Genomic DNA, 115,343 nt, shown 5'->3' on the forward strand with positions numbered 1-115,343 from the left:
CGGAAATGAAAGTATTTATGTTGATGTGATGATTGGCAAAAAGAAGGTCAGGGTCTATAACGTACATTTTCAATCCATATCTTTTGATAAGCAGGATTATACCTATCTGGACAAGGTGAAGGAAAAGATAGACACAGAACTTACCCCTGCGAAAAGAATCCTCAGGATGCTGAAAACAGCATTTAAGAAACGCAGTGCACAGGTGGACCAGATGAAGGAACACCTGGCGACCTGTGAAATTCCCTATCTGATTGCAGGCGATTTTAACGATACCCCTGCATCTTATGCGGTTACGCAAATGACAAAACCGCTCAATAACACTTTTGTTGCAGAAGGAACCGGGCTGGGACGTACCTATAACGGAAAATTTCCTAACTTTCAGATTGACTATATCTCTGTCACTAAGGATATACAGGTGGTCAATCACCGGATTATTGAGACAAAGTTATCAGACCATTTCCCGGTAAGAAGTGACTTAAGGATTAATTAATATACCTTCAAATTTTTACCTTTGTGACCAGGCCATTTTTTGCGCCGGGTTTTAATATAAATATACCAATGAAAGAAGGCTTACAGCTATACAATACGCTTACGCGTAAGAAAGAAGTTTTTGAACCCCTGAACGGATCCCATGTTGGGATGTATGTGTGCGGACCTACTGTTTACAGTGATGTACACCTGGGGAACTGCCGTACCTTTATTTCATTTGATTTAATTTTCAGGTATTTAAAATACCTGGGGTATAAGGTAAGGTATGTGCGCAATATTACCGACGCAGGCCATCTGGAAGGGGACCGTGATGAAGGAGACGATAAGTTTGCCAAACGTGCGAAACTGGAGCAACTGGAACCGATGGAAATTGTGCAGAAGTATACGCTGGGTTTCCATGATGTGTTGCGTATGTTCAATACCCTGCCGCCAAGTATAGAGCCTACCGCTACGGGACATATTATTGAGCAGATTGATATGATCCAGGAGATCATTGCCAATGGTTATGCCTATGAGGTGAACGGTACGGTTTATTTTGATGTAGAGAAATACAGTAAGACCTATAATTATACGGTATTGACCAACCGTAACCTTGAGGATATGATGGCCAATACCAGGGAACTGGGCGGACAGGATGAGAAGCGTGGCCGTCTTGATTTTGCGTTATGGATTAAAGCCAAACCAGAAACACTGATGCGCTGGAATTCACCATGGGGTGTAGGTTTCCCCGGATGGCACATTGAGTGTTCCGCAATGAGTGCCAAATACCTGGGAGAGGAGTTCGATATCCATGGCGGAGGGATGGACCTGGCTGCAACACACCATACCAATGAGATTGCACAGTCGGAAGCCTGTTACCATAAACACCCTGCTAAATACTGGATGCATACCAATATGCTTACCGTGAATGGCTCCAGGATGTCTAAAACTGCCGGCAATGGGTTTATGCCATTGCAATTGTTCAGCGGGGACCACCCTTTGCTGACAAAGGGCTATAGTCCGATGACGGTGAAGTTTTTTATGCTCCAGGCGCATTACCGCAGTACATTGGATTTCTCTAATGAAGCACTGGATGCCTCAGAGAAAGGTTTCAGGAGATTGATGAATTCTTTAAGCCTGCTGGATAAACTGGTTCCTTCAGCGAACGGGGAATTTGATATTGATCCGATTAGGGAGAACTGTCTGAAAGCAATGAATGATGACTTTAACAGTCCTGTAGTGATTGCCGAACTTTTTGAAGCAGCACGGATTATCAATACTGTTTATGATGGAAAGGGAAGTATTACCGCTCCGGAACTGGATAAACTGAAAGCACTGATGCAGGATTTTGTACAGGAAGTTTTTGGCCTGAAAGATGAAGAGACGTCAAACAATGAATTGAATGCGGTACTGGACATGGTTATCGATATCCGTAAGAGTGCAAAAGAGAATAAAGATTATGCTACATCTGATAAGATCCGCATTGGTCTGCAGGAAATTGGTATCCAGCTGAAGGACAGCAAGGAAGGTACTACATGGAATAAAATGTAATAGGGGATGAATGCGCATACTAATTTTAAAATGATAATGAATAGATTTCTTTGCACCATTATGGCGGCATCATTAGCGTTCGGAGCCTATGCCCAGCGTACTGGCGGTTCAACAAATTCGCTGGTGAATGCAGATAGAGAATTTGCAGAGAGCGCCGCAAAACATGGACTAAAATCGGCCTTCCATGCGAATAGTGCCAATGATGCCATTTTATTCAGGCCTAATCCCATAAAGATAAAGGCATATTATGCCACACACCCTGTGGAGGGTAAGGTAAGCTGGGAACCTTCCTATGCCCAGGTATCGCGCAGCGGTGACTGGGGGTATACGACCGGCGCATTTACCATGGATGGGGAAAAAACTGTCTATGGCCAGTACCTGTCGGTATGGAAAGCCAATGGCAGTAAATGGGAACTGGTGCTTGATCTGGGGACGGAACACAATAAGCCTCTTCAGAAAGTAACTCCTGTTTTTAAGGAGCCTAAAGATTATTTTAAACCCATATTTGCCGGTGAGAAACAAATGGCTGCCGGAAGGGAGATTATTTATACCACGGAAAAAACCATGGGCGCTACCCTGAAATCTTATGGTGTAGCCGCTATTGGCGGATTTTTAAATCCGGATGTACGTGTTGTTTTCCCTGGTCTGGAACCTGTGATTGGAAAAGATAAAGCAATTGCCTTTTATAATGGGATGGTCAGTAAGATCTCCTTTAAAACTACACTGGCAGATAAAGCTTCCGGTGGAGACCTGGCTTATACGTATGGGGTAGCCACTATTGATTACCGTACGGATTTAAGGGAAAGCTTCAATTATGTCTTTATCTACGAACGACAGCCTGACCATAACTGGAACCTGATTCAGCAGATTTATTCACCTGTTGGAGAATAGGGAATGGAAAAATGGATAGCTATACTACATAAAGCCTATTGGGCTGCATAAATGAAATGGGGTTTTTGAACGGATAGTTTGGAAACCCTATTTTTATGATACAGGATTTTATTTAACCGTTATTTTTGCCATATGAAATTGACCATGAGAAAAAGTATATTGGTACTAGCCGTGATATTGATCAGTCTGCAGGGGCAGGCACAGCAGTTTGAGAAACAGGGACACAGGGGGGCAAGGGGACTCGCCCCTGAAAATACGATTCCTTCCATGTACCGGGCGCTGGATCTTGGCGCAACTACGCTGGGAATGAATGTCGTGATTTCGAAAGACAGGCAGGTGGTACTTTCACATGAACCCTATTTTAACCATGAGATCAGTCTCAACCCCTCAGGGAAAGCCATTTCATTGAAGGAAGAGAAGAACTACAATATGTTTGAAATGACCTATGAAGAGATCAAAAAGTTTGATGTGGGTACGAAAATACATAGCCGATTTCCTGGTCAGCAAAAATACATAGCCCACAAGCCTCTCCTGGCTGATGTGATTGATTCTGTTGAGCGGTACGCAAAAAGACATCAACTGTCTAAACCGATGTATGCCATAGAGATTAAAACTATCCGTAATGGTGATCAGGTATTTCACCCGGAGCCAGCCGAATTCTCACAGCTTGTTCTGGAGGTCATCAATGCAAAAAAGATCGCTAAAAGAACTACCATACAGTCGTTTGACGTCCGCGCCCTACAATATGTTCATGCACATTATCCCAAGCTTAAAACGGCCCTGATGATAGATGAAAAAGAAGATTTCGAGAACAATATCAAGCAACTGGGGTATACCCCTGCCGTGTACAGTCCTTATTCGGTTCTGGTAGGGAAGGGTTTGGTTGACCGCTGCCATGCTGCGGGCATAAAAATCATTCCATGGACGGTGAACAGCCGGAAGGATATGGATTATATGATTGGTCTTGGTGTGGATGGGATCATTACCGATTATCCGAACCTGTTTGTCCCTCAGAAATAAGCTATTTCCTTGACGGGAATGAAAAAAACAGCGGAGGGGCTGTTGGGAATTTAAAACAGGTTTTTAATCAGTTTCTCTACGGACAGGCCTTCCGCTTCAGCGCGGTAATTCCTTACAATCCTGTGGCGGAGGATCGCTTCGGCCACAGCCTGTACATCTTCAATATCCGGGGAGTACTTGCCTGATATGGCGGCATGGCATTTGGCACCCACGACAAGGAACTGAGAGGCCCTGGGGCCAGCTCCCCAGCTGATGTACTGGTTGACTTCTGCTGTTGCCAGCGCCGTGCCGGGACGGGTTTTTCCTGTTAACTTTACGGCATATTCCAGTACATGGTCAGTTACAGGAATATTCCTGATCAGTTTCTGAAAATACTGGATCTGCTCAGCATTGATGATTTTCTTCAGATGGACCTCGGTATTGCTGGTTGTATTTTTAACAATGGTCAGTTCATCAGCAAAAGTAGGATAGGTAAGCAATACATTAAACATAAAACGGTCCAGCTGTGCTTCAGGCAGGGGGTAAGTACCCTCCTGTTCTATCGGGTTTTGTGTAGCCAGTACGAAGAAAGGTTTTGGAAGTATATGTTTATGACCAGCTGCAGTAATGGATTTCTCCTGCATGGCTTCAAGCAGTGCAGCCTGGGTTTTAGGCGGTGTCCTGTTGATTTCATCCGCCAGGATAATATTAGAAAAGACAGGGCCTTTAATAAATTTAAAGTTCCTGTCTTCTCCTAAAATTTCTGTGCCGATAATGTCACCGGGCATCAGATCGGGGGTAAACTGTATTCTGTTAAATTCCAGATCAAGCACATTGGCTACCGTTTGTACCAAAAGCGTTTTGGCTAATCCGGGTACGCCTACCAACAAGCAGTGTCCGTTGCTGAAAATCGAAATGAGTACCGATTTCACTACGTCATCCTGTCCGATAACGACTTTTCCAATTTCATTCTTAATATCATTAAAAGATTGATGGAGGGCATCTACTGCCGCTATGTCGTTAGGGTATGGCATATTTTACTTTGTTTCTTGTGTAGCAGGGGTTTGCTGAATCCAGTCTTTTAATTCATTGCAATCCTTATAATCATCGTCAATCCGAATGTACGTACTTTTTCTTCTTTTTTCGAACCACTCGCTCATGACACGCTGAACTTTTTGCTCCTGTGCCTTATCTTTGAATTTAGTATAATCCTGGTCCAGGTTACCTTTATGTGGTGCAATTTTAGATTTGAGCAGAACGATTTTATAACCTTCCTTGCCATCAGCACCTGTAAAAGGTACAGGTTTAGAGAATTCTCCGACTTTCATGGTATCCACAACGACGAATACTTTAGGATCCAGTTTATCTGCCGGGATGAATGTTGTCCTTGCACTCTGGTCTTCCGAATACAAGACCATTCCACCATTGTATTTTGATTGTTTGTCTGCTGAGAACAGGGATGCTGCAGTAGAGAAAGTGATTTCTTTTTTTACCAGGCTGTTATAGATACTGTCGGCATGTAATTTCAGCCTGTCCATACTTTGGGGTGTATTTTGCGGACGGATCAGGATATGGCGGGCATGTACCTGCTCACCCCTGCGTTCAATTACCTGTAGAATATGGAATCCGAATTCCGTTTCAAATACCTGTGACAATTCTCCGGGTTTCAGTTTAAAGGCATTTGCAGTGAATTCTTTGGCCATTGTAGAGCGGTCAAAGAAACCCAAGTCTCCACCCTCAGGGGCAGAACCCGGATCTTCAGAATATGTTTTTGCTAAAAAGGCGAAATCTTCACCACTTTTCACACGTAACCTGATCGCATCCAGCTTATCTAAAAAGCGTTGTTTTTCTGCTTTTGTAAGATCAGGGTGCAATACAATTTCTCCCACCTCAAATTCTGTAGGGATATCAGGTAAACTGTCTTTTTTATAAGAATCGAAATATTTCTGAACCTCAGAAGGGGTTATACTTACCTTCTGTGTAATTGTTCCCTGCATCTTATTGGCCTGCAGCTGGTCTTTTACATCCGGTCTCAGTTCATCTTTATATTGTAATACGGAACGGTTCAGGAATTCTTCCAGCCTGTCCTGACCACCGGCACGCTGGATCTGGTAACGCATCCTGCGGTCCAGTTCTTCGTCTACCTGCTGGTCATCAACCATGACTGAGTCAATTTCTGCCTGTTGTTTCAGTAAATGTGTCACCAGCATCTGCTGCAAATAATAGCATTTTACCCGCTCATCCGGTGGATTACCGGAGTTAAGGTACATGACATATTGCTGGTTAAGCTCGGATAATAAAATTACATCACTGCCAAGCACTGCAATTACTTTATCTACGCTTTTCGTTTGGGCCTGACCATTTAAAAACAAGAAGAGAAATCCGCTTGCCATCAATAACACTTTCTTCATTATACTTTCTTCAATTATATATTCTTTGCAAATTTACTATTATTCAATGATTTATGTAGCTGTATTATCGAATCAGCTTCATCACTGCATTTTGATCAATGGTTACCTTGTATTTGTTCCTCAGGCCTGTCACCCAGTCGCATTCCAGATGCTGCTGGTAATCGGCTGCGACCTCACTTTTGACCTCTTCATAGGCTGCACCATTATAGTCCGATGAATGGGAAATGTAATAATTATAGATGCTGTCTCCTGTGTCACTTATGGTATCCCAAACCTTTTTTTCTGAAATGTTGAACAGCAAAAGGGCTTCTTTGTACTCATTCATCACCAGCTGGTAATCTGTCTGCAGCATGTTTACTGGTGCCGAAGACCGGAATGCCTGTTCATAGTTTTGTACTTCGGCAAGGTAGGTACTGTCTTTGTCCATTCCCTGTTCGCGTGCGTCAATCACTTTAAGCTTGAAATCGATATAGATATTTAAAAATGAAATCAGTTGTGTGGCTGTCACCTTAGCGTTTCCGGGACGGTGTTTCTGGTAAATCCATATAAATTCCCTTTGGCTTATCGGACTGCCATTGATTACTGCAATGCTTTGTGCCACAGCACCAGCACAGGAAAAAAAGAGAATTGTAATACAGCAGATTTTTCTCACAAAAGGTGTACTAGGGTATTTTTAAGGTATAAAAGTAACAATTTAAGGCACTATTAGGAGATATTTAACTAATTTTAACACAAAAATGATTACCTGTAAAACGATACATAATGGGCATAGAACTGGCCGATAATGCAGCTGCACTAAGGATGTTTTTTACTGATGAGGTCTACCTGGTGGCTGGAGATGCAATTCCTGCTCCTGTTCAGGAGCCTGCGCCGGATCAGGTGGCTGCGCCGGTAATCAAAGCGGCCGAAGCTGCTGTTACTCCGTCGATACCCGGCATGAGTGTTCCGGTAACGCCTTCTCCGGCAGTGCAGGATACTGTCTTTAAATATGTCGGTAAAAATCAGAAGAAGGTACTTATCCTGGTAAATGACCAGGGTTATGAGGTGAGTACGGAAAGGGGAAGGGAGCTATTGCGTAATCTGGTAAAGGCTATTCAGTTGTCTGCCAGCGATTTTGCCCTGGTGAATTATTCCGGTTATGAGCAGGCACAGTTCAGTGAATTCAGGAGTTTTTTTTCCTGTAACCTGGTGCTTGCATTTGGCGTAACTCCTGTCCAGCTTGGTTTACAGGAGTGTTCGCGCAATACGCTGGTGATGGAAGGCAGTACACAACTTGTTTTTTCTGATAACCTGGACCTGCTGGCAGTGGATCAGCAGGGGAAGAAAACTTTATGGGGAAGCCTTAAACAATTATCTATATGAGCAGATTAGTATTTGCAACACACAATCAATATAAAACAAAGGAAGTCCGGGCAATGCTTGAGGGCCGTTATGAAGTGCTTAACCTGACTGATATAGGATGTGATACTGAGATCCCTGAGACGGCTGATACTTTTGCCGGAAATGCGGAACTGAAGAGCAGTTATGTGACGGAGAATTTTCATCTCGACTGTTTTGCCGATGACAGCGGACTGGAAGTGGAGGCGCTGAACAATGAACCTGGAATATTTTCAGCCAGATATGCAGGAGAGCGGGGTGATGCGGCAAACCTGGCCCTGGTCTTGCAAAAAATGGAAGGGCTGAGCCATCGCAAAGCCAGGTTCCGTACGGTCATTTCCCTGATCCTGAATAACGAGCGTTTCCTTTTTGAAGGACTGATCAATGGTACAATCAGGGAGACTGCTGCAGGCACCAATGGTTTTGGCTATGACCCAATTTTCCAGCCTGATGGATATGACATTACCTTTGCGGAAATGGACTTGTCGCAAAAGAATGAGATCAGCCACAGGGCCCTGGCCATGCAGAAACTTATTGCTTTTTTAAAATCACGGGCTGTTTAGTCAGGGAATCAACTTTTTGAAGTACCCCTGGAATTGCCTTTTTTGCAGCGTCCTGAATTTCTGCAGGAATGGAATCTACCGGGTTTACGCCTGACTTGATCAGGCTGTCGGTGGTGCTTTTTAATTTCTTGCCGAGTCCAGAGGGATCGCTCAGGTCCTTAGCCGACAGGGGTATTTTAGGTACCGCAGACTTTATTGGAGCTGCTTTTCCCGCAGCGGCCTTCACTGCACCGGCTTTTGCTGTTGCAGGTTTTTTGCCTGTTTTTGCTGCAGGTTTCTTGGCTGCTGCGCTCGATTTCGGATGGGTAATGTCCCGTTTGGAAAGCGGGCGGAGTTCCGGTTTCCATATAAAGCCGGTCAGGAGTACATCCTCCTTCATTTCAGCCACTGGCTTACTCAGTCCTTCGGCATCCTTAATCGTCATCACTTCTGAAATATCGCTATTTCTAAAAGTTACTTTAATCCTGCTGCTGATGGTCTGGTTCATTTTATCATACTTTTTACCATCATCTGTTTTTGTATAATAAACCGACTCTGCATTTCCGTCGACATACATCAGGTCCAGTTTTCCTTCTTTGAAAAATCCGGTCATCATTTTCCCTTTGACCTGGTTGAATTTCGCAGAATCCTTTTCTACGTTCACTGCAAAAGCATTGCGGATGACCTGTACAGAATTCACCTTTTTGTTCCTTAACTGTAAATATATGGTATCTCCGGTTTGCTGCGAGTTCTGTGCCCACATGATAGGGTTGACGTACCAGCGCAAGGTGGAATCGGCACTGGTATAAAACAGGGAATCTGACTTGGCCTGCATGTTTGATTTATAGACCTGAACATGATGATAAGCCTTGATGATACGGGTAAGAATAGTGTCGGCGGGATTCAGCGGTAAACTATCTTTAGCCGTTGATTTTTGTCCGCCTTTAGCTATAGGTTTAAGTTGCGTTTTACCTTTCAGGGAATCTGGTACCGCCTTTACCGGAGTACCTTTTCCTTTCTGTGCTGTGGCCTTTGCATTCGTGGTACCTTGTTTTATTTTAAGGGAATCTTTTGCCAGTGCATGGAGTGAATCGAGTTTAGCCAAAGTATCTGCCAGGGTTATACTATCTGGTTTGATGGAGCTTTCCTTGATCCATGGTGGAAGAATAGCAGGTTCATCAACGGATAATTTGTTGTCAGCCTTGTTTTTTTTCTTGTCATCAGCAGGATTTCTTTTGGCCTGTCCGTTGGCTTTATTCAATGGCGTATCTGCAGGTCTGCCATTCTTAGGGCCGCCTGTATTCCCTGGTTTCGGGGTCTTTTCTTTTCCTAAGCCGACGGAAGCATCGCGTTTTTCCTCACCGAGTTCATTGTCGGCCTTAATTACCGGTCCCCTCAGCAGGGTCAGCGATTTCTGTAAGACCATCTGGGTTTCCAGGGTATCGGCTCCGAGCCAGAGACTGTCGGGCTGTTTTACGCCATCCACAAGGATAGAATCTGTCGTCCCTAAACCGGCATAGGCATTTTTTGTAACGAGGGTACGCTGGTCCTTTTTATAATAATATCCAAGTTGGCCACGCATCAGCATCTTATCTACTGTATCCCGGAAAACAATATTCCTGACCGCCTTTCCATAACCTGCAATACCGTCATAATATAAACTATCCCCTTTCAGCGAGCGACTTCCGGAGGTGTACAGGTTTTTCTTCCCAAAATAGGCATAGGTCGTTTTGGTATTGTAAGCGCCGTTCTCTGTATACAGGTTACCGTCTTTTTCCTTGATATTTGTAGGGCCATAAAAATATGCCCAGTTGCTGAAGGTATTGTACCTTAAGGTATCTGACTTAATCGTACTTTGTTCCGTGACCACGAGGACATTGTAACGGAAATAGGCATCCCTGGAGTTGGCAAAATAGTAACCATTTTTACTGGTGATGGTAGCGTCTTTGTTGACAATTTTTCCACCATCAACATAAGTGCCTACTTTTGGCCCCATGTTATAATCGAGGGTATTGGTGGTTAGGGTAGACGTTTTGTCCTGTAAGCGGACATTGCTGGTCAGGTGTGCCAATTTCGCATTGCCATCATAAGTAAGCCGGTCGGAATAAATATTTATCGTGTCTGCTTGATTAATGTGTACATTGTCGTAAGCCTCAAAGTAATTTTTTGCACTATAGAAGACGGCACTGTCACAGGTTAAAATGGCATTGTCCTGTCTGAAAATGGGTTTTCTCAAATAGGTGATATCTTCTTTAACCAAAGTTCTGCTTTTATCTGATCCTTGCAGGATGATCTTTGTTTTTTTCTGTGCAGAGACGCTATTTGGAAGACTAAAAAGAAACAGGCACAGGCTAAATACCAGCAATAAAGGGGAGGGGATAGACTGCGGCACAACTGTAGCGACAGTGATGTGGCTTTGGGGATTCATTTTATGGAAAATGTGTAATTTTTGCACTTTACAAAGGTAGTTTTTTGGTTACCATTTTAAATTAAATATTTTTGACCTATGTTACCCTTACAAAGCTTCCAGGATTATATACATGAGCATTCCTTGTTTGACAAGGAGAACAGGATATTGCTAACGGTAAGCGGAGGTAAGGATTCTGTGGTAATGGCCCATCTTTTTAAGCAGGCCGGTTATCAGTTTGGTATCGCTCATTGCAACTTCGGACTACGTGCTGAAGAATCCCAAAGGGATGAACGTTTTGTAAGTTCACTGGCAGCCAGCCTTGAGGCTGCATTTTATGTAACGCACTTCCAGACCAAAGCGTATGCGGCAACAGAAAAAATATCCACGCAAATGGCCGCACGTGAACTGCGGTACCGTTGGTTTGAAGAGCTAAGAATAGCTGAAGGATACGATGTGATTGCCGTAGCACACCACCAGGGGGATGTGATGGAAACCTTGCTCCTAAATCTTACACGCGGTACAGGAATAGCAGGATTACATGGGATTTTACCAAAGAAGGAAAAGATTGTCAGGCCACTGCTGTTCCTGTCGCGCAGCGGTATTGATCAGGTCATCAGGGAAGAACAGCTGGATTTTGTGGAAGACAGCTCGAATGGCAGTACCCATTATGCAAGGAATAAAATCCGTTTGGGGGTGATCCCCTTGCTACGCGAAATTAATCCCAATCTGGAACATACCTTTGAGCAGAACATCGCACGCTTTTCGGACACGGAGCTGGTGCTGCAGCAGGTAGTGAGCAGTGTCAGAAAAGATATCTGTGACCAAAGGCCGGATGGAGTATACCTGTCGCTCGATAAAGTGAAAAACCTGAATCCACAGCGCTTATTGCTTTTTGAAGTATTGAAAGATTATAATTTTACGCCTAAGGTGGTGGAAGAAGTCCTCTCTTCGTTATCAAAACAGGCAGGTACCACGTTTTATAGTGCCAGTCACCGGCTCACCATTGATCGTGATGCGCTGATGATTACCGGAATAATGGATATGTACCAGGATAAACCTTTGAAGATGGTCCACCCGGCAGATTCGTCGGTAATTTTCGACGGCCATCATATTGATATCTCTTATAGTGACGTTGTATTTTATGAGAAGGACAGGGCCAGGGCATTTGTTGATGTGGAGAAGCTAATCTTTCCATTGGTGTTCAGGGGATGGCAGGAAGGTGATAAATTCATGCCTCTGGGGATGAAATCACATAAGAAACTCAGTGATTTTTTTATTGATGAAAAGGTACCGCTGCCACAAAAGGAAAATATTCCCCTCCTGGTTAATGGTAATGGTGATATTGTATGGGTTGCAGGACTGCGCCAGGACAATCGTTATAAAGTAACTGCTACAACCAAAAAAGTCGTTATATTCGAACAGAAATTTAATTAGATGAGTCACAAATACGCTTTTCTTGAAAAACAATATATAGGTCGTGATTATATCAGGATTTGTATCAGGCTGTTGATGGCTGCGTTTTGTTTTGGTGCTTATGTATATGAGCGCGACCGCGACAATACGCAGGATATTTTCCTTGTTGTCGGGTTCAGCATTATTGGCATCTCTATCCTGTTGTTGTTCCTGATCCAGTATAAGACAATTATCCACAATAAGAGCCTTATTATTGACGGATTGTGGACAGCAAAGAAAGTCAAGATTGATCTGAACAGTATTGTAAACGTAAGAAAGGATACCTACAGCAATTACCTTTTCAATAACCCCGTCTATAATTTACACCGTAAAGGCAGTATCCGTTTCTATTCTTCCGGAAAAGATGCCGTTGTGCTTACAGATCGCGATGGTCTGGAGTATTACATTGGTACACAGCGACCTAATGAAATGTACATGGTGATACAGGAAGAAATGCGCAAGTAATTTCCTGAACAGGCAAATAATTGCAATTGTTTAACACAAAGCTCATTTTTAGTACTGTAATTTGCAATCGAAACGCAGATTGTTAAAACTGTATAAGAATCTATATTGATGAAGATAGGTATTGTTTGTTATCCCACTTTTGGTGGAAGTGGTGTTGTTGCTACAGAATTAGGAAAAGCGCTTGCTGATGAAGGCCATCAGGTGCACTTTATTACCTATAGCCAGCCTGCGAGACTTGATTTTTTCTCTGCCAATTTATTTTACCATGAGGTATCAGTAAGGGATTATCCTTTATTTGATTATGCCCCTTATGAGTCTGCCCTGGCAAGCAAGCTTGTGGATGTAGTCAGGTTTGAAGCGCTTGATTTATTGCATGTACATTATGCGATTCCCCATGCTTCCGCTGCCTTTATGGCGAAGCAGATCCTGGAAACTTATGGTATACACATCCCATTTGTGACTACCTTGCACGGAACAGATATTACCCTGGTTGGTAAAGACCCTACCTATAAACCTGTGGTTACTTTTTCTATCAATAAATCGGACGGGGTGACCACTGTTTCTGAGGACTTAAAACGAGATACCCATAACCACTTTGACATTACCACAGAGATTAAGGTGATTCCCAATTTTATTGACTTCAACAGATTCAGCCTGAAGCCAAAAGACCATTTTAAAAAAGCCATAGCGCCAAATAATGAGCGGATCCTGATCCATACCTCTAATTTCCGTAAGGTGAAAAGAACGGGGGATGTGATTAAGATGTTCAAAAAAGTACTGGAAAAGATCCCTTCTAAGTTGCTGATGGTAGGTGATGGGCCTGATCGTGCAAATAATGAGCAGATGTGTCGTGAACTGGGGATCTGTGATCATGTACGCTTCTTGGGTAAACAGGATGCGATAGAAGAGATCCTGTCTGTTTCCGATCTGTTCCTGATGCCTTCTGAGACGGAAAGCTTCGGATTGGCTGCACTGGAAGCGATGGCCTGTAAAGTGCCTGTCATTACCTCCAATGCTGGTGGTTTACCGGAACTGAATGTGGATGGCTATTGCGGGTACATGAGTAATGTCGGGGATATCGAGGATATGGCTGCTAAGGCAGTGCTGATCCTTCAGGATGATGAAGTACTGAACCAATTTAAAGAAAATGCATTTAAACGTGCGCAGGACTTTGACCTGAAAAAGGTCTTACCGGTATATATTGATTTCTACAATGAAATTATAAGCAAACATTCGGGGGTGCTGGCACCTGCGGAGAGTGCTGTTTAGTGAAGTTTAAAGAGGATGACCGTTATTTTCCGGCCGTCTGACTATATAATTGAAAAAGCCGCCTGGGAAAATATTCCAGGCGGCTTTTCTTATTCTATTTCTTTGGAACGAATACAAAACATACAGGTGCACCTACATCAATCCTTTTGCCCGTATCCGTTATCGCACCGGTAGCTTTATTGCGCTTGAAGATCACGACGTTATTGGTATACTGGTGACCTACCAGCAGCCAGTTCCCGCTTGGATCGATCACAAATGCCCGTGGCCCTTTTCCTTCGGTACTGGTCCTGCTCCTGTAAACCAGTTTGCCGTTTTTCTGAATGGCAAATACCGTAATATCATTGGCTTCACCCCTGTTGCTGGCATAAAGGAATTTGCCATCTGCAGAGATCTGAATATCGGCAGAACCCATTTCTCCTTTGAAATTTTTGTCTACAATAGTCGTTTCCTGTATTTTGGTCAAAGAACCATTGTGGTAACTAAATACAGTCAGGTCTCCCTGCATCTCCTGGATCAGGTAAGCATATTTACCATCGGGACTAAAAGTGATGTGTCTTGGCCCACTGCCTGGTTTTACATTGATGCTGTCTTTTGCCACCAATACATTTTCTTCTGCATCCTTATCATAAGCATAAATGTAGACTTTGTCTTCTCCCAGGTCGTTAGAGAGGATATATTTATGGTCGGGCGTAAATTTAACCATATGTACATGTGCACTTTTTTGTCTTGCCGTGTCTATACTGGAACCGGTATGTTGTATCACCTGTTTTGCTGGTAAAAGTGCGCCACTGGCATCTTTGCCGAATACAGCGATACTGCCACTGGAATAATTGGCAATGATCACATTGACCTCATCGGCAATGAGGTAACAAGGGTCTGTTCCTTCTGCCTTTTGTGTATTCAATGCGCTTAATTTACCGGCGGCGGCATCAAAGCTAAATGCACTTACCTTGCTGTCTTTCCCGTCTTCATTCACGGCATAAACAAAATGCTGGTCTGGTGACAGGGTAAGGAAACTGGGATTAATGGTGTTTTTTTCAACGGTATTTGCCTTAAAGCCGGCTGTTTTGGTGTCGAAGTCGTACACATAAATTCCCTCACTTACTCCGGGTTGGGTATAGGTACCGATAAGGAGGTTGTAATTGGGTTTCTGTGCTGTTGCAGTGAATGTTCCTATCATAATGGCCAGCAGGGATAATGTTGTTTTCATGGTTATATTGTTGTTGGTATAAGTCTTCCTGTATATGCGCATTCACTGATATCAGGATTGTATATCAGCATAAAGCCTGCATCAATAACGCCGTTTCGGGAATTAATGGTGCAGGCTTCACAATATATCAATTAAATTTTACTTGATCAGGTGCTTGATCTGAATAAGCTCATGTTCTTCTAAATAACGCCATCTTCCGCGTGGAAGGTCTTTCTTCGTCAGGTTACCATAGACTACACGGTCAAGTTTTACCACATCATATCCCAGGTGTTCAAATATCCTGCGGACAATCCTGTTTTTTCCACTATGAATCTGGATACCCACTTCACGTTTGGAACCCCCGGCAACATAAGAAACTGAATCAGGTTTGATTAAACCGTCTTCAAGTTCTAAACCAAACTGGATTTTGTTCAGGTCTCCCTGGCTTAGTCCTTTGCTTAGCTCTACATGGTATATTTTCGTGATTCCGTTTTTAGGATGTGAAAGTTTATCGGCAAGATCACCATCATTGGTCATCAGTAATAAACCTGTTGTATTACGGTCTAAACGTCCTACCGGGTAAATACGTTCCCTGCTGGCTTTTTCTACAAGGGACATCACGGTACGTCTTTCCTGAGGATCATCCGTAGTTGTGATATAATCTTTAGGTTTGTTCAGAATCACATAAATTTTCTTTTCCCTTTTCAGCAGTTCGCCATTGTAGCGCACTTCATCTTTTGAAGGATCAACTTTATGTCCAAGCTCCGAAACAGGAACACCATTGACAGAAACTACACCTGCCGCAATCAATTCGTCGGCTTTACGGCGTGAACAGATACCTGAATTGGCAATGTAGCGGTTTAAGCGTATTTTTCCGTCATCTGCAGCTGTGCTTTCTTTCCTGCTGCGCATTACAGGGGCTTTGTCAGAACGGTCTTTCGCATAAGGCCTGTCTTTAGAAAAAGGCTTGCTGCCCGGTCCGTCTTCTCTTTTTCTGAATGGCCTGCTGTCGGTACTTCTTGAAGTATTGCTTTTTTTATCATCGAAGGTCCTGAATGGTCTTTCGCCATCAGTCCCGTAATTGTCTTTTTTTACATAACTGCGGCTTTCATTTCTCGGCATTTCTTTGGAGCTGCCTTCTTTGAATGCACGTGGTTTAAAATTTTTAGCGCCGGCACCCCTTGGGGCGAAACTTTTTTGATCACCATCCCTTGGTGTCCTTGATTTGAAGTCTGATGCACCTTCTGCATTTCTTGGTTTGAAACTGCTGCGCTCGCCATCTCTTGGTGGCCTTGATTTGAAGTCGGAAGTACCTTCTGAACTTCCTCCAGTGCTTCTTGGTCTGAAGTTATTGCGATCTCCGTCTTTTGGTGGCCTTGCTTTAAAGTCCTTAGACCCACCGAACTTATTGTTATCTTTCCCCTCCTTATCGTCAAACTTGCCTTTGCCCTTGTAAGCACTTTCTGCTCCACTACGGCCTCTACCTGTTGTGCTTCGGTTTCCCGGTTTGGACTTGTCATCCCGACTGTTCCTGTTGTTGTTATTTGTCATGATACGCTGTTAATCACATATTTAATGTGGGGTGCAAATTTAGTAAAAATAGCTCAAACGACCTCAGATATTTTTAATCCTAATGTTAAATTAAAAAACAGGCCAAATGGCCGTTTAAACACCGATTTTGAGGCTTTGTTTTGTAAAAGCTTGATAATTAGCTTTATATGTTGTATGTTTGCAGGCGTTTTATATTAGTTCACCAAAAAAAGGAGGAAAATGATAAAGAAACACATAATAACATGTACGGTAATTTTAGGATTATTGGTTATGGCAAAAGTGTTTGCTTACAACATGCCCCAAGCAGCAAAAAGTCAAAAAAAAGAGCGTAATACCACTACAACAAGCACTACCACTACTACCACAATAATAGAAAAAGCAGCGCCCGCCTTACTTATGGCCGACCTGACTTTTGCAGAAGAATCTTTACCAAAGGGCGATGTCCGGGTAGAGCGAAAAATGAAGAAAATTCTTGCTGCCTACAACTACAGCAACCTGCAAACAAATCGTTTACACCGAATGGCAGCAGAATGGTTTCCCATCATAGAGCCGATTCTCGCAGCCTACGGAATCCCTGATGATTTTAAATATGTTCCACTGGTGGAATCCGGGTTACGCGGAGGAATGTCTCCTAAGGGAGCCAATGGTTTCTGGCAGTTTATGCCGGGTACTGCGCGTAATTATGGCCTGAAGGTGAACAGCAAGACAGATGAACGTAAAAATTTACGTAAATCAACTATTGCAGCCTGTAAATATATCAAGGAGCTATACGGCGTTTTTGATAACTGGACACTGGCTGCTGCCGCATACAATGTGGGCGATACCCACATGAAAAAACAAATCAACAGGCAAAATCAGGATAATTATTTCAAGCTGAAGCTAAACCGTGAGACTGGCGGTTATGTATATAAGCTGATTTCAATGAAACAGATTATGGAATATCCTGTCCGCTATGGTTACAGTGACTCCAGGGGAGTACTGGCCATGAATACGGACAGAGAGTAATAGAAAAAGACTGCAATTGGGGAAAGCCGGAATTTATTCCGGCTTTTTGCGTTTGTAGGCAATATGATTTGCCAGATTGGTTTGGCCTTCCGTATTAAAAGAATAATGGGTACTTTTGTGGCTGCAAATTTGCTGTCTTACTTTAAAGATTTCAATCGCGTTTTTATAACATATATGAGTAAAAATACCATCGACCTTGGCGAGCAAAAAGATGTAGAAGTATACGGTGCCAGAGTACACAACCTTAAAAATATAGATATTTCCTTTCCACGTAACCAGCTGGTGGTCATTACCGGTCTGAGTGGAAGTGGGAAGTCGTCACTGGCCTTTGATACCATTTATGCTGAAGGACAGCGGCGTTATATGGAAACTTTCAGTGCTTATTCCCGCCAGTTTATGGGGGGGATGGAAAGGCCTGATGTGGATAAGGTATCCGGATTGAGCCCGGTGATTGCTATCGAGCAGAAGACAACCAGTAAAAATCCGAGGTCTACAGTGGGTACCATTACGGAAATTTATGATTTCATGCGTTTGCTTTATGCACGTACTGCAGAAGCTTTTTCCTATAATACCGGGGAGAAGATGGAGCGGATGAGTGAAGACCAGATCCTGAATACCATTTACAATAAGTATGAGAATCTTGCCGTAAATATCCTTGCACCAGTGGTGAAGGGGCGTAAAGGCCATTACAGGGAATTGTTTGAGCAAATCCGTAAACAAGGTTATCTGAAGGTAAGAATTGACGGGGATATACAGGACATCACTGCAAAAATGCAGGTGGACAGGTATAAGATCCATGATATAGAGATTGTGGTGGATCGGTTACTGGTAGACCGAAAGGACCAGAAACGACTTATGGACTCGGTACAAACGGCAATGAGAGTGGGTAAGGGCATCATTAAGATCAGTGATAAGGAAAACAATGTTTCCCATTTCAGCAAGTTTCTGATGTGCCCTACGACGGGGATCTCCTATGATGAACCACAGCCCAACAGTTTTTCTTTTAACTCTCCTTATGGGGCTTGTGAGCGTTGTGACGGACTGGGGTATATTTTTGTGGTGGACAAGGAGTCGGTGATGCCAAACCCGAAACTGAGTATCATGAACGGAGGGCTTGCCCCATTGGGAGAATACCGTGACATCTGGATGTTCCAGGTGATTAAGGCACTGGCGAAGAAATATAATTTTTCCTTATCCACCCCAATAGAGAAACTGGGTGATGATATCATCAATATTATCCTGAACGGAAGTCCGGAGCTGATCTCTGTTGCTGTGGAATATAACAAATGGAACGTACAAAACTACCAGATCACATTTGACGGAATTATCAAATTGCTGGAAGAGCAGCAGGAAAAAAAAGGGGAAGGTGCGGTGGATGACATGGAGAATTTCCGTAAGCTTAAAACCTGTCCTGTCTGTAATGGTGCCCGTTTAAAGAAAGAAAGCCTGCATTTTAAAGTAGATGGAAAGAATATCTTTGAATTGGCAGAAATGGACATTAACAGTCTGAAAGCATGGTTTAACCATGTGGAAGACCGTTTAAATGAACGCCAGAATACCATTGCCAAAGAAATTCTGAAAGAAATAAGAACACGTCTCGGATTTTTAACAGACGTGGGATTGAACTATCTGTCCTTAGACCGGACAGCAAGGACCTTATCGGGTGGAGAGGCACAGCGTATCCGTCTGGCTACGCAAATCGGCTCACAGCTGATGAATGTCATGTATATCCTGGATGAGCCTAGTATTGGTCTGCACCAGCGTGACAATGAGCGGTTAATTGGTGCCCTGAAGAACCTGCGCGATCTGGGAAATACGGTGTTGGTTGTGGAACATGATAAAGACATGATCCTGGAAGCCGATTATGTGATTGACGTTGGCCCTGCCGCAGGCCTGCATGGGGGACAAATTGTTGCCCAGGGTACGCCGGCACAAATCCTGAAATCAAAGACACTTACTGCAGCATACCTGAATGGTAAAAAGGAAATCGCTGTTCCCAAAAAAAGAAGAAAGGGGAACGGCCATAAATTGTCGCTTACCAAAGCCAGCGGACATAATTTGAAGGAGGTATCGGTAGATTTTCCTTTGGGCAAGTTTATTGCCGTTACCGGTGTTTCCGGCAGCGGGAAGTCGAGCCTGATTACGGAGACCTTATATCCTATTCTCAACCATCATTTTTTCCGTGCCAAAAAACATCCGCTGCCATATGAGAAAATCAACGGCCTGAAGGAAATTGATAAGGTGATTGAAATAGACCAGGCACCGATTGGCAGGACACCGAGGTCGAACCCTTCCACCTATACCGGTGTGTTTTCTGACATCAGGAATTTATATGTTCAGCTGCCGGAAGCAAAAATCCGGGGTTATAAACCCGGAAGGTTCTCTTTCAATGTTAAAGGAGGAAGATGTGAAACCTGTCAGGGTGCGGGAATGAAGGTCATTGAAATGAATTTCCTTCCTGATGTACATGTACCTTGTGAGGAATGTGGTGGAAGAAGGTATAACAGGGAAACCCTGGAGGTACGTTACCGTGGCAAGTCGATCAGTGATGTGCTGGATATGAGTATTGAAGATGCCTGCGCTTTTTTTGAAAATATGCCGGTGATTTACCGCAAGATTAAAACACTGAAGGATGTTGGACTTGGTTATATTACCCTGGGTCAATCCTCTACCACCTTATCTGGTGGAGAGGCACAGCGCGTGAAGCTGGCTACGGAGTTATCAAAGAAAGATACCGGAAGGACATTTTATATCCTTGATGAGCCTACAACAGGGCTTCATTTTGAAGATATCAATGTATTGCTTGGCGTATTAAACGAACTGGTAGACAAAGGAAATACGGTATTGGTGATTGAGCATAACCTGGATGTGGTGAAAATGGCCGACTGGGTAATTGACCTGGGTGAAGAAGGTGGTGCAGGAGGGGGCAGGATTATCTTTGAAGGTACACCGGAGGGGCTCATCCAGAATCCAATTAGCCTGACCGGGAAATTCTTAAAGAAAGAGATGTAGCCATAATGAAAAGGTAACAAAAAATAGAAAGCCATGCAAAATCTGCTTAGCTCTGCACAGATGCGCGATGCAGACAAATTTACGATTCAGAAGAAGGGGATATCTTCCATTGAACTGATGGAAATTGCCTGTATTGCTTTTACAGCCGTGTTTATGCAGGAGGTAAAAGAAAAGGAAACCCCGATTGCAGTTGTTTGCGGACAGGGAAATAATGGGGCAGATGGTTTAGCGATAGCCAGGTTACTGAGGGATGCGGAATATCTGAATATTTCGGTTTACCTTACACAATTTTCGGAGAAGGAGACGGAAGAGTACCGGATCAATTTAAACCTTCTCAAAAAGATGGGCTTGCCGTTGGTCCCCTTTGTTGCTACGCAGCAGCTGGGCCGTCTGGATGCCGAAGTTGTGATTGATGCTGTACTGGGTTCCGGCCTGAACAAGCCGCTTAAAGGTGAATATGCCGCTCTTGCATTGTTCATCAACAGCTTGCCTTCCCGGGTAATCTCAGTAGATGTGCCTTCTGGTTTTCCCGCTGAAGGGAGTATTCCGCAGGACCTGATCTGTATACATGCGGAGCTGGTGGTTTGCTTCCAGCGGCCGAAGATCAATTTCTTCTTTCCGGAGTCTTTAACCGCTTTAAAAAAGTTTACAGTGGCTGATATTGGGCTGGATGAGGATTTTATCCAGCGGCAGGAATCGGCATATCATCTGACTGACAGCCAATATGTGCAGGGAATGCTTAAACCCAGGGCTCTTTTCAGTCATAAGGGGACATATGGGCATGCTTTAATTGTGGCCGGACAAGCGGAGACCATGGGGGCTGCATTGTTATCTGCTAAAGGTTGTTTAAATAGTGGCGCGGGCTTGACTACACTTTCCATCCCGCAAAGCGGACTTACGGCTTTGAATACAGCCTTGCCGGAAGTGATGTACAAGAACAGGGAAGAATTCGCTGAAGGTGGGGGTATGGATAAGTTCAAGGCTGTGGCTATAGGGCCTGGCCTGGGCATTGGAGAGGAGAGTATTGCCTTGCTGCAGGTGTTTCTGAAGGTCCGTGTTCCGCTGGTTATAGATGCAGATGCGCTGCATATGCTGGGGGAGAGAAGAGACCTCCTGGCCTTATTGCCGGAAGGGGTGGTTTTAACGCCGCATATGAAAGAATTTGATCATTTGTTCGGGCAACATACCTCCTGGTGGGAACGGCTGCAGACCGCGAGGAGGCAGGCCAGGAAGATGGCTTGTACCATTGTACTCAAAAACCAGTATACTTTTGTGGTATGCAGGACAGGGGAAGTATATATCAACCCGACAGGTAATCCAGCCATGGCACAGGGTGGGATGGGAGATGTATTGACAGGTGTCTTGGTGGCATTCATTGCTCAGGGGTATACTTGCGAAGAAGCATCCGTCATGGCATGTTATTTACATGGGGCATCTGGTGATCTTCTGGCAGAAAAGAATGCAGTGGTAACGGCTTCAACAGTAGCTAAAGGGATTTCTGTAGTGCTAAAAGGTTTAATCAGATAGATACGCCTCCAAGGGCAACCAATTTGTTCATGGTAGGATTTACACTTCCACCACGTTTTTCAAGGGTAACAGCAAAAGCCTGTGCATTCCCGGTCTCTTTCATGGAAACCAATATCTTTTTAGGACCTGCTGTAGCATCAAATACACCAAGGTCAACCGGTTTACCATTGACCATGGCCCATAGCTGGTACTGATGTGCTTTATCATTTAAAGGAAGCGTCATCTTTGAATTGTCAACCATCACATGCTGTCCTTGTTTGTGCCAGTAGACAATCATGTTTGCTTCGGGTGCGATCTCCGTTCCTGCAAGCTTCACGGACTTCCATGTCGGGTCGGCCGCAATAGCCGCGATTTCCTGTAAGTCATGATTTTCATCCTTCATAAAACTTACTGTGGCCGCAAATTTTTCCTTATCTACATTCAGTGACAGGATTTCCTGTTTGGCAGCCTGCAGGTTTTTATGTGCAGAATAAAGTGCTGCAACACTCATCACCAGCAAACCAAGGCAGGCAACAAGTGCATATCTCAGTGTTTTGATCGTCGATCGATGTTGATTTGGCTGGAGTGGAATAGTTTTTTGCTCAGCTGCAGCTGGAGCGGTATTGGATAGGGTAGCTATTTCTGTAAAAATCCTGTTTTCCAGCTCATCTGATGGCTGAATAGCATGAGAAAGTGCATATTTCTCCATAGCAACCTCGATGGCGTAAATTTCCTCCCTTACAGCAGGGTATTTACTCGCCATTTCTTCAACTTCAGCCTGCTCAAGCGCAGTTAGCTGCCCGATAACATAAAGTTCAAGTATTCCCGATTCTATATATGCTGTTGATTCTTCCACTTAATTAAAATGCTTTCTTAATTCCATAATGGCCATTCTTATTCTGGTTTTGACTGTACCTAATGGTAAATTCAGTTCTTCTGCTGCTTCGACATGTGTATATCCTTTAAAATATACCATATCGAGTACATGATTAAATTCAGGTTTAAGAGAAGTAACCATCTCTTTCAAGCCTAAAACATCAGAATTAAATGTTATTTTTTTCTGCGAGTCAATGAAATCTACGTTATTTTCCAGTTCACGGTTTTTAGTGGAATTCCGGAATTCTTTAGAACGTAATTTATCTATGGCAATATTGCGCGCAATATTCATCATCCATGTAAATAGCCTACCCTTGGAGGTATCATAACTGTCGGCAGAGTTCCATATTTTCACAAAGGTATCCTGCAGCAAGTCTTCACAAACTTCTGTGTTGTTTTGAACAATCCGCGCAATAATACCCAGCAGGGAGCCTGAATACATATCGTACAAAGCTTTTATAGCGATAGTATCATGACTCTTGAGCGCATGCACCAGATCTTCTTCTGATAGAAATGTTTTTTTTGTCGCTGCCAATGGTAGAGCTAATATAACTATTTAAAAATCAAACAGGTGTTTTTCGGCATGGTAAGAAGACCTTACCAATGGTCCGCTTTCTACATACCTTAATCCTTTTGCCATGCCTATCTCTTTATATTTCGCAAACTGGTCAGGATGTATCCAGTCAAGAACTGGATGGTGATTCTTAGTAGGCTGCAAATATTGTCCTAAGGTAAGAATATGTACACCATTTGCAACTAAATCATCCATTGCTTCCAATATATCGTCTTCAGTTTCTCCAAGTCCAAGCATAATACCTGTTTTGGTTCTTACGCCACCAAATTCAGAGATTCTTCTGAGGCATTCCAGGCTTCTGTCATATTTGGCCTGTACACGTACCTGTTTGGTTAAACGGCGAACCGTCTCGACATTATGTGACATCACTTCCGGACGTTCTTCCAATACCCGGTAAAGGTTATCCCATATCCCTCTGAAATCGGGAACAAGTGTTTCCAGTGTAGTCTGAGGGCTTTCCCTACGGATGGCCTGGAGGGTTTCCGCCCAGATAATGGATCCGCCATCTTTTAAGTCATCGCGGTCTACAGAAGTAATGACACAGTGTTTTACTTTCATCAGCTTCACTGAATTGGCAATACGGTTGGGTTCATCAAGATCCACTGCTTTGGGTCTGCCGGTTGCAACGGCACAAAAGGAGCAGGAACGGGTACAGATATTCCCAAGGATCATGAATGTTGCTGTCCCTGCGCCCCAGCATTCTCCCATATTGGGACAATTACCGCTTTCGCAGATGGTATGTAATTTATGGTTATCCACCAGGCTACGCACCTGCGTGTATTCTTTCCCTACAGGTAGCTTAACTCTAAGCCAGTCAGGTTTACGTTGGACTGTATTTGCTGAAACAACTGGAAGTTCTATCATAGAACAAAGTTAAGCAATAGGTTTGAATTGTTGCAAATTTGAAATGTTTGATAGTTGTAATGTTAATTGCGGAATAGCTGAAATAGCAAGTGATACTGAATAAGATATCGATGGGATAGCGGTTAAACTGCTGTAGGGAGCGATATCTCCATGGGAAGGAAGATTTAAATATTTAAATAAAATTACCGGAAACCAGGTATATACCCACCAATAATGTTATTCTTGTATAAAATATTTAATATGGCAACTTCAAAAATAACTTACAATGGTGGTTTAAGGACCAGTTCGGTTCATGAAAGATCTGGAAATGAGATTATCACTGATGCTCCGGTAGACAATAAAGGAAAAGGTGAGGCTTTTTCTCCGACAGATTTGCTTGCTACTTCGCTGGGTAACTGTATGTTGACGATCGTAGGTATTGCTGCTGCAGAACATGGCTTTTCCATCGAGGGTACGACTTGTGAGATCACAAAAATAATGGCTGAAAACCCAAGAAGGGTATCAGAAATCATCGCAACCTTCCAGTTTCCTGATCAGAATTATTCAGAAAAGGATAAAAAGATTATTGAAAGATCTGCACTCACCTGCCCGGTGTATTACAGCTTACACCCGGATATACAAAAAACAATAACCTTTAATTATTGATATAACCGGCAACTTCATCTGCCGAAATATCACTGTGGGAAGCGTCCAGAATACAGCTTCCATCTTTAATCAACAGAATCTGCGGGGACTCGTGAGTGACCTGGAATGTCTCGGCGATCTCCGCAGAAATTGCCCGGTGACTGATCAGGTCGAGGAAATATAAATTCGTTTCGGCAGGAATAACCTCCCAATCCTGTTCAAAACGTCTTTTAGCCATCATACTCACTGAACAGCGCGTACTGTGTTTAAAGATTAAACTGTAACCTGCTGTTTCTTTTATTTCACCGATCTGATTAAGATCAGATATATTTTTCCACTCCATTGCTTTTGTTAATTTTTTCGGGATAGCCCTACTTTCTGCGGCTGCCTTTGGGGTATGAACTGTATGCCGGACAAATGCGGTCAGAACAAGCTTCCAAAACGGTTATTGCAAAAAATACGCCAACTAATATTATCGCTACCTTCTTCATTTCGTTATATTTAGATATGCTAAAATACATTATTTTACATAACTAAACAAAGTTTTAGTTATACTGTAGCATTCAGGTGAGCCATTTTTATTGCTGTGATAGCGGCTTCATCACCTTTATTGCCATGTATACCGCCTGATCTGTCGAGCGCCTGCTGTAGGTCGTTCGTCGTCAGTACACCAAAAATTACAGGTTTGCTGTGTTTTATGCTCACATTGGTGACCCCCTGTGCCACTGCATCACAGATGAAGTCGAAATGTTTGGTATCTCCCTGGATCACGCAACCCAGACAGATAACGGCATCAAGGTCGGCATGTTTCTTCAGCAGAATTTCTGCCGCGGCAGTCAATTCAAAACTTCCCGGAACCGCTACGGAAAGGATATTGTCTGCCATCACCCCATTGTTCAGCAGTGTTTCCAGGGCTCCTTTGTAAAGGCTTCCTGTTACATCTGCATTCCATTCCGCTACTGCAATAGCAATTTTATAGGCACTGCCATTAGGGATGGTGGTGTGAGAGAAATCTGATAGGTTTTTTAGTTGTGTTGACATAGGGACAAAGGTAAGTATTCACAATAAAAAAAGGCCTGCATAAAATGCAGGCCTTTGTCAAAATATCTTTTTTTATTATTTAATCTGTGCATCAACGCGTGCGATATACTCATCAATCATGGTCGCTTCCTGGCTTCCGGGATATTGCGTTTTGATTTTTGTATAAGCTTCCTGGGCCGATTTGTAATCTTTCTGGAATTCATAAACCAATCCTAGTTTTTTAAGGAACATTGGAGAGGTGAATTTATTGCTTGACTTATCTGCAGCTTTTTTGTAGTAAGTAATTGCCTGAGAATAATCTTTCAGCTCACTGTAAGCATCACCTAACATTCCCAGTGCAAGAGGGTCAGCGACAGTACTTCCGGTTTCTGAATATTTCCCCAGGGCTTCAGTTGCTTTTTTGTACTCTCCTTTACGCAGGTAGATCCCACCCAGATAAAGGTTAGCCAGGTTTGCAGATTTGGTATTGTTGTATTCTTCTGCAATTTTCTCAAATCCAGGATAACCCGATTCGCCATTAATTGCTTTATTAGCCAATGAATCTACACCAACATATTGTTCTGCTTTGTACATTTTTGCTGATGCTTCTTCAGCTCTTCCTTTTAAATATACATTCTGGTACCAGAAGAATATGATTACTAGTGCAACTATTGCAGCGGCAATGAATAAAAGGCTTTTAGAGTTTTCTTCTAAAAAAGAACCCTTTCTTACATTGTGATTTACTTCTTTTTCGGTTGTGGACATTTTCTTATAAAAAATTAAGGATTGCAAAAATACATTTTTCAGTTAAAGTATCAATCTATTTTTGAAGTATTTATATAATATTTTAAAGGATAGCCTGCTAAAATCTTCCGGAATTACACCTCAATGGTCTCGCGCCGGTACTTTCGGCTGGTGTTTATGTAAACTAATCTGCAGAAGAGGGATCTTTTACAATGCTAAACGGTAACTTTGGATTTCATATTATGTGGTTAAAAAACATTACTCTGCTCAATTTCAAAAACTATGCGGATGCGGATCTGCATTTTTCTAAGACCGTAAATGTCTTTGTGGGCAATAACGGAGCTGGAAAAACGAATCTGCTGGATGCCATTCATTATTTATGCCTTTGCAAGAGCTATTTCAATCCCATAGACAGTCAGCAGATCAAGACGGCGGAAGAGCTGTTCCTGATACAGGGCGATTTTCATCGGCAGGAGAAGAATGAAAAAATCACCTGTGGGGTGAAGAAAAATCAGAAGAAACAATTTAAAAGAAATAAAAAGGAATATGATAAGCTGGCCAGCCATATCGGCCTGTTCCCCCTGGTTATGATTTCACCGTACGATGTGAATATTATCATGGATGGGAGTGAGGAGCGCCGCCGGTTTATGGACAACGTGATCTCCCAGACAGATGCGGCCTATCTGGATGAACTTATGGTGTACAACAGGCACCTCCTGAACAGGAATGCCCTGCTGAAGCAAATTGCCCTGACACGCCGTTATGATCCGTCCTTGCTGGAAATATTTAATGAACAGCTGGTGGCCTGTGGCAACAGGATTTTTGAAAAGAGAAAACTGTTTATGCAGGATTATATTGAGCTCTTCAATACCTATTATCAGTTCCTGACAGAGGATGCTGAAACTGTTGACCTGACTTATCAGTCGCAATTAAATGATACTTCTTTTGACACCTTATTGTCCTCCTCTATAGAAAAGGATAAAATACTGGAAAGGACAACGACAGGGATTCATAAGGACGACCTGATCTTCAGTCTGCGGGAGATGCCCTTAAAGAAATTCGGGTCACAGGGGCAGCAGAAATCATTTCTGATTGCCCTTAAGCTTGCCCAATATGCCTATGTGGAGAAATACAAGGGATTTAAACCTTTGCTGTTACTGGATGATATTTTTGATAAGCTGGATGACCGCAGGATGCATAAGCTGATGGAAATGGTATCACATCATGATTTCGGACAGATCTTCATCACTGATACGGGAAAAGAAAGGGTAATAAATATTTTCAATGAAATTAAAGTTCCCTTAACTTTGTTTGAAGTAAATAACGGGGGAGTACAGCATGCGTAAGCCAAATGACATGACGCTGAAAGAGGCGATCACCAAGATGTTGTCTGTGTACAGGTTACGCGGAAAGTTTGATGAGACGGGGGTGGTGGCCATGTGGCCCGAAATTATGGGGACAGCTATTGGAAACAGGACAACACAAATCTATGTTGCCCATAAACGGTTGTTTGTCCGTATTGAATCTTCCGTAATTAAAAACGAACTTTTAATGGTAAGAACCGGCATTATTCAAAAACTGAATGAACGTGCCGGTTCTGAAGTCATCACGGAAATTGTATTCCTTTAACTGCGGCCACCAAAAATTTTGCTGACCAGCCAGATAATTAAGGCAAGGACAATGACCACTATAATTACGCCCGACCATACGCCGGCTTTAAATATGCCTTCAATTAAAGAACAACTGGCAAGCGTTGTGGTCAATAAGGCAATCATTGCGAGGGGAAAATATCTTTTAATGTTCATCTGTTTTGTTTTTAGGATTGAAAGTGTTTTAATCACAACAAACATCAGTTGGAATGGTTTTCCCCGGAATGCTTATTTCCCGTTTACTTTAAGCAGCTCCACTTCAAAAATCAGGGTACTGAAGGGAGGGATATCATTTCCTGCTCCTCTTTCACCATATCCCAAATGGTAAGGAACGAAAAATTTGTACTTCGAGCCGGTAGGCATCAGTTGCATTCCTTCTGTCCATGCCGGAATAACTCTGTCCAGTGATAAGGAAAGTGGTTCATTTCTGTCATATGAACTGTCGAATTGTTTGCCGTTGATCAGGGAGCCTTTGTAATTCACCAATACGGTGTCTGTTGCTGTAGGTTTAATGCCATTTCCCGGAGTCAGTATCTGGTATTGCAAACCACTGGCTGTAGTGATTACACCCGGAACTTTTTTGTTCTTTTCCAGGAATGCCTTTCCTTCAGCAATAGCAGGGGCAAATTTTTCCTGCGTAACTGTTTTATAGAGATTGTTGGCCGCTTTCTGACCTGCTTCAGCAGTAATCAGCCTTTCTTCACCTGCAAAGGCATCTTTAAAGCCCTTTGTTAAGAAAGTATAGTTCAGGCTTTTTAATCCGCTTTGTTTCATGTTGGAAGCCATAGATACGCCAAAGGTATAACTGGCGGAATCCAATGTTGTTTTCGGGGCCAGTGTGGTTGCAGCAGCTGGTTTAACTACCTTCTTTACCGGAGCCTTGCGTTTGGTTTGTGCAGCAGCAGAAAAAGCGCAGAACGGAATAAGAAGGCCTATAAAAATTTTATTCATGGTCTTGGTTAGTTTATAATAGATTTTAAAATATCAGGATTAAAAAAATAAGCACCTTGTAGGGGGTGCTTATTTAATATCATTTGATGAACAGCCGCTTAGAAACGTTCGTCAGCAGTAAAGAAGAAATCTCCTTCAATGGCTGCATTTTCATCAGAATCAGATCCGTGTACTGCATTTGCATCAATAGATTTTGCATATTTTCTGCGGATAGTTCCTTCAGCAGCATCTGCAGGGTTTGTTGCACCAATCAGGTTTCTGAAGTCTTCAATAGCATTGTCTTTTTCAAGAATTGCAGCTACGATAGGTCCTGAAGACATGAAGCTCACTAAATCCTTGTAAAAAGGACGTGCAGCATGAACTTCATAAAATTTTCCAGCAGTTTCTTCTGTTAATTTCGTGTATTTTAAAGCGATGATTTTAAAGCCAGCTGCAGTGATGTCATTAATAATTGCACCGATGTGTCCATTTGCTACCGCATCTGGCTTAATCATTGTAAATGTTCTGTTAGTACTCATTATAATATGTGTTGTTTTTTTGCAAAATTACATTTTCTAATGTTAATATTAAACATCAAATATTTAAGGAATCATTTAACCATTAAATTGTTAGCTTTGCAGCGAAAAATATGCTATCTCTTTCAGAACTTAAGTCATTGCTGGCTACGCCGCAGAAAATTGTAATTACAACACATCATAAACCAGATGGTGATGCGATGGGCTCATCTCTGGGCTTATATGCCTACCTGATCCAGAAAGGCCATCATGTAAAAGTCGTTACCCCTACAGATTATCCTTATTTTTTACATTGGCTACCGAATAATTCCGATGTCATTATCTATACAGAGGCAAAAGAACAGGCCGATAAGCTTGTGGAGGAGGCTTCACTTATTTTTTGCCTGGACTTCAATACGCTGACCAGGATCAATGAATTGGGTGAAGTGATCCGCAATGCCGATGGTTATAAGATTATGATCGACCATCACCTGGATCCTGAGGATTTTGATGATTACAGACATTGGAGTATCAATGCCTGCGCAGCAGCACAGCTGGTGTATGATTTTATCGTGAATGAATTGAAAGATCCTGAAGCGATGAATAAGGATATCGCGACCTGTTTGTATACCGGAATCATGACAGATTCAGGTTCATTCCGTTTTGCTTCGGCAAACTCGACGGTGTACCGTATCGGAGCAGACTTGATTGATGCAGGGGCGGAACACTGGAGAATCCATCAGCTGGTGTATGATAACGCGACGGAAAACCGTTTACGTTTTCTTGGAAACTGCCTGACCAATAAACTTGAAATCCTGAGAGAGTCTAATACTGCAATAATTTCTGTAACGGCTGAAGAACTGAAGCGTTTTAGCATCGTGACCGGCGATACTGAAGGTATTGTCAATTATGCCTTGTCTATCAACGGGATCAAACTTGCTGCTTTTATTATTGAAAGATCAGATAAAGTTAAATTATCTTTGCGGTCGACCGGAGATTTTCCGGCCAATGAAATATGTAATAAGTTTTTTAACGGCGGGGGACATAGAAATGCTGCAGGAGGGTATTCAGATAAGAATCTGGAGGATACTATTGCGTATTTTAAATCGATTTTGCCTGAATATAAAACACAATTGCTACAATAAATAACAGTTTTAAAATCAATCCATACGCAAATGAAACCGTCAGCAGTTTACAGCTTAAAAATAAATACGATAAGCGCTGACAGCTTCATCACAACTAAAAATCAATCAATACTCAAATGAAAAAAAGTTTAGTAATTCTTTTTGCAGCTTCACTTGGTTTAGCGGCTTGTAACAACTACAAAAAAGGTCCGGGAGGTTTAATGTACCAGATCCACAAGACTGAAGGAAAGGATAAAATCGTTGAAGGTGATATCATCAAAATCAACGCCATTCAAAAAACGGAGAAAGATTCAGTGACCAGCAGTACGTATGACAGTCAGCAGCCGGCAGTATTCCCTGTATCCAAAAAACAATGGGCAGGAGATATCTCAGATGCTTTAATGTTATTGGCTGAAGGTGACAGTGCGACTTTCAAAATTGACCTGGATTCAATGGCTAAATATTCTAACCAGCCTAAACCAGCAACTCAGAAAGATAAATACATGGTTTTCACTGTGAAAATCGAAAAAGTAATGCACAAAGTTGCTGGTGAAGCAGATTCAACCTTCCAAAGAAAAGCGACTGAATTCTTCCAGGCAGATTACAAAGCTACTGTAGCTAAACATAAAGAGGCTGAGGCTGGAAAAATCAAAAACTTTATTGCTGATAAAAACCTTAAAGTACAAACTACAGCATCAGGTTTACAGTATGTCATTACTGCTCCTGGGGATGCACAAAGAGCTACCCTGACAGATACCCTGATGGTGAATTATACAGGTAAGTTATTACCTAAAAAATCTGACGGTAAAGAAAATATTTTCGATACAAGCGTGGAAAGTGTAGCTAAAGAAGCTGGTAAATTCAGCCCGATGGCACAATATGGCCCTCGTCCGTTTACTTTAGGAAGAGCAATTCCAGGATTTGATGAAGGTCTTAAATTAATTGGTAAAGGTGGAAAAATCACTTTAATCATCCCTTCAAACTTAGCTTATGGTGAAGGTGGAATGCCACAAGGTGGAATCACTCCATTCTCTCCGTTATGTTTTGAAGTAGAATTGGCTGACATCAAAAAAGGTACTGCAGCACCAGCGCCAGCAGCTCCTGTAGCGCCGGCTCCGGTAAAAAAATAAGATCACTTCAATGTGGAGAACCCTGTTCGAAAATTCGGACAGGGTTTTTTTATTAACTTTGTTTTATGGTTTTAACAGATACACACACACATTTGTATTATGAGACAGATGCTGAAAAACAGGATTTACTTTTTCAACGCTGTTTTGAAAACAAGGTGAACCGCCTATTTCTCCCCAATGTGGATGTTTCATCGATCGCCAAAATTGATGCACTGGTAGAAAAATATCCGGATAACTGTTTCGCTATGGCGGGACTGCACCCATGTGATGTGAAGGAGGATTATGAAATACTGCTGAAAGAGATTTATCAAAGCATGGCTGGTAAAAAGATCTATGCCATTGGTGAAATAGGAATTGATTTATACTGGGACAAAAGTACGCTGGACATACAGCAAACTGCATTCAGGGAACAGATTAAATGGGCGAAGGCCGCGAAATTACCTATTGTCATTCACTGCCGGGAAGCCTTTGATGAAGTCTTTGAGATCCTTGAGGAGGAGAAAGCAGATGACCTGAGAGGAATCCTGCATTGTTTTACAGGAAATCTGGAGCAGGCAAATCATGCGATAGCCCTGGGGTTTTATCTTGGAATTGGTGGGGTGGTGACCTATAAAAAAGCAGGCCTGGATGAAGTGCTTTCACATATTTCACTGGATAACCTGGTGCTGGAAACCGATTCTCCCTATCTGGCTCCAGTACCGTTCAGGGGTAAACCTAATGAGAGCAGTTATCTCGTATATATCGCCCAGAAGGTAGCAGATATATATCATATCTCTATTGAAGAGGTGGCTGCAATCACAACGGCCAATTCAAAAAAAATATTTAACGTTTAAACTTTCCATGACTAAAATTCTAATTATTTATACTGGCGGTACGATCGGTATGGTCAATGATCCGGTTACAGGGGCATTAATCCCATTCGACTTTAAACAGATCCAACAGAATGTGCCGGAACTTGCCCGTTTAAATTATGATCTCGATGTACATTCCTTCGATCCTATCCTGGATTCTTCCAATATGAATCCGGAGATCTGGGCAGAACTGGCGGCTATTATTTCCAATCAGTATGACGTTTATGATGGGTTTGTCATTCTTCATGGTTCGGACACGATGTCATTTACTGCTTCCGCATTGAGCTTCATGCTGAAGAACTTAAGTAAACCGGTTGTTCTTACCGGATCTCAGCTGCCTATAGGAGAAATCAGGACGGATGCAAAAGAAAACCTGATTACTGCACTTGAAATTGCAGCGACAAAAATTAACGGGCAGGCAATGATTCCGGAAGTATGTATTTATTTTGATTACCAGTTATTCCGTGGAAACCGCTCCATAAAATATAATTCTGAAAAGTTTGAGGCTTTCAGATCGCCGAATTATCCGATCCTGGCAGAGGCAGGGGTGACACTCTCTTTTTATAGCAACTATATCCAGCAGCATCCCTCTGAACCATTGGTGCTGGAATCTGTATTCAATACCAATATCGGCGTGTTGAAATTGTATCCCGGGATCAATATCAATACCGTTCAGGCCATCACCAGGTCTTCTGTGCAGGCAATTGTGATGGAAACATTTGGCTCAGGCAATACGACTACAGCACAATGGTTTACCGATAGCTTAGAGGAAGCTATACATGCAGGAAAACTGATTGTAGATATCTCCCAATGCCAGCGTGGGGCAGTAGAACTGGGAAAATATGAAACGAGTAAAAAACTGCAGCAGATGGGAGTGATTAGTGGTTTTGACATGACTTTTGAAGCGACGATCACTAAACTGATGTATCTGATGGGCCAGGATCTCTCTTACCAGCAAATTGCGGCACTTATGGAACAATCTCTCCGCGGAGAATTGACGGTATAGGTAAAACTTCTGTAATATGGGTCTTTATATGCTTCAGTTAGTGTATAATTAGCTTATTTTTGGGATTATGTCAATTGCCGGCCAGCATTTGTAAAAAATGCTGATAAAATTGAAACGAATATGAAGATAGAACAAATTTATACAGGTTGTCTTGCTGAAGCAGCTTATTACATAGAAAGCAATGGTGAAGCTGCGATTGTTGATCCTTTAAGGGAGGTACAACCCTATTTAAAAAAGGCCAGACTGGCTGGCGCAACCATCAAATATATTTTTGAGACGCATTTTCATGCTGATTTTGTTTCCGGCCATATCGACCTTGCCCAGCAATCCGGAGCCACCATTATTTATGGCCCCACGGCACAGACGAATTTCCCTTCGCATATTGCAAGGGACGGAGAGATCTTTACAGTTGGTGAGCTGACGATTAAAGTATTGCATACACCGGGACATACGCCGGAATCAGCGACCTTTTTACTGAACGATAAGGAGGGTAAGCCTTATTGTATTTTCACGGGTGATACTTTATTTATTGGCGATGTGGGCAGGCCGGATCTTGTGCAAAAGGGTGATCTCACGATGGAAGATATGGCAGGGTCTTTATATGATTCTTTGCATACCAAAATATTGGTACTGCCAGATGATGTCCTGGTTTATCCGGCGCATGGTGCAGGCTCTGCCTGTGGCAAAAATATGAGCAAAGAAACTTTTGACACACTCGGACATCAGAAGGAAGTCAATTATGCATTGAAAGCCGGCAGTCGCGAGGAATTTATTATACAGGTTACTGACGGGATTTTACCGCCGCCACAATATTTTGCTAAGAATGCAGCCATCAATAAAAATGGGTATGAAAGTTTTGCAGAAGTAAAAGAAAAGGGATTGGTTCCACTCGATCCTGAAGCCTTTGAACTTGCAGCCAACCAAACCGGAGCTTTGGTATTGGATACAAGAGATCCTCAGGTATTTGCGCAGGGATTTATACCCTCCTCTATTAATATTGGACTGAGCGGCCAGTTTGCCCCATGGGTAGGCGCTCTGGTTACCGACCTGGAACAGCCCCTGCTACTGGTTGTGGAGGAAGGAAAAGCCGAGGAAGCGATCACACGTTTGGCAAGAGTGGGATACGACCAGACGATTGGTTACCTGGAGGGAGGAATTGCCGCATGGACAGCGGCGAATAAAGAAACAGATACAGTAAGTTCAATTTCAGCATCCGACTTTGAAGATATCTTTGCAGCCAATCCTGCGATTCAGGTGCTGGACGTAAGAAAACCGGGGGAGTATGATGCTGGTCATCTGGACATGAGTATCCCTCGTCCTTTAGATTATATCAATGACTGGACGAATGAGATTCATCCTGGCGATACGTATTATATTCATTGTGCCGGTGGTTACCGGTCTATGGTTGCTGCTTCGATATTGAAAGCCCGCGGAGCAGATCAGGTTATCGATATTGCCGGCGGTTATGCAGCAATAAAATCTACCGGATTACCGCGTACAGATAATTCCTGTGCATCAAAAACCCTAAAGGACTAAATGTTAATGGAAGAATTAGATGTATTGATTATAGGGGCTGGGCCTATTGGTCTGGCTTGCGGCATAGAGGCTAGAAAAGCGGGCCTCCATTATCTTATTATTGATAAGGGGGCATTGGTCAACAGCCTTTACAATTATCCGGTATTCATGACATTCTTCTCCACTTCCCAGAAATTGGAAATTGGTGGGGTTCCTTTTGTCAGCATTAGCCCTAAACCTAACAGGAATGAGGCCGTGGAATATTATCGTCGTGTGGCGGAGAAATTTGAATTGAATATTCATCTTTTTGAGCAGGTATTGGGTGTAAATAAGATTGAAGAGGAGAAGTTTGAAGTGACCACATCCAAAAGGACATACAAGGCTAAAAATGTAATTATTTCTACTGGTTTTTATGATGTTCCCCTGCTCCTGAATGTTCCGGGTGAAGACCTGCCTAAAGTTACCCATTACTATAAAGATCCGCATTTATATGCCTTTCAGCATGTTGTAGTAATTGGAGCGAATAACTCTGGTATCGATGCTGCACTGGAAACTTACCGTAAGGGAGCAAAAGTCACCCTGGTGATCCGTGGCAATGAATTAGGTCCCAATGTGAAATACTGGGTTCGTCCGGATATCGAAAACAGGATCAAAGAGGGAGAGATCAAGGCCCTGTTTAATTCTGAAGTGCTGTTGATAGAAAACGACACCGTAACCATACGTACACCGGAAGGAGTCATTACCCTGCAGAATGATTTTGTGCTGGCCATGACCGGCTATAAGCCGGATTTTGACATGCTCAAAAAGCTGGGCGTGGAGATGACAAACCATCTTTCCAATATCCCAGTATACCATCCAGAAACTATGGAAACAAATCAGCCGGGATTATACCTTGCTGGTGTAGTCTGCGGTGGAATGGATACCCATAAATGGTTCATAGAGAATTCGAGAGTCCATGCTGAACAGATTTTTAAGCACATAGCCACAAAGATTTAGCATAAAAATTTAACTTTTTATTAAAGCTTGCTTTTAGTCGAATTTAATTAAGTTTGCAACATAATTTCAAACCTGAATGCCAGGAATAAATCAAATCAAGAAACCCATAGCCACGGAGATTGCAGTCTTCGAACAGAAATTCAAAGACTCAATGCATAGTGATGCACCATTACTGGATCGTATCACGCACTACATTGTTAAAAGAAAAGGCAAGCAAATCAGGCCGATGTTCGTGTTTTTTGCCGCCAAACTTTGTGGTGGAATTATTGAATCAACCCACCGTGGAGCCGCTTTGGTAGAACTCCTGCACACAGCAACACTTGTTCATGATGATGTTGTGGACAATGCTTATGAGCGTAGGGGATTTTTCTCGATCAATGCCCTATGGAAAAATAAAATCGCTGTTCTTGTAGGGGACTATCTGCTGGCAAAAGGCTTGCTGCTTTCTGTAAATAATGATGAGTTTCATTTGTTGAAAATCGTCTCTGAAGCGGTGAAACAAATGAGCGAGGGGGAATTGTTACAGATTGAAAAAGTGAGACGAATGGATATTGGCGAAGAATTGTATTTCAACGTCATCCGTCAGAAGACCGCTTCTCTTATCGCTTCGTGTTGTGCCTGTGGGGCGGCATCGGCAGGTGCTGATGCAGAAACAGTAGAAAAAATGCGTTTATTCGGTGAGAAGGTCGGAATCGCTTTTCAGATCAAAGATGATACTTTTGATTTCGGCACTGATGATGTGGGTAAACCCCTGGGAATTGATATCAAAGAAAAGAAAGTAACCCTGCCATTGATTTATGCTTTGAACCGGGCTGATAAGGCTGAAAAGAAGAAAATCATTAATCTCGTGAAAAACCACAATGACGAGCCTGCCAAAATACAGCAGATCATCGATTTTGTAAACGAGAAAGAAGGTGTTCATTATGCTAATCAGAAAATGGCGCAATATCAGCAGGAAGCATTTGATATTCTTTATACTTTTGAGGAATGTGAAGCACGTACAGGACTGGAACAACTGGTCAGATATACCACTGAACGTAAGAAATAGGAACACATTTCTTTTTTCTGCTGGTTGTATATAATAATAATTATTATTTTGATCAAAAATAGATAATTATGAAGGTTTTACTGGCTGCTTTTTTTTGTGTTTTGGTACTTTCTGCTCAGGCTCAGCAGGATTATGATCTTCCCTTCAGGGCAATCAATAAGGATGTCCAGCAAAATTCGAAAGCTTACAGTACCTTAAAAACCGCTACAGAAACCATTGGTCACCGTTTAACGGGGTCTTCAAACGGTGCTAAAGCGGAAGAGTATGCCTTCAACCTGTTAAAATCTTACGGATATACGGTCCGCTATCAACCCTTTGAAGTAGAGAGCTGGAGCCGTCTGACGAATGAAACCAAAGTTGGTGATACGAAAAATACCCTTCAAAGAATTACTTCTGTTACCCTTGCCCATTCTCCGGTAAAAGCGTCGGTAAGGGCTGAATTGATTGATCTTGGCAATGGGCTGGAAGAAGATTATATCAGGGATGCTGGTCAGGTAAAGGGTAAAATCGCGCTGGTTTATCTGGGTGTTTTGCCCGGATCTCCGGATGGTACACCTACTTTACATCGTTCTGAAAAAGCTTCGATCGCAACGCAGTACGGGGCAAAAGGGATCATCATCATTAATCAGGTCAGAGGGGGCGTACTGCTCACAGGCACGGCTTCCGTTACCGGGAAGCTTATTCCTATCCCGGCGGTGTGTATAGGTTTTGAGAATGGAATGCGCATTAAGGATTTGCTGAAATCCGGTACACAATATGCCAGTTTAAACATGACTAATTTTTCGGGGATGATTAAGGCAAGAAATGTAATTGCCAGCTTGAAGGGGAATTCTGTCCCTTTAGAGAAAATCGTTGTTGGAGGACATCTTGATAGCTGGGATCTGGCCACTGGAGCCATAGACAATGGGATTGGATCCTTTTCTGTGATGGATATTGCCAGGTGTTTTAAAGCCTTACAGCTGAAGACGGCCAGAACAGTTGAATTTGTACTTTTTATGGGTGAAGAGCAAGGTTTACTGGGTTCTAAGGCTTATATAAGCGCAGCGGACAAGGATCATCAGCTTGACCAGCTGAAATTCATGCTGAATTATGACATGACAAATGATCCGAAAGGATTTTCAACCAGCCGCAGGGAAATGGAAAGTTTATTCAAAAACTGGGGTAACCAGATTTCCAGGATAGATACAGGGTTCAGGAATATTTTTTATGCAGGTGCAGGCTTGCATAGCGATCACCAGCCATTCCTGTTGCAGGGAATTCCTGTGGGCGGGGGAACAGGCGGGAAATTGCCGAACAACTCCGGACAATTCTATCATTCAGATGGAGACAATTTTAAGCTGGTTGATGAACAGCAACTGAAAAATACGGTAAGGTACAGTGCAATGCTCACTTATGCACTTGCCAATAGTCCGGAAATTCCTGTTTCCCGTCAGTCTGAAGAAGAACTCAGGTTATTTTTACAGGAAAACAATCTGCAAACCCCGCTCAAAATTGCCGGGGAATGGAGATGGAAGGAATAGTTTTTACACTCTCCAAAGAGGTATGATACCTTTTTGCGGTGTACAATAATCCGGTGCTTCAGTTTATTTATGTTCGTGTACAGTAATATTTCTCAGCTTTCCTCTATATTTACTGCCAAATCATAATTGCTTTTGCAAAATGCGTAACATCAATATAAAGGAACTGGCCAAATCGCTGAACTTATCTACTTCAACTGTTTCAAGGGCTTTCCGGGAGAGTAGTGATATCAACAAGGAGACGAAGGATAAAATATTGGCAGCGGCAAAGGAATTAAATTATCAGCCTAACCATTATGCGAGTAACCTTCGGGAGCAGCGCAGCAAGACCATTGCAGTAATTGTGCCTGAACTGGGAAACAATTTTTTCTCTCAGGCGATACATGGTATTGAGCGTATTGCCAGGGACAAAGGTTACCATATCCTGATTTATTCTACGGATGATGATTATGATAAGGAAGTGGCTTTCATCAGGCATTTGCACAATGGCCGTGCTGATGGGATTATCATGTCTGTTTCGGGGGAGGCAAATGACCACAATTACCTGAATGAATTTAGCCAGCGGTTGCCATTGGTATTTTTTGACCGGGTTTATGAAGATATCATTACCCCGCGTGTCATCACGAATGACTACGACAGTAGTTTTGCGGCGGCCCAGCATTTAATTAAACAAGGCTGTAAACGTATCGCTTACCTGGTGGTCAACAAAAATTTATCTATTGGTAAAACGAGGATGCAGGGATACCTTGACGCATTGGAGAAATACCATATTCCCTATGATGATCAGCTTGTTGTGGACTGCACAAACAGCTACAGTAAGAACAGCGTGATCCTGAAGGAAATGTTTAAGAACCTCCAGCCTGACGGAGTTTTTACCTCTGTTGAACGTTTGGCTTTTGCTACGTATTATGCCTGTTATGACCTGAACATTTCCATTCCCCAGCAGGTGAAAGTAATTGGTTTTTCCAGTCTGCAGATTGCTACTTTACTTAACCCTTCGCTGACAACGATTACCCAGCCTTCCACTAAAATCGGAACCGAAGCGGCGTTGCTTTTATTCAAGATGCTGGAGCATCCGGATACCACGAACAGGAGTGAAAAAATCGTGCTTGATTCCAAATTAATCAAGCGGAATTCGACGGCAAAATAAGACGATATCAAAGCTTAAAAACACCTCAATTTGAGCCCCTTTTTCAGGGGCTTTTTTTTCAAAAAATCTGAAGAGTTTCAAAAAATCTGACGTTTTTCAGAATTTCTGTCTTCAGATTTTTCTGTTTTTTGCTCAAAATACCGGGAACGTTCCCGGTATCGTTCCCGTTTAGGATGAAGAAATAGGCTTAGTGTAAAAAAAACACTTTGGTGATTTTTGTTTATGAAATAAATATCAGAATTTCAGTTAGTTGTAGTGATTTATTTTCCGTTTTATAAATTTTTTGTGATGAAAATATGTGAAAATAATTGTGTTTTATAGATAGAAAATATTGTCTAAAAATTTATTTTGACATAAAATTTTGAAATATAAACGCGGATAGTAAATTTACCATACGTGTGATACACACTATATTTTATCCAAATATATAACCAAAAAAGAGTCTTAAATATGAGAGCATTTTACGTGATGAGGTCTTGTCTCCTGTTGTTTTTAACACTGGCAGGCCTCGCAGTTCAGGCACAAACCGGCACCATCTCCGGTAAAATTATTGATGAGACCGGACTAGGCCTTCCAGGTGCTTCGGTAGTCATTAAAGGTACAACCAGAAGTTCAAGCACAGATGTAAATGGAAACTATAAAATTGCTGCCGTAGCGAATGGCACTGTTACTTTAACAGCGAGCTATATCGGTTATAGATCTACAGATCTGGTGGTAACAGTAAATGGTAATACTGTCGCTAATTTTGATTTGAAACCAGATGCGCAGAACCTGAATGAGGTAGTTGTAATCGGTTATGGTACTGCCCAGAAAAAAGAGCTTACCGGTTCCATTACTACTGTTTCTTCCAAAGATTTTCAGAAAGGTAACATTACTTCACCAGAGCAGTTGATTGCAGGTAAGGTTGCAGGGGTATCTATTACGCCAAATGGCGGTCAGCCAGGAGCAGGAAGTACGATCCGTGTAAGGGGAGGAGCTTCGCTGAATGCCAGTAATGATCCTTTGATCGTTATTGACGGTATTCCTTTCAGTGGGAATACGATCTCCGGTTCTGCAAATCCTTTAAGTCTGGTAAATCCGAATGATATCGAAACCTTTACCGTATTGAAAGATGCGAATGCAACAGCTATTTATGGTTCCAGAGCATCAAATGGTGTGATTCTGATCACTACGAAAAAGGGTGCTTCAGGAGAACCTAAAATCGATTTTAGTACAGTGAATTCTTTGGGTGTTGTCGCCAAAAAAGTAGATGTTTTAACTGGAGATCAGGTTCGCGCATACGTAAATGCTAATGGTAATGCTGCGCAGAAAGCATTGTTGGGAACTGCAAATACTGACTGGCAAGATGTGATCTATCAAAATGCTTTTACAACAGATAATAACTTAAGTATTGGCGGAAGTTTCAAAAATGTTCCTTACCGTATCTCGGCGGGATATCTTGACCAGAGTGGATTATTGTTAACAGACAAATTAGAAAGAGCATCTGGCGGAATTACACTTAATCCGACGTTCTTTGATAAACACCTGAAAGTAGATTTAAATTTGAAAGGTACCTTAAGCGAGTCAAAATTTGCTAACCAGGATGCTGTCGGTGCTGCTATTCAATTTGATCCTACGCAATCAATTTATGCTGATAATCAATATGGTGGTTATTTCGAGTGGGTAACCAACAATCAATTAAATCCAAATGCACCAAGAAACCCGCTTGGATTAATTGAACTCAATGATAACAGAGCTAAAGTTGCAAGGAGTTATGGTAATTTAAGATTGGATTATTCTTTCCACTTCTTACCTGAATTACATGCAAATGCAAACGTAGGTTATGATATTTCCAGGGGATTTGGTAATACCAATATTCCGCTCAATTCAGGACAAGGTTTCGCTAATTCCGGAGAAAATTCCCGTTACGAAGCCTATCAGAACAATAAACTGGTAGAATTTTACCTGAACTACACTAAGGATTTAAAAGGTATAAACAGTAATATTAATGCGACTGCAGGTTACGGTTTCTATGACAATGCAACAACCACTAATAATTTCACGAAATATAATGCTGCCGGTGGGGTGATTACTACTCCGGTATTTCCTTTTGATGTTCAGCAGAACCGATTACTGTCTTACTACGGACGTGTAGTCTATACTTTAGCAAACAAATACATCTTATCTGGTACGATGCGTGCGGATGGATCATCAAAATTTGCTGAGGAAGGCAGATGGGGTTATTTCCCTTCAGTTGGTTTAACCTGGAGAGCTATTGATGAATCTTTCCTTAAAGATAGTAAAGTGCTGTCGGATCTGAAATTACGCCTGAGTTACGGTATCACGGGGCAGCAGGACGGAAACTTAATTGGCAATTATAGCTATATGGCAAATTATGCCAATAGTAGCAATGAGTCTCAATATTATATCGGTAATCAGTACTATCATTTCTATACTCCTCTGGCCTATGATAAAGATTTGAAATGGGAAACTTCTGAAACTTATAATGCCGGTATTGATTATGGATTCTTTGGCGGTAGAGTTAATGGTAGTGTAGATGTTTATTACAAAAAAACAAAAGACCTGTTAAGTAAAGTGCCAATAGCTGTAGGAACAAACTTCACAAATATTCTTTTGACCAATGTAGGTAACATGGAGAATAAAGGTATTGAAGCGAATATCAATGTTGCAGTTATTAAAAGCGATGATTTAAACTGGGATATGGGTTTCAATGTTACTTATAATAAAAATAAAGTAACGAATCTATCCCTGAATCCAGATCCAAGTTTCAAAGTTGGAGCTGAAAATGGAGGAATTACAGGAGCAACAGGTACGACCTTACAGTGGAATTCAGTTGGTATAAATCCTTCCTCATTCTATGTACATAAACAAATATACACTGAAGAAGGAGCTCCTATTCAGGGACTTTATGAGGATTTGAATAATGATGGTATTGTAAACGATCAGGATAGATATTTTTATAAATCTCCTGCTCCAAAAGTAATCATGGGCTTTACTACTTCATTAAACTATAAAAAATGGACTTTAAGTACCGTATTGCGTGCGAATTTAGGGAACTATGTTTATGACAATGTTTCATCTAACTTTGGGGTGAGCAGAAATATCCTGAGCCCAAGCGGATTGATTAATAATGCCACGACTACCTTCTTTGACACCAATTTCTCAAACAATCAATATCTGAGCGATTATTATGTACGTAATGCTTCATTCCTGAAAATGGATAATGCTGGTCTTGCTTACGATTTTGGACGCCTGTCGCCAAACAGAACCACAACATTACGTGTAAGTGCTAACGTTCAGAATGTATTTGTGATTTCTGATTACAACGGTATTGATCCAGAGATCAGCAATGGTATTGATTATAAGTTTTATCCTAGACCAAGAACATATAGTTTAGGTGTTAATGTTGGGTTTTAATAAATTATAAATTACAGAAAGAGATGAAAAATCTATTTAAAATATTCATAACAAGTGCCATTGCCATGGCTACTTTCTCGTCTTGTAAAAAAGACCTGAATTTATCGCCTACAAATGACCTTACAGCTGATGTCGTTTACTCTACCCCGGCTGGATATAAACAAGTGTTAACAAAGATATATGGTAGTTTTGCTACTGTAGGAAGAGGTGGTGCCGGCGATAATGGTGACTTAGGAGGAATTGATGCGGGAGCTTCAGATTTTATCCGTTTATACTGGAATGTTCAGGAGCTTACTTCGGATGAAGCACTTTGCGTATGGAATGATCCAGGCCTGTATGACCTGAATTATATGACATTCACTTCTGATAATATCCTTTTGCAGGCTGTGTATACCAGAAGTCTGTATCAGATTACAGTAGCCAATGAATTTCTTCGTGAAAGTACTCCGGAAAAAGTGTCTGCACGTAATATCACAGGTAATGATGCTGCTGATATTGCTAAATATAGGGCTGAAGCCAGATTTTTACGTGCCTACCAGTACTGGGTATTGATGGATATGTTTGGTAATCCTCCATTTATTACCGAGAATGATCTGATTGGGAAAGTAGCCCCAAAACAAATAACCCGGACTGATTTATTTAATTATGTAGAATCTGAATTGTTAGCTATAGAGCCAGAGTTGAATACCACAAATGAATATGGCAGAATCACCAGAGGTGCTGCAGATATGTTGTTATCACGGTTGTATCTGAATGCTTCTGTTTATACAGGTACTGCTAAAAATAGCGAAGCAATTACTTATGCAAGTAAGGTTATTGCTGGTGGTTATTCCTTATTACCTAAGTATACTCACCTGTTCCTTGCCGATAACAATGAGAACAATACTGAAATGATTCTGGGAATCAATTATGATGGGAATTTCACACAGAATTATGGTGGGACAACGTTTCTTGTCAATGCGTCTATCAATGCTGATATGAAACCTGCTGACTTTGGAGTTCCAAGTGGTGGATGGGGTGGTATACGTTCACGTTCTACTTTATCATCTATCTTTACCAATGCAGCAGATTCAAGAGCATTGTTTTATGCCGGTAAAGCTGCAAATGATGATGTAGCAGTATTCACTGATGGACTTGCAGTCACAAAATTCAGAAATAAGACTAAAGATGGGGTTACACCAACAACAGCAGGTGGTACTTTCTGTTCTATAGATTTTCCATTGTTCCGTTTACCTGAGGCTTACCTGAATTATGCAGAAGCAGTCCTTCGTGGAGGAAATGGTGGAACAACAGCGCAGGCGATTGAATATGTGAATAAACTGCGTGAGCGTGCCTATGGCAATACTTCTGGGAATGTAGTATCACTTACTCTGGATGATATCTTATCTGAAAGAGCAAAGGAATTTTACTGGGAAGGTTACAGGCGTACAGATTTAATACGTTATGGTAAATTCACAGATGGTTCATATTTATGGCCATTTAAGGGGGGGATTAAAGCAGGTCGTGCAGTGGCGGCAACTCGCAATATTTTCCCATTGCCTGCATCTGATTTGATTGCAAATACGAATTTGACTCAAAATCCTGGTTATTAACAAGAAATTATAATTGATATGAAATCAATATTCATCAAAACAATGGCATATAGTATGTTTGTACTATTGTTCATTTCCTGTAAGAAGGATGAAAAACAAACTATCGCTAAAGAGGGAACTAAACCAACATTAACGGCTACAGCCAGTAGTCTGGTACTTACAGAGGCTGACTCTTTAAAAGCTGCTTTGTCTTTTTCTTCCACAACATCATCCTTCGGATACGATAATAATATTGTATCCTATGCCCTGCAGGTAGACACTGCCGGTAATAACTTTGCTGCACCACAGGAAGTCTCTTTAGAAGGAGCGTTAACCAAGGCATTTATTGTAAAGGACTTTAATGCCGTAGTGAATCAGTTAAAACTAAGGGCGGGTGCAGAAGGAACAGTCGAAGTAAGAATTAAAGCCAGCATCAGTAATAATTTTACTCCTGCCTATTCAAATGTGCTGAGCATCTCGGTAATCCCTTACCTGGTGGATATTGTTTATCCTTCATTATATGTTCCTGGTTCTTACCAGGGATGGGCACCGGCTACAGCTGCAAGGGTTTCTTCAGTACCTGATAATGGAGTTTATGAAGGCTATATCAATATGCCGGATGCAAAGACAGAATTTAAGTTTACACCAGCACCTTCCTGGGATGCCAGTTATGGCAGTGGTTCGGCTCCAGGTATTCTAGATCTGGGTGGTGGAGGTAACATCACTATCAATGAGCCAGGTTATTATCTGGTAAAAGCGAATGTAAATGCTAAAACGTATTCGTTAACAAAAACTACATGGGCTGTGATCGGTGATGCTACAGGTTCAGCTTCAACTGAAACAGCAATGACTTTCAGCGCGGCTACTAAACTGTGGACAGTAACCAAAGTACTGTCTGCCGGTACATTTAAATTCAGGGCGAACGGAACTGATGCGATCAACTTCGGCAACAACCTTGTTCCGGATGGTAAAGTGAAATATGATGGGGTAGCTATTCCTGTTACTGAAGCAGGTACCTATACCATTACGCTGAACTTAAGCAGTCCTGGTAACTACAAATTTATCTTAGCAAAACAATAAACACACCATATGCCCTGACATTCGTGTCAGGGCTTTTTTTTCTTAATTTTAAAACAGAACCTCTCAAGACTGATCCTCAATTGACAAATCATTACCGCACATCCGGAGAATTTCTTAAATCCGGAAATTGCAGATTATGGTTGACTAAAACATAATTAAACTATTAAAAATGAAGAAGCTGTTTGTTATTTTCCTTGTCCTTTTCTCTGTAAATGTATGGGCACAGTCTAAATTCGACCATGTACAACCTATGTTCTGGTGGGTTGGAATGAACAATCCTAAATTACAGGTGATGGTTCATGGAAAAGATATTTCAGCTTATGCCGTACAACTGGAATACCCGGGAGTTAAACTTGCTGCGGTGAACAAAGTTGAAAATCCGAATTACCTATTTATTGATCTTGAAATCGCTGCCGATACCAAAGCCGGCAAATTCCCGATTACATTTACTGTAAAAGGAAAGAAAAAATTGACCTATACCTATGAACTGAAAAACAGGGATAAATCTCCTTCCCGTATTCAGGGGGTAACAGATAAGGACGTAATTTACTTCCTGATGCCAGACCGTTTTTCAAACGGCGACAAATCAAATGATGTGGTTAAAGGTATGGAACAGACTACACTTAACCGTGATTCGATGTATTACCGTCACGGAGGTGATATCCAGGGAGTGATGAACCATTTTGATTACTTTAAGGAAATGGGAATCACGACCATCTGGATGACACCGGAAATTGAAAATGATGAGCCACATGCTTCTTATCATGGATATTCTGCAACCGATCATTACAAAATTGATCCGCGTTTCGGTACCAATGAACTGTATAAAACCTACGTGGAAAAAGCACATGCCAATGGACTGAAAGTGATCAAAGACATTGTACATAACCACATGGGTGTCCATAACTGGATCTATAAAGATATGCCAATGAAAGACTGGGTAAACCAATGGCCGGTCTTCACACAAACAAGTTACCGTGATGAACCTATGATGGATCCCCATACGTCTATAGCAGACCGTAAAAAGACTGTTGACGGCTGGTTCGTCGCCACTATGCCCGATTATAACGAAAGAAATATATATGTACAGAATTTCATCACCCAGAATCATATCTGGTGGATTGAATATGCCGGTATTGATGGGCTCAGATTAGATACCTATGCTTATAATGATCCTGAATATATGGCCGACTGGGCAAAAAAGGTGAAGGCTGAGTTTCCGACACTGACCATCTTTGGTGAAACCCTGGTGAATTCAGTTCCTGCACAAGCTTTCTTTACGCAAGGAAATACAGTAAACAGGGGGCTTGATACACAATTGCCGGGTATTACCGACAATGTGCTTAAAGGTGCTGTTTATGAAGCACTGAATGGTAAAAATGAATGGGTAGATGGTTTGTTCAGGTTATATAATATATTATCTCAGGATTTCCTTTACCAGGACCCTTCAAGAAACGTAATCTTCTGGGATAACCATGACATGAGCCGATTCTACTCGGTAGTGAATGAAGATTTCAGCAAATACAAATCAGGAATGGCTTTATTGTATACCATGCGTGGAATTCCTCAATTGTATTATGGTACTGAAATCCTGATGAAAAACTTTTCTAATCCTGATGGTTTAGTCCGTTCAGACTTCCCTGGCGGATGGCCGGGAGATAAGATAAACAAGTTTACCGCTGCGGGTCGTACACCGCAGGAGAATGAAGCATTTAACCTGGTGGCTAAGCTGGGCAATTACAGGAAAAATAGTCCTGCTTTGCAATCCGGAAAGATGACACAATATGTGCCTGAAAATGGAATGTATGTTTACTTCCGAACTGACCTGTCTGGCAAAAGCAAAACGGTGATGGTAATTCTGAACAATGAGGATAAAGTGAAAACTTTAGAAACTGCACGATTTGCGGAATCAATAAAAAGTGCATCTTCGTTGGTCAACATCATCACTGGTGAAAAAACAGATGATATAAAAACTATAAATGTTCCGGCGAAAACAACACTGGTACTAGAACTTAATTAATATGAAACATACAACTATCGCCTGCATATTTGATCTTGACGGAGTTTTGGTAGATACTGCAGTTTACCATTATCAGGCCTGGAAAAAACTGGCCAACTCTTTAGGTTTTGATTTTAGTCATGCCCAGAATGAACAGCTAAAAGGCGTAAACCGTATGCGTTCACTGGATATGATCCTGAACTGGGGTGGAATTGCAAAAAGTGATGCTGAAAAGGAAGAACTCGCTACCTTAAAAAATACCTGGTATGTAGACATGATCAATAAAATGTCTGCTTCGGAAGTATTGCCGGGATCTGCAGCATTGCTACAGCAGTTAAAAGCACAGGGAATCAAAATTGCCTTGGGGTCAGCAAGTAAAAACTCTGGGCTAATCCTCGAGCGGACTAACCTCACTCATTTCTTTGATGCCATTGTTGATGGTAATTCTGTGACCAGTTCAAAACCTGATCCGGAAGTATTTCTTAAAGGAGCAGAGTTGTTATCCACTCCCCCGGAAAACTGTATTGTTTTTGAAGATGCATCAGCAGGAGTACAGGCTGCACTCGCTGCCAATATGTCGGTCGTTGGTGTGGGGGAAGCAGAAAACCTTCCTGGGACTGATTTGATTATTAAAGATCTTTCCGGTGTAACCGTAGAAGAATTAATTGCATTGATCGAAGAAAAATAGCGAAAATATACTGATGAAACCATTATGATTCTCAACGCTATGCAGTAGCACTAAATAGAATCATAATCTCTTCATAACCTATAAAAGGAAATATATACTGATGAAACCATTATGATTCTCAACGCTACGCAGTAGCACTAAATAGAATCATAATCTCTTCATAACCTATAAAAGAAAATATATACTGATGAAACCATTATGATTCTCAACGCTACGCAGTAGCACTAAATAGAATCATAATCTCTTCATAACCTATAAAAGAAAATATATACTGATGAAAAACTATATTCAAGCAGAAGAATGGAATATCATTGAGGAAGGGTTTGATCCTCATTTAAATAAAATATCAGAGAGTATCTTTAGTCTTGGTAACGGCCGTATGGGGCAGCGTGCTAATTTTGAAGAAACCTATACAGGTGAATCATTACAGGGAAATTATGTTGCAGGGGTATATTATCCGGATAAGACCCGTGTAGGATGGTGGAAAAATGGCTATCCTGAATACTTTGCAAAAGTATTAAATGCAGCGAACTGGATGGGCCTTGAGCTTAAACTGGACGGTGAAATGGTCGACCTTAGTTTATGTACAGTAAGCGGATTTAAACGTATACTGAATATGAAAGAAGGTTACCTGGAGCGGACATTTACTGCAGAGCTGGCATCGGGCAAACAGATCAGCGTAGCGGCTAAAAGATTTTTTAGTATCGCCAATGACGAGGTGGCAGCTTTGCATTACCAGTTTGTTGCACTTAATTTCTCCGGTAAACTTGAAGTGGTTTCTTTTGTTGACGGGGATGTGAAAAACCAGGATTCCAACTATGATGAGAAATTCTGGGATGAGGTAAGCAGAAGCCAAGATGAAAATGGTTCGTATTTAACCATGCGTACCAAAAAGACCGCATTTGATGTGGTTACTGGTTTAAAGACAGTGATTTTAAATCATGGGGAACCAGTCGCCTTATCAGCTGAAAGTACAGTTAAGGACAAATACCTGGCGGAGAAGGTAACTTTTGAGGTTAGGGCTGATGCTGCAGTGGATATTTATAAGTTTGCAACAAACCTTTCCTCACAGAATTACGCTGCTGCTGAACTGCTGGAACAAGCCATTAAAGTAGTGAGTGCCGCGGCTGCTAAAGGATTCGATCAGTTATTAACTGAACAGGCAGAAGCATGGGCCACCAAATGGGAGGAAGGAGATATCATTATTGAAGGTGATGTTGCCGCCCAGCAGGCCATCCGTTTTAATATCTTCCAGTTAAATCAGACTTATACAGGTAAAGATGCCCGTTTAAATATTGGCCCGAAAGGTTTCACTGGTGAAAAATACGGAGGTTCTACCTATTGGGATACGGAAGCCTATTGCATTCCTTTCTACTTATCTACTGCTCCGCAGGAAGTTTCCAGAAATCTGCTGGTATACCGTTATAAACATTTAGAGAAAGCGATAGAAAATGCACAAAAGTTGGGCTTCGATAAAGGTGCTGCGCTGTACCCTATGGTGACCATGAACGGGGAGGAATGTCATAACGAATGGGAGATCACCTTCGAGGAAATCCATAGAAATGGTGCCATTGCATTTGCAATTTTCAATTACATCAGATATACAGGTGACAGTAGCTATCTGAAAGAATTCGGGCTGGAGGTACTGATTGGTATTGCCAGGTTCTGGAAACAGCGTGTGAACTGGAGTATCGACCGTGAGCAGTATGTCATGTTGGGCGTAACGGGGCCAAATGAGTACGAAAACAACATCAATAATAATTGGTACACCAGTACCCTGGCAAAATGGTGTTTACAATATACTATTGAAGCTGCAGCTATCGTAAAAGCAGAAGATGCTGAGCAGTATGCCGCAATTGTAGCCAAAACATCCTTAAAAGAGGAAGAAGAATTTGCTGAATGGACTGATGTGGCTGAAAACATTTATTTGCCATATGACGAAAAACTGGGTGTTTTCCTTCAGCAGGATGGATATCTCGACAAAGAACAGATCCTGGTGAGCGACCTGCCTGCAACTTCACGTCCCTTAAACCAGAAATGGAGCTGGGACAGGATATTAAGATCATGTTTCATCAAACAGGCCGATGTTCTTCAGGGAATGTACTTCTTCGAAGATGACTATGACATGGAATCGTTGCGCAGGAATTTTGATTTCTATGAATCACGTACGGTACATGAAAGCTCCTTATCACCATGTGTCCACAGTATCCTCGCCGCAAAACTGAACGATGGTAAACGCGCCTATGAGTTTTACCTGCGTACTTCACGTTTAGATCTTGACGATTATAATAACGATACCGAAGATGGTTTACATATCACTTCAATGGCCGGTACCTGGATGAGTATTGTAGAAGGATTTGCGGGAATGCGGGTAAGGGATAACAAACTTTCGTTTACACCATTTCTTCCTGAAGAGTGGAGTGCTTTCTCTTTTAACATCGGATTCAGGGGTGTACAGCTGAAAGTTAAAATCAATAAAGAAGAGATCAGTATTTCGAATAATACAAAAGAAGTGCTTGACATTAATATCTTTAGTAAATCTTACGATGTACCCGAAGGTGAAACCATAATCTCTTATAAAGGAATACTGGTATGATAAATCTTCGCTGGAATTTTATCGTACTCATTTTATTAAGTTCAGGATTTATGAATGATGCTTCAGCACAGAAAAACAAAAAAATAATGATTTATCAGCTATTGCCAAGATTATTTGGCAATAAGCTGCATAACAATATTCCTTATGGGACGATTGAGCAGAATGGCAGTGGCAAGTTCGCCGACATTAATGAGAAAGCACTGGATGGGATCAAGGAATTGGGAACGACGTATGTCTGGTATACAGGTGTGATTGCGCATGGTACCCTAACGCCTTATGATAAAGAAGGCCTGCCGGCAAACAATGCAAATGTGGTTAAAGGCAGGGCAGGATCACCATATGCAGTAAGAGATTACTATGATGTAGATCCTGACCTGGCCATAAACGTCGGAGACCGTATGGCAGAGTTTGAAGCACTGGTGAAAAGGACACATCAGAAAGACCTGAAAGTTATTATTGACTTTATTCCGAATCATGTGGCGCGCCAGTACCGTTCTTTGGCTAAGCCTGCAGGAGTAAAAGATTTTGGTGAAGGTGACGATCAGTTGCTTTCTTTCAGTGCAGCCAATGATTATTATTATATTCCGGGTAAAACGTTGATTCCCCCATCACCAAAATCGGATGTGCAAACACCATTAGCTGGTTTAATGCAGCAGAAGTATACAGAATCTCCTGCTAAAGCCACCGGAAACAATGTATTTTCAGAAAAACCTTCAATCGATGACTGGTATGAAACCATCAAACTGAATTATGGAATGGATGTGCAGCATCATTCAGCCAAACATTTTTCTCCGCGACCAGAGTTATGGAATAAAATGCGCGATATTCTCGTATTCTGGACAGGTAAAGGTGTAGACGGTTTCCGTTGTGACATGGCCGAAATGGTTCCATTGGAATTCTGGGCATGGGTTATTCCGGAACTGAAAAAAGTGAACCCTGACCTTATATTCATTGGGGAAGCATATGATCCGACTACTTATAAATCTTTTCTTACCACTGGTAAATTTGATTATTTGTATGACAAAGTGGGTCTATATGACGGGCTGAAGAGGTTAATCCGTAGTGAAGACCATGCTGATGTGAATGATATCAGAAAAGTATGGCAGGTGGAGAGTGCCGGATTTGGTGATCGGATGCTACGGTTCCTCGAAAACCATGATGAGGAGCGCATTGCTTCAGCGGGTTTTGTCGGAAAAGCAGAGCTCGCATTACCGGCAATGGTGGTCACCGCAACCCTTTCCGGAGGCCCTGTGATGACTTATTTTGGTCAGGAAGTAGGAGAACCTGCACGTGGTGCTGAAGGATTTGGCGGGGAAGATAACAGAACGTCCTTATTTGATTACTGGGGAATTCCGGAACACCAGAAATGGATGAATGATGGTGCCTGGGATGGCGGAAGGTTAGGTCCTGAGCAAAAGGAACTGCGTAACTACTATGTGAGGTTACTCCAGTTTGCAGGTACAGCTGAAGCTGTTGCCAAAGGTCAGTTATGGGAAATTCCGGTAGGCGGCAATATGAACAAGAGGATGTATGGTTATGTTCGCTATACCGCAAACCAGCGGCTACTCATCCTGGTCAATTTCGACCGACATTACAGAATGGAAAGTCAGGTGCAGATTCCACAGGAAATACTAAAAAATAGAAAAATAACTAACGTTGTGGACAAGTTGTCCGATCTCAAACTAAATGATATTAAAGAAAATACAATACCAGTATGGGTATTGCCAATGAGTGCGCAGATCCTCGAATTTTAGCACGGAATAATCAAAACCAAATATCCTCATGGAACATCATCAAGTTGCCGCGTCGAAGCCAAAGCTATCAAAATCTCAGATCTTTAATCTGAGTGCCGGATTTTTCGGTATACAGTTCGGCTTTGCCCTTCAGAATGGAAACGCCTCAAGAATTTTGCAAACCTTTGGTGCCGATGTAGAGCACTTATCCCTTTTTTGGCTTGCAGCACCCTTAACGGGAATGATTGTACAGCCTATTATAGGCTACTATAGCGATAAAACCTGGAACCGCTTTGGCAGAAGAAGGCCTTATTTCCTGATTGGCGCATTGCTGACTGCCATCGCTTTAATCCTCATGCCAAATTCGGCAAGTATGGCCAATCTGATGCCTCCTATTATTATTGGTGCTGGTATGCTGATGATCATGGACGCTTCGATTAATGTGGCCATGGAACCTTTCCGGGCTTTGGTTGCCGATAAGCTGCCGGAGAGTCAGCGAAGTTTCGGGTTCTCTATACAGACCTTCCTGATCGGTGCCGGTGCCATATCAGGATCATGGTTGCCTTACTTCTTTTCGGAATATCTGGGGGTTTCTAAAGTTGCTGCGGCAGGGCAGGTACCACAAAATGTGATTTTCTCTTTTTATGCCGGTGCCGCGATATTATTGGCGACTATCTTATGGACTGTACTGACGACAAAAGAGTATCCGCCAGAGGAAATGGCATTATATCACGGGGCCGAACCGGAAACGGAGAAGGAAAAGGGAATAATGTCGATCTTTACTGATTTTTCCAATATGCCACGTACCATGAAACAACTGGGACTGGTACAGTTTTTCTCCTGGTTTGCTTTGTTTTCTATGTGGGTATTTACCACACCTGCAATTGCCCAACATATTTATAAAGTGTTGCCGGGTGATACCTCTTCTGTAAAGTTTGCAGATGCGGGAAACTGGGTAGGAATTTTGTTTGGAGTATATAATGGTGTTTCTGCCATCTATGCGCTGATCCTTCCTTCTATTGCTAAAGCTACCAGTCGTAAGGTCGCACACGCATTCTCTCTGATTTGTGGAGGACTTGGGCTGTTATCTATTTATTTTATCAGTAATCCCGATTATCTGATTATTTCCATGATCGGAATTGGCCTTGCCTGGGGAAGTATTCTTTCGATGCCTTATGCCATCCTATCCAGTTCGATACCTGCCCGGAAGATGGGTGTATATATGGGAATCTTTAACTTCTTCATTACCATGCCACAGATCGTAAACGGCTTTTTCGGGGGAATGATTGTGAAACATTTTTATAACGGTGAAGCCATCTATGCGATCATCATTGCCGGTATATTTATGATTCTTGGTGCTTTTTCTGTCTTAAACATCAAAAGCAATACAGAAATATAAATAAGCATATACATATTGCGTGAAGCTAAATGTGGAGAACTGCTCACTAATTCCTCAAGGAATTAGTGAGCAGTTTTTTTGACTTTAATTTAATTTTTTTTGTATTTAACTGTATATCAGTTTTTTTGTTATTGTCTTATGGCATTCGCTTAATCAGTTTTTCTGGGATGAATCTTATTTTTTAGTGTGAATAACTTGTTGATAAGTATTACACTAATGAATTATGATGCTGGATTTTATCTGCTGATATTGCCTTCTTCACAAAGATCTCTTTATACGGCTTTAATTAAGGGGAGGGTATGCTATTATATAGTAAATGATTTGTGTAGGATGCCTGAGGTAACAGCTTTGCTGAGAGATGGTGGCTAAAGTATCGCAAAGATAAGTGATAATAAACAGATAAGAAACAATAATATAAATAGCAGGGAATAAGGCATAAAAAAATGATCTTCACACATTGCTTACTTGAAGTTTTAAATAAAATGACTATTTTTACCGCCCACTTATGGAACAGATAAAAACGACGTTTGATTTTGAAAAACCTATTGCTGAACTCATGCAGCAAATTGAAAAGGTTAAACAGGTTGCTGATAAAACAAAGGTAGATATGTCTGCAACACTGGTTGAACTGGAGGAGAAATTATCCAAGACCCAGAACGCACTCTACAAAAACTTATCAGGCTGGCAGGAAGTACAATTATCCCGTCATCCGGAAAGACCGCAAACGCTGGATTATATCAGTATGATTTGCGATGATTTTATTGAAATGCACGGTGACCGTACGGTAAAAGATGATAAAGCCATCATTGGTGGTTTTGGTACCATCGCCGGTCAGTCGGTTATGATTATAGGACATCAGAAAGGTAAAAATACTAAAGAGCGTCAATACCGTAATTTCGGAATGGCGAATCCTGAAGGATACCGCAAAGCATTGAGATTAATGCGTCTCGCAGAAAAATTCAATAAACCCGTAATTTCTTTTATTGATACCATGGGTGCTTATCCTGGATTAGAAGCAGAAGAAAGAGGGCAGGGCGAAGCCATTGCAAGAAACTTACTGGAAATGTCTGTATTGAAAGTACCAATTTTATGCTTCATCGTTGGTGAGGGAGCTTCAGGAGGAGCTTTAGGTATTGGTATCGGTGATAAGGTATATATGCTGGAGCATACCTGGTATTCTGTGATCTCGCCGGAGTCCTGTTCTTCTATATTATGGCGCAGCTGGGAATTTAAAGAGAAGGCCGCAGAATGCCTGAAGCTTACCTCCGGTGATATGTTCCGTAATCAATTAATTGACGGCGTGATTAAAGAGCCTCTGGGAGGAGCACATCAGAATCCGCAGGTAATGGCAGAGACTTTAAAAGCACAAATCCTGAAGGACTTAAAAGAGCTTGGTAAAGAGAAAACAGAGAAGATGATCAACAACAGGATCGACAAATTCTGTGCAATGGGCGTTGTACAGGAATAACATTAGGAAATGAGCGCAGGCTGCATAACGTATGCAGTCCTATATAAAAAATATCATTAAACAAAAAGGGTTGCAATTCTGAATTGCAACCCTTTTTGTTTAATGGTATTTTTTGCCCTTATTCTCCCTGCTGGGCGAAATAAGGAGAGAATCTGGCTTCCAGTGCCTGGAATTGTAAGGCAAGCTTCTGGGAGAGTTTATCCTGCTTTTGTTCAGCTGTAGTTTTTACCATCTGGTTTAAGAACTGCAGTCCTATCTGAACATTCTGGCCACCAATAAATGTATTTTTGCTTTTAGAAACATCTGCCAGGTAAGTCAGTTCTTTCTGAATATAATCGGCAGATCTTTCCAGTAATGCATTTGCTCTGGCCGTTTCACCCAGGGCATATTCATTTTCAGCGAGGAAATAAGCACCCATAATTGAACGCATACCATAGAATTTTTCCGGCATAACCTCATAATAACGGTTCACCACTTTTTTTGCATCTTCAATTTTTCCTTCTTTGATCAGTCCAGAAATAGTGGTATTGAAAAGATTATTGAAGATAGAGATGTCATCTGAAGACTGTGTATCAAGATAACGTGCATTTTTCACATTTCCCCACTTAAATTTAGTATACATGTTGTGGTAAAGTACATCTGTATTTACCAGTTCACTTTTTCCGACTGCAGTATCTAATTTTAATGGCAATAGGCGCAAAGCAAGGCCTTCCGTATACAAATAGTTATCTAATCCGTTAAATTGGTCTGAAGGAACTGTGCTTGCGAAATAGATAGGTCTTTTCCAGTTGTTGTTTACCAGGATATCAATCATGGCCAGTGTTCCTTTGGTGACATAACCTTTATTGAAGGTCCATTGCATAAGAGGAGTAATTTTTGCCGTATCAGCAGCTTTTACTGTACCTGTTTTTACTACATCATCCTTATTCACGGTAAGCTGGAAGTTTTTAGTTGGGATAAAGTTTTCTTTAGTACCATTCTGCAGTGGAATTTTATCCTCATCATTATCCGATAGCAATACGTCAAGAATATTTTTCAGTTCAACAGAACCTGCAATTTTATAATCTGAATAATACATCACATCCCTTACTCCTTGTACATATTGTGAAGGTTTCATGCTGATCGGAAGTGGTGCAGATTCATTTTGCTGGCGTTTCATTCCATCAATATACCAGTCCGTATCAAATAAGCTTAAATTCACGAGGCGGATATCTGGTCTGATGTTTTCTACTTCTTGGGCATACCATAAGGGGTAAGTATCGTTATCGCCGTAGGTGAACAAAATCGCGTTCGGTGCACAGGACTCCAGGTAATCTACTGCAATATCATGCGCAACCATTTTCGTAGAACGGTCATGGTCATCCCATCCCTGTGCTGCCATGATCACCGGACCGGCAAATAAGCCGATTACTGTAGCACCGATAGCGCCTGTCTGCGGCGTAATTTTTTTGAAGATCCAGTCTTTTAAAGCAAATACACTAAACCCTATCCAGATGGCAAAGGCATAGAACGATCCTGCATAGGCATAGTCCCTTTCTCTTGGCTCCAGGGGCTTCTGGTTGAGGTAAAGCACAATGGCAACACCGGTGAAGAAGAAAAGAAGACCTACAATTCCTGCATCCTTTTGGTTGCGTTTGAAATGCCAGATCGCCCCCAGCAGTCCCAGAATTAATGGCAGGAAGAAAAAGCGATTGTAGGCAGCATTGTCCACAATAGATGGTGGCAGGTTAGTTTGGTCACCCAGCATCATGGCATCCAGGGGTTTAACTCCACTCAGGAATTGTCCCTGGTAAACTCCGGCACCCTGGTCATCATTTTGACGGCCTGCAAAATTCCACATGAAATAACGCATGTACATATTGCCTATCTGGTATTTGAACAGGTAATTTACATTGTCAAACAAACCAGGGAAATAGCTGTCATCAAAGCCCATCATCTGCTTGTATTCCTGAACATGTCTGGGTTCATCGCTGTACATCCTTGGGAAAACAGTAGTCCTGTCATATTCGTAATCTGTTTTCTTACCTGAAACTTCATATTTGTCTTCCCCTTTGCGATAAAGGTTTTTACCTTCTTTAAGGCTTACTTTTTCTGAATTATAGTTTGGACCAAACAATAGAGGCCTGTCACCATATTGCTCCCTGTTCAGGTAGCTTAAAAAAGAGAATGCATTATCAGGGTTACTGTTATTCAGGTTAGGTTTTGCTTTTGCTCTGATGATGATCATGGCAAACGAGCAGTACCCGAAAATGATCAGCACAGTAGACAACAGGGCAAGATTTAAAAACTTGTTCTGTTGTTGGATAGAATAACGGATCCCCCAGGTCAGTCCGCCGATCAGCAAAATGGCAAAGAAGATGACCCCGGTACCGAAACCTAATCCCAGTGTATTCACGAAGAATAAATCGAAATAGGCGCCGAAAGATACCAGGTATTGAATAATGCCATATTGTACAATGGCAAGGATCAGTATACCAACAGCAAGAGTCTTAATAATCCCTGCATTAGTTGGTTTAGCGGTCTTGCGGAAATAATAAACAAAGGCAATTGCCGGGATTGTCAGCAGGTTGAGTAAGTGGATACCAATAGACAGGCCCATAATATATGCGATAAACAATAACCATTTATCGGCGCGGGGCTCATCGGCATGTGCTTCCCATTTAAGGATACCCCAGAATACGATTGCTGTAAACAGGGAAGATAAAGCGTAAACCTCAGATTCCACTGCGGAAAACCAGAAACTATCGGAGAAAGTATAGGCAAGTGCACCCACAGCACCGGCACCCATAATGGTAATGATATTGGTCAGTGTTAAGTCTGCTTCTGTTTTAATAAACATCTTCTTAGCCAGCGCCGTGATGGTCCAGAATAAAAATAAGATGGTCGCAGCACTTGCAATAGCAGAACCTACGTTCATGAAATAAGCTACTTTAGTGATGTCACCCAATGCCAGCAGGGAAAAGAAACGCTGTATCATCAGGAACAGTGGTGCACCAGGTTGATGCACGACCTGCATTTTCAGGGCTGAAGCGATAAACTCACCGCAATCCCAGAAACTAACAGAAGGCTCTAAAGTCAATATATAAGTTACTGTGGCAATTAAAAAACACAGCCATCCTGTAAGGTTATTAATTTTTGAATAGTTCATCTTAATTTAATATATAATTTCTGCATATAAAAATGCAGCCGAAAATAATGAAATAGATTGATATAAAGAGACACAAGAGAAGAGTTTAACAAAAAATACCTGCTCATAGGCCTCTGGAACGTGTTTTTTAAAATATTTTAATTTTTTTTTCAAATAGATTTGCATTTATCAGAAATCTACGTAGATTTGCATTCCCAATTCAAACGAACCATATGGCAGTTTGAGGGAAGATTGCCCGATAGTATAAAGGTAGTACAACGGTTTTTGGTACCGTTTGTCTAGGTTCGAATCCTGGTCGGGCAACCAAACAATATTCGGATTGTGAATTAAACTCCACAATCCGATTTTTTTTAACCAGCATTGATACCCGTCTAATCATGCCATTGCAATTTAACCCCGTTAAACTTTTTGCCGGCACCGGTACAAAAGCATTAGCTCACAAAATTGCCGAAAGTTACGGCAAACCTCTAGGTAATGTAACTCTAAGTAAGTTTAGCGATGGCGAGTTTCAGCCTTCATATGATGAATCGATAAGAGGATGTGACGTGTTCCTTATCCAGTCTACCTACCAGCCTTCAGATAATTTAATGGAATTGTTATTAATGGTTGATGCAGCTAAAAGGGCATCCGCACATTATATCACTGCCGTTGTACCTTATTACGGACTGGCGAGACAAGACAGAAAAGATAAACCTCGCGTGGCTATAGGAGCAAAACTTGTGGCGAACCTGCTTAAATCTGCCGGAATACACAGGATTATGACGATGGATCTTCATGCTGCGCAGATACAAGGATTCTTTGATATCCCCGTGGATCACCTTGATGGTTCCGTGATTTTTGTTCCTTATATCAAAAGTCTGGGACTTAGAAACCTGACTATCGCTTCACCGGATATGGGAGGTTCTTACAGGGCACGTACTTTTGCAAAGTTCTTCAATGCTGAAGTGGTAATCTGTGATAAACGCCGTCTGCGTGCGAATGAGATCGAATCGATGTCGATTATCGGGGATGTAACAGATATGGATATTGTGTTGATTGATGACATCTGTGATACTGCAGGAACACTTGCAAAAGCAGCCGCATTGATTATGGAAAACGGTGCAAGGAGTGTAAGGGCTGTATGTACACACCCGGTATTGTCTGGAAAAGCCTATGAAACAGTAGAAAATTCAGTATTGACTGAGCTTATTGTGACCGATACCATTCCTCTGAAACAGGAAAGTCCTAAAATCAGGGTATTGAGTACCGCCCCATTATTTGCAAAAGCCATTGCCAATGTAAATGAACATGGTTCAATAAGTGACCTTTTCAAAGTATAAAATTAGAGTACAAATTAAATAATATATAAATATGAAAACTATCGCAATTAGCGGTTCTCCAAGAGAGAACGTAGGGAAACGCGATGCTAAAGAGCTTCGCTATGAAGGTAAAGTTCCTGCAGTATTGTATGGTGGTACAGAACAATCGCATATCGCTGTTGTAACTACTGAATTAAAGGATGCTATTTACACTCCTGAAGCTAACTTTTTAGAAATTGATATCAATGGTGCCAAAACCAAAGCTATCATTAAAGACATGCAATTCCACCCTTTAACAGACTTACTGTTACACGTGGATTTCCTTCAGTTGTTTGACGATAAGGAAATCGTTATGGAGATTCCAATTAAATTGGTTGGTACTTCTCCAGGTGTTAAAATGGGGGGTAAATTGGTTCAGAAATTACGTAAACTTCGTGTGAAATCTTTACCTAAAGATATGCCACAAGTTGTTGAAGTAAGTATCGCTAAATTGGAAGTTGGAAACTTGTTCCGTGTACGTGACCTTGTTAAAGGTGATTACGTGGTAACTAACACTCCTGAAGATACAATTGTGTCTGTAGGTATGTCAAGGGCTTTAAAACAAGCAGAACAACAAGCAGGTAAAAAATAAGCTGTTTTTAACAGATCATTTTATAGCAGCACTGACCTCAAATCAGTGCTGTTTTTTTATGCCGTTTAATTTAATAGCAGTCAAACTGCTATCTTTGTCCCCGAAAAGACCAGACCCCTTCGCATGGAATGGCTGCAAATAGAAGTAAAATATGAAATATTTAATTGTTGGTCTTGGAAATATAGGGCCTGAATATGCAAATACAAGACATAATATAGGATTCAATATTGCCGATACTCTGGTTAAGGAACTGGGTGGAAGCTTCAGCAATTTACGTTTGGCCTATTATTCAGAAGTTTCCTGGAAAGGCAGGAAGCTGCATGTGATTAAACCAACCACCTTTATGAACTTAAGTGGCAGAGCTGTGAACTATTGGATGCATGAACTGAATATTCCATTGGAAAATGTGCTGGTAATTGTAGATGACCTTGCGATACCATTTGGTAAGCTCAGGTTAAAATTAAAGGGCAGCAGTGCTGGACATAATGGGCTGAAGAGTATTGAAGCAAGCTGCGGCGGGCAAAATTATCCGCGCCTGCGCTTTGGGGTAGGGGATAACTTTCCAAAGGGCAGGCAGATCGATTATGTACTCGGTCATTTTGATAAAGAGGAACAGCCCGAATTACCTGCACTTCTGGATAAAAGTGTTGCGCTTATCCAGAGTTTCGTCACTGTAGGCCCTGGCCTTACCATGACTGCCTTTAATCAATAGATTTTTTAACAAACTGTGTGATTTTCTGGTGCAGGATAGCCAGGTCATATGGTTTTCCAAGTACATCGTTGGCACCGGCAGCAATGGCTGCCTGCTTGTCTGTTTCCATCACGGCAGCAGAGAAGGTAATAATAGGGATGTGCTCTTTACCAGGAACAGCACCTTCCCTGATGAGTTTGGTCGCATCCAGGCCATTCATCACGGGCATATAGGTGTCCATTAAAATGAGGTCATAAGGATTATCCCTAAGTTTGTCGAGTGCCTCTCTTCCATTTTCGACTACGTCGGCATTCACTTCCCATCCTTTAAGGATCTTAACAATAAGGAATTTATTGATTGGGTTATCCTCAGCAACTAAAATATTCACCTTACTGAAAGGTAGCAATACCTCGTTTTCTTTTTCCCTTTTTACTTCTGTATTTTGGAGTATCTCATACCAATTGGTGAAACAGAAAGTACTGCCTTCATTCTCTTTACTGGTCACATTTAATATTCCGCCTTTCAGATGAGCCAGATTTTTAACAATGGATAGTCCGAGTCCTGTGCCACCAAAGTTAAGTGCCGTATCATCATCCGCCTGCTCAAATGTTTCGAATATTTTCTCGATTTTATGAGACGCAATACCTATACCGGTGTCGATCACCGAAAATTTCAGTTGGGCATTATTTCCTTTCTGATCCAATACCTCTACCTTCAAGGTTACACTTCCTTCACTGGTAAATTTAATCGCATTTCCGATCAGGTTCATCAGGATCTGGTTCAGGCGAAGGGAGTCTGCGAGGATATGGGAGGGCAGGTCAGCATCAAATTCCACCAGGAGATCCAGGTTTTTCTCGGTCGCCCTGATTTTTAATAAATTGATAACTGCATTACACACCTGTATGACATCTGTTGCTGTACGGTTGATCTTGAATTTTCCGGCATCTATTTTTGACAGGTCCAGGATATCATTAATTACGCCAAGCAAAGAGTTGGAAGATATCTCCAGCAGTTTGATCATATCACGCTGATCTGCTGTTAAATCCGTTTTCTCAAGGAGCGTCGCTAATCCAATAATCCCATTGATAGGGGTACGGATTTCGTGGCTCATATTGGCCAGGAAGTTTTCTTTCGATTTCTTTCCCTGTTCAGCAAGTTCTTTCGCCTTGATCAGTTCTTTTTGGTATAATTCCAGTTCGGTATTTTTTCTAATGACTTCACGTTGTGTACGGACAAACTGGATAAAGGAATCTACTTTTGCAGAAGTGACAAAGGGGTTCAGGGGTTTATATAGATAATCTACCGCACCGGCATTCAGCCCTTTTACAGCATATTTGGTTTCTATGGAAATTGCCGTAACGAAGATGACCAGGATATTTTTTGTCCTGGGATTACTTTTTAAAATTTCGACAAGCTCAAAGCCGTCCATTTCAGGCATCTGGACATCTACGAGCGCTATAGCAATATCTTTCTCCCAGGCCAGCCTGAGTGCTTCATTAGGCAATGTTGTAGATATCAGGTTAACATCGTCTCTTTCTAATAAAGCTTCAAGTGCTATAATGTTTTCGGGTCTGTCATCAACAATGAGGATGTTAATCTTTTCCATATCAATTAAATGCTTCCTAAAGAGGAAGTCTAGGTTACTTTCTGGTATATATTATTTTTCTGGTCGATTATCTTAAACCGTCCTATTTCTGTACTTCTAAGTGTTTCTTTAGATCCCAAACACAGGAAGCCAAAGTTAGCTAAACTATTGTAAAAAAGGTCAATAACCTTCTTTTGTAATTCCGTATTAAAATAAATCAGCACATTGCGGCAGGATATCAGCTGAAACTCATTAAATACCCCTTCGGATGCCAGATTATGTGCAGAGAAGAGTACGTTCTTTTTTAAGGAATGATTGATAGAGGCAGCGTCATATCGCGCTGTATAATAGTCGGATAACGTATGTAAAGCCCCTGTTTTCTGGTAATTTTCAGAATAATTTTTCATCTTCTGCAAATCATATATTCCATTCTTGGCCGTTTCCAATACTTCTGAATTGATGTCTGTCCCGTAAAAAAAACTCCTGTCATATAGCTGTTCTTCAGAAAACAGTATAGCGAAGGAGTATAGTTCCTCCCCAGTAGAACATCCGGCATTCCACACTTTTATCCGTTGATAAGACCTTAAATAAGGAATAATATTTTCAGCTACCGACTTATAAAAAAGAGGATCTCTAAACATCTCCGTTACATTTACTGTTATCTCTATGACAAAGGATTCAAAATATTCCTGATCATTAGTCAACAACGTACGTAAATCGAAAAGGCTTAGTTTTTCAAGCTGCATAATCCGCGTTACTCTTCTTTTCAGAGACGCGGTGGAATAATCACTGAAATCAAAACCATGGATATTCTTGATAAAAGAAACCAGGCTTGCCAGCTCTTCATAGCTTATTGTGTCGTCTACATTTTCTAACTTAGCCATACCCTTAACATAGATAATAACTGATCAATATCTACAGGTTTTGCGATATAGTCATTCGCCCCTGCATCAATACATTTCTCACGGTCATTTTTCATTGCCTTAGCCGTGAGCGCAATAATTGGCAATTTCTTATAAGCTTTCATTTCCCGTATCGCAGTCATTGCCTCATAACCATTCATCTCAGGCATCATGATGTCCATTAACACCAGGTCTATTTCGTTGGCTTCTTCTAACCTTTCCAGTGCCTCGCGACCATTGTTTGCAATGACTATATTGATATCATATACTTGTAAAGCACTTGACAACGCGAATATATTCCTCATGTCGTCATCAGTGATCAAGATCGTTTTTCCTTTTAATGCCTTCTCGATAGTAGAAACTGTCTTGATTTTACTGGCCCTACCGGCTGTCAGACTGAACTCATCTTCTTTCTTTAATTTGTTCATAAAGAGACTCACCTCATCAATCAGCCTGTCATTCGACTTATTTGATTTTAGTACCATGGCCTCTGAGTATTTCATGATATGGGCAATTTTATCCTGATCAAGTTCCATTGCTGTATTAATGATCACGGGAACGTGGGTAAACCTGTCCTGTGTTTTAATCTGGTCGAGCAGTTCGAACCCTGAAATATCCGGCAGATTTAAATCGAGAATGATACAGTCGAATGCCTGTTCTTCCAATTTGTCCAATGCTTCTTTTCCGGTAAAGGCCTGTGCAACTTCTATCCCTTTTTGTACCAGCTGTTCTTTCACTACCAGACTTTGTAGTTCCTGGTCTTCAATCAGCAATACAGTCTTGAAGTTGTAAATGATATGTCCCGCATTAAGAATAGAAAAGGCTTCATCCAGTTGTCCTTTTTCGATAGGCTTTTTAAGGAAGCCAATTGCACCTTCTTTTAAGGCCATTTCTCCTTTAAAATCTCCGGCAGACATCATGTGCACCGGTATCTGTTTCGTCTGTGGGTTTGCCTTCAGCTGTTTCAATACTGCCCAGCCATCCATCACAGGTAACATCACATCCAGAATGATGGCATTGGGAAGATTTTTGATCGCCATGTCCAGTCCGGTATCGCCACGGTGTGCCAGAAGCGGAACAAAGCCTTTTTCAATAGCATAGTCTTTTAAAACATCGGCAAATACTTCATCATCCTCGATAATCAGCAGGGTTTGTTTATTGTGTTTATCTACAGGCACAACAATCGGTTCAGGGATCAATGGTATTACAGGTGTTTCTGCTGCAGGCACCATTTCGTCCGTGATGGCAGTACCCTCACCAATTCTTGCGGGAATATAGAGTGTAAAACAACTGCCCGCATTGGGTTCGCTTTCTACCTGTATTTCTCCACCCAGGATATTTGCAAGTTCCTTACTGATAGACAGACCTAAACCGGTACCTCCATACTTGCGGCTGGTAGAGCCATCTGCTTGTTTGAAAGCTTCAAAAATAAGTTTCTGTTTGTCCTCCGGAATACCAATACCTGAGTCTTTAACACTGATAGAGATAATTTTCTCTTCGGTGTTTTTCAGACTGTCTGAATAATAGGCGATACTCTTTTCTGCCAGACCAATGTCCAGTTTAATATTTCCGTTTTCCGGTGTAAATTTAAATGCATTGGAAAGTAGATTCTTAACAATTTGCTCTATCCTGGCAAGATCGGTCATTAACCTTTCAGGAAGTCCGTTGCCCAGGTTCGCTGTGAAGCTGATCTTTTTACTTTTGGCAATCTCTCCAAAAAGTAGTTCCATATTCTGTCTGATCTCAGCTGGCCTTACCTGCTCAATATCAAGGTCTATTTTACCCGATTCAATTTTGGAAAGGTCGAGGATATCATTGATCAGTGTAAGGAGATCGCTCCCCGCATTATGGATAACCCCAGCATATTTAAGTTGTTCTTCATTTAAATTATCCGGTCTGTTTTCTTTCAATATCCTTGCAAGAATTAGGATACTATTTAGTGGTGTACGCAGTTCATGACTCATATTTGCCAGGAATTCCGACTTATATTTACTGGATACTTCCAACTCCTCTGCCTTAGCTTTCATAGCTTCGCGCGCCTGGTTAACAGATAAATTCCGTTCTTCCAACTGATTTGCTTTTTCTTCCAGTTCGGCATTGGTCTCACGAAGCTCTTCCTGCTGTACCCTGAGTTCTTCTTCAGAAGCTTGAAGCTCTTCTGATTTATGGATCAGTTCTTCATTTGTTGTCCTCAATTCTTCCTGCTGGCTTTCCAGCTCTTCTGCCTGTTGCTGGGTTTGAAGGAACAGATCACGTAACTGTGTTCTTGCAATGGCACTGTTTACTGCTACGCCAATAAGATTGGAGAGTACGTTTAACAGTTCCTGTTCAATACCGGTCAGTGGTTTGGCAAAGCCCAGTTCAATTACTGCGATGGTTTCATGTTCGAATAAAACGGGTAAAAGAATTAGTGTGTTTGGTGTTAAATAACCTATGCCAGAGCCTACCTTTATATAATCTGCCGGAACGTCATTGACTTGTTTTAAAATTTTTTCGCGTGCCGCTTGTCCAACCAGCCCTTCGCCAAAGGCAATTTCCCTTAATTTCCCCTTCCTCACCTCCAGCGCATAAGAGCCTGTGAGTTCCAGTGCACGTTTTTTAGCATTGAGCAAATAAAAAGCACCTACAGTTGCACCCAATGAGTTACATATTTGTGTGATAACATTAGTAGAAAGCTCTTCCAATTCCTGTTCTCCGCGTGTAGATTCACTGATAATTGTTGCTTCAGAAAGGAACCAGTTGCGTTGCTTGTTCTCAATAGATAGTTTTTCGAGCGCATCATTGTTTTCTCTCATTTTAATTTCAGTGAGCCGCTGCTCATCGAATGTTCTTTTAATGAAGCTAAACAAGTACAGTACAAGGAATATAATGATCAGGGAACTACCCATAACAGTAAATACTGAGCGTTCGCCGCTCTTGATCCGGTTCTCTTTTCTTAATTTCAGTAAATCCGTTTCATTTTTGATCAGTTCATTATTTACCCTGAGCATATTGTCTTTAAATAGCTTTCCTTTGTCGGTAAGTACCTTCTTCATAGAAAGCGCTTGTCCCCCAATGGCATTTGCCTGAAGTATTTCATGCATATCCTTTATTTTCTGCTGGGCATAATATTCCAGTGAATCCAGTCTTTCCTGCTGTATGGGGTTGTCGATAGTTAACCGTTGCAGGTGGTTAATCTGCGGAATGATTTTATTGGCATTGGCATTATAAGGAGCAAGATAGGCACTCCGCTGGGTGAGTACATATCCTCTTAATCCGGTTTCGGCATTGAGGAGTTTGACCTCTACATTTTGTATGATATCGATGACTTCATACGTGTGATTTTCCCAGGAAGAATCATCATCCATAGAGCGGATACTTTTATACGAGGTTACCGCGGATATGATAACAAATAATAAAGTAATACTAAATCCTAAGAGTACTTGTTGTTTAAATGTCAATTTGAACATATTAGAAATTAAAATGCTTACTAATTAGTAATTCTGAAATTTCTCTGTTGAGAGATTTTCTAGCAATAATACTCAAAAAAATGTCCGTATTAATAAGAATACTAATATTTCGAAAGATTAGTATAAATCCTGTAAACATTGCGCATAGGTAGTGCCGATTGGTACCATTACACTTCCAATCCATACCTGGTTCCTGTCAAATCGGGTAATGTTATCCCTGGAAACGATAAATGCACGGTGGGTACGAATGAATTTCCTTTCGGGAAGGATTAGCAGCATATCACTAATGGTCATCCGTGTACTTAGTGAGCTGTTATTTTTTAAATTGATTTGGGTGTAATTCCCTGCGGCCTCCACATACAGGATGTCATCAAGCATGACTTTAACCTGTTCATAACCGTCTTTGATAAAGATGTAGAGGAGGTCTGTAAGTTCAATGACACCTTTGCGCAGGCTGTGGATCTCCTGCGCCTTATTACAGGCCTGAAGAAACCTGGATAGGGCGAAAGGTTTGAGGAGGTAGTCGAGCGCATTCAGCTCGAAGCCTTTCACCGCATGTTCTGCATAGGCAGTCGTAAAAATGACCAGCGGGGGGTGTGTCAAACTTTTCAGGAAATCTATCCCATTGATATCCGGCATTTTAATATCCAGAAAAATTAAGTCCACCTGCTGTTGCTGAAGAAAAGTGATGGCCTCAAAAGCATTTGTAAATACAGCTTGTAAGTCTACAAAAGGCACTTTTGCGGCATGTGAACGGATCACATCCAATGCTATGGGTTCATCATCTATTGCTATGGCAATCATCATTTATTTCAGGTTCAGTGTTAAATGTACGAAAAACTCCTTTCCGCTCTCCCTGATGATTAATTCATGTTTTCCAGGGTACTGCAAATTTAAGCGTTGGCGTACATTTTCTAAACCTATACCGCTAAGTAATTTTTCAGGATCCCCATCTGCTTTTAGATGGATGCTATTGTTGACATCAAAATATAGTATATCTGCTTTAGTTTGCAGTGTGATTTTAATATGTGAAGGAGACTGCAAACTGATACCGTGTTTAAACGCATTCTCTACGAAAGGAATCAGCAGCATGGGGGCGATTTCCATGCTGGTAAACTGTTCTTCAATTTCAGTATGGATACTGATGTCAACAGTAGTGGATGTCCTTAGCTTCTGCAAGGCGATATAATTGTTAAGATAATCAATATCCCTGCTTAGGGCAATTTTATCCTGCATATTTTCCTGGAGCATAAAACGCATCATATCACCCAGTTTTTGTATCCCCTCACCGGTACGTTCGGCATTCTCCTGGAGGGCTGTTCCATAAAGCGTGTTTAATGCATTAAATAAAAAGTGTGGATTAATCTGTGATTTGAGGAAACTCAAACTGGCATCAGATTTACCCAATTCCATTTTCAAGGTAGAGATCTGCAATTCTGTTGCATTTCTTGACCGGTAAATATACCAGGCGAGTGGGCCGCTGACCAGTAATTGTGCCGGGAAGTGAAATAGGTTGACGATCATGAAAAATTCTCCCCTTCCGGTAATCAGGAATGCGATCAGTCCCATAGGGATGCCCGTGACAATGGTCACCAGAATCGTCTTTCCAAAATAAACTTTGTAGGCTTTGGGCTGCGAAATTAAAGTGGGGATCAGATAGTATAGGGAATAGACGATAGTAAACAGGCACAAGGCGATCACTAGGGTCCAGCACAGGATTACCTCAAAATCTGCTCCGGTGGTTACAAAGATCAATACCCCCAGGAACCAGAATGCTGCACCGAACACAATTTCCAGTTTCATCTGGTGCTGGTTATCTTTTTCTTCTGCTTCGACAAGGAAAACAATCAGTTTCTTAAGGGCGACATAGATGGCAATAAGGAGGATTAACCATGCGGAATAGGTGAAACCATTAAAGAAAAAGTGGTTATATGCATTGTCTACATTGCTGAACTGAGAAAACAGGTAAGCTTTGCTGTAGGTTTGGGTAATGCTGGTTACCAGTCCTGAAAAAAGAAACATCAGAACCAGGACTACAATATTGAACCCTGTATTCACCTTTCTGTACAATGGGGGTAAAATGCAGAAATTGAGCAGCAGGAAGGTAAAGTAAAGCAGGGAATAACGGAATAGGGCAGGGATAAAATAGCTGGATAAATAATTGTACTCTACCTTTGCATTATCAAACTCCCAGGGCACCCGGATATCTGAGCCCCCGGAAATCAGCATGAGTATAGCGAGGCCATAGAGGATACTGGCTACCCAGAATTCTATTTTACTTAGATCTTTTATATTCATTTTAGTGGCAGCTGCCGAAAACGTTAACTTCATCTGTGTGTATGATTATCTGGTACAATACTACAAAGGGATTTACTTCTCTTTTTTAAAATGTGATGAATGCCTGAAAAAATGTGATGAATAGGTAAATATGGGTAAATTGCGGCTTTTATTTTTATGACTATGAAAATTTACGGGATCCCGAATTGCAGTACAGTTAAAAAAGCCAGGACGTGGCTTACCGATAATGGGTTTGAATATGAATTCCATGATTTCAAAAAACAGGGGATTACTACCGAAAAACTTCTGGAATGGTGTGAGGTATTTGGATGGGAAACAGTCCTGAATAAAAAAGGAACCACCTGGAAGAAATTATCTTTCGAACAGCAGTCGTCCGTGAAAGATGAAGCATCTGCTATTGCAGTATTAAAAGAGAATTTAAGTGCTATTAAAAGACCTGTGGTGGAAGTAGATGGAAAGGCTGTACTAATCAGCTTTGATGAAGAAAAATATGCGCTTGAATTAAAAAGATAAATCTTTTAAGTGTTAATTTTTGTTAAAAGAATGTACATGCTAACAAACTAATATATATTTGATTTTGCATAGCCTGTGCGAGCAGCGGAGAATAGAGAACCTATGCAAAATCTAACGGACGAAAAAACTATTCAACATGAACATGCTTAAAAGATTACTGATGGCATTGCTTTTTGCAATGCCAGTACATATATATGCACAGACGGGAGTAAGTGGCGGTGTTTTTGATTATGAAAACAAAAACTTCCCCTTACAAAAAGTGACGGTGCGAAACCTGAACAATAAGAAAATAGTATTAACAGGTGCTGCAGGACAGTTTACTATTCAGGCTAATAAAGGTGATTTACTGGAATTGTCTTTACCGGGGTACCATACCGATACACTGTATCTGACCGACCTGCAATCGAAAACGATCTATCTGCCGGTTTCCTCGACCGACCTTAAAGAGGTGAAAATAAGGAGTGCAAAGCTTTCGAGAGACCTTAACCTTAAAAACCCTACCAATGCGCAAGAGTTTAAACGTGTCTCCGGAATCCGTCCTACACAGAATGTAGGCCGTGCAGGTGGAGTAGGCATCGCCTTTGGTGGCGGAAAAGCAAAACGTGAAAAAGCGAAAGAAAAGGCATTGGAGGTCAAAGATTTTTATGAATCGGAAATCAACAAGTATTTTAGTGAAGAACATGTGAATGACCTGATTAAACTGGAAGGGCAGGATTTAAAGGATTTTATTAACATGTACAAACCCAGTGTGGCACTGGTAAAAGGCGATGAGCTGTTTAATTACGATTTTTATATTGCAGAAGCTTACCAAAAATGGCTGAAGTTATCACCCGCACAACGAAAGGGGGCACCAATGCCAAAGCTGAATAAGAACTAGCCAGATTCCTGAATCAACAAAACACACACACATAATGAATTATTCCGTTTTCCGAAAAACACTTCTTCTGGCGGTGTTTTTTGCATTGAGTATCGATACCTATGCGCAACAGCCATCTGCCGTAAGCAAATATGATCCGCATGCCGCTTTCAGCCCTTTGTTTTACACCCAGAATGGAAATGAATACCGTTCCGCCAGTGGTGCACCAGGACCAAAATACTGGCAGAACCGTGCAGATTACAATATCACAGCAACCCTGGATGACAAAAAGAATACGGTGTCGGGAACGGTCACCATTACCTACAAGAACAATAGTCCTGATCAGCTGCCTTTTTTATGGCTGCAGCTGGATCAGAACCTGTTTGAGAAAGATTCGCGTGGAAATGGGCTGATCAAGGCCGGAAGCCGTTATGGCGCACGTGGTGAAAAGGTGGATGGTGGTTACACCATCACCGATTTCTCAGTAGCACAGAAGGCATTGCCTGTTAAATTTACGTCGATTACAGAAGATACCAGGATGCAGATCAGGCTGGATAAGCCCATGGCAGCGAATGGCGACCTGTTAACCATCAAAATGAATTTCTCTTTTGTCATTCCTGTTAACGGATCTGATAGGATGGGACACTTGGCCACCAAAAATGGTGAGATTTATACCATTGCGCAATGGTTCCCGCGCTTATCTGTATATGATGACGTGCTGGGCTGGAATACCTTGCCTTACTGGGGAGCAGGGGAGTTCTACTGTGAATATGGTGATGTGAATTATACGGTTACAGCTCCTGCAAGTCATATTGTAATGGGATCGGGTGAGCTATTAAATCCACAGGAAGTATTTACGGCAGCACAACTAAAAAGATGGAATGCGGCGAAACTCAGTGATCAAACCATTGCCATCCGTTCTGCAGAAGAAGTGACTGATCCCAAGTCTCGTCCGGCGAAAGCCTCACTGACCTGGAAGTTTAAGATGTTAAATACCAGGGATGTTGCCTGGTCGTCTTCTCAAGCTTTTGTTTTGGATGCCGCAAAAATTAACCTCCCTGGTGGAAAAAAATCACTTGCCGTGTCTGCACAACCTGTAGAAAGTAACGGAGTTGATGGGTATGGAAGGGGAGTGGAATATATTAAAGGCAGTATTGAGCATTATTCTGAAAAATGGTTTGAATATCCTTATCCAATGGCGGTGAATATTGCCGCTAATGTAAGTGGTATGGAATATCCCGGAATTGTGTTCTGTGGATGGAAGGCTAAGAATGCAGAAGCCTGGGGAGTGATCGATCATGAATTTGGCCATACTTGGTTCCCTATGGTTGTGGGTAGCAATGAGCGTAAATTCGGCTGGATGGATGAAGGCTTCAATACCTTTATCAATGGATTGTCTTCCGCTGCATTTAACAATGGGGAGTATAAATCACCTAAGGAAAATATGCAGATGGTAGGTAAATACCTTTCTGGTAAAAATACAGAGTATATCATGTTAACTCCGGATGCCATGGAAGAGGAGAATATTGGCATGAATCTCTATGCCAAACCGGGATGGGGATTGCAGTTTTTAAGGAATGAGGTGCTTGGGGCAGACCGCTTTGATTATGCTTTTAGAAACTACATCAAACAATGGGCTTTCAAACACCCTACTCCATATGATTTTTTCCGCTCCATGGAGAACGGCTCAGGTGAAGATCTTGCCTGGTTCTGGAGGGGCTGGTTTATTGAAGACTGGAAAACAGACCTGGCGATTACCAGTGTAACGCCAACGAAGAAAGAAGGACAGATTGAGGGATATCAGATCATCGTAGAGAACATGAACCAAATGCCTATGCCGATCATCCTGCAGGTTAAATTGCAGAGTGGCAAGACTGATACGATCAGGATTCCTGTTGATGTCTGGATGAGAAACAAAAGCTGGGCAATAGATTATACCACAACGGAAGAACTTTTATCTGTAGAACTTGATCCGGATAAGGTTACACCAGATATCAACTCAACCAATAATACATGGTTTAAATAGTTAGTCGGTTTAACATGTATTGGTTTTAGAAGCGCCCATATCCTCAACAAAGAGGATATGGGCGCTTTTGATAAAGAGTCCATACGACCGTAGCTCAAACGTTGTGGTCCTGTTCTGTAAAATATCCTTACCTCTTTATTTTTTAAAATAAATTACCTGGTTTCTGCAAATCCATATTAAACTGATGGCTGATTCGATGCGCTCGCGAATGTGTTATTTAATTTCAGTTATTATTAAAATTTATGGTTTACAAGCAGAAGTATTTAGACCCATTGGTACTTTTTTCATTTCAGCGCATTTTTGCTGGTCCGTCCAGTAAGCAGATGTTGATTTCATTTTTAAATGCATCCCTTGCCGGATGCAGGAATATTGTTGATGTCACTTATAATGACACCACCATGACGCACAGTGCTGATCATGAAACAGATGACATCATTGATATACTTTGTACAGACGTGCATGGGGATAGCTTCTTTGTGGGAATCCAGCTTTTGCCGGAGACTGATCTGAAGCATGATCCGGTCATGTGTGGAATGAGGCTGATTAAGGAACAAAAGAAGATCGAACAGTTGGTTTACTTAAAATTCAACCTGAAGAAGGTGTATGTGGTTGTACTCATTGCAGGTCACATGAGCAAAGTTGTAAGGGAGGGGTATCGTCATGATATCAATATACGTCCATTATTTCCTAGAAAATATTCTGATTTAACTTTGAATCTTGTTTTTATTGATTTTGCTCTCTTTAATAAAAAGGAAACAGAATTAAGTACACTGCTTGATAAGTGGGTGTTTGCTCTTAAAAGCATTAATCACACGGAGGAGATTTCTTCATATCTGCAGGAACCCGAGTTTAAGCAGTTGTTTGAAATGATTGAATATGAAGGGCTTACTTCGGTGGAAAAGCAAGCGTACCATGCCTCCCTGAAATCAGGAAATTAGTCATTATAATTTAGCACTACCATGATTCCGTCCCAGCTGATTGCAGTGACGGAATCATGGTGGTGCTTTAAGCTTTGCCCTTAATGGCGATTAAAGAAGCTGTCTTTTAATTTCTGTGCATCAATTAAAGGCTCAGGTTCATCCAGTCTGATCAGCCATCCTTTTTGTTTCAATAAGGCAATCTCCACTTTGGATACCGACAGATCTTTTCCTTTAAGGTGTTTTTTATACACCAGTGGGGCGGGCGGTTCAATATCTGAGGGGCTGGAGAAAAGCACTTCAATATTGAATTTTGGCCATAACTGTATATCGCCCATATTGGCAGAGAAGATTCTCTTTGTACTGTTGGCAGGAATTGCAGCGGCAAATTCACCTTTATATTGTCCGCCTTTTTCTGTGGTCATACTGGCAAGAAGCTGGAAGGATGTTTCATTGACCAGGTGGAAGTGGGCTACTGCTGCACTGTGCTGATCGGCCACGAGCGCCAGGTAAACACCTTCTTTTTTAAATTCTGCTACAGGCACCGCTGCATTTGGTCTATTTGATACTACGGTATTATCATCCGGGATATCTCCATGTACTAGGGTCACTTTAGAAGCCAGTACAGGTATCTCAAAATCATTTGCATCTGTTACACCAATAGTATCTTTATCTATGATACGTGTCACGTAACCTTCTATATTCTCGTCAACAAAACGTACAAAATCACCTAAATTCAAACTCATAATGCTAATTTTTAAGAGTACATACTCTGTTTATACAAACCTAAGGAATAATATTTTTTTATCTTTGTCCCATCACGATTAATTCTATGGCTGAAGAAAAGCAAATAAATAATCCATTACATGGAAAAACATTGGAATTTATTCTCAAGCAGCTGGTATGGCATTATGATTGGCCTGAGCTGGGGAAACTGATAAAAATCGCGTGCTTTAATAATGATCCGAGTTTAAAGTCGAGTTTGAAGTTTTTAAGAAAGACTGACTGGGCACGGAAAAAAGTAGAGAAACTCTACTTAAATACTTTTCATTAAAAGCGGCGCAATTGGTGCCTGAACAGAATTCACAAGAGATGAACAAACATTATGGAGGATCTGCTGTATGGTTCATATTCAGTTTATAGATCTTATGTATTGAGTTGACCTTAAAAGGCTTTTTATCTAGCTATATAAAGGGGATTGAATTAGTCTATGGCTAATCCAGTGCCAATTGTACACCAATACCGGGTAGCGCAGATATCGATGACTCCCAAAGGCTGTCGCGTGCGTACGTTCTACGCTCTATTGAGGCATAGCATATTTGCCACTGAGTCTGGTCTTACAATACTCAGATTATTGCATTTATTTCTCTTAACCTCTTGATTCATAAAATGTATTGTCTTACCTTTGCAATCCCTTATTAAGGGGTAAAGTTTTTAAATTACAAATAGAAAAACAAATTAACAATGCCAACCATTCAACAATTAGTTAGAAAAGGTAGAGTAGCACTGGAGTTCAAGAGTAAGTCTCCGGCGTTGGACAGTTGTCCACAGCGAAGAGGTGTATGTACACGTGTATATACCACTACCCCTAAAAAACCAAACTCAGCGATGCGTAAAGTTGCACGTGTACGTTTAACCAATGGAAAAGAAGTTAACGCTTATATCCCTGGTGAAGGTCACAACTTGCAAGAGCACTCTATCGTATTGATCCGTGGTGGTCGTGTTAAAGATTTACCAGGTGTACGTTATCACATCATCCGTGGAGCATTAGATACTTCAGGAGTTGCTGGTCGTAACCAACGTCGTTCAAAATATGGCACAAAACGTCCTAAACCAGGACAAGTAGCTGCTGCACCAACAAAAGGTAAAAAGAAATAATTAGGAGGAACAGAAAATGAGAAAGTCAAAACCGAAAAAGAGAATTATCCTTCCTGATCCAAAATTTAACGATGTTCAGGTGACAAGATTTGTAAACAATATGATGTATGATGGAAAAAAATCCATTGCTTACTCTATTTTTTATGATGCAGTTGAATTAGCTGAGAAAAAAGCTGGTGAAAATGGTTTAGAAGTATGGAAACGTGCTTTAACAAATGTAATGCCTGCAGTAGAGGTGAAATCACGCCGTGTGGGTGGTGCAAACTTCCAGGTACCTACAGAAGTTCGTCCTGATCGTAAAATCGCTTTAGGTATGAAATGGTTAATTTCATTTGCAAGAAGACGTGGTGAAAAAACCATGAAAGAAAAACTTGCAGGAGAAATCGTTTCAGCAGCTAAAGGTGAAGGTGCGGCCGTGAAAAAGAAAGAAGATACGCATAAAATGGCTGAAGCCAACAAAGCGTTCTCACATTTCCGTTTTTAATTATTGAAAACATAAGATGTCAAGAGATTTAAGATTTACAAGAAACATTGGTATTGCTGCGCACATTGATGCGGGTAAAACCACCACAACAGAGCGTATTCTTTATTATGCTGGTGTTAGTCACAAAATTGGTGAAGTGCACGAAGGTGCTGCAACAATGGACTGGATGGCACAAGAGCAAGAGCGTGGTATTACTATCACTTCTGCTGCTACTACTGTTGGATGGAAATACAGAGGTCAGGATTACCATATTAACATCATTGATACACCGGGTCACGTGGATTTTACCGTAGAGGTAAACCGTTCACTGCGCGTATTAGATGGTTTGGTATTCTTATTTTCTGCAGTTGATGGTGTTGAGCCTCAATCTGAGACTAACTGGCGTCTGGCTAACAACTATAATGTTGCCCGTATAGGTTTCGTGAATAAAATGGACCGCTCAGGTGCAGATTTTCTGAAAGTAGTTGGACAGGTTAAAAGTATGTTAGGCAGTAATGCAGTTCCATTGCAATTGCCAATTGGTGCTGAAGATAACTTCAAAGGTGTAGTTGATCTGATCAACAACCGCGGTATTGTTTGGAATGAGCACGATAAAGGAATGACCTTTACTGAAGTGCCAATTCCTGATGATATGATCGATGAGGTTGCGGAATGGAGAGAGAAATTACTTGAATCTGTAGCTGATTATGATGAGACTTTGATGGAGAAATTCTTCGAAGATCCTAATTCAATTACAGAACGTGAAATTCTTGATGCTTTACGTGCAGCTGTTTTAGATGCTAAAATTGTACCTATGGTTTGTGGTTCATCTTTCAAAAACAAAGGTGTGCAAACTATGCTGGACTATGTGATGGAATTATTGCCTTCACCAATGGATTCAGAAGGTATTGTTGGTACTAATCCGGACACAGGTGCTGAGATCTTACGTAAACCAGATGAAAAAGAGCCGTTTGCAGCTTTGGCATTTAAAATTGCAACGGATCCTTTTGTTGGTCGTTTGTGCTTTATCCGTGTATATTCTGGTAACTTAGAAGCTGGTTCATATATTTACAATGCGCGTTCTGAAAACAAAGAACGTATTTCCCGTATCTTCCAGATGCATGCAAATAAGCAAAATCCTATTCCTAATGTTGGAGCTGGTGATATTGCTGCGGTTGTAGGCTTTAAAGATATCAAAACAGGAGATACACTTTGCGAAGAGAAAAATCCTATCGTTCTTGAGTCAATGGTATTCCCTGAGCCGGTTATCGGTTTAGCGATTGAGCCTAAAACTCAGGCTGATATCGATAAATTAGGTATGGGATTATCTAAATTAGCTGAAGAAGATCCTACATTCAGGGTTCAAACTGACGAGGAAACTGGTCAGACTGTAATCTCTGGTATGGGTGAGCTTCACTTAGATATCCTGATTGACCGTCTTAAACGTGAGTTTAAAGTTGAGGTTAACCAAGGAGCTCCACAGGTTGCTTACAAAGAAGCCATCAATGGTACTATTCAACACCGTGAGACGTACAAAAAACAATCAGGTGGCCGTGGTAAATTCGCGGATATTCAGGTTGTTATCTCACCTATCGATGCTGACTTTGAGAAAGGTGGTTTACAGTTTGTGAATGAAATCACTGGTGGATCTATTCCACGTGAATTTATCCCTTCAGTAGAAAAAGGATTTGCAGCCTCTATGTCTAATGGTGTATTAGCTGGTTATCCTCTTCCTGATATGAAAGTTCGCTTAATTGATGGTTCATTCCACGCAGTCGATTCAGATGCTTTATCTTTCGAACTTGCTGCTAAAATGGCTTACCGTGAAGCATTACCTAAATGTAACCCTGTATTGATGGAGCCAATCATGAAAATCGAAATCTTAACCCCTGAAGAAAACATGGGTGATGTGATCGGTGACATGAACCGTCGTCGTGGTCAACTGTTAGGTATGGATACCCGTAACGGATCTCAGGTAATTAAAGCAACTGTACCTCTATCTGAAATGTTCGGTTATGTAACGCAGTTGCGTACCATTACTTCAGGCCGTGCGACGTCTACAATGGAGTTTGATCATTATGATCCGGCACCTAAAAACGTACAGGACGAAGTGATTGCTAAATCAAAAGGCAGAATCAAGTCTATCGACTAATAAAAAATCCGGCCGCCTGTTATTAATAGCTCTAACAGGCAGCCTTAATTAAATAAATATTATGAGCCAAAGAATCAGAATTAAATTAAAATCTTACGATTATAATCTGGTAGATAAATCTGCTGAGAAAATCGTTAAGACTGTAAAACCTACAGGTGCAGTGGTTAGCGGGCCAATTCCGTTGCCAACAGAAAAGAAAATCTTCACTGTTTTGCGTTCACCACACGTGAACAAAAAAGCGCGTGAGCAGTTTCAATTATGTGCATACAAACGTTTGTTAGACATTTATAGCTCTAACTCTAAAACTGTTGATGCGTTAATGAAACTTGAATTACCTAGCGGTGTTGAAGTGGAAATTAAAGTTTAATTAGTTTTTTTTATAAAGAAGCCTCCGGATTTATTTCTGGAGGCTTCTTTGTTTAGTTTTTTTGAGATCACAATTTTTAATCTTAAAAAATCAAAATGGCTAGCCTATGTAGATTCCTGTAGTAGTAAATTACTTTGGTAAAATTTTCCTTGGAAAGAATGAAAAACCAGGAACGAAAATGGGCTTTAAACGAAGGAGTGGTTAACAATCACTATCCCTATCCCCCGTTTTTATAGTCGTCCAGTTTATTGCGCTCATCCTGCAGCTCCCGGGCCAGCTTCTTTTCCTTATCATTGGCCTTAACTTTATAGGCTTGGTATTCTTGGGAAATTTCTTCATACAAGTTACTGCGGTATTTCGCCTCCTGCACACTTTTAGCAGAACGGATGCTAACGAAGGCGAAAGCCAAAGCAAATACAATGATGAGTGACCATACAATCGTGTTATAGGCTGATTTGCTGAACGATATCCCAAGAAATGATATCTCGTCTATTTTTGCATTTGTGTCTGCCAAGGAGTTCTCCTTGCCCTTGATCTGATTATTCAGAGCTTGTATGGATTTTTCCTGTTCAGCGATCTTCATTCTCGCTTTTTTGAGTAGCACAATATTGGTCTTCAGACTATCATTTACACTTTGATAAAATGCAGCCAGACGATATGGATTGACCAGCTTAAATCCGTTAAGGGTTTTGGATTTGGCTAACATCAGATTATACTGTCCTTTCAAACTTGGATCTGCCAACGGGATGGCATGAGGAATAGAAGGAGCAACAGCTTTTTTACTAGTGTCCTGCGCAGAAGCACCTAGAGAGGCCGCGGAAAGAATAAAACAGGTAAAGATTGCGAGTATATAATTCTTCATAAGTTTTTGTTTGGTCTAAAAATAACAATCATATGTTAATTTTATTGTGTGTTGATTGTAGATAGTATATTTGTATCGAATGTCGGTATTAGTATTTACAATTATTGTTTTATCGGGTGCTTTTTTAGCTGGGTTGCTAGGCTCATTGACAGGTTTAGGCGGTGGGGTAATCATCATTCCTTTGCTGACACTGGTGTTGGGAGTGGATATTCATTATGCCATCGGGGCTTCTGTTGTCTCTGTCATTGCCACTTCATCCGGTTCGGCCGCGGCTTATGTAAAAGAAGGCATCACTAATATCCGTATAGGTATGTTCCTAGAAATTGCAACAACGATCAGTGCCGTATTGGGTGCAGTTATTACTGTGTATATTAATCCTGGATATATAGCTGTGATCTTTGGCTGTATCCTGCTCTTTTCAGCAGTTATGATGGTGCGTAAAAAAGTAGATCAGTCGGTTGAGAGCAGTTCAGGAGTGCTGGCCAACTTTTTTAAACTGAATGGATCATACCCCACAGCTCAGGGGACTGTAAAATATGGCGTACACAATGTGGCTGGTGGGTTTGTGATGATGTTCTTTGCAGGGATTATTTCTGGTTTATTGGGCATCGGATCAGGTGCTTTGAAAGTGCTGGCAATGGATAACATTATGAAACTACCTTTCAAGGTTTCCACGACAACAAGTAATTTCATGATGGGCGTCACTGCCGCGGCAAGTGCAATTGTTTACCTGCATAGGGGACAAATTGATCCGGGAATTGCCATGCCGGTAACCCTTGGGGTATTATTAGGCGCTACTGTAGGTTCCAAAATACTGGTCAGGACAAATACAGACAAGCTGAAAGTAATATTTGCAGTAGTCGTCACCTTTCTTGCTTTACAAATGATTTATAATGGACTGTCGGGGAAACTGTAATGAAGCAACAAGGAAAACATTATTTTGCAGATAAAGACATACAGGTCGTTCTTGGAACACTGCTACGGGTAGGGGTGATTGCATCGATGGCGGTGGTCTTCGTGGGTGGGGTTATTTATCTCAGTATGTATAGCTCATATATGATTGATTATGAGATTTTTAATCCGCAAAAGACACCCTATTCTTCTATCCTGATGATCTTCCATGGACTGCTTACCTTAGATGGAAAAGCCATTATTCAGTTCGGTACATTGTTGCTGATCTTTACACCGGTAACCCGTATTGTATTTTCGATTTTCAGCTTTCTAATTGAAAAAGATTACCTCTATGTGCTGATCGGATTATTTGTCCTGGGAATTATATTGATCAGTTTGAGTAACAAGCTGGTAGGCTAAAAACCGGTTTAACCGGGCATTCTGTCAATTATCCAAAAATAATAGCAAATATTTGAAAAAATAATACGCTAACTATTTGAAAATTAAGATTTCTTTCCTATTTTTGCCCTCCCTTAACGGGAATTGTATCCACCTTGAACGAAGCCCTACTGCTTCGATGGGTGTTAAATTAAAAAAAGAAAATGTCAGGTATTATTGGAAAAAAAGTAGGAATGACCAGCATTTTCGACGCCGATGGAAAAAACATTCCATGTACGGTGATCGAAGCTGGGCCTTGTGTAGTTACACAGGTTAAGACCGAAGAGAAAGACGGTTACGTTTCAGTTCAGTTAGGCTTCAGTGAAGCTAAAGAAAAGAACACTACCAAGCCTCTTATGGGCCACTTTGCGAAAGCAAACACCACACCAAAACGTAAATTAGTAGAATTTGCTCCGTTTGAAGAATCGTTGAATTTAGGCGATACGGTAACGGTAAGTATTTTTGCTGAAGGCGATTTCGTGGATGTAGTTGGTACATCAAAAGGTAAAGGTTTTCAGGGTGTTGTGAAACGCCATGGATTCGGTGGTGTTGGTGGTCAGACTCACGGTCAGCACAACAGGATGCGTGCGCCGGGTTCATTGGGTGCTGCTTCATACCCTGCACGTGTATTTAAAGGTATGCGTATGGCAGGTAGAATGGGTGGAGACAGAGTGAAAGTTCAGAACTTACAAGTTTTGAAAGTTTATGCTGAGCAAAACCTTGTTGTAGTTAGTGGTTCCATTCCAGGAGCTAAAGGTTCTTACGTAATCTTAGACAAGTAAGCAAGATGGAAGTTAATGTAGTAAACATTTCAGGAAAAGAGACAGGTGCCAAGGTGCAGCTTCCTGAGTCGGTATTTGGTGTAACACCTAGCGATCATGCGATTTATTTAGATGTGAAACAGTATTTGGCTAACCAACGTCAGGGAACTCACAAATCTAAGCAACGTAATGAGATTGCAGGTTCAACCCGTAAATTGTATAAACAAAAAGGTACTGGTGGTGCCCGTGCTGGTAGCATTAAATCACCTTTATTTAATGGTGGTGGTCGTGTATTCGGTCCTCAGCCGCGTGATTACAGTTTTAAATTGAATAAAAAATTAAAATCACTGGCGCGTAAATCTGCGTTGTCATACAAAGCTCAGGATAACAATATCCTTGTTTTGGAAGATTTTACTTTTGACACAATCAAAACTAAAAATTACGTTAACCTTATTAATGCGTTAAGCTTAGCAGGTGAAAAAACTTTATTGGTTTTACCTGCACAAGATAACAATATCTATTTATCAAGCAGAAACGTTCAGAAAGTAAAAGTAATCACTGCGGATCAGGTGAATACATATGATGTATTGAACTGCGGTAAACTTTTGTTAACTGCGAATACTGTTAAAACATTGGAGGAGGCATTTGCCAAGTAATATGGAATTTTTAAGAAAACCAATATTAACCGAAAAAGCTTCTGCTTTAACAGAAAAGTCTAACCGCTTTACTTTCAGAGTAGAACACAAAGCAAATAAATTGCAAATTAAATCCGCTATTGAAAAAATGTATGGTGTGAACATTTTAGCTATTAACACAATGATTGTTACTGGTAAAATGAAAAGCAGAAATACTAAAGGTGGTTTAGTTACGGGACGTAGCCCGAAATACAAGAAAGCAATTGTAACCCTGGCAGCAGGTGAGACGATTGATTATTACGCGAATATTTAATAAGAATTGAATAATTTATAACTATGGGCTTAAGAAAATTTAAACCAGTTACTCCGGGAACCCGCTTTAGAGTTGGGGCTGATTTCTCGGAGATTACAGCAACCAAGCCCGAAAAATCATTGGTTGTTTCTTCTAAGAAATCGGGAGGACGTAACAATACAGGAAAGATGACTATGCGCTACATGGGTGGTGGTCACAAAAAATCTTACCGTTTAATTGACTTTAAACGTGATAAGTTTGATATTCCTGCTACAGTAGCTACTATTGAATACGATCCAAACCGTACCGCACGTATTGCATTACTACATTATGCAGATGGTGAGAAGCGTTATATTATTGCACCGGAAGGATTGCAAGTGGGACAAAAAGTATTATCAGGAGAGACAGCAACTCCAGAAGTTGGAAATACTTTAAAATTAGCTAATATCCCTTTGGGTTCGATTGTTCACAATCTTGAAATCCAACCGGGCCGTGGTGCGCAGCTGGCTCGTAGTGCTGGTGCTTACGCACAATTAGCTGCACGTGATGGTAAATATGCAACATTGAAAATGCCTTCAGGAGAGATAAGATCTATCTTAACTTCTTGCCTAGCAACAATTGGAGCTGTTTCCAATTCAGATCACGCTAACGAGGTATTAGGTAAAGCAGGCCGTAAACGTTGGTTGGGACGTCGTCCAAGAACCCGTCCGGTATCTATGAACCCTGTCGATCACCCAATGGGTGGTGGTGAAGGTCGTTCATCAGGAGGTCAGCCAAGATCAAGGAATGGTATCTATTCTAAAGGCTTCAAGACCCGCTCACTTAAAAAATACTCAAATCGTTTCATCATAGAGAAAAGGAAGAAATAATGGCTCGTTCGATTAAAAAAGGACCTTATATTGACCATAACGTAGAGAAGAAAGTAGTATCTATGAATGATTCAGGCAAAAAGTCTGTCATTAAAACTTGGTCACGCAGATCAATGATCTCACCAGATTTCGTGGGTCATACATTTGCAGTGCATAACGGTAATAAATTCATACCGGTATACGTAACAGAAAACATGGTTGGTCACAAGCTGGGAGAGTTTGCTCCAACCAGAACATTTAGGGGTCACTCTGAAAAGAAAAAATAATTAAGAGATGGAAGCAGTAGCGAAATTAAACAATTGTCCAACCTCACCGCGTAAGATGCGTTTGGTTGTAGATCTTATCAGAGGTGAGCGTGTTGAGAAAGCATTAAGTATTTTGAAATTCACCAATAAAGAAGCAGCATTAAAGGTTGAGAAACTTTTGTTGTCTGCGATCAAAAACTGGGAAGCTAAAAATGAAGGTTCTCGCCCTGAAGAAAACCAATTATATGTAAAAACTATAATGGTTGGTGGCGGCCGTCAGTTGAAAAGACTGAGACCTGCACCCCAAGGTCGTGGTTACAGAATACGTAAACGTTCAAACCACGTTACTTTGATAGTAGATAGTAAAAACGTTGAAACTCAAACTAATTAGTAGAAATGGGACAAAAAGCACATCCAATAGGAAACAGGTTAGGAATCATCAGAGGTTGGGATTCTAACTGGTTCGGTGGCAACAACTATGCTGACAAATTAGTTGAGGACGAAAAAATAAGAAAATACCTTTCTGTGCGTATTGCAAAAGGAGGAGTAGCTAAAGTAGTTATTGAGCGTACGTTAAAACGTATCACTGTAACTATCCACACTGCACGTCCGGGTATTGTGATCGGTAAAGCAGGAGCTGAGGTTGATAAAATCAAAGAAGAGTTAAAGAAACTTACAAAAAAAGAGATTCAGATTAACATTTTTGAGATCAAACGTCCTGAGCTTGATGCACAACTGGTTGCAGAAAGTGTTGCGAAACAATTAGAAGCAAGGATCTCCTTCCGTAGAGCAATGAAATCTACTATCGCATCAACCATGCGTATGGGCGCTGAAGGTATCAAAATCATGACATCAGGCCGTTTAGGTGGTGCTGAAATGGCACGTAGCGAACAGTATAAAGAAGGAAGAATTCCTTTGCATACTTTCCGTGCGGACATTGATTATGCATTGGCTGAAGCATTAACTACTTATGGTAAAATAGGTGTTAAAGTTTGGATCTGCAAAGGCGAGGTTTACGGTAAACGTGATCTTTCTCCAAACATTGGTGCAACAAGTAATGCTCCTGGTAAAGGTGGCAGACCTGAAGGTGCATTTGCAGGTGGTGGCAGAGATAGAGATAACCGTGGCGGTGGCGACAGACGTAACGACAACAAAGGTCGTGGCGGTAGGGGCCCAGGTCAGGGAGCTCCGGGTCAAGGCAGAGATAATAGAGGCGGAAACACTCCTAACAGAGGTCCTCGGAAATAATTAGTTAACAGATCGTTTTACGATAATATTAAGATAAAATGTTACAGCCAAAAAGAACGAAGTTCAGAAAGATGCAAAAGGGCAGAATGAAAGGTTTAGCTTCACGTGGAGCTGAATTGTCATTCGGGTCTTTCGGGATTAAATCTTTAGAGGCGACCTGGATCACCAGTCGCCAAATAGAGGCAGCCCGTATTGCGGTAACTCGTTTCATGAAACGTGAAGGCCAAGTGTGGATTAGAATTTTCCCGGACAAACCGGTAACTAAGAAACCAGCTGAAGTACGTATGGGTAAAGGTAAAGGTGCGCCGGAATACTGGGTAGCTGTTGTTAGACCAGGACGCGTTATTTTTGAAGCAGAAGGTGTACCTTTAGAAGTTGCTAAAGAAGCTATGCGTTTAGCTGCACAAAAATTACCGATACAAACCAAATTTGTAGTACGTAGAGATTACGTAGAGGCATAAAAAGTTTTGGGGTCAATGTTGTAAGTAACTTGTTATTATAACCGCTAGACCCAGAACATAAAAATTAATAAAATGAAGAACTCAGAAATCACAGGGCTTTCACAAGAAGAACTAGTAGTCAGAATTGCAGAAGAAACAGAAAACTTGGTTAAGTTAAAATTTGCACATACAATTTCGGCTATAGAGAATCCTACCCGCATTAGTAAGGTAAGAAAAGACATCGCCCGATTAAATACTGAAATGACTAAGCGTAAGGCGGCGTCAGCTAGTGAAACTAAATAACTTTAGAGTCGAAATGGAAAGACAATTAAGAAAAACAAGAACCGGGTTGGTAGTGAGTAACAAGATGGATAAATCTGTTGTTGTTGCGGTAGAGCGTAAAGTGAAGCACCCGATCTATGGTAAGTTTGTTAAGAAAACTACCAAATTTATGGCTCATGACGAGAAAAACGATTGCGGTATTGGTGATACAGTACTGATCATGGAGACTCGTCCGCTGAGTAAAAACAAGAACTGGAGATTAGTGGAAATTTTAGAGAGGGCTAAATAACATGGTACAACAGGAATCGAGATTAAATGTAGCCGATAATAGCGGCGCAAAACAAGTATTGGTTATCCGTGTACTTGGTGGTACTGGTAAGAGATATGCATCTATAGGTGACAAAATCGTTGTTACTGTTAAAAGTGCAATTCCTTCAGGTAACATTAAAAAAGGTACCGTATCTAAAGCAGTTGTAGTAAGAACGAAAAAAGAGATCAGACGTAAAGATGGTTCTTACATCCGTTTCGACGATAATGCAGCGGTATTGTTAAATGCACAAGATGAGCCACGTGGAACACGTATTTTTGGCCCGGTAGCGAGAGAACTGCGTGAAAAACAATTCATGAAAATTGTATCATTAGCACCGGAGGTATTATAATATGAAAAATAAAGTAACTGTTCAACCAAAAATTAAAATCCGTAAAGGAGATTTAGTAAAGGTTATCGCTGGTGATTCAAGAGGCCAGGAAGGTAAAGTACTTTCAGTATTGATTACTAAAAGTAGAATACTGGTAGAAGGTGTAAACCTTGTATCTAAACATACAAAACCAAATGCTGCTAATCCTAACGGAGGTATCATTAAAAAAGAAGCTGCTCTTCATATTTCTAACGTGGCGTTAGTAGATCCTAAAACAGGTGCGACTACGCGTGTTGGCAGAAAGCTTAATGCTGATGGGAAATTAGTTAGGGTATCTAAAAAATCAGGAGAGGAGATCAAATAATGACTTACATACCAAGATTAAAGACTAAATATAAAGAGGAGATTGTAACCGCACTTAAAGAAAAGTTCGCTTACAAAACTGTAATGCAGGTTCCTAAGTTGGAGAAAATTGCTATCAACCAGGGTGTTGGTCGTTTCTCTGTGACTGACAAGAAAATTATCGACACTTCTATCGTGGAGATGACTACAATTGCAGGTCAGCAGGCAGTAGGTTCGAAATCTAAAAAAGATATCTCAAATTTCAAATTACGTAAAGGTATGCCAGTAGGTGTACGTGTAACTTTACGCGATAACAACATGTTTGAGTTTTTAGATCGTTTAATTTCCGTAGCTTTGCCACGTATCCGCGATTTTAAAGGTATCAATGATAAAGGTTTTGATGGAAAAGGTAACTACACACTGGGTATTACTGAGCAAATCATCTTCCCTGAAATCAACATCGATAAAATTAATAAGATTTTAGGTATGGATATTACCTTTGTAACAACTGCAACAAATGATGTTGAAGCATTGGAACTTTTAAAACAATTTGGATTACCATTTAAAAATCAAACCCCTAATACAAATCAATAATGGCAAGAGAAGGAGTAAAAGCTCGCGAAGTAAAGCGCCAAAAATTGGTAGCTAAGTTTGCAGAAAAACGCGCAGAACTTAAAGCTGCCGGTGATTATGAAGGATTAGATAAATTACCAAAAAATTCTTCGGCTGTACGTTTGCACAACCGTTGTAAATTGACTGGTCGTCCTCGTGGTTACATGCGTACTTTCGGTATATCAAGGGTTACTTTCCGCGATATGGCTTTGGCAGGAAAAATTCCTGGTGTAACTAAAGCAAGCTGGTAAAAAAATCGTTATTCGTTAGTGTATTACGTTGAGAAACGTAATACTTCTAGCGTTTGTACGTTAACAAAAAAATTAACCGATGGCAGGTCGTTCCGAATGGTTCGGAAAGGAAACCACTATCACAAATCAATAATAATGAATACAGATCCAATCGCAGATTATCTGACAAGAGTAAGAAATGCTATCAAAGCAAATCACAGAATTGTAGAAATTCCTGCATCAAACCTGAAAAAAGAAATTACAAAAGTTCTTTTCGATAAAGGTTACATTGCTAATTACAAGTTTGAAGAGACTACTGTTCAAGGAACGATTAAAATCGCTTTGAAGTACAATCCAATTACTAAAATACCTGCGATCCGCACTTTGGCGCGCATCAGCAAACCAGGTTTAAGGCAATATGCTGGCGTAGAAAACATGCCAAGAGTACTAAATGGTTTAGGTATCGCAATTTTATCTACATCGAAAGGTGTAATGACTGATAAAGAAGCAGCCAGACTAAACATTGGTGGCGAAGTTTTGTGTCACGTTTATTAATTAAAGGAGGATAACAAAATGTCAAGAATAGGAAAAGCCCCAATAAATGTACCAGCAGGAGTAACGATTACTGTATCTAAAGATAACGTAGTTACAGTTAAAGGTCCTAAAGGTGAATTAACTCAAGCTGTAGATTCAGATATCACAGTTAGTCAGGAAGAAGGAGTACTTACTGTACAACGCCCGACTGAGCAAAAAAGACACAAAGCATTGCACGGTTTATACCGTTCATTGATCAACAATATGGTTGTTGGTGTTACAGAAGGTTATAAAATATCACAGGAATTAGTAGGTGTGGGTTACCGCGCTACAAACACAGGAAATACCCTGGATCTTGTTTTAGGTTATTCTCACCATTATGTATTCCAGTTACCGGAAGAGATTAAAGTGACTACTACCTCAGAAAAAGGTCAGACTCCTAAAATCATTTTAGAAAGTATTGACAAACAATTGATCGGACAAGTAGCAGCGAAAATACGCTCATTACGTGCACCAGAACCATATAAAGGTAAAGGTATCAAGTTTGTAGGCGAAGTGTTAAGAAGAAAAGCAGGTAAATCAGCTTCTAAAAAATAATCATCATGGCAGGGAAAAAATTATCTCGTAGAGATCGTATAAAAAAAGGAATCAGAAAAAGACTTACCGGTTCTGAAAGCCGTCCAAGGTTATCAGTTTATAGAAGCAATAAAGGGATTTATGCTCAGATTATTAACGATGTAACCGGAAGCACAATTGTATCAGCATCATCACTTTCAAAAGATTTTGCAAGTAATGGCAATAAATCAGAGCAATCTGTAGCTGTAGGTAAATTAGTAGCTGAAAAAGCAATCGCAGCAGGCATTAAAGAAGTTGTTTTCGATAGAAATGGCTATTTATACCATGGTCGCGTTAAATCGCTGGCAGATGGTGCGCGTGAAGCTGGTTTAGTATTTTAATCTGAAAATAGGATAAGAATGTCAACTATCAATATAAAAAGAGTTAAGACTAGCGAGGTCGAATTAAAAGACCGTTTAGTTAGCATACAGCGTGTTGCCAAAGTTACCAAAGGTGGACGTACATTCAGCTTCTCAGCGATCGTAGTTGTTGGAGATGAAAACGGAATCGTTGGTTACGGATTAGGTAAAGCGAAAGAGGTTACAGAAGCTATTGCAAAAGGTATCGATGATGCTAAAAAGAATTTGGTAAAAGTTCCTTTGTTGAATGGTACTGTTCCTCACGAACAAATCGGTAAATTCTCTGGTGGTTTTGTATTAATCAAACCAGCAGCTGTAGGTACCGGTGTTATTGCAGGTGGTGCGATGCGTGCTGTATTAGAGAGTGCTGGAGTACACAACGTATTAGCAAAATCAAAAGGTTCATCAAATCCTCACAACGTGGTTAAAGCAACTGTTGATGCTTTAACAAAAATGCGTGATGCTTACACAGTAGCACAACAACGTGGTGTTGATTTAAACAAAGTTTTTAACGGATAAGAACATGGCTAAGATCAAAATAACCCAGGTAAAAAGTATCATTGACAGAAGTGAGCGTCAAAAAAGAACAATGCAGGCTTTAGGTTTAACTAAAATGAACAAGTCTGTTATTGTTGAGGCGAACCCGGCTATCATTGGAATGGTAAGAAAAGTTAATCACTTGGTTGCCATAGAAACTATATAATTCTTAGCGGTTGCAAAAGTAGTTTATATTGCTACATTTGCAACCGTTATTATTTGTTTAACCGTTGTCCCTGATTAGTGAAAGCGAAGGGCAACACAATAAGTTTAAAATGAACTTAAGTAATTTAAAACCTGCATCAGGTTCAATTAAAAATAGTAAAAGGATAGGTCGTGGTACCGGTTCTGGTCGTGGTGGAACTTCCACTCGTGGTCATAAAGGAGCGGGATCGCGTTCAGGTCACAAAAACAAAATCGGTTTTGAAGGTGGTCAGATGCCATTACAGCGTCGTGTACCTAAAGTAGGTTTCAAGCCTATTAACCGTGTTGAATATGTAGGCGTTAACTTAGACGTGTTACAAGGTTTGGCAGAGCGTTTTGAACTGACTGTTATTGATTTTACTACACTTCAGGATCATGGTTTGGCTCACAAAAATGACTTAGTTAAAATTTTAGGTCGTGGTGAAGTTAAATCGAAAATTGAAGTTAAAGCACATGCTTTTTCTGCTACTGCACAAAAAGCTATTGAAGCTGTTGGAGGCTCAATCGAAAAATTGTAATTAATGAAGAAGCTGTTTACTACTTTAGGTAATATTTGGAAAATTCAAGAATTAAGAGAGCGTATAGTTTTTACGCTCCTAATTCTTTTGGTCTATAGGTTTGTTTCTCACGTGGTTCTGCCAGGTGTAGATGCAACAGCCTTAGGCGATAATCAGAAATCCGGAATCCTGGGTCTGCTGGATATGTTCGCCGGGGGGTCATTTTCCCGTGTGTCTATACTGGCGCTTGGAGTTATGCCATATATTTCTGCATCAATTGTAGTTCAGTTATTGGGAATTGCTGTTCCTTCCTTCCAAAAAATGCAAAAAGAGGGAGAAAGTGGCAGAAATAAGTTGAATCAGATTACCAGGTACTTAACTGTAGCTATTACAGCTGTTCAGGCTGTAGGATATGTTAAAACACAGGTTCCTGCGGAAGCCATTCTAATTGATCCTACCTTATTCTTTGTTTTGTCAACATTTGTGTTGTCTGCAGGAACATTGTTCGTGATGTGGTTAGGGGAAAAAATCACTGATAAAGGTATTGGTAACGGTATTTCACTGATCATTATGGTTGGTATTATTGCTCGTTTACCTATCGCCCTTGACCAGGAGATCAGATCAAGATTAGTTGGCGACGGAGGAGGCTTAATTGCGCTTATCCTTGAAATCGTTGCACTTTTCGGTGTGGTGATGTTTACCATTCTTATTGTTCAGGGCGTACGTAAAGTTCCTGTGCAGTATGCAAAACGTATTGTAGGTAACAGACAGTTCGGTGGTGTAAGACAGTATATTCCTTTAAAAGTAAATGCTGCTGGTGTGATGCCAATTATCTTTGCTCAGGCATTGATGTTCATCCCTACTACACTTACACAGTTTTTCCCTACGTTACAAAATACATGGTTAATCCAGTTTAGCGATCCAACCTCTTTAGCTTATAGTTTAACATTCGCATTCTTAATCATTGCATTTACGTTCTTCTATACCGCGATTACAGTAAATCCGGTACAGATGTCTGATGATATGAAAAAGAACGGAGGATTTATTCCTGGAATTAAACCAGGTCTGGCTACCTCATCATTTATTGATGATGTTATTTCTAAGATTACCTTCCCGGGATCAGTATTCCTGGCAATAATTGCTATCCTTCCATCGCTTGCGGTGAAGTTTGGTATTAAATCTGAGTTTGCCCATTTCTATGGAGGTACATCCCTACTGATTTTAGTAGGTGTTGTATTGGATACTTTACAACAAATTGAGAGTTATTTATTAATGCGTCATTATGATGGATTAATGAAAACAGGAAGAGTTACTGGTCGTACAGGAGTACCCGCTGCCAATACAACTGGTAGCAGTGCAGTAATTTAATATTGAATGTCTAAGATCTATTATAAGTCTCCTGAGGAGATTGAGCTGATCCGTGAAAGTTCACTAATTGTTTCCAAGACTCTGGCTGAAGTAGCCAGAATCATCGAACCTGGAGTGACTACGAAAGCTTTAAATACTCTTGCGGAGACTTATATTCAAGATCATGGCGCAATACCTGCATTCTTAAACTACAATGGCTTCCCATATTCATTATGTATTTCCCCAAATGAACAGATTGTTCATGGGTTTCCAGGTGATTATGTGATACAGGAAGGTGATTTAATTTCTGTCGATTGTGGCGTAATTAAAAACAGTTTCTTTGGGGATTCGGCTTATACTTTTCAGATAGGAGAAATAAGCTCAGAACAGCAGAAACTGATTGATGTTACCCAGGAATGTTTAAAGCGTGCTATTGACAAGGCTGTAGTAGGATCAAGGATCGGAGATATTGGTTTTGCAGTCCAGTCTTTAGCAGAAGACAATGGCTTCAGTGTAGTAAGAGAGCTTGTGGGGCACGGAGTCGGTGTGGAGTTGCATGAAAAACCTGAGGTTCCTAATTATGGGCGCAGAGGACATGGAATGAAATTGGAGGAAGGAATGGTAATTGCCATTGAACCAATGATAAACGCCGGCACTGCTAACGTAAAGTTCTGGTCTGATGGTTGGACAGTAACAAGTAGAGACAATCGGCCTTCAGCACATTTCGAACACACTGTTGCAGTAAAAAAGGGCAAAGCAGATGTTTTATCGACATTTTCTTTTATTGAAGAAGTTTTAAAAGAAAAAAGGTAAAAAATTAAATTATTTTATTTAATTTTGCAACCCTGTTTAATAGCAGCTAATTAAGTAAAAATCAATATTATATGGCTAAACAAGCCTCAATTGAACAAGACGGTGTAATAAGAGAAGCATTATCCAATGCCATGTTCCGGGTAGAACTGGAGAATGGTCATGAGATTATTGCTCATATTTCAGGTAAGATGAGGATGCACTACATCAAAATTCTTCCTGGAGACAAAGTAAAATTAGAGATGTCGCCTTACGATTTATCAAAGGGCAGGATTACTTATAGATATAAATAAAATGAAAGTTAGGTCATCAATTAAAAAACGCAGTGCTGATTGCAAGATTATTCGCCGTAAAGGTAAACTTTACGTTATTAACAAGAAAAATCCTAAGTACAAACAGCGTCAAGGTTAAAAAGAAATTATTGAGTTATGATTAGATTGAATGTACAGGTTACTCAATCGGTCATTTAATCAAATAATCAAACATTAGTTCAAATATGGCAAGGATATCAGGTATTGATTTACCAAGAAACAAAAGAGGCGAAATCGGACTAACTTACATCTTCGGTGTAGGCAGGTCAACTGCTCAGCGTATATTAACTGAAGCAGGTATCGATTTTAGCAAGAAAGTACAAGACTGGTCTGATGATGAGTTATCAGCAATCCGTACAATTATCAACGATAGCATTAAAGTAGAAGGTGCTTTACGTTCTGAGGTTCAATTGAATATTAAACGTTTAATGGACATTGGATGTTACCGTGGATTACGTCACAGAAAAGGTTTACCAGTTCGTGGACAGCGCACTAAAAACAATTCTCGTACACGTAAAGGCAAGAGAAAAACAGTTGCTAACAAGAAAAAAGCTACTAAATAGAATTTAGTACCGAATAATAATTATGGCTAAAAGTAAAAAAGTAACCAAAAAGCGTATTGTTGTTATTGAGTCTGTTGGTCAGGCCCACATCAATGCTACTTTTAACAATATCATTGTTACCCTAACAAACAATAACGGTCAAACTATTTCATGGTCTTCGGCCGGTAAAATGGGATTTAAGGGTTCTAAAAAGAACACTCCATATGCTGCTGGCCAAGCTGCATCTGATTGCGGTAAAGTAGCATTTGATTTAGGTCTGCGTAAAGTAGAGGTTTTTGTTAAAGGTCCGGGTTCAGGTCGTGAGTCTGCAATTAGAACATTGCAAATCTCAGGTATCGAAGTGACTTCGATCAAAGATATTACACCGCTTCCGCACAACGGATGTCGTCCTCCTAAAAAGAGAAGAGTTTAATTTATTAATTTTTAAAGCTAAGAGTCTGCAGCTTAGGGTTGCACGATACTTTAAAACAAAGCACAATGGCAAGATATACAGGACCTAAGTCCAAAATCGCGCGTAAATTCAGAGAGCCAATTTTCGGCCCTGACAAGGTATTAGATAGAAAAAACTATCCTCCTGGACAACATGGAGCGTCAAAAAGAAGAGGTAAACAATCCGAGTACGCTGTACAGTTGATGGAGAAACAAAAAGTTAAATACACTTATGGTGTATTAGAACGTCAATTCCGTAACTTGTTTACTAAGGCTTCTTCCCGTGAGGGCATTACAGGTGATAACTTACTTCAGTTATTAGAAGCACGTTTAGATAACACAGTTTATAGATTAGGTATTGCGACAACACGTTCAGCTGCACGCCAGTTAGTTAGCCATAAACACGTAACAGTGAACGGTGAAGTAGTAAATATCCCTTCTTACCAACTAAAAGCAGGAGATGTTGTTGCAGTACGTGAAAAATCAAAATCATTGGAAAGCATTGCAAATTCAGTAGCAGGCAGAGTAATCAATAAATTCAATTGGTTAGACTGGAATGCAAGTGAATTGACAGGTAAATTCCTAGCTTATCCTAATCGTGATGAGATTCCGGAAAATATTAAAGAAAACTTGATTATAGAGTTGTACTCTAAGTAATATAATTCAATTGGCTGCCTTGGTTTTCAGGGCAGCTGATTTTTACGTTACAATAATTTTAATAACGATCTAAAAACATTATAAATGGCAATTTTAGCATTTCAGAAACCCGATAAGGTCATCATGCAGAAATCAAATGATTTCGATGGTATATTTGAATTTCGTCCCTTAGAACCCGGTTTCGGTGTAACAATTGGTAATGCCCTAAGAAGAATTCTTCTTTCTTCATTAGAAGGTTATGCCATTACAAGTATTCGTTTTTCTGGCGTTTCACATGAGTTTTCTACCATGAAAGGTGTGGTAGAGGATTTAACTGAAATTATCCTGAATTTAAAACAGGTTCGTTTTAAAAAAGTTGGTGATTCAGGTGACTCTGAAAAAGTTTTTATTGTAGTTAATGGCCAGGATCAGTTTCTTGCTGGAGACATTACCAAATTCTCTAACAATTTCGAAGTCCTTAATCCGGAGTTCGTTATCTGTAACATGGAGAAGTCGGTTACTTTAGAGGTAGAATTGACTATCAATAAAGGACGTGGTTATGTTCCTGCAGAAGAAAATAAAATAAATGATGCTGTTGTTGGTGTAATTGCGATTGATTCGATCTTTACCCCAATGAAAAATGTAAAATATACGATTGAAAACTATCGTGTTGAGCAGAAAACAGATTATGAAAAATTAATTTTAGAAATTGCTACTGATGGATCTATCCATCCGGAGGAAGCTTTGAAAGAAGCAGCTAAAATTTTAATCCAACATTTCATGTTGTTCTCTGATGAGAATTTGGTGTTGGAATCACAAGCTAAAGAAGAAACTAAGGAAGTTGATGAAGAGATTTTACATATGCGTAAAATACTTAAGACTGAATTGGTAGATCTTGATCTATCAGTTCGTGCGTTGAACTGTTTAAAAGCGGCTGATATCCGTACTTTAGCGGATCTCGTATCTTATGATGTAGCTGATATGTTAAAATTCAGAAATTTCGGTAAGAAATCATTGACAGAGATTCAGGAGCTAGTGAAATCAAAAAGCTTATCATTTGGAATGAATTTATCTAAATTCAAACTGGACGAAGAATAAAATAACAATTTTTTTAATAGTGTATAATTCCCTCTGTGATAGAGACGGTATGCACTCAATAAACTTAAAATGAGACACGGTAAAAAACACAACCACTTAGGCAGAACAACTTCACATCGTAAAGCGATGCTGGCTAACATGGCATCTTCATTGATTAAAGCTAAAAGAATCACGACTACTTTAGCTAAAGCTAAAGCATTACGGATGTATGTTGAGCCTATCATCACTAAATCTAAAAATGATACGACTCACTCCCGTCGTACTGTATTTAGCTATTTGCAAGATAAAGATTCAGTTACTGAATTGTTCCGTGACGTAGCTGCTAAAGTGGCTAACCGTCCAGGTGGTTATACAAGGATCATTAAATTAAACAACCGTTTAGGTGATAACGCTGAAATGGCTTTAATTGAATTGGTAGATTACAACGAAGTTTACGGTGTAGAAACTGAAGTTGCTGAAAAGAAAACTACACGTCGTGGAAGAAGCAAAGCCAAAAAAGGTGATGCTACTGAAGAGAAAGAAGAAGTAGTACAAGCTAAAGAAGAAGTTTTAGAGGCACCAGTTACTGAAGAATCTAAAGAAGATAAAGGAGAGTAATCTTTTTTTATTGTCGATATAAAAACCTTGTTCTGTTAGAACAGGGTTTTTTTTTCTTCTTTATTCCGCCGTATCCCAAGGGTATTTCCTAACTATTGTGGTTTTATTTTTCAATCACCTATCTTTGTTCCGTAATCAAAATTCATGTCCAATCAGCACCTTCTCGAACAATTTCTTCAGCAAACAGTTGATAGCCTCACCAATGATCAGTTCCTCAAAATGTCCTTCGGAAATTATCAGGGGAATGAAAAAGAATTAAAGAACCTGTATATACGGAAGGTTAAAGTCAAACGTGTAGAAATGCTCGCCTTTAATTACAGGTATAAAACACGGGATATTTTTAAGAATTTTCCGGTACTAGAGGGACTGACAAGGATCAGTCATTTGATCAGTAATGATTTTAAAGTATGTACTTTATTTAGTAAGAGTAAAGAGGTGATAATGGAGCATGACAGGAAAGGTATGGTGGGTATTCGTGAGAGGGATGTAGAAAATGCACCCAAAGCTGAACTTTCTCATGACAAAGTAAAAAAGCGTCTTGTTCCTGCTGCTGAAAAGTCCTATCTCACTGATCTCAGGATTACTGACAAGGGTGGGGTTGTTTTTAAAAATGCACAGGACAAGTATAAACAGATTAACCAATATGTATCGTTGTTAGATCCATTGATCAGATCCCTTTCGCTTAAAGGTACTCAAAAGTTGGTAGATATGGGTTCGGGGAAAGGTTACCTGACCTTTGCACTTTACGATTATCTGGTCAACTCTCTGCATATGGAGGCTGAGATTACCGGGGTAGAATACCGAAAGGATCTTGTAGATCTTTGCAATACTATCGCAGGCAATGCAGGTTTTGCGACACTTGGATTTGTCCAGAGTACTATTGAAGAATTTGATGTGGGAAACATTGATGTGCTGATTGCACTTCATGCCTGCGATACAGCTACTGATGATGCCATTTACAAAGGGATTAAGGGGCAGGCAGAACTGATTGTGGTAGCACCCTGCTGTCATAAGCAAATCCGCCGGGAGATGGAAAAAGGAAAGACAAAAAATGAACTGGATTTTCTCATAAGACATGGGATATTCTTGGAACGTCAAGCCGAAATGGTTACTGATGGACTGAGGGCTTTGATCCTGGAGTACTTTGGTTATAAAACAAAGATTTTTGAATTTATTTCCGATGTGCATACTCCTAAAAATGTATTGGTCGTGGGCATAAAATCAAAAAAGACGGTAAACAATAAAGAAGAAATACTGAACAAGATAAGAGAGACAAAAACCTATTTTGGCATTGGCTTCCATCATCTGGAGAAACTACTGGGATTGTGAAGTAAGGATGTGGCAATCTGTGCTGTGTGCTGACAAGCTGTCAGCAATAACAAATGGTTTTGATTTACATTTTAACAGATATCATCAAAGTCTGTCTGTTTAGCTGACAAACGCCAATTGGCACATTGCTTGTTAAACAGATTTCAAATAATAAGAATTCATAAACAAAAAGGGAGATAAATAGCATGTCAAAAATTATTGGTATAGACTTAGGAACAACGAACTCTTGCGTATCTGTAATGGAAGGTAATGAACCTGTAGTTATAGCCAACAGTGAGGGTAAACGTACTACGCCATCCATTGTTGCATTTGCAGAGAATGGTGAGCGTAAAGTAGGTGATTCGGCAAAACGCCAGGCAATCACTAACCCAACAAAAACAATTTATTCAATTAAACGCTTTATGGGCAGCAGCTTTGCTGAGGTAAGTAAAGAAGCGGCTCGTGTACCTTATAACGTAGTTAAAGGTGATAATAACACGCCTCGTGTTGAAATTGATGATCGTAAATATACTCCTCAGGAGATTTCTGCGATGATTTTGCAGAAAATGAAAAAAACGGCAGAAGATTTCTTAGGTCATGAAGTGACTGAAGCTGTGATTACTGTACCTGCTTATTTCAATGATGCACAACGTCAGGCTACTAAAGAGGCTGGTGAAATTGCAGGTTTAAATGTTAAACGTATTATCAACGAGCCAACAGCTGCTGCTTTAGCTTACGGTTTGGATAAAGCACACAAAGACATGAAAATTGTTGTGTTTGACTGTGGTGGTGGTACACATGACGTTTCTGTATTGGAATTAGGTGATGGTGTTTTCGAAGTAAAATCTACAGATGGTGATACACACCTTGGAGGTGATGACTTTGACCACATTATTATTGACTGGTTAGCGGCAGAATTCAAAGAAGAAAACGGTATGGATCTTGCAAAAGATCCAATGGCGTTACAACGTTTGAAAGAAGCTGCTGAGAAAGCTAAAATTGAATTGTCAAGCTCTACTTCAACTGAAGTAAACCTTCCATATATTACAGCTGATGCAAGCGGACCAAAACACTTGGTTAGATCATTGAGTCGTGCTAAATTTGAGCAGTTAGCTGCTGATTTAATTAAACGTACTATTGAGCCTTGTAAATCTGCATTGAAAAATGCTGGTTTAAAAACTTCTGATATCGATGAGATTATCTTAGTTGGTGGTTCTACACGTATTCCTGCGATCCAAGAAGCTGTTAAAGCGTTCTTTGGTAAAGATCCATCTAAAGGAGTAAATCCTGATGAGGTCGTGGCTATCGGTGCTGCAATCCAAGGTGGTGTATTAACAGGTGAAGTTAAGGATGTATTGTTATTGGATGTAACGCCGCTTTCTTTAGGTATTGAAACTATGGGTGGTGTAATGACTAAATTAATTGAAGCCAATACTACTATTCCTTCTAAAAAAGCGGAAACTTTCTCCACTGCTGCTGATAACCAGCCTTCAGTTGAAATCCACATTTTACAAGGAGAACGCCCAATGGCTGCTCAGAACCGTACGATTGGTCGTTTCATCCTTGATGGCATTCCACCAGCACCACGTGGCGTGCCTCAGGTAGAAGTTGCATTCGATATTGATGCAAATGGTATCCTGCATGTAAGTGCTAAAGATAAAGCTACTGGTAAAGAGCAAAAAATCCGTATTGAAGCTTCATCTGGTTTAACTGATGAAGAAATTAAAAGAATGAAAGAAGAAGCGGAGCAAAATGCTGATGCAGATAAAATTGCAAAAGAAGAAGCGGATAAAATCAACAGTGCTGATGCTTTAATCTTCTCTACTGAGAAACAATTGAAAGAATTTGGTGAGAAAATTTCTGCTGATAAAAAAGCACCGATTGAGGCCGGATTAGCAAAATTACAAGCTGCACATGCTGCAAGAAACTTTGCTGATATTGATGTTGCTCAAGAAGAATTAAATGCTGCATGGACTGCTGCTTCTGAAGAAATGTATAAAGCTGGTCAGGAAGGCGCAGCCCCTGATGCAGGTGCTGGTCAACCAACTGGTGAGTCTGCACAAGGTGGTGATAACGTTACGGATGTTGACTTCGAAGAAGTAAAAGACGACAAGAAATAATCGTCGTTGATTCATAGAAAAGGGGGCTCAATTGAATTGAAGCCCCCTTTTTTATATAGGGGAAAGGCTGGACTCTCTATTTCCAGAGATCTTCTGGATATGCGCCATCTTTGATCAGCTGATCGATGCTTGCCTGTACAATAGGCTTATCTTCTTTATAGGTTACCCCAAACCACTTGCTCGCTGTAGGGACAACTTTAAAGTCTGCCGTCTCGGAATTCATGAGTGTTTCTACGACAATCGGAATGTAAAATTCTGATGTAAGGTTTTCTTTGTTGACTGCTACAAAGTCGCGGAAGAGCTCTTCAGAAAGTTTAAATACTTCTGGTGTAAAACCCCAGAAATTCATGGAAACACGGGTATCTATAGCTAATGGATATTGCTCGCTGTCTTCTTCATACACAATAGCCTCTCCACTACGGAATACTTTTGTTCTCTCTGTGATTTCTTCAAGGTATCCATCTGCACTTACTTTACATACCCCACGTGATACAGCACCAAAATCTGACAGTGTATTTCCAATTTCATATCCTACCATGCAATAGTTACTTCCAGTAATTTCCGTAGTCAGGAAGTTAACCATCTTTTCGAATGCATCCAGTCCGTAAAAATCATCTGCATTGATGACGCAGAAAGGCTCATTTATAGCATTTCTGGCAGCAAGTACGGCATGGGCTGTTCCCCATGGTTTTGTGCGCTCAATTTCCAGATTGATACCATACTGCTTCAAGTCGAAGTTCTGAAATACATAATCTGTAGCGATTTTTCCGGCAAGTTTCGGTTCAAAGATGGCCTTAAAATTTTCTTCAAACTCTTCTTTAATGATAAATACCACTTTTCCGAATCCTGCTTTTATAGCATCATAGACCGAATAATCTATGATGGTCTCTCCATTCGGGCCGAACCCATCAATCTGCTTCATGCTGCCATAACGGCTTGCCATCCCGGCAGCCAGTATCAATAAAGTAGGTTTCATCTGGTTATCTGTTGTATTTAAAGTCATGATCTTTTTTAATGTTAAGCAGCGCATGGTATATCAGGCTGATCACATTATCAACATCTTCCATATGGATCATCTCCACAGTGGTATGCATATAACGCAATGGCAGAGAGATTAATGCGGAAGGAACTCCCCCGTTAGAGTAGGCAAAGGCATCGGTATCGGTACCTGTTGAGCGGGAAGATGCTTGGCGCTGGAACGGAATATCATTCTTTTCAGCAGTTTCGATCAGTAATTTATTAAGGTTGGTTTGTACTGCGGGGGCGTAAGATACAACCGGTCCACGGCCACAGGCAAGGTCACCCTGGGTAATCTTGTTGATCATTGGTGTGGAAGTATCGTGTGTAACGTCAGTAATGATGGCTACGTCGGGTTTAATCCTGTGTGCGATCATCTCTGCACCCCTCAATCCGATTTCTTCCTGAACCGAGTTGACAATATATAAACTGAAAGGCAGTTTCTGTTTATTCTCTTTTAACAAGCGGGCAACTTCAGCAATCATGAATCCTCCTGCACGATTATCCAGTGCACGGCCAACATAATAACGGTCGTTTAATACCATGAATTCATCTTCATAGGTAATTACGCAGCCAACATGTACACCCAGGTTTTCTACCTCTTCTTTTGTTGTACATCCACAGTCAAGGAAAATGTTTTTTAAAGCGGGGGCTTCTTCTTTTTCTCCTGCACCACGGGTATGGATTGCCGGCCATCCAAAAACGGCTTTTACCAATCCCTTGTCAGTATGGATATTTACTCTTTTTGAAGGTGCAATCTGGTGATCTGAACCACCGTTTCTGATCACATAGATTAATCCGTCGCTGGTAATATAATTGACAAACCAGGATATTTCATCTGCATGTGCTTCGATGACTACTTTATATGATGCTGAAGGATTGATCACACCAACCGCTGATCCATAGTTGTCGATGAAGCTCTCATCGATGTAAGGTTTTAAGTACTCTAACCAAAGTTTTTGACCTGGGTATTCGAATCCCGTAGGTGATGGATTATTAATATATTCTTCAAAAAACTGGAGTGATTTCTTAGTAACGACAGAAATGTGTTTCTGCTTCTCGTCTTTCTTTTTAGCCATCTTTATATTTTTATGATTGAGCAAATATATAAAGATGGCTTCAAGCGACAATATTTATAGCATAAAATTACCAGCGATACTGGATCCGCGCAGTGAATACATCATCTTTAATGTCATTTTCATACCCCTTGAGCTGGGTACGGTCGTTGACTACGTTTTCATTATAGAAGGTAAATTTCACTCTGGGATTAAATAGATAGGTAATTCCATAACCGAAGGTACTGAATTTGACATCGCCGGCTGTGGTATTGTTGTCAAGGCCAATTTCGTATTCTGAAAGTTTACTGTTGGGATCATATACATCATATCCGACTAGGGCACCGAATTTACTATTCATAATCTGATGCGTAAACCAGACATAATATCCCTGAAAATTCCGGAGATAAAGATCTGTTGCTGGCTGAGTGGAGAAACTCTGGCTGGCTAAAGTTCCGGAGACGGAAGAGGAAGCAGCTACGCCCGGTTGTGTACCGGCAACATATTCGGCTTTTAGGCTTGTTACGCCTAATCTGTTGTCATATTGCAACTGCAGATTTCCACCCAAATAATTTCTTTTCAGGTTTTTCCCGATGTTATCCGGATTGGTATTTGTAATAAATCCCTTGTCCTGAAGTGTGTAGTAATTTTCTGTATCGTTCCTTACCGATCCTTTATAAAAAGAGGCACCAAAACCGAGATGAACCTTTTTACCAGCAAGGCTATCAAAATGAAAGGTGAGGTTACCAACCAGATCTTTTTTTGAATCATAGTCCCTGGCAAAGAGTCCGCTTCCATTGACGATAGCCAAATCGGCAGTAACAAATTTGAATTTTTTGATGGGGTGGTAGCTCAACATTCCACCAATATCCCTTTCCCTTGGCATTAAGGTCTGAAAGACCCTGGCGCGTTCAGGAAAATCCCGGTAACCTGAAGAGTAAATTATAGAATAACCAAATGGTCTGTTGAACAATCCACCAGTAAATTTGAATTGTTTGTAATCAGGGTGGTAGAGTTGTATAAATGCATCCATTAGTTGTAACCCATTTTGAGTTGCGTCTATCTGAAAAACGATACTTGAATATTGATCTGCCCGGTCGATTTTCAGACGGCCCCTGCGGACCATAAAACGGTTGTCTGAATTTTTGGAGAAGTCGCCGCCCGAAAAGGAAGATATCCCAGTTGATTGGGTCTGTTGAAATTGGGTTTGCAAATAACCAGTGATCTTAATATCATGCGGATCATAAGAAGATGGTGCATTGTTATTTTGTGCAACAACCAACATTGGATATAAGAATACCAGGTTTAGCCATTTTTTTTTCATGTAACAGTATAACGGTAAAAATTTTGTGAAAATACGCTTAATAACATATAAAGAGAACATTTCTGCCTGAAAAAGCGTTTGTACAGTAGAGAAGTTATTTTCAGTCTTAAAAGCTTGATTAAATTTTTTTACATCTTTTGTGGAAAAAACTGACTTTAGCTGTTACATTTGAATTTACAAATAAGTTGACCCCTATATAAAATGTTCCTTTTCAATTATCGGCTATCTATTGTCATTGCTTTTGTCAGCATTTTCAGCGTGAGAATGTTGATTTCTGCTACACCGATTTTTGTGTGTATCGACAAGGACACAATGAAGTCTGTCATTATGCAACTGGAGCAGGAACATCCTTCTGACGGGGATGTGAAAGATAGCTTAAAATTGGTAGACTCTAAACTGATTCATCAGTATGCTTATGAAGCATATATCCCGGTATTACAGGATTTTGGGGTCAAAAATTGCTATATTGATCATTTTAAGCGATATGTAAATTCTTTTTATCCCAGCATCCCTACACCGCCGCCTAACTTTTCATATGCTTTACAATCCTGATTAGTATCCTCGGAGAGGATGACTGAATTCACATGAGTTTAAGGAATTTTTATGTAATGTTATGCAGAATAATAATTCAATCTTTTCGAGATTGGATGTGAAAAAATACGTTTTAAAGAAGAATCTAAAACGTGATTTGCCATCCAGTATTGTGGTCTTTTTGGTGGCTTTGCCTTTATGTCTGGGGATTGCACTGGCTTCCGGTGCGCCTTTATTTGCCGGAATTGTCACCGGTGTCATAGGTGGGATTATTGTCGCCAGCGTGAGTGGCTCACAACTCAGCGTCAGTGGTCCTGCAGCTGGATTAACAGTTATTGTGCTAGGTGCCATCGCACAATTGGGCAGTTATCAGGTGTTTTTACTCAGTGTGATGTTGGCGGGCGGGTTACAGATCGTACTGGGTTTTATCAAAGCAGGAACCATTGGAAATTACTTTCCTTCCAGTGTGATTGAGGGAATGCTTGCTGCTATCGGACTGATCTTGATTTTAAAACAACTCCCTCATGCTTTTGGGGTCGATGTTGACTTTCTGGATGAAAATGTATTGAAATCTGGGGCCGATGGTGCATATACCGTAGCTGTACGTGCCTTGCAGCAATTTAATCCTGCGGCAATTGTGATCAGTTTACTTTCTATCGCCACCCTGATTTTCTGGCCTAAAATTCAGCAGGTAAGTGTAGTTCCTGCCCCGTTGATCGTTGTGGTCATAGGTATTGTGTTAAGCATGCTCTTTAGCTATACTGCTTTTGCTTTAAGGACAGATCAGTTAGTTAAGATTCCTGTCGTAAGTGGCTGGACAGAATTCAGCCGACTTTTCAATATGCCGGATTTCTCTGCCATCAGCAGAATGGACGTATGGAAAGTAGCCGGAACAATCGCCATCGTGGCAAGTCTGGAAACCCTGCTCAGTATTGAAGCAATAGATAAAATTGACCCGATAAAAAGAGTTTCTCCCACAAATAGGGAACTCGTTGCGCAGGGAATAGGAAATATGACCAGCGGTTTTTTTGGAGGTTTACCAATGACTTCAGTCATTGTAAGAAGCTCGGCAAATGTAAATGCTGGTGGAAAGACTAAAATGTCGGCCATATTTCATGGGTGCTGGCTTTTACTCTCCTTCCTGTTTATTCCGGCGCTCATCAACATGATTCCACTGGCCTGTCTTGCTGCCATCCTACTGGTTACCGGTTACAAATTAACAAGGATTAGTCTGTTCAAACATATGTACCGGAAAGGTTGGGATCAGTTTGTTCCTTTCTTTATCACTGTAGTTGCAGTGTTGCTGACCGATTTATTAAAAGGAGTAGCGACGGGTATGTTACTCTCTATATTTTATCTGTTGCGTACGAACATGCGTAATCCTTTCTTTTACAGGATACAGGAAGAAGGAAACAAGAAAAATTTGCGGATTAAACTGGCTGAAGAAGTATCTTTCCTAAATAAGGCCGCTATTCAAGTTGTGTTAAATAACATCCCTAAAGAAACTAATGTGATCATTGACGGAGGGAATTCGAGATATATAGATCCAGATGTACTGGAATCTATTTTTAATTTCCGACATTACGCTTATACTAAAGGGATTGTAGTGACATTGGAAAATATAAAAGAGCACTATAAAGTGCCGAAATTAACGGACAAATTAATTAAAGACATTAACAAATAACAAATCATTATGTGCGCAAAAGTTGAACATCATACTCACGAAATCACCTACGAAGGATTATTACAGGGAAACAAAGACTGGGTTGCCGCGACGCTGGCTGAAGACCCTGCATATTTTGACCGTTTGGCTGCAGGACAAAAACCACCGGTTTTATGGATTGGATGTTCTGACAGCAGGGTACCTGCCAATCAGATTACCCATACCAATCCGGGTGATATTTTTGTACACCGTAATATTGCAAACGTAGTTGTTCATACTGATATGAATATGTTAAGTGTACTGGATTATGCTGTAAATGTTTTAGAAGTACAACATGTGATTGTATGCGGGCATTACGGATGTGGTGGTGTACAGGCAGCACTGGGTAACAAACAATATGGGATTATTGATAACTGGCTGAGAAATATCAAGGATACTTACCGTTTGCATTACCATGAGCTTGACATTATCTCTGATGAGAAAAAGAGGTCTGACAGACTGGTTGAACTGAATGTGATGGAAGGGGTATTTAATCTGACCAAGACTTCAATTGTTCAGAACAGATGGGGAGAAGGAAAGAAACTTGGCGTTCATGGCTGGGTGTACAGTCTGGAGACTGGCCTGATCAAAGACTTGCAGGTGACTTCCAATAGCGGGACTCATATTTCCTCAGTATTTAAAATGGACGGGCAAGACAGTAAAAAAGCTTAATCTATTTTTACCGTATCTTTTACTTAGGTATAGAAATCTAAAAAGCCGTTGACAAACCGGCTTTTTAGATTTAAAAACTCTTTTACAGGAATGCAGATGTGATGTCCTGTAAAAAAAGTGATAGGGATATATCTGCTTATCCTAAGAAAGGGTATCTATAATCTTTAGGTGGATCGAAAGTTTCTTTGATCGTACGGGGAGAAACCCAGCGTAATAAATTGATCATTGAACCTGCTTTATCATTTGTTCCGGAACCTCTGGCACCACCAAAAGGTTGCTGACCCACGACGGCACCGGTACATTTATCGTTGATATAGAAGTTACCTGCAGAATTGCGTAAAGCGCCTGAAGCCTGTTCTATCGCATAACGGTCCTGCGCAATCACAGCACCAGTTAAGGCATATCCTGAAGTAGTGTCGATCAGTTCAAAAATCTGATCAAAATCTGCATCTTCGTACACATATACAGACAATACTGGACCAAATAATTCTTCACACATAGTCGTGTATTTCGGATCATCCACAACCAATACGGTTGGCTCAATGAAATATCCTTTAGATTTGTCATAATTCCCACCGGCAACCACTTCAACACCTTTGTCTTTTTTTGCCTGATCAATATATTTAGCCAGTTTATCGAAAGAACGTTCGTCAATCACTGCATTGATGAAATTACTGAAATCTTCAGTTCCACCCATCTTGAATGTTGCCAAATCACGTAACATCAATTCTTTAATCTGTGGCCAGAGGCTTTTGGCAATATAGGTTCTTGATGCTGCCGAACATTTTTGTCCTTGGTATTCAAAAGCACCTCTTAAGATGGCGGTGCTTGATACTTCCACATCAGCAGATCCGTGTACAAGAATAAAATCTTTACCACCGGTTTCACCTACAATACGTGGATATGATTTGTATTTATGAATATTGGTACCAATAGTTTTCCATATATTCTGGAATACGGCTGTAGAACCGGTAAAGTGAATACCTGCGAAATCCGGGCTGTTAAAGATCACCTCTCCCGCTTCAGGACCATCCACATAAACCAGGTTAATCACACCTGCAGGCAAACCCGCTTCAATGAAAATTTCCATTAAAAGGTTAGCGGCGTATACTTGTGTATCTGCAGGTTTCCATACCACTACGTTACCCATCATAGCCACAGAAGCCGGTAAATTAGCAGCAATAGCTGTAAAGTTGAATGGCGTTAATGCAAATACAAAACCTTCAAGAGGACGTTGCTCTACTCTGTTCCAAACACCTCTTGGAGATACAGGCGGTTGTTGTTTATAGATCTCCACCATATAACTCACATTAAAGCGAAGGAAATCGATCAGCTCACATGCTGCATCTATTTCTGCTTGGTAAGCATTTTTAGATTGCCCCAACATGGTTGCTGCATTCAGTTTATAACGGTAAGGACCGGCAATTAAATCCGCTGCCTTCAGGAATATAGATGCACGTTGTTCCCATGCCATATTCTCCCATTTTGATTTTGCAGCTAAAGCAGTATCAATAGCTTCCTGAACATGCGTTTTATTACCTATGCTGTAGGTAGCTAACAGGTGCTGATGATCGTGTGGTGGAGAAACTTTTCCTTTTTTATCAGTATGAACCTGTTTCCCGTTGATATACATTGGAATATCTATCTGTTTCGAGCGACCTTCTTTTAAAGCTGCCTCCAAGAGTTCACGTTCTTTGCTACCGGGTGCATAACCTAATGTAGGTTCATTTACTGGTACTGGAACGTTAAAAAATCCTTTAACCATGATATAAAAATTAATTTTTTTGCAAAGATAGGGTTTCATCACAAATTATTGGTTGTTAATGGCCATGAACCTATCAACATGTTATCCTTTTCAGTTTATGAAGCAGGGGTCGTAAAATAATTGCTATTTTTGAAGCCATAAAATGATAAAATATCTCCGCCTGCTTCTTTTGCCTTTTTCCATCCTTTATGGGGTGGTGGTCATATGCAGAAATAAGCTGTATGACTGGGGCTTTTTTAAATCGGTAAAGTTTGATTTGCCTGTAATCTGCATAGGAAACCTTGTGGTTGGCGGCTCCGGAAAGAGTCCGGTGGCTGAGTATCTGGTAAGGCTGCTGAGCGATTATAAAGTCGCGATTCTAAGCAGGGGTTATGGCAGGGAAACAACAGGTTTTTTACTTGCCGATGGAAATGCTACGGCCAGATCAATAGGAGATGAACCTTTGCAGTTTTACCATAAGTTTCCGGGGGTAACGGTAGCGGTGTGTGAAGACAGGGTAAAAGGGATTCACCTGTTAAAAGACACGCACGATCTCATTATTCTTGATGATGCTTTTCAGCATCGCAGGTTAAGGCCTGGATTCAGTATTTTGCTGTTCGACTTTCAGAAATTTTATTCTCCTCAATTTCTGCTGCCTGCCGGAAACCTTCGTGAGCCTTTTTACGGTTATCAACGCGCTGACGTATTAATGGTCACCAAATCTCCTGAATGGCTGACTTTGGAGCAAAAACAGCATTGTACGCGTAGTTTTGCTACTCTTTACAGGGAAAATCTATTTTTTTCCTCAATTCAGTACCATGATTTAAAGGCCCTTTTCAGTCAGGAGAGTCTATCTGGTACAGGTCTTCTTGGCAGAACTATTTTTTTGCTTACAGGAATAGCAAACCCTAAACCAATATTAAATGAGCTGGGGAGTCTTTCGGCCGAAATTATACACCATGATTATGCCGATCATCATCAGTTTATTCCGGCAGATTTGATTAAATTAGTGGAGGCATTTCAGCGACATCCTGCAAAAGAAAAAATCATCATCACAACAGAAAAGGATGCGCAGCGTTTATTTGATGTTACAATCAAAGAATTACTGCTAGATTTGCCCATATTTTACTTGCCGATAAGGATAGCTGTTCAGGCAGACAGAAAATTTAAATTTGATCAAAAGATACTAGAATATGTTTCAGACACTTCACGAAACCGTAGAATATATAAAGAAAAAAACTAATAGCTTCAAGCCGGAAATTGGTATTGTTCTGGGAACAGGACTTGGGGGGCTAGTTACCGAGATCGAAGTGGAGTTTAGTTTGATGTATTCGAATATTCCTAATTTCCCTATATCTACCCTGGAATTTCATTCCGGAAAACTCATATTCGGAATGCTGAATGGCAAGAAAGTCGTAGCAATGCAAGGTAGACTGCACTATTATGAAGGGTATTCCATGCAGCAGATTACTTTTCCAATACGGGTAATGAAAGCATTGGGCATCCAATACCTGTTTGTATCCAATGCTGCAGGTTCATTAAATTCTGATTTTAAAAAAGGGGATCTGATGGTGATCAATGACCATATCAATTTACAGCCGGAGAGTCCTTTACGTGGAAGAAATGATGCTGACCTTGGCCCAAGATTTCCTGACATGAGCCAGCCTTATGAAAAGAACCTGATCCGGCAGGCTCTAAAAATAGCCGATGAGGAAGGAATCACATGCCATCAGGGGGTATATGTCTCAGTAACGGGGCCAAATCTGGAGACAAAAGCAGAATACAAGTATCTGAGGATCATTGGTGGTGATGCCGTTGGAATGAGTACAGTTCCTGAGGTAATTGTTGCCAATCACATGAGTATTCCTGTTTTTGCCATTTCTGTGCTTACTGATGAAGGATTTCCTGAAGTTTTAGTTCCTGTTAGTTTAGAAGAAATACTGGAGACTGCGAGGGCTGCTGAACCCAAAATGACTAAAATATTGAGCCAGTTAATCGATAATTTATAATGTTTAAAACACTTGTTTTATTTTTATTGTGCTTCATTACTCTTGGAATTGGACAGGCGATAGCACAGGACTTAAAGACTACGGTTAATGAAAATAAGGAATTAGATTCATTGAGGAACAAACTGGAAAATGGAGAGGACTCAGTAGTTTTTACTTCTAAATATGTCCGTTATACGACCCTAAAACTTACGAAGGACAGTCTCCAGACTCTTCCTTTGGATACGAGTTTAAGAAATTTTCAGAATTACAGTCCTATTGCGCAACCCTATAGGCCGGTCATTAATACAGGTAATATTGGTCTTGCTGCCAGGGCATTATTGTTCGAGCCTTCTAAGACTATCGGATTTGATGCAGGATTTCATTCTTTGGATTGGTATGCCATGAACCACGATGATATTATTTACTATCAGGCCAGGTCGCCTTTTACTAATCTGTATTATGCGGGACAACTGAGCGGGGATGCTGAGCAGATTTTTAGGGTTAAACATTCACAGAATGTGAAGAAGAACTTTAATATTGGCGCCAGTTACAATAGGATAGGAGCCAATGGTAACTATACCAGACAAAGGGGAGATGTATTGAACGGAACTTTCTTTACCTGGTATACTTCACCCAATAAGCGTTATACTTTATTTGCCAATGCGATTTTCAATACGTTGAAAGCTTATGAAAACGGATCTACGACAAATGATACCCTTTTTACAGGACAGGCTGGTACAGTGGACCGTATGGCGGAATCGGTTCGTCTGAATAATTCCAGACAGATCTACCGTAAGAATACTTTTTTAGTGAAGCAAACTTATTTTGTCGGGCGTATCGATACTATGGCGCAGGAAATTTCCCAGAAGGTATTGCCAACCAATAAAATTACTTACAGCTTAAAATATGATAAGGATTCCTACGCTTTCCAAAAAGATGAAGACGAAGATCATACGGTTTTAACAGAAGGAATCCAGGATACTAAATATACCAATGACAGTACTTCTGTGAGCCATATTCAAAATGAATTCATATATAGTTTCTTCTTAAGGGGAAAGGGAAGTGCTGTAGTGAAGAATGAGCTGAAGATTGATGCGGGAATAAGACATGATTTTTATAATTATTCTCAGGTTCTTGGTCGCGCAGATACGACGGAATACTACAGAAATAGCAAATCATTCCAGAATATTACTCTTCTTGGTGCACTGGGATATCGTTTCAGCAATAAGATTAATTTAAATGTTGATGTACAACAGATATTCCAGGGCAGACAGGCCGGTGATTATTTATATGAAGCAAAGAGTAATGTCTTACTGAGTAAGAATGTGGGCAGGATTGTTTTAGGTGCATACCTACAGAACAAATCTCCGGAGGAGATTTATGTCCGTTATTATGGAAACCATTACAGATGGCTTCACGATGATTCCGATCCTTCAGAGGCTGCCAGATATGGACAGACGAGCATCCAGAACTTTGAAAGGACAAAAACAGTTAATTTATCCTTTAAATATATCAACGATAAGCTAAAATTCGATGCGACTGCGGAATACTTTCTGATCAATAACTATCTATATTTTACCCTTGCAGATGCAACAGGTGTAGACTCGACATCGATAACCCCTGCTCAAGTTGATGGAAGCATCAACCTGATTAAATTCACTCTGGGAAAGAAACTCAAGTTTGGCAAGTTTAGCCTTGATAGTTATGTGGTCTATCAGAAGACCGATAATGCAGCAATTCTGCGTACCCCGGAGTTGTATATGTTCCATAGTTTTTATGTGAATCAGACAGTATTTAAGGTCTTAAAGACAGATATTGGGTTTGATGTTCATTACAACAGTAAGTACAACAACTACAGGTATTCGCCTGCTGCAAGCCAGTTTTATATTACAAATAATGACACCAAATTTAGCTCTTATCCCGTTGTGGATGTCTGGTTGCGTGTTAGCCTCAGGAAAGCTAATATTTTCCTGAAATATGATTATGCCAATCAGGGCATACAGTCAAATGGTTATTATACAGTGAATAAATATCCGATGCCTGACCGCTTACTGAAGTTCGGGGTAAGCTGGAATTTCTACGATTAATTCTGGATAAGCGATGCAGCTGATTTCCTTATCAGGTTTTTTGATGTTTCTTCTTCGCTGCGGGAAAAAGGACATTGTTCAGGATCAGGCGATATCCCGGAGAATTGGGGTGCAGGTTTAGGTCAGTTGGGGGATCTCCGACAGCATGTTGGTAATCTTCAGGATCATGTCCACTGTAAAATGTGAATTGTCCTTTGCCAATTTCGCCGTGAAGATAGCGTATTTCCGCTGCGCCTTTATTTTCACCCAGTATAGTAATTCCGGGTTTCACCAGACCCTTTCTGAAAGCTGTAGTCTGTCCCATAAATCCTTTGATCACCTTTTCATGATTCTGGGTAAGCATAGTTGGAACGATATCCCATTTCGCAGAAAAATCAAACAAGGTGAAATAATCGTTGGGCTGCATCACTACCCTCGTTTGTGTTACATCAATATTGGAAAATTCATAGTTGGTAGGATTCTGGTCTAGACTGAAATCCTTAAAAGCAAAAGTACGGTTGAAATTCAGTTTCGCCTGAGCTTGGGGATCTGAACTGTCGCCATCAAACATCGTCTCGCAGATATCCACTCCTTCGGCACTTAGCGCAATATCAAAACTGTCTGTAGCTGAGCACATTGCAAATAAAAATCCACCTCCTGCACAAAACTCACTCATTTTTTTTGTGACTGCAAGCTTCATCTGCGATACTTTGGTAAAACCATTTCTTTTCGCAGCAGCTTCCTGATTTCTGACATCCTCCCTGTACCAGGAGGCATCCCTGAAAGAACTCCAGAAACGTCCATACTGACCTGTGAAATCTTCATGGTGTAAATGGAGCCAGTCATATCCGACCAGTTTGTCCCTCAATACTTCATCGTCATAGACAATATCATACGGAATTTCTGCATAGCTGAGCACCATTGTTACAGCATCATCCCAGGGGAGTTTACTTTTAGGGGAGTAAACGGCAATTTTAGGTGCTTTTTCGAGCCTGACCATTTCCATGTTTACTTCCGGATCACTAATCTCATTCAATATTCCGGAAACTTTGGCATCGGCCAGAACCTGATAAGAGACCCCCCTGGTATTGCATTCGTTTTCTATAGCCTTATTGTATTGAATAAGGAAACTGCCGCCCCGGTAATTCAGCAGCCAGCTTACTTCCGCATTCTGCCTGATACTCCAATAGGCAATGCCATAGGCTTTGAGATGGTTTTTCTGATCTTCATCCATATAAATCAGGATAGAGGAAGCTTTTGCACCGAGGGTAATCAACATAAATAATATAAAAATAATTCTTCTCTTTCTCATGTTGATTTCATTTGTCTTTAACTGCTGTTTTCTTCAATACATTCCCCGAATGATGAACCAGTGCGTCGTATGACACAAACAGCTCAGCTCATAAACCCTCCGTTTAAACGGGTATATGATTCAGGGTCTTTCCAGACGTACTGGCTGAAAGCAGAACCTACATTAATCGCTTAACAGTATACGAATCTAATTTTTTTAATACGCTTATGGAAAAATCATAGGCACAATAACGTAAAAATCAATCATAATCTATACATTTATCGGTCGTACGGGTTTTTAAACCTTTAGTTTATCTAGTCATTTCAATTTACTAAATTTGACACCTACAAAAAAGAATATGAGCAAAGCAATAATAAAAACAGAAAAAGGCGACATGACTGTCGAGTTTTTTGAGAAGGATGCACCTAAGGCAGTTGCAAACTTTAAGAAATTAGCAAGTGAAGGATTTTATGATGGTATAGCATTTCACCGTGTTATTCCTAATTTTATGGTACAAGGTGGATGTCCTAATTCAAAAGATCCTGCTAAAGCACATTTAGCTGGCACAGGAGGCCCTGGATATAAAATTGACTGTGAGACTAGTGGTGATAACCAATTCCATGACCGTGGTGTATTATCTATGGCGCATGCAGGTCGAAATACCGGAGGATCACAATTTTTCATCTGCCACAGTAGAGCAAATACTGCACACCTAGATAGAGTACATACTGTATTCGGTAAAGTGATTGAAAATGTAGATATTGTTGATGACATCAGACAGGGTGACAGAATTTTAACGATAGAAGTTCTAGCAGATTAATCGATATGAATTTAAGAGGAATTGTAGCCGTTACCGGCAGACCAGGTTTATTTAAACTTGTTGGGCAAAATAAAGCAGGTTATGTACTGGAAGGTTTAGATGCTCAGAAGGTTAAAATTGTAGCCAATATTTCTACAACTAAACTGGCTTCACTGGAAGATATTACTATCTATGGTGAAGATGAAGATTTAAAACTTATAGACGTTTTAGCAAATATTGCTGCCCTGGAGGGGAATGTTCCGGATGCTAAAGCTGATGCTTCAACATTAAGGACTTTATTTCTTGAAGTAGCTCCGTCACATGATCAGGATAAAGTATATACATCCGATATGAAAAAAATTGTGACCTGGTACCATTTGTTGAAAGATCTTCCTTTATTTAGTGAAGATGCTCCAGGAACATCAGAGGTTCAGGATGCAGCTAAATCTGAGGAGAAAGTAGAGAAAAAGGTTAAGGCAACACCGAAACCTTCTAATGCGAAAGCGCCAAGTAAAACTGCACAGCCAGCTAAAAAAGCAAATATGACAAGTAAAAAGGGGGTTTAGTCCCATCTTGTCTAACAAAAAAGCCGGATATATCCATTGTATCCGGCTTTTTTTATGTTTAGTGAATCTCGTAGTTTACAAGAAATACATGATTAAAGCAAAGGCAATAAGGCCAACAAGGATAGCAATATTGACCATGCGGCTCTCATTTCTTCTGCTTGTTCTGAATGTATACTTTCTTTTAAAATCTTTTGGCTGCATAATAAACTCCTTTCTTCATATGAGATGTAATAATATCCGTTATTCCATAAAATTAATGACAATTCGGGGATACGGATCTTTTTCATAGCGTTTTTAAGGTATTATTTTATTCGTGGTGGTAAGGTTCGCCCTTCAAAATACTGAAAGCCCGGTAGAGTTGCTCTACAAAAAATAAACGGACCATCTGATGGGAAAAAGTCATATCCGATAGGGAAATACTTCCATTTGCCCTTTTGTATATACTCTCGTCAAAACCATATGGACCTCCAATAATAAACACC

General features: G+C 40.7%; 115 protein-coding genes and 1 tRNA gene (2 of these 116 only partly in view). 87 read left to right on the top strand and 29 right to left on the bottom strand.

Annotated features, from left to right (window positions below; all coding sequences use genetic code 11):
• The 4 genes from ACSBL2_RS02345 to ACSBL2_RS02360 form a co-directional block, all read left to right on the top strand.
• On the top strand, positions 1–490 hold the 3' end of the coding sequence (locus ACSBL2_RS02345) for an endonuclease/exonuclease/phosphatase family protein (RefSeq protein ID WP_442590077.1). 620 nt of this gene lie to the left of the window's left edge; the window shows 490 of its 1,110 coding nt (coding positions 621–1,110); the start codon falls outside the window, past its left edge; the stop codon is at positions 488–490.
• Positions 491–558: 68 nt separating this feature from the next.
• A complete protein-coding gene (gene cysS / locus ACSBL2_RS02350) occupies positions 559–2,019 on the top strand; it encodes a cysteine--tRNA ligase (protein WP_442590078.1) in 1,461 nt (486 codons plus the stop codon).
• A gap of 36 nt (positions 2,020–2,055) precedes the next feature.
• Positions 2,056–2,910, top strand: a complete 855-nt coding sequence (locus tag ACSBL2_RS02355; protein ID WP_442590079.1) for a YybH family protein — start codon at positions 2,056–2,058, stop codon at positions 2,908–2,910.
• 144 nt (positions 2,911–3,054) lie between these two features.
• Entirely contained in the window at positions 3,055–3,930 is an 876-nt protein-coding gene (locus ACSBL2_RS02360; protein ID WP_442590080.1) for a glycerophosphodiester phosphodiesterase family protein, read from the top strand.
• A 50-nt stretch (positions 3,931–3,980) separates the two neighbouring features.
• Here the strand turns inward: ACSBL2_RS02360 and ACSBL2_RS02365 are convergent, their stop codons facing one another.
• From ACSBL2_RS02365 to ACSBL2_RS02375, 3 genes are all read right to left on the bottom strand, one after another.
• Entirely contained in the window at positions 3,981–4,943 is a 963-nt protein-coding gene (locus tag ACSBL2_RS02365; protein ID WP_442590081.1) for an AAA family ATPase, read from the bottom strand.
• Positions 4,944–4,946: 3 nt separating this feature from the next.
• Complete coding sequence (locus ACSBL2_RS02370) at positions 4,947–6,320, bottom strand: peptidylprolyl isomerase (RefSeq protein WP_442590082.1); 1,374 nt, start codon at positions 6,318–6,320, stop codon at positions 4,947–4,949.
• A 64-nt stretch (positions 6,321–6,384) separates the two neighbouring features.
• Complete coding sequence (locus ACSBL2_RS02375; protein ID WP_442590083.1) at positions 6,385–6,972, bottom strand: hypothetical protein; 588 nt, start codon at positions 6,970–6,972, stop codon at positions 6,385–6,387.
• Positions 6,973–7,082: 110 nt separating this feature from the next.
• On the opposite strand from ACSBL2_RS02375, the gene ACSBL2_RS02380 reads away from it, so the two are divergent.
• Both ACSBL2_RS02380 and rdgB read left to right on the top strand, forming a co-directional pair.
• Positions 7,083–7,682: a hypothetical protein gene (locus tag ACSBL2_RS02380; RefSeq protein ID WP_442590084.1), complete on the top strand. Its 600-nt coding sequence runs from the start codon at positions 7,083–7,085 to the stop codon at positions 7,680–7,682.
• Positions 7,679–8,260 (top strand): RdgB/HAM1 family non-canonical purine NTP pyrophosphatase, encoded by a 582-nt coding sequence (rdgB, locus tag ACSBL2_RS02385; protein ID WP_442590085.1) that lies wholly within the window; start codon positions 7,679–7,681, stop codon positions 8,258–8,260. Before ACSBL2_RS02380 ends, rdgB begins: the two co-directional genes overlap by 4 nt.
• On the opposite strand, the gene ACSBL2_RS02390 is transcribed toward rdgB, so the two are convergent.
• Entirely contained in the window at positions 8,229–10,694 is a 2,466-nt protein-coding gene (locus tag ACSBL2_RS02390) for an OstA-like protein (RefSeq protein ID WP_442590086.1), read from the bottom strand. The genes rdgB and ACSBL2_RS02390 overlap by 32 nt on opposite strands.
• A 51-nt stretch (positions 10,695–10,745) precedes the next feature.
• Here ACSBL2_RS02390 and tilS point away from each other — a divergent pair, with 51 nt between their 5' ends.
• From tilS to bshA, 3 genes are all read left to right on the top strand, one after another.
• A complete protein-coding gene (gene tilS, locus ACSBL2_RS02395; RefSeq protein ID WP_442590087.1) occupies positions 10,746–12,083 on the top strand; it encodes a tRNA lysidine(34) synthetase TilS in 1,338 nt (445 codons plus the stop codon).
• Positions 12,084–12,566 carry a hypothetical protein gene (locus ACSBL2_RS02400; protein ID WP_442590088.1) on the top strand — a complete coding sequence of 161 codons (483 nt, stop codon included), beginning with the start codon at positions 12,084–12,086 and terminating at the stop codon, positions 12,564–12,566.
• A 108-nt stretch (positions 12,567–12,674) separates the two neighbouring features.
• Positions 12,675–13,835, top strand: a complete 1,161-nt coding sequence (gene bshA / locus ACSBL2_RS02405) for an N-acetyl-alpha-D-glucosaminyl L-malate synthase BshA (protein ID WP_442590089.1) — start codon at positions 12,675–12,677, stop codon at positions 13,833–13,835.
• Positions 13,836–13,929: 94 nt separating this feature from the next.
• Here bshA and ACSBL2_RS02410 read toward each other — a convergent pair whose 3' ends face one another.
• Entirely contained in the window at positions 13,930–15,045 is a 1,116-nt protein-coding gene (locus ACSBL2_RS02410) for a lactonase family protein (RefSeq protein WP_442590090.1), read from the bottom strand.
• 138 nt (positions 15,046–15,183) lie between these two features.
• Positions 15,184–16,575, bottom strand: coding sequence for a pseudouridine synthase (locus tag ACSBL2_RS02415; RefSeq protein WP_442590091.1), 1,392 nt, complete (start codon positions 16,573–16,575; stop codon positions 15,184–15,186).
• Between the two features lie 270 nt (positions 16,576–16,845).
• Here ACSBL2_RS02415 and ACSBL2_RS02420 point away from each other — a divergent pair, with 270 nt between their 5' ends.
• The 3 genes from ACSBL2_RS02420 to ACSBL2_RS02430 all read left to right on the top strand — a co-directional run bounded on the left by ACSBL2_RS02420 (position 16,846) and on the right by ACSBL2_RS02430 (position 22,119).
• Complete coding sequence (locus tag ACSBL2_RS02420) at positions 16,846–17,580, top strand: lytic transglycosylase domain-containing protein (protein WP_442590092.1); 735 nt, start codon at positions 16,846–16,848, stop codon at positions 17,578–17,580.
• A gap of 174 nt (positions 17,581–17,754) precedes the next feature.
• Positions 17,755–20,592 carry an excinuclease ABC subunit UvrA gene (uvrA, locus tag ACSBL2_RS02425; RefSeq protein ID WP_442590093.1) on the top strand — a complete coding sequence of 946 codons (2,838 nt, stop codon included), beginning with the start codon at positions 17,755–17,757 and terminating at the stop codon, positions 20,590–20,592.
• Between the two features lie 33 nt (positions 20,593–20,625).
• A complete protein-coding gene (locus ACSBL2_RS02430; protein WP_442590094.1) occupies positions 20,626–22,119 on the top strand; it encodes an NAD(P)H-hydrate dehydratase in 1,494 nt (497 codons plus the stop codon).
• Here ACSBL2_RS02430 and ACSBL2_RS02435 read toward each other — a convergent pair.
• From ACSBL2_RS02435 to lipA, 3 genes are read right to left on the bottom strand one after another with little or no spacing between them, the layout of a single operon-like run.
• Entirely contained in the window at positions 22,112–22,954 is an 843-nt protein-coding gene (locus ACSBL2_RS02435) for an anti-sigma factor (protein WP_442590095.1), read from the bottom strand. The two genes, ACSBL2_RS02430 and ACSBL2_RS02435, sit on opposite strands and share 8 nt — an antisense overlap.
• Positions 22,955–23,509, bottom strand: a complete 555-nt coding sequence (locus ACSBL2_RS02440) for an RNA polymerase sigma factor (protein WP_442590096.1) — start codon at positions 23,507–23,509, stop codon at positions 22,955–22,957.
• A 21-nt stretch (positions 23,510–23,530) separates the two neighbouring features.
• Positions 23,531–24,412, bottom strand: a complete 882-nt coding sequence (gene lipA, locus ACSBL2_RS02445) for a lipoyl synthase (protein ID WP_442590097.1) — start codon at positions 24,410–24,412, stop codon at positions 23,531–23,533.
• Positions 24,413–24,652: 240 nt separating this feature from the next.
• Here lipA and ACSBL2_RS02450 point away from each other — a divergent pair, with 240 nt between their 5' ends.
• On the top strand, positions 24,653–25,057 hold the full coding sequence (locus ACSBL2_RS02450) for an OsmC family protein (protein WP_442590098.1): 405 nt from the start codon (positions 24,653–24,655) through the stop codon (positions 25,055–25,057).
• Here the strand turns inward: ACSBL2_RS02450 and ytxJ are convergent.
• From ytxJ to ACSBL2_RS02465, 3 genes are all read right to left on the bottom strand, one after another.
• Entirely contained in the window at positions 25,047–25,379 is a 333-nt protein-coding gene (ytxJ, locus tag ACSBL2_RS02455) for a bacillithiol system redox-active protein YtxJ (protein WP_442590099.1), read from the bottom strand. The genes ACSBL2_RS02450 and ytxJ overlap by 11 nt on opposite strands.
• 206 nt (positions 25,380–25,585) lie before the next feature.
• Positions 25,586–26,077, bottom strand: coding sequence for a 6,7-dimethyl-8-ribityllumazine synthase (gene ribH / locus ACSBL2_RS02460; RefSeq protein ID WP_442590100.1), 492 nt, complete (start codon positions 26,075–26,077; stop codon positions 25,586–25,588).
• Between the two features lie 75 nt (positions 26,078–26,152).
• Positions 26,153–26,821, bottom strand: coding sequence for a tetratricopeptide repeat protein (locus tag ACSBL2_RS02465; RefSeq protein WP_442590101.1), 669 nt, complete (start codon positions 26,819–26,821; stop codon positions 26,153–26,155).
• Between the two features lie 221 nt (positions 26,822–27,042).
• On the opposite strand from ACSBL2_RS02465, the gene recF reads away from it, so the two are divergent.
• Together recF and ACSBL2_RS02475 are read left to right on the top strand one after the other, a co-directional pair.
• A complete protein-coding gene (gene recF / locus ACSBL2_RS02470) occupies positions 27,043–28,146 on the top strand; it encodes a DNA replication/repair protein RecF (RefSeq protein WP_442590102.1) in 1,104 nt (367 codons plus the stop codon).
• Positions 28,139–28,429 (top strand): DUF721 domain-containing protein, encoded by a 291-nt coding sequence (locus ACSBL2_RS02475; protein WP_442590103.1) that lies wholly within the window; start codon positions 28,139–28,141, stop codon positions 28,427–28,429. Before recF ends, ACSBL2_RS02475 begins: the two co-directional genes overlap by 8 nt.
• Here the strand turns inward: ACSBL2_RS02475 and ACSBL2_RS02480 are convergent.
• The 3 genes from ACSBL2_RS02480 to ACSBL2_RS02490 form a co-directional block, all read right to left on the bottom strand.
• Positions 28,426–28,605: a hypothetical protein gene (locus tag ACSBL2_RS02480; RefSeq protein WP_442590104.1), complete on the bottom strand. Its 180-nt coding sequence runs from the start codon at positions 28,603–28,605 to the stop codon at positions 28,426–28,428. The two genes, ACSBL2_RS02475 and ACSBL2_RS02480, sit on opposite strands and share 4 nt — an antisense overlap.
• A 72-nt stretch (positions 28,606–28,677) precedes the next feature.
• Positions 28,678–29,400, bottom strand: a complete 723-nt coding sequence (locus tag ACSBL2_RS02485; protein ID WP_442590105.1) for an FKBP-type peptidyl-prolyl cis-trans isomerase — start codon at positions 29,398–29,400, stop codon at positions 28,678–28,680.
• A gap of 98 nt (positions 29,401–29,498) precedes the next feature.
• Positions 29,499–29,918, bottom strand: a complete 420-nt coding sequence (locus ACSBL2_RS02490) for a nucleoside-diphosphate kinase (protein WP_442590106.1) — start codon at positions 29,916–29,918, stop codon at positions 29,499–29,501.
• 110 nt (positions 29,919–30,028) lie between these two features.
• Here ACSBL2_RS02490 and ACSBL2_RS02495 point away from each other — a divergent pair, with 110 nt between their 5' ends.
• From ACSBL2_RS02495 to ACSBL2_RS02580, 18 genes are all read left to right on the top strand, one after another.
• Entirely contained in the window at positions 30,029–31,039 is a 1,011-nt protein-coding gene (locus ACSBL2_RS02495; protein ID WP_442590107.1) for a DHH family phosphoesterase, read from the top strand.
• A gap of 116 nt (positions 31,040–31,155) precedes the next feature.
• Positions 31,156–32,148, top strand: coding sequence for an FKBP-type peptidyl-prolyl cis-trans isomerase (locus ACSBL2_RS02500; RefSeq protein ID WP_442590108.1), 993 nt, complete (start codon positions 31,156–31,158; stop codon positions 32,146–32,148).
• A gap of 65 nt (positions 32,149–32,213) precedes the next feature.
• On the top strand, positions 32,214–32,981 hold the full coding sequence (locus ACSBL2_RS02505; protein WP_442590109.1) for a TatD family hydrolase: 768 nt from the start codon (positions 32,214–32,216) through the stop codon (positions 32,979–32,981).
• 7 nt (positions 32,982–32,988) lie between these two features.
• Positions 32,989–34,005 carry an asparaginase gene (locus ACSBL2_RS02510; RefSeq protein ID WP_442590110.1) on the top strand — a complete coding sequence of 339 codons (1,017 nt, stop codon included), beginning with the start codon at positions 32,989–32,991 and terminating at the stop codon, positions 34,003–34,005.
• Positions 34,006–34,125: 120 nt separating this feature from the next.
• Positions 34,126–35,541 (top strand): MBL fold metallo-hydrolase, encoded by a 1,416-nt coding sequence (locus tag ACSBL2_RS02515; RefSeq protein ID WP_442590111.1) that lies wholly within the window; start codon positions 34,126–34,128, stop codon positions 35,539–35,541.
• Between the two features lie 6 nt (positions 35,542–35,547).
• Entirely contained in the window at positions 35,548–36,516 is a 969-nt protein-coding gene (locus tag ACSBL2_RS02520; RefSeq protein WP_442590112.1) for a YpdA family putative bacillithiol disulfide reductase, read from the top strand.
• Positions 36,517–36,592: 76 nt separating this feature from the next.
• Positions 36,593–37,564, top strand: a complete 972-nt coding sequence (locus ACSBL2_RS02525) for a polyprenyl synthetase family protein (protein WP_442590113.1) — start codon at positions 36,593–36,595, stop codon at positions 37,562–37,564.
• A gap of 68 nt (positions 37,565–37,632) precedes the next feature.
• Positions 37,633–39,084 (top strand): M28 family peptidase, encoded by a 1,452-nt coding sequence (locus tag ACSBL2_RS02530; protein WP_442590114.1) that lies wholly within the window; start codon positions 37,633–37,635, stop codon positions 39,082–39,084.
• 139 nt (positions 39,085–39,223) lie between these two features.
• Positions 39,224–40,231, top strand: a complete 1,008-nt coding sequence (locus tag ACSBL2_RS02535) for a LacI family DNA-binding transcriptional regulator (protein WP_442590115.1) — start codon at positions 39,224–39,226, stop codon at positions 40,229–40,231.
• Positions 40,232–40,681: 450 nt separating this feature from the next.
• Positions 40,682–43,648, top strand: a complete 2,967-nt coding sequence (locus ACSBL2_RS02540) for a SusC/RagA family TonB-linked outer membrane protein (RefSeq protein WP_442590116.1) — start codon at positions 40,682–40,684, stop codon at positions 43,646–43,648.
• Positions 43,649–43,671: 23 nt separating this feature from the next.
• Positions 43,672–45,240 carry a RagB/SusD family nutrient uptake outer membrane protein gene (locus tag ACSBL2_RS02545; protein WP_442590117.1) on the top strand — a complete coding sequence of 523 codons (1,569 nt, stop codon included), beginning with the start codon at positions 43,672–43,674 and terminating at the stop codon, positions 45,238–45,240.
• A gap of 18 nt (positions 45,241–45,258) precedes the next feature.
• Positions 45,259–46,299 carry a SusE domain-containing protein gene (locus ACSBL2_RS02550; RefSeq protein WP_442590118.1) on the top strand — a complete coding sequence of 347 codons (1,041 nt, stop codon included), beginning with the start codon at positions 45,259–45,261 and terminating at the stop codon, positions 46,297–46,299.
• A gap of 169 nt (positions 46,300–46,468) precedes the next feature.
• Positions 46,469–48,319: a glycoside hydrolase family 13 protein gene (locus ACSBL2_RS02555; protein ID WP_442590119.1), complete on the top strand. Its 1,851-nt coding sequence runs from the start codon at positions 46,469–46,471 to the stop codon at positions 48,317–48,319.
• Between the two features lies 1 nt (position 48,320).
• The gene (gene pgmB, locus ACSBL2_RS02560; protein ID WP_442590120.1) at positions 48,321–48,986 is read left to right on the top strand and encodes a beta-phosphoglucomutase; all 666 of its coding nucleotides are present in this window, start codon (positions 48,321–48,323) and stop codon (positions 48,984–48,986) included.
• A gap of 274 nt (positions 48,987–49,260) precedes the next feature.
• On the top strand, positions 49,261–51,582 hold the full coding sequence (locus ACSBL2_RS02565; protein WP_442590121.1) for a glycoside hydrolase family 65 protein: 2,322 nt from the start codon (positions 49,261–49,263) through the stop codon (positions 51,580–51,582).
• An 86-nt stretch (positions 51,583–51,668) separates the two neighbouring features.
• Complete coding sequence (locus ACSBL2_RS02570; protein ID WP_442590122.1) at positions 51,669–53,336, top strand: alpha-amylase family protein; 1,668 nt, start codon at positions 51,669–51,671, stop codon at positions 53,334–53,336.
• A 28-nt stretch (positions 53,337–53,364) separates the two neighbouring features.
• A complete protein-coding gene (locus tag ACSBL2_RS02575; protein ID WP_442590123.1) occupies positions 53,365–54,714 on the top strand; it encodes an MFS transporter in 1,350 nt (449 codons plus the stop codon).
• A gap of 505 nt (positions 54,715–55,219) precedes the next feature.
• A complete protein-coding gene (locus ACSBL2_RS02580) occupies positions 55,220–56,182 on the top strand; it encodes an acetyl-CoA carboxylase carboxyltransferase subunit alpha (RefSeq protein ID WP_442590124.1) in 963 nt (320 codons plus the stop codon).
• Positions 56,183–56,300: 118 nt separating this feature from the next.
• Here ACSBL2_RS02580 and ACSBL2_RS02585 read toward each other — a convergent pair whose 3' ends face one another.
• Entirely contained in the window at positions 56,301–59,330 is a 3,030-nt protein-coding gene (locus ACSBL2_RS02585) for a glycosyltransferase family 117 protein (RefSeq protein WP_442590125.1), read from the bottom strand.
• A gap of 232 nt (positions 59,331–59,562) precedes the next feature.
• On the opposite strand from ACSBL2_RS02585, the gene ACSBL2_RS02590 reads away from it, so the two are divergent.
• From ACSBL2_RS02590 to pth, 4 genes are all read left to right on the top strand, one after another.
• Positions 59,563–59,636: transfer RNA gene (locus ACSBL2_RS02590), tRNA-Gln, on the top strand.
• Positions 59,637–59,707: 71 nt separating this feature from the next.
• Positions 59,708–60,649, top strand: coding sequence for a ribose-phosphate pyrophosphokinase (locus tag ACSBL2_RS02595; RefSeq protein ID WP_442590126.1), 942 nt, complete (start codon positions 59,708–59,710; stop codon positions 60,647–60,649).
• A 31-nt stretch (positions 60,650–60,680) separates the two neighbouring features.
• Positions 60,681–61,259 (top strand): 50S ribosomal protein L25/general stress protein Ctc, encoded by a 579-nt coding sequence (locus ACSBL2_RS02600; protein WP_442590127.1) that lies wholly within the window; start codon positions 60,681–60,683, stop codon positions 61,257–61,259.
• A gap of 151 nt (positions 61,260–61,410) precedes the next feature.
• Complete coding sequence (gene pth, locus ACSBL2_RS02605; protein ID WP_442590128.1) at positions 61,411–61,971, top strand: aminoacyl-tRNA hydrolase; 561 nt, start codon at positions 61,411–61,413, stop codon at positions 61,969–61,971.
• Here pth and ACSBL2_RS02610 read toward each other — a convergent pair.
• From ACSBL2_RS02610 to ACSBL2_RS02630, 5 genes are all read right to left on the bottom strand, one after another.
• A complete protein-coding gene (locus ACSBL2_RS02610; RefSeq protein ID WP_442590129.1) occupies positions 61,961–63,556 on the bottom strand; it encodes a response regulator in 1,596 nt (531 codons plus the stop codon). The two genes, pth and ACSBL2_RS02610, sit on opposite strands and share 11 nt — an antisense overlap.
• Positions 63,557–63,585: 29 nt before the next feature.
• Complete coding sequence (locus ACSBL2_RS02615; RefSeq protein ID WP_442590130.1) at positions 63,586–64,419, bottom strand: CheR family methyltransferase; 834 nt, start codon at positions 64,417–64,419, stop codon at positions 63,586–63,588.
• Positions 64,407–67,886 (bottom strand): response regulator, encoded by a 3,480-nt coding sequence (locus ACSBL2_RS02620; protein WP_442590131.1) that lies wholly within the window; start codon positions 67,884–67,886, stop codon positions 64,407–64,409. Before ACSBL2_RS02620 ends, ACSBL2_RS02615 begins: the two co-directional genes overlap by 13 nt.
• Before the next feature lie 117 nt (positions 67,887–68,003).
• On the bottom strand, positions 68,004–68,693 hold the full coding sequence (locus tag ACSBL2_RS02625; protein WP_442590132.1) for a LytR/AlgR family response regulator transcription factor: 690 nt from the start codon (positions 68,691–68,693) through the stop codon (positions 68,004–68,006).
• Positions 68,694–70,217, bottom strand: coding sequence for a sensor histidine kinase (locus tag ACSBL2_RS02630; RefSeq protein ID WP_442590133.1), 1,524 nt, complete (start codon positions 70,215–70,217; stop codon positions 68,694–68,696).
• A 129-nt stretch (positions 70,218–70,346) separates the two neighbouring features.
• On the opposite strand from ACSBL2_RS02630, the gene ACSBL2_RS02635 reads away from it, so the two are divergent.
• From ACSBL2_RS02635 to ACSBL2_RS02650, 4 genes are all read left to right on the top strand, one after another.
• Positions 70,347–70,697 (top strand): arsenate reductase, encoded by a 351-nt coding sequence (locus ACSBL2_RS02635; protein WP_442590134.1) that lies wholly within the window; start codon positions 70,347–70,349, stop codon positions 70,695–70,697.
• 136 nt (positions 70,698–70,833) lie between these two features.
• Complete coding sequence (locus ACSBL2_RS02640; protein WP_442590135.1) at positions 70,834–71,574, top strand: hypothetical protein; 741 nt, start codon at positions 70,834–70,836, stop codon at positions 71,572–71,574.
• A 34-nt stretch (positions 71,575–71,608) separates the two neighbouring features.
• On the top strand, positions 71,609–73,579 hold the full coding sequence (locus ACSBL2_RS02645; RefSeq protein ID WP_442590136.1) for a M1 family metallopeptidase: 1,971 nt from the start codon (positions 71,609–71,611) through the stop codon (positions 73,577–73,579).
• 242 nt (positions 73,580–73,821) lie between these two features.
• Positions 73,822–74,517 (top strand): PD-(D/E)XK nuclease family transposase, encoded by a 696-nt coding sequence (locus tag ACSBL2_RS02650; RefSeq protein WP_442590137.1) that lies wholly within the window; start codon positions 73,822–73,824, stop codon positions 74,515–74,517.
• Between the two features lie 80 nt (positions 74,518–74,597).
• On the opposite strand, the gene ACSBL2_RS02655 is transcribed toward ACSBL2_RS02650, so the two are convergent.
• On the bottom strand, positions 74,598–75,242 hold the full coding sequence (locus ACSBL2_RS02655) for a hypothetical protein (RefSeq protein WP_442590138.1): 645 nt from the start codon (positions 75,240–75,242) through the stop codon (positions 74,598–74,600).
• 86 nt (positions 75,243–75,328) lie between these two features.
• Here ACSBL2_RS02655 and ACSBL2_RS02660 point away from each other — a divergent pair, with 86 nt between their 5' ends.
• The 5 genes from ACSBL2_RS02660 (at position 75,329) to rpsJ (ending at position 79,356) form a co-directional block, all read left to right on the top strand.
• Entirely contained in the window at positions 75,329–75,550 is a 222-nt protein-coding gene (locus tag ACSBL2_RS02660; protein ID WP_442590139.1) for a VF530 family DNA-binding protein, read from the top strand.
• Between the two features lie 410 nt (positions 75,551–75,960).
• On the top strand, positions 75,961–76,374 hold the full coding sequence (gene rpsL / locus ACSBL2_RS02665) for a 30S ribosomal protein S12 (protein WP_008244597.1): 414 nt from the start codon (positions 75,961–75,963) through the stop codon (positions 76,372–76,374).
• A 16-nt stretch (positions 76,375–76,390) separates the two neighbouring features.
• On the top strand, positions 76,391–76,858 hold the full coding sequence (rpsG, locus tag ACSBL2_RS02670; protein WP_142528375.1) for a 30S ribosomal protein S7: 468 nt from the start codon (positions 76,391–76,393) through the stop codon (positions 76,856–76,858).
• A gap of 16 nt (positions 76,859–76,874) precedes the next feature.
• Positions 76,875–78,989 (top strand): elongation factor G, encoded by a 2,115-nt coding sequence (gene fusA, locus ACSBL2_RS02675; protein ID WP_442590140.1) that lies wholly within the window; start codon positions 76,875–76,877, stop codon positions 78,987–78,989.
• A 61-nt stretch (positions 78,990–79,050) separates the two neighbouring features.
• The gene (gene rpsJ / locus ACSBL2_RS02680) at positions 79,051–79,356 is read left to right on the top strand and encodes a 30S ribosomal protein S10 (protein ID WP_008244591.1); all 306 of its coding nucleotides are present in this window, start codon (positions 79,051–79,053) and stop codon (positions 79,354–79,356) included.
• A 217-nt stretch (positions 79,357–79,573) separates the two neighbouring features.
• Here rpsJ and ACSBL2_RS02685 read toward each other — a convergent pair whose 3' ends face one another.
• The gene (locus tag ACSBL2_RS02685; protein ID WP_442590141.1) at positions 79,574–80,218 is read right to left on the bottom strand and encodes a hypothetical protein; all 645 of its coding nucleotides are present in this window, start codon (positions 80,216–80,218) and stop codon (positions 79,574–79,576) included.
• Between the two features lie 79 nt (positions 80,219–80,297).
• Here ACSBL2_RS02685 and ACSBL2_RS02690 point away from each other — a divergent pair, with 79 nt between their 5' ends.
• The 33 genes from ACSBL2_RS02690 (at position 80,298) to dnaK (ending at position 100,106) form a co-directional block, all read left to right on the top strand.
• Positions 80,298–81,134, top strand: a complete 837-nt coding sequence (locus ACSBL2_RS02690) for a sulfite exporter TauE/SafE family protein (protein WP_442590142.1) — start codon at positions 80,298–80,300, stop codon at positions 81,132–81,134.
• Positions 81,134–81,529, top strand: a complete 396-nt coding sequence (locus ACSBL2_RS02695; RefSeq protein WP_442590143.1) for a DUF1634 domain-containing protein — start codon at positions 81,134–81,136, stop codon at positions 81,527–81,529. Before ACSBL2_RS02690 ends, ACSBL2_RS02695 begins: the two co-directional genes overlap by 1 nt.
• A 182-nt stretch (positions 81,530–81,711) precedes the next feature.
• Positions 81,712–82,329 (top strand): 50S ribosomal protein L3, encoded by a 618-nt coding sequence (gene rplC, locus ACSBL2_RS02700; protein ID WP_442590144.1) that lies wholly within the window; start codon positions 81,712–81,714, stop codon positions 82,327–82,329.
• A 5-nt stretch (positions 82,330–82,334) separates the two neighbouring features.
• A complete protein-coding gene (gene rplD, locus ACSBL2_RS02705) occupies positions 82,335–82,964 on the top strand; it encodes a 50S ribosomal protein L4 (protein ID WP_442590145.1) in 630 nt (209 codons plus the stop codon).
• Between the two features lies 1 nt (position 82,965).
• Positions 82,966–83,256 carry a 50S ribosomal protein L23 gene (gene rplW / locus ACSBL2_RS02710; protein WP_442590146.1) on the top strand — a complete coding sequence of 97 codons (291 nt, stop codon included), beginning with the start codon at positions 82,966–82,968 and terminating at the stop codon, positions 83,254–83,256.
• 23 nt (positions 83,257–83,279) lie between these two features.
• Positions 83,280–84,104, top strand: coding sequence for a 50S ribosomal protein L2 (rplB, locus tag ACSBL2_RS02715; protein WP_442590147.1), 825 nt, complete (start codon positions 83,280–83,282; stop codon positions 84,102–84,104).
• Entirely contained in the window at positions 84,104–84,370 is a 267-nt protein-coding gene (gene rpsS / locus ACSBL2_RS02720; protein WP_008244581.1) for a 30S ribosomal protein S19, read from the top strand. Before rplB ends, rpsS begins: the two co-directional genes overlap by 1 nt.
• Positions 84,371–84,377: 7 nt before the next feature.
• Complete coding sequence (rplV, locus tag ACSBL2_RS02725; protein ID WP_442590148.1) at positions 84,378–84,740, top strand: 50S ribosomal protein L22; 363 nt, start codon at positions 84,378–84,380, stop codon at positions 84,738–84,740.
• Positions 84,741–84,745: 5 nt separating this feature from the next.
• Positions 84,746–85,597 (top strand): 30S ribosomal protein S3, encoded by an 852-nt coding sequence (rpsC, locus tag ACSBL2_RS02730; protein WP_442590149.1) that lies wholly within the window; start codon positions 84,746–84,748, stop codon positions 85,595–85,597.
• Between the two features lie 38 nt (positions 85,598–85,635).
• Entirely contained in the window at positions 85,636–86,058 is a 423-nt protein-coding gene (gene rplP, locus ACSBL2_RS02735; protein ID WP_442590150.1) for a 50S ribosomal protein L16, read from the top strand.
• Between the two features lie 72 nt (positions 86,059–86,130).
• Positions 86,131–86,340, top strand: coding sequence for a 50S ribosomal protein L29 (gene rpmC, locus ACSBL2_RS02740; RefSeq protein ID WP_442590151.1), 210 nt, complete (start codon positions 86,131–86,133; stop codon positions 86,338–86,340).
• A 13-nt stretch (positions 86,341–86,353) separates the two neighbouring features.
• Entirely contained in the window at positions 86,354–86,608 is a 255-nt protein-coding gene (gene rpsQ, locus ACSBL2_RS02745) for a 30S ribosomal protein S17 (protein WP_037442595.1), read from the top strand.
• Position 86,609: 1 nt separating this feature from the next.
• The gene (rplN, locus tag ACSBL2_RS02750) at positions 86,610–86,978 is read left to right on the top strand and encodes a 50S ribosomal protein L14 (RefSeq protein ID WP_037442593.1); all 369 of its coding nucleotides are present in this window, start codon (positions 86,610–86,612) and stop codon (positions 86,976–86,978) included.
• A 1-nt stretch (position 86,979) separates the two neighbouring features.
• A complete protein-coding gene (gene rplX, locus ACSBL2_RS02755; RefSeq protein ID WP_442590152.1) occupies positions 86,980–87,321 on the top strand; it encodes a 50S ribosomal protein L24 in 342 nt (113 codons plus the stop codon).
• Positions 87,321–87,893, top strand: a complete 573-nt coding sequence (gene rplE, locus ACSBL2_RS02760; RefSeq protein WP_442590153.1) for a 50S ribosomal protein L5 — start codon at positions 87,321–87,323, stop codon at positions 87,891–87,893. The genes rplX and rplE overlap by 1 nt, the downstream gene beginning before the upstream one ends.
• A complete protein-coding gene (rpsN, locus tag ACSBL2_RS02765; protein WP_442590154.1) occupies positions 87,893–88,162 on the top strand; it encodes a 30S ribosomal protein S14 in 270 nt (89 codons plus the stop codon). The genes rplE and rpsN overlap by 1 nt, the downstream gene beginning before the upstream one ends.
• Positions 88,163–88,297: 135 nt before the next feature.
• Positions 88,298–88,696: a 30S ribosomal protein S8 gene (gene rpsH / locus ACSBL2_RS02770; protein WP_442590155.1), complete on the top strand. Its 399-nt coding sequence runs from the start codon at positions 88,298–88,300 to the stop codon at positions 88,694–88,696.
• 18 nt (positions 88,697–88,714) lie between these two features.
• Positions 88,715–89,272: a 50S ribosomal protein L6 gene (gene rplF / locus ACSBL2_RS02775; RefSeq protein ID WP_442590156.1), complete on the top strand. Its 558-nt coding sequence runs from the start codon at positions 88,715–88,717 to the stop codon at positions 89,270–89,272.
• 5 nt (positions 89,273–89,277) lie between these two features.
• Entirely contained in the window at positions 89,278–89,631 is a 354-nt protein-coding gene (rplR, locus tag ACSBL2_RS02780) for a 50S ribosomal protein L18 (protein WP_442590157.1), read from the top strand.
• Positions 89,632–89,649: 18 nt separating this feature from the next.
• Positions 89,650–90,168, top strand: a complete 519-nt coding sequence (gene rpsE / locus ACSBL2_RS02785) for a 30S ribosomal protein S5 (protein WP_090555282.1) — start codon at positions 89,650–89,652, stop codon at positions 90,166–90,168.
• 4 nt (positions 90,169–90,172) lie between these two features.
• A complete protein-coding gene (gene rpmD, locus ACSBL2_RS02790; RefSeq protein WP_265829929.1) occupies positions 90,173–90,352 on the top strand; it encodes a 50S ribosomal protein L30 in 180 nt (59 codons plus the stop codon).
• A 109-nt stretch (positions 90,353–90,461) separates the two neighbouring features.
• A complete protein-coding gene (gene rplO, locus ACSBL2_RS02795) occupies positions 90,462–90,908 on the top strand; it encodes a 50S ribosomal protein L15 (RefSeq protein ID WP_442590158.1) in 447 nt (148 codons plus the stop codon).
• A 3-nt stretch (positions 90,909–90,911) separates the two neighbouring features.
• Positions 90,912–92,255: a preprotein translocase subunit SecY gene (secY, locus tag ACSBL2_RS02800; RefSeq protein WP_442590159.1), complete on the top strand. Its 1,344-nt coding sequence runs from the start codon at positions 90,912–90,914 to the stop codon at positions 92,253–92,255.
• A gap of 6 nt (positions 92,256–92,261) precedes the next feature.
• Entirely contained in the window at positions 92,262–93,047 is a 786-nt protein-coding gene (gene map / locus ACSBL2_RS02805) for a type I methionyl aminopeptidase (RefSeq protein ID WP_442590160.1), read from the top strand.
• A gap of 71 nt (positions 93,048–93,118) precedes the next feature.
• A complete protein-coding gene (gene infA / locus ACSBL2_RS02810) occupies positions 93,119–93,337 on the top strand; it encodes a translation initiation factor IF-1 (RefSeq protein WP_008244555.1) in 219 nt (72 codons plus the stop codon).
• A gap of 1 nt (position 93,338) precedes the next feature.
• Positions 93,339–93,455, top strand: a complete 117-nt coding sequence (rpmJ, locus tag ACSBL2_RS02815) for a 50S ribosomal protein L36 (RefSeq protein WP_010599887.1) — start codon at positions 93,339–93,341, stop codon at positions 93,453–93,455.
• Between the two features lie 85 nt (positions 93,456–93,540).
• Positions 93,541–93,918: a 30S ribosomal protein S13 gene (gene rpsM, locus ACSBL2_RS02820; RefSeq protein WP_265829933.1), complete on the top strand. Its 378-nt coding sequence runs from the start codon at positions 93,541–93,543 to the stop codon at positions 93,916–93,918.
• 22 nt (positions 93,919–93,940) lie between these two features.
• Entirely contained in the window at positions 93,941–94,330 is a 390-nt protein-coding gene (rpsK, locus tag ACSBL2_RS02825; protein WP_265829934.1) for a 30S ribosomal protein S11, read from the top strand.
• Between the two features lie 65 nt (positions 94,331–94,395).
• Entirely contained in the window at positions 94,396–95,004 is a 609-nt protein-coding gene (gene rpsD, locus ACSBL2_RS02830) for a 30S ribosomal protein S4 (RefSeq protein WP_442590161.1), read from the top strand.
• 84 nt (positions 95,005–95,088) lie between these two features.
• On the top strand, positions 95,089–96,081 hold the full coding sequence (locus tag ACSBL2_RS02835; protein ID WP_442590162.1) for a DNA-directed RNA polymerase subunit alpha: 993 nt from the start codon (positions 95,089–95,091) through the stop codon (positions 96,079–96,081).
• 69 nt (positions 96,082–96,150) lie between these two features.
• Entirely contained in the window at positions 96,151–96,678 is a 528-nt protein-coding gene (gene rplQ / locus ACSBL2_RS02840; protein ID WP_442590163.1) for a 50S ribosomal protein L17, read from the top strand.
• Positions 96,679–96,822: 144 nt separating this feature from the next.
• Entirely contained in the window at positions 96,823–98,007 is a 1,185-nt protein-coding gene (locus ACSBL2_RS02845; RefSeq protein ID WP_442590164.1) for a class I SAM-dependent methyltransferase, read from the top strand.
• A 185-nt stretch (positions 98,008–98,192) separates the two neighbouring features.
• Positions 98,193–100,106, top strand: coding sequence for a molecular chaperone DnaK (dnaK, locus tag ACSBL2_RS02850; protein ID WP_442590165.1), 1,914 nt, complete (start codon positions 98,193–98,195; stop codon positions 100,104–100,106).
• Positions 100,107–100,182: 76 nt separating this feature from the next.
• Here the strand turns inward: dnaK and ACSBL2_RS02855 are convergent, their stop codons facing one another.
• The 3 genes from ACSBL2_RS02855 to ACSBL2_RS02865 form a co-directional block, all read right to left on the bottom strand.
• On the bottom strand, positions 100,183–101,082 hold the full coding sequence (locus ACSBL2_RS02855; RefSeq protein WP_442592264.1) for a nucleotidyltransferase family protein: 900 nt from the start codon (positions 101,080–101,082) through the stop codon (positions 100,183–100,185).
• Between the two features lie 4 nt (positions 101,083–101,086).
• Positions 101,087–102,202, bottom strand: a complete 1,116-nt coding sequence (locus tag ACSBL2_RS02860) for a M42 family metallopeptidase (protein WP_442590166.1) — start codon at positions 102,200–102,202, stop codon at positions 101,087–101,089.
• 67 nt (positions 102,203–102,269) lie between these two features.
• Positions 102,270–103,502, bottom strand: coding sequence for a porin (locus tag ACSBL2_RS02865; protein WP_442590167.1), 1,233 nt, complete (start codon positions 103,500–103,502; stop codon positions 102,270–102,272).
• Between the two features lie 201 nt (positions 103,503–103,703).
• Between ACSBL2_RS02865 and ACSBL2_RS02870 the strand changes: the two genes are divergently transcribed.
• The 3 genes from ACSBL2_RS02870 (at position 103,704) to can (ending at position 106,407) form a co-directional block, all read left to right on the top strand.
• A complete protein-coding gene (locus ACSBL2_RS02870) occupies positions 103,704–104,054 on the top strand; it encodes a hypothetical protein (protein WP_442590168.1) in 351 nt (116 codons plus the stop codon).
• Between the two features lie 61 nt (positions 104,055–104,115).
• Positions 104,116–105,717 carry a SulP family inorganic anion transporter gene (locus tag ACSBL2_RS02875; protein ID WP_442590169.1) on the top strand — a complete coding sequence of 534 codons (1,602 nt, stop codon included), beginning with the start codon at positions 104,116–104,118 and terminating at the stop codon, positions 105,715–105,717.
• 9 nt (positions 105,718–105,726) lie between these two features.
• Positions 105,727–106,407, top strand: coding sequence for a carbonate dehydratase (can, locus tag ACSBL2_RS02880; RefSeq protein ID WP_442590170.1), 681 nt, complete (start codon positions 105,727–105,729; stop codon positions 106,405–106,407).
• A gap of 136 nt (positions 106,408–106,543) precedes the next feature.
• On the opposite strand, the gene pruA is transcribed toward can, so the two are convergent.
• Positions 106,544–108,172, bottom strand: a complete 1,629-nt coding sequence (pruA, locus tag ACSBL2_RS02885) for an L-glutamate gamma-semialdehyde dehydrogenase (RefSeq protein WP_442590171.1) — start codon at positions 108,170–108,172, stop codon at positions 106,544–106,546.
• A gap of 142 nt (positions 108,173–108,314) precedes the next feature.
• Between pruA and lpxK the strand changes: the two genes are divergently transcribed.
• From lpxK to ACSBL2_RS02900, 3 genes are read left to right on the top strand one after another with little or no spacing between them, the layout of a single operon-like run.
• The gene (lpxK, locus tag ACSBL2_RS02890; RefSeq protein ID WP_442590172.1) at positions 108,315–109,394 is read left to right on the top strand and encodes a tetraacyldisaccharide 4'-kinase; all 1,080 of its coding nucleotides are present in this window, start codon (positions 108,315–108,317) and stop codon (positions 109,392–109,394) included.
• Positions 109,345–110,160 (top strand): purine-nucleoside phosphorylase, encoded by an 816-nt coding sequence (locus tag ACSBL2_RS02895; RefSeq protein ID WP_442590173.1) that lies wholly within the window; start codon positions 109,345–109,347, stop codon positions 110,158–110,160. Before lpxK ends, ACSBL2_RS02895 begins: the two co-directional genes overlap by 50 nt.
• Positions 110,160–112,226 carry a putative porin gene (locus ACSBL2_RS02900; RefSeq protein ID WP_442590174.1) on the top strand — a complete coding sequence of 689 codons (2,067 nt, stop codon included), beginning with the start codon at positions 110,160–110,162 and terminating at the stop codon, positions 112,224–112,226. Before ACSBL2_RS02895 ends, ACSBL2_RS02900 begins: the two co-directional genes overlap by 1 nt.
• Before the next feature lie 31 nt (positions 112,227–112,257).
• Here ACSBL2_RS02900 and ACSBL2_RS02905 read toward each other — a convergent pair whose 3' ends face one another.
• Positions 112,258–113,439: an asparagine synthetase B gene (locus tag ACSBL2_RS02905; protein WP_442592265.1), complete on the bottom strand. Its 1,182-nt coding sequence runs from the start codon at positions 113,437–113,439 to the stop codon at positions 112,258–112,260.
• A 415-nt stretch (positions 113,440–113,854) separates the two neighbouring features.
• On the opposite strand from ACSBL2_RS02905, the gene ACSBL2_RS02910 reads away from it, so the two are divergent.
• Together ACSBL2_RS02910 and ACSBL2_RS02915 are read left to right on the top strand one after the other, a co-directional pair.
• The gene (locus ACSBL2_RS02910) at positions 113,855–114,316 is read left to right on the top strand and encodes a peptidylprolyl isomerase (RefSeq protein ID WP_442590175.1); all 462 of its coding nucleotides are present in this window, start codon (positions 113,855–113,857) and stop codon (positions 114,314–114,316) included.
• A 5-nt stretch (positions 114,317–114,321) separates the two neighbouring features.
• Positions 114,322–114,861, top strand: a complete 540-nt coding sequence (locus ACSBL2_RS02915; protein WP_442590176.1) for a DUF5606 family protein — start codon at positions 114,322–114,324, stop codon at positions 114,859–114,861.
• Positions 114,862–115,168: 307 nt separating this feature from the next.
• Here the strand turns inward: ACSBL2_RS02915 and rlmH are convergent, their stop codons facing one another.
• Positions 115,169–115,343 carry the final stretch of a 23S rRNA (pseudouridine(1915)-N(3))-methyltransferase RlmH gene (gene rlmH / locus ACSBL2_RS02920; protein WP_442590177.1) on the bottom strand. 299 nt of this gene lie beyond the right edge of the window, so the window shows 175 of its 474 coding nt (coding positions 300–474); the start codon falls outside the window, past its right edge; it ends in the stop codon at positions 115,169–115,171.

This window comes from Pedobacter sp. AW31-3R (genome assembly GCF_052180285.1).
In the GTDB taxonomy this organism is placed as follows: Bacteria; Bacteroidota; Bacteroidia; order Sphingobacteriales; family Sphingobacteriaceae; genus Pedobacter.

Bases quoted from the DNA above. Each gene is read 5' to 3' on its own strand.
- rpsG (WP_142528375.1), top strand. From the start codon at position 76,391: ATGAGAAAGTCAAAACCGAAAAAGAGAATTATCCTTCCTGATCCAAAA.
- ACSBL2_RS02360 (WP_442590080.1), top strand. From the start codon at position 3,055: ATGAGAAAAAGTATATTGGTACTAGCCGTGATATTGATCAGTCTGCAG.
- ACSBL2_RS02625 (WP_442590132.1), bottom strand. From the start codon at position 68,693: ATGATGATTGCCATAGCAATAGATGATGAACCCATAGCATTGGATGTG.
- ACSBL2_RS02400 (WP_442590088.1), top strand. From the start codon at position 12,084: ATGAGTCACAAATACGCTTTTCTTGAAAAACAATATATAGGTCGTGAT.
- ACSBL2_RS02910 (WP_442590175.1), top strand. From the start codon at position 113,855: ATGAGCAAAGCAATAATAAAAACAGAAAAAGGCGACATGACTGTCGAG.
- bshA (WP_442590089.1), top strand. From the start codon at position 12,675: ATGAAGATAGGTATTGTTTGTTATCCCACTTTTGGTGGAAGTGGTGTT.
- pgmB (WP_442590120.1), top strand. From the start codon at position 48,321: ATGAAACATACAACTATCGCCTGCATATTTGATCTTGACGGAGTTTTG.
- rpsH (WP_442590155.1), top strand. From the start codon at position 88,298: ATGAATACAGATCCAATCGCAGATTATCTGACAAGAGTAAGAAATGCT.
- ACSBL2_RS02580 (WP_442590124.1), top strand. From the start codon at position 55,220: ATGGAACAGATAAAAACGACGTTTGATTTTGAAAAACCTATTGCTGAA.
- ACSBL2_RS02430 (WP_442590094.1), top strand. From the start codon at position 20,626: ATGCAAAATCTGCTTAGCTCTGCACAGATGCGCGATGCAGACAAATTT.
- ACSBL2_RS02415 (WP_442590091.1), bottom strand. From the start codon at position 16,575: ATGACAAATAACAACAACAGGAACAGTCGGGATGACAAGTCCAAACCG.
- pruA (WP_442590171.1), bottom strand. From the start codon at position 108,172: ATGGTTAAAGGATTTTTTAACGTTCCAGTACCAGTAAATGAACCTACA.
- ACSBL2_RS02855 (WP_442592264.1), bottom strand. From the start codon at position 101,082: ATGAAACCTACTTTATTGATACTGGCTGCCGGGATGGCAAGCCGTTAT.
- ACSBL2_RS02370 (WP_442590082.1), bottom strand. From the start codon at position 6,320: ATGAAGAAAGTGTTATTGATGGCAAGCGGATTTCTCTTCTTGTTTTTA.
- rplV (WP_442590148.1), top strand. From the start codon at position 84,378: ATGGAAGCAGTAGCGAAATTAAACAATTGTCCAACCTCACCGCGTAAG.
- can (WP_442590170.1), top strand. From the start codon at position 105,727: ATGTGCGCAAAAGTTGAACATCATACTCACGAAATCACCTACGAAGGA.
- uvrA (WP_442590093.1), top strand. From the start codon at position 17,755: ATGAGTAAAAATACCATCGACCTTGGCGAGCAAAAAGATGTAGAAGTA.
- ACSBL2_RS02620 (WP_442590131.1), bottom strand. From the start codon at position 67,886: ATGTTCAAATTGACATTTAAACAACAAGTACTCTTAGGATTTAGTATT.
- ACSBL2_RS02505 (WP_442590109.1), top strand. From the start codon at position 32,214: ATGGTTTTAACAGATACACACACACATTTGTATTATGAGACAGATGCT.
- rpsQ (WP_037442595.1), top strand. From the start codon at position 86,354: ATGGAAAGACAATTAAGAAAAACAAGAACCGGGTTGGTAGTGAGTAAC.
- rdgB (WP_442590085.1), top strand. From the start codon at position 7,679: ATGAGCAGATTAGTATTTGCAACACACAATCAATATAAAACAAAGGAA.
- infA (WP_008244555.1), top strand. From the start codon at position 93,119: ATGGCTAAACAAGCCTCAATTGAACAAGACGGTGTAATAAGAGAAGCA.
- map (WP_442590160.1), top strand. From the start codon at position 92,262: ATGTCTAAGATCTATTATAAGTCTCCTGAGGAGATTGAGCTGATCCGT.
- ribH (WP_442590100.1), bottom strand. From the start codon at position 26,077: ATGTCAACACAACTAAAAAACCTATCAGATTTCTCTCACACCACCATC.
- rpsC (WP_442590149.1), top strand. From the start codon at position 84,746: ATGGGACAAAAAGCACATCCAATAGGAAACAGGTTAGGAATCATCAGA.
- lipA (WP_442590097.1), bottom strand. From the start codon at position 24,412: ATGATAGAACTTCCAGTTGTTTCAGCAAATACAGTCCAACGTAAACCT.
- ACSBL2_RS02380 (WP_442590084.1), top strand. From the start codon at position 7,083: ATGGGCATAGAACTGGCCGATAATGCAGCTGCACTAAGGATGTTTTTT.
- ACSBL2_RS02915 (WP_442590176.1), top strand. From the start codon at position 114,322: ATGAATTTAAGAGGAATTGTAGCCGTTACCGGCAGACCAGGTTTATTT.
- rplN (WP_037442593.1), top strand. From the start codon at position 86,610: ATGGTACAACAGGAATCGAGATTAAATGTAGCCGATAATAGCGGCGCA.
- ACSBL2_RS02630 (WP_442590133.1), bottom strand. From the start codon at position 70,217: ATGAAGTTAACGTTTTCGGCAGCTGCCACTAAAATGAATATAAAAGAT.
- ACSBL2_RS02515 (WP_442590111.1), top strand. From the start codon at position 34,126: ATGAAGATAGAACAAATTTATACAGGTTGTCTTGCTGAAGCAGCTTAT.
- ACSBL2_RS02860 (WP_442590166.1), bottom strand. From the start codon at position 102,202: ATGGCTAAAAAGAAAGACGAGAAGCAGAAACACATTTCTGTCGTTACT.
- rpsN (WP_442590154.1), top strand. From the start codon at position 87,893: ATGGCAAGAGAAGGAGTAAAAGCTCGCGAAGTAAAGCGCCAAAAATTG.
- ACSBL2_RS02845 (WP_442590164.1), top strand. From the start codon at position 96,823: ATGTCCAATCAGCACCTTCTCGAACAATTTCTTCAGCAAACAGTTGAT.
- ACSBL2_RS02420 (WP_442590092.1), top strand. From the start codon at position 16,846: ATGGCAAAAGTGTTTGCTTACAACATGCCCCAAGCAGCAAAAAGTCAA.
- rpmD (WP_265829929.1), top strand. From the start codon at position 90,173: ATGGCTAAGATCAAAATAACCCAGGTAAAAAGTATCATTGACAGAAGT.
- fusA (WP_442590140.1), top strand. From the start codon at position 76,875: ATGTCAAGAGATTTAAGATTTACAAGAAACATTGGTATTGCTGCGCAC.
- ACSBL2_RS02485 (WP_442590105.1), bottom strand. From the start codon at position 29,400: ATGAATAAAATTTTTATAGGCCTTCTTATTCCGTTCTGCGCTTTTTCT.
- ACSBL2_RS02555 (WP_442590119.1), top strand. From the start codon at position 46,469: ATGAAGAAGCTGTTTGTTATTTTCCTTGTCCTTTTCTCTGTAAATGTA.
- ACSBL2_RS02545 (WP_442590117.1), top strand. From the start codon at position 43,672: ATGAAAAATCTATTTAAAATATTCATAACAAGTGCCATTGCCATGGCT.
- ACSBL2_RS02480 (WP_442590104.1), bottom strand. From the start codon at position 28,605: ATGAACATTAAAAGATATTTTCCCCTCGCAATGATTGCCTTATTGACC.
- ACSBL2_RS02660 (WP_442590139.1), top strand. From the start codon at position 75,329: ATGGCTGAAGAAAAGCAAATAAATAATCCATTACATGGAAAAACATTG.
- ACSBL2_RS02650 (WP_442590137.1), top strand. From the start codon at position 73,822: ATGGTTTACAAGCAGAAGTATTTAGACCCATTGGTACTTTTTTCATTT.
- ACSBL2_RS02570 (WP_442590122.1), top strand. From the start codon at position 51,669: ATGATTTATCAGCTATTGCCAAGATTATTTGGCAATAAGCTGCATAAC.
- ACSBL2_RS02615 (WP_442590130.1), bottom strand. From the start codon at position 64,419: ATGGCTAAGTTAGAAAATGTAGACGACACAATAAGCTATGAAGAGCTG.
- rplE (WP_442590153.1), top strand. From the start codon at position 87,321: ATGACTTACATACCAAGATTAAAGACTAAATATAAAGAGGAGATTGTA.
- rplF (WP_442590156.1), top strand. From the start codon at position 88,715: ATGTCAAGAATAGGAAAAGCCCCAATAAATGTACCAGCAGGAGTAACG.
- ACSBL2_RS02525 (WP_442590113.1), top strand. From the start codon at position 36,593: ATGCCAGGAATAAATCAAATCAAGAAACCCATAGCCACGGAGATTGCA.
- ACSBL2_RS02495 (WP_442590107.1), top strand. From the start codon at position 30,029: ATGCTATCTCTTTCAGAACTTAAGTCATTGCTGGCTACGCCGCAGAAA.
- ACSBL2_RS02355 (WP_442590079.1), top strand. From the start codon at position 2,056: ATGAATAGATTTCTTTGCACCATTATGGCGGCATCATTAGCGTTCGGA.
- ACSBL2_RS02870 (WP_442590168.1), top strand. From the start codon at position 103,704: ATGTTCCTTTTCAATTATCGGCTATCTATTGTCATTGCTTTTGTCAGC.
- dnaK (WP_442590165.1), top strand. From the start codon at position 98,193: ATGTCAAAAATTATTGGTATAGACTTAGGAACAACGAACTCTTGCGTA.
- ACSBL2_RS02695 (WP_442590143.1), top strand. From the start codon at position 81,134: ATGAAGCAACAAGGAAAACATTATTTTGCAGATAAAGACATACAGGTC.
- rplP (WP_442590150.1), top strand. From the start codon at position 85,636: ATGTTACAGCCAAAAAGAACGAAGTTCAGAAAGATGCAAAAGGGCAGA.
- ACSBL2_RS02610 (WP_442590129.1), bottom strand. From the start codon at position 63,556: ATGGAAAAGATTAACATCCTCATTGTTGATGACAGACCCGAAAACATT.
- rpsD (WP_442590161.1), top strand. From the start codon at position 94,396: ATGGCAAGATATACAGGACCTAAGTCCAAAATCGCGCGTAAATTCAGA.
- ACSBL2_RS02475 (WP_442590103.1), top strand. From the start codon at position 28,139: ATGCGTAAGCCAAATGACATGACGCTGAAAGAGGCGATCACCAAGATG.
- rplD (WP_442590145.1), top strand. From the start codon at position 82,335: ATGGAAGTTAATGTAGTAAACATTTCAGGAAAAGAGACAGGTGCCAAG.
- rplX (WP_442590152.1), top strand. From the start codon at position 86,980: ATGAAAAATAAAGTAACTGTTCAACCAAAAATTAAAATCCGTAAAGGA.
- ACSBL2_RS02835 (WP_442590162.1), top strand. From the start codon at position 95,089: ATGGCAATTTTAGCATTTCAGAAACCCGATAAGGTCATCATGCAGAAA.
- rplR (WP_442590157.1), top strand. From the start codon at position 89,278: ATGGCAGGGAAAAAATTATCTCGTAGAGATCGTATAAAAAAAGGAATC.
- ACSBL2_RS02875 (WP_442590169.1), top strand. From the start codon at position 104,116: ATGCAGAATAATAATTCAATCTTTTCGAGATTGGATGTGAAAAAATAC.
- ACSBL2_RS02510 (WP_442590110.1), top strand. From the start codon at position 32,989: ATGACTAAAATTCTAATTATTTATACTGGCGGTACGATCGGTATGGTC.
- ACSBL2_RS02500 (WP_442590108.1), top strand. From the start codon at position 31,156: ATGAAAAAAAGTTTAGTAATTCTTTTTGCAGCTTCACTTGGTTTAGCG.
- rpsJ (WP_008244591.1), top strand. From the start codon at position 79,051: ATGAGCCAAAGAATCAGAATTAAATTAAAATCTTACGATTATAATCTG.
- rpsS (WP_008244581.1), top strand. From the start codon at position 84,104: ATGGCTCGTTCGATTAAAAAAGGACCTTATATTGACCATAACGTAGAG.
- ACSBL2_RS02540 (WP_442590116.1), top strand. From the start codon at position 40,682: ATGAGAGCATTTTACGTGATGAGGTCTTGTCTCCTGTTGTTTTTAACA.
- ACSBL2_RS02865 (WP_442590167.1), bottom strand. From the start codon at position 103,502: ATGAAAAAAAAATGGCTAAACCTGGTATTCTTATATCCAATGTTGGTT.
- ACSBL2_RS02465 (WP_442590101.1), bottom strand. From the start codon at position 26,821: ATGTCCACAACCGAAAAAGAAGTAAATCACAATGTAAGAAAGGGTTCT.
- cysS (WP_442590078.1), top strand. From the start codon at position 559: ATGAAAGAAGGCTTACAGCTATACAATACGCTTACGCGTAAGAAAGAA.
- ACSBL2_RS02575 (WP_442590123.1), top strand. From the start codon at position 53,365: ATGGAACATCATCAAGTTGCCGCGTCGAAGCCAAAGCTATCAAAATCT.
- rpsL (WP_008244597.1), top strand. From the start codon at position 75,961: ATGCCAACCATTCAACAATTAGTTAGAAAAGGTAGAGTAGCACTGGAG.
- ACSBL2_RS02640 (WP_442590135.1), top strand. From the start codon at position 70,834: ATGAACATGCTTAAAAGATTACTGATGGCATTGCTTTTTGCAATGCCA.
- secY (WP_442590159.1), top strand. From the start codon at position 90,912: ATGAAGAAGCTGTTTACTACTTTAGGTAATATTTGGAAAATTCAAGAA.
- pth (WP_442590128.1), top strand. From the start codon at position 61,411: ATGAAATATTTAATTGTTGGTCTTGGAAATATAGGGCCTGAATATGCA.
- tilS (WP_442590087.1), top strand. From the start codon at position 10,746: ATGTTACCCTTACAAAGCTTCCAGGATTATATACATGAGCATTCCTTG.
- ACSBL2_RS02635 (WP_442590134.1), top strand. From the start codon at position 70,347: ATGAAAATTTACGGGATCCCGAATTGCAGTACAGTTAAAAAAGCCAGG.
- ACSBL2_RS02565 (WP_442590121.1), top strand. From the start codon at position 49,261: ATGAAAAACTATATTCAAGCAGAAGAATGGAATATCATTGAGGAAGGG.
- ACSBL2_RS02535 (WP_442590115.1), top strand. From the start codon at position 39,224: ATGCGTAACATCAATATAAAGGAACTGGCCAAATCGCTGAACTTATCT.
- ACSBL2_RS02410 (WP_442590090.1), bottom strand. From the start codon at position 15,045: ATGAAAACAACATTATCCCTGCTGGCCATTATGATAGGAACATTCACT.
- lpxK (WP_442590172.1), top strand. From the start codon at position 108,315: ATGATAAAATATCTCCGCCTGCTTCTTTTGCCTTTTTCCATCCTTTAT.
- rpsK (WP_265829934.1), top strand. From the start codon at position 93,941: ATGGCTAAAAGTAAAAAAGTAACCAAAAAGCGTATTGTTGTTATTGAG.
- ytxJ (WP_442590099.1), bottom strand. From the start codon at position 25,379: ATGGAGTGGAAAAATATATCTGATCTTAATCAGATCGGTGAAATAAAA.
- rpsE (WP_090555282.1), top strand. From the start codon at position 89,650: ATGTCAACTATCAATATAAAAAGAGTTAAGACTAGCGAGGTCGAATTA.
- rplW (WP_442590146.1), top strand. From the start codon at position 82,966: ATGGAATTTTTAAGAAAACCAATATTAACCGAAAAAGCTTCTGCTTTA.
- ACSBL2_RS02490 (WP_442590106.1), bottom strand. From the start codon at position 29,918: ATGAGTACTAACAGAACATTTACAATGATTAAGCCAGATGCGGTAGCA.
- rplC (WP_442590144.1), top strand. From the start codon at position 81,712: ATGTCAGGTATTATTGGAAAAAAAGTAGGAATGACCAGCATTTTCGAC.
- ACSBL2_RS02550 (WP_442590118.1), top strand. From the start codon at position 45,259: ATGAAATCAATATTCATCAAAACAATGGCATATAGTATGTTTGTACTA.
- rplB (WP_442590147.1), top strand. From the start codon at position 83,280: ATGGGCTTAAGAAAATTTAAACCAGTTACTCCGGGAACCCGCTTTAGA.
- ACSBL2_RS02600 (WP_442590127.1), top strand. From the start codon at position 60,681: ATGAAAACTATCGCAATTAGCGGTTCTCCAAGAGAGAACGTAGGGAAA.
- rpmC (WP_442590151.1), top strand. From the start codon at position 86,131: ATGAAGAACTCAGAAATCACAGGGCTTTCACAAGAAGAACTAGTAGTC.
- ACSBL2_RS02895 (WP_442590173.1), top strand. From the start codon at position 109,345: ATGTTTCAGACACTTCACGAAACCGTAGAATATATAAAGAAAAAAACT.
- ACSBL2_RS02365 (WP_442590081.1), bottom strand. From the start codon at position 4,943: ATGCCATACCCTAACGACATAGCGGCAGTAGATGCCCTCCATCAATCT.
- rpmJ (WP_010599887.1), top strand. From the start codon at position 93,339: ATGAAAGTTAGGTCATCAATTAAAAAACGCAGTGCTGATTGCAAGATT.
- ACSBL2_RS02530 (WP_442590114.1), top strand. From the start codon at position 37,633: ATGAAGGTTTTACTGGCTGCTTTTTTTTGTGTTTTGGTACTTTCTGCT.
- ACSBL2_RS02655 (WP_442590138.1), bottom strand. From the start codon at position 75,242: ATGAGTTTGAATTTAGGTGATTTTGTACGTTTTGTTGACGAGAATATA.
- rplO (WP_442590158.1), top strand. From the start codon at position 90,462: ATGAACTTAAGTAATTTAAAACCTGCATCAGGTTCAATTAAAAATAGT.
- ACSBL2_RS02520 (WP_442590112.1), top strand. From the start codon at position 35,548: ATGGAAGAATTAGATGTATTGATTATAGGGGCTGGGCCTATTGGTCTG.
- ACSBL2_RS02645 (WP_442590136.1), top strand. From the start codon at position 71,609: ATGAATTATTCCGTTTTCCGAAAAACACTTCTTCTGGCGGTGTTTTTT.
- recF (WP_442590102.1), top strand. From the start codon at position 27,043: ATGTGGTTAAAAAACATTACTCTGCTCAATTTCAAAAACTATGCGGAT.
- ACSBL2_RS02690 (WP_442590142.1), top strand. From the start codon at position 80,298: ATGTCGGTATTAGTATTTACAATTATTGTTTTATCGGGTGCTTTTTTA.
- ACSBL2_RS02450 (WP_442590098.1), top strand. From the start codon at position 24,653: ATGGCAACTTCAAAAATAACTTACAATGGTGGTTTAAGGACCAGTTCG.
- ACSBL2_RS02585 (WP_442590125.1), bottom strand. From the start codon at position 59,330: ATGAACTATTCAAAAATTAATAACCTTACAGGATGGCTGTGTTTTTTA.
- ACSBL2_RS02900 (WP_442590174.1), top strand. From the start codon at position 110,160: ATGTTTAAAACACTTGTTTTATTTTTATTGTGCTTCATTACTCTTGGA.
- ACSBL2_RS02685 (WP_442590141.1), bottom strand. From the start codon at position 80,218: ATGAAGAATTATATACTCGCAATCTTTACCTGTTTTATTCTTTCCGCG.
- rpsM (WP_265829933.1), top strand. From the start codon at position 93,541: ATGGCAAGGATATCAGGTATTGATTTACCAAGAAACAAAAGAGGCGAA.
- ACSBL2_RS02595 (WP_442590126.1), top strand. From the start codon at position 59,708: ATGCCATTGCAATTTAACCCCGTTAAACTTTTTGCCGGCACCGGTACA.
- rplQ (WP_442590163.1), top strand. From the start codon at position 96,151: ATGAGACACGGTAAAAAACACAACCACTTAGGCAGAACAACTTCACAT.
- ACSBL2_RS02905 (WP_442592265.1), bottom strand. From the start codon at position 113,439: ATGGATGAAGATCAGAAAAACCATCTCAAAGCCTATGGCATTGCCTAT.